Source organism: Cronobacter malonaticus LMG 23826, assembly GCF_001277215.2.
Classification (GTDB): Bacteria; Pseudomonadota; Gammaproteobacteria; order Enterobacterales; family Enterobacteriaceae; genus Cronobacter; species Cronobacter malonaticus.
In genome coordinates, this window is the sequence record NZ_CP013940.1 from 567,520 (window position 1) to 680,939 (window position 113,420).

The following is a 113,420-nucleotide window of genomic DNA, read 5'->3' on the forward strand; positions in this document are numbered from 1 at the left end:
TGAGAAAAACTGGCTTGAGCATCGTCACCCGGAATCGCTGGCGCAGGCGCCGCTCGGCGCGACCGAAATGGGTCTTATCTATGTTAACCCGGAAGGGCCGAACCACAGCGGCGATCCGGCCTCCGCCGCGCCCGCTATTCGCGCGACCTTCGGCAACATGGGCATGAACGATGAAGAGACCGTGGCGCTGATCGCAGGCGGCCATACGCTCGGCAAAACCCACGGCGCAGCAGCAGCGAATCACGTCGGCGTCGATCCGGAAGCCGCGCCTATTGAAGCGCAGGGGCTCGGCTGGCACAGCAGCTTTGGCAGCGGCGTTGGCGCAGATGCCATCACCTCCGGCCTGGAAGTGACCTGGACCCAGACCCCGACCCAGTGGAGCAACTACTTCTTCGAGAACCTGTTCAAATATGAATGGGTACAGACCCGCAGCCCGGCCGGGGCCATCCAGTTTGAAGCCGTTGACGCGCCGGAGATCATTCCTGACCCGTTCGATCCGTCGAAAAAACGTAAGCCGACGATGCTGGTGACTGACCTGACGCTGCGTTTCGACCCGGAATTCGAGAAGATTTCGCGCCGTTTCCTTAACGATCCGCAGGCGTTCAACGAAGCCTTCGCCCGCGCCTGGTACAAACTGACGCACCGCGATATGGGGCCGAAAGCGCGCTACATCGGCCCGGAAGTGCCGAAAGAAGATCTGATCTGGCAGGATCCGTTACCGGCGGCGATTTATCAGCCGACCCAGGCGGATATCGACAGCCTGAAAGCGGAGATTGCCAGCGCCGGTTTATCGGTAAGCGAACTGGTCTCCGTCGCCTGGGCGTCGGCTTCCACCTTCCGCGGCGGTGATAAACGCGGCGGCGCTAACGGCGCGCGTCTGGCGCTCGCGCCGCAGCGCGACTGGGAAGTGAACGCCTCTGCCGCCCGTGCGCTGGCGACGCTTGAAGCTATCCAGCGTACCGCCAACAAAGCGTCGCTCGCAGATATCATTGTGCTGGCAGGCGTGGTGGGCGTTGAGCAGGCCGCCAAAGCCGCGGGTGTTGAGATTACCGTGCCGTTCGCGGCGGGCCGCGTCGATGCGCGCCAGGATCAGACCGACGTGGCGCTGTTTGAGTTCCTGAAACCGAAAGCCGATGGTTTCCGTAACTATCGCGGCGTGCGCAGCAGCACCCCGACCGAGTCGCTGCTTATCGATAAAGCGCAGCAGCTGACGCTGACCGCGCCGGAACTGACCGTACTGGTGGGCGGCATGCGTGCGCTTGGCGCAAACTACGACGCCAGTGCGCACGGCGTGTTCACGAACCGCGTGGGCGTACTCAGCACCGATTTCTTTGTGAATCTGCTGGATATGCGTTACGAGTGGAAAGCAACCGACGCCACGGCTGAAGTGTTTGAAGGGCGTGACCGTGAGAGCGGCGAAGTGAAATACACGGCGACCCGTGCGGATCTGGTGTTTGGCTCGAACTCCGTTCTGCGTTCTGTCGCGGAAGTCTATGCGAGTCACGATGCCCGCGAGAAGTTCGTGAAGGATTTCGTGGCGGCCTGGACCAAAGTGATGAACCTGGACCGCTTCGATCTTCAGTAAGCGTGACGCGATAAACAAAAAAGGCGATGAATATTCATCGCCTTTTTTATTCGCATTGGCGCGTCAGACGCCGCTTTCCAGAATGCGGATGGTGGTGTCCAGCACATCGCCTTTCACCGCCTCACGAAAGCCCAGCATATGCGGCGTTTCCAGGTGCGCTTTTAAGTGTTCTGCGCTCGCCCACTGTTCCACCATCACGATGGAATCCGGCGCGCTGGTCTGAAAATCAAGGCCGGTGGCGCTGTCCACCATCGGCGCATAGCCGTGGCAGCCTGCTTCCGCGAGCACAACGGGAATGATCTTCTTAAACTCTTCCAGCACCGCCTGACGGTGGTGCGCGCCAGGACGGGTACGAATTTCTGCTATCACTGTCAGCATGGTTAACTCCTTTTGTAAAACCGTCAGACAGTTAAGCAAAAATTTTCGCCAGATGCTCGCGATATTCTGCAATGTAGCGCGGCACGTCCGGCATTTTAATCACGTCGTTGGCGATAAACGTCGGCAGCGCGGTCAGGCCAATAAACTCATTCGCCTTGTGGAACGGCAGGTACACGCCATCCACACCCACGCCGTGGAAGAACTGATCTTTCTCGGTGAACGCTTCCAGCGGCGCGTTCCAGGTGAGTGACAGCATATATTTTTTGCCCTGCAGAAGGCCGCCTGAGCCATACTTTTTTGAGGCGTCAGAGCGGGTGCGGCCATCGCTGGCGTACAGCGAGCCGTGGCCTTCGGTAAAGACATCGTCAATATACTTTTTCACGGTCCAGGGCGCGCCCATCCACCAGCCCGGCATCTGGTAAATAATGACGTCAGCCCAGAGATATTTCTGCACCTCTTCTTTGACGTCATACTCGCTGTCTGCGCGGGTGACCTTAACATCATGCCCAACGTCGCGCAGGTAACTCTCCGCGACCTCAGTCAGGGTGTCGTTAAGCTGGCCACTGGAATGCGCAAACTGTTTCGCGCCGTTAATGATAAGTATGTTGCTCATTATTTATCCTATAATTATCGCGTTTGTTATTAATTTTACCCCATCGGGCGAGGCGGTAATATTGGCAAAACGCGCAAAGACTTTTGCAAAATGAGCAATAATGAACCCTGCTGTGACTCAGCGTCGCAGATAAGGTACTATCGCGGCAATATTGCCGTTTCCCCCGTGTACGGCTGGCTTGTCTGAGGAATAACGAGTAATGAGTGATTTGACTCATGATGGTGCAGAGCGCCTGGCGCTGCATGAATTCACTGAAAACGCCTATCTCAACTATTCCATGTACGTCATCATGGATCGCGCGCTGCCGTTTATCGGCGACGGGCTTAAGCCTGTTCAGCGCCGCATCGTCTATGCCATGTCGGAACTGGGGTTGAATGCCAGCGCCAAATTCAAAAAATCCGCCCGTACCGTGGGCGACGTGCTGGGTAAATACCACCCGCACGGCGACAGCGCCTGCTATGAAGCGATGGTGCTGATGGCGCAGCCGTTCTCGTACCGTTACCCGCTGGTGGACGGGCAGGGGAACTGGGGCGCGCTGGACGATCCGAAATCCTTCGCCGCGATGCGTTACACCGAATCACGCCTGTCTAAATACGCCGAAGTGCTGCTGGGCGAGCTGGGCCAGGGTACCGTGGATTATGTGCCGAACTTCGACGGGACGCTGAACGAGCCGAAAATGCTGCCGGCGCGCCTGCCGAACATTCTGCTGAACGGCACCACGGGCATCGCGGTGGGCATGGCGACGGATATTCCGCCGCACAACCTGCGCGAAGTCGCCAAAGCTGCCGTGAGCCTGATCGACAGCCCGAAAACCACGCTTGATGAGCTGCTGGATATCGTCCAGGGGCCGGACTACCCGACCGAAGCGGAAATCATCACTTCCCGCGCTGAAATCCGCAAAATCTATCAGAGCGGTCGCGGCTCGGTGCGTATGCGCGCCGTGTGGAAGAAAGAAGATGGCGCGGTGGTGATCTCCGCGCTGCCGCATCAGGTTTCCGGTGCCCGCGTACTGGAGCAGATCGCAAGCCAGATGCGCGCCAAAAAGCTGCCGATGGTCGACGATTTGCGTGATGAATCGGATCACGAAAACCCGACGCGTCTGGTTATCGTGCCGCGCTCCAACCGCGTGGATATGGATCAGGTGATGAACCACCTGTTCGCCACCACCGATCTGGAAAAAAGCTACCGCATTAATCTCAACATGATTGGGCTTGATGGCCGCCCGGCGGTGAAAAACCTGCTGGAGATCCTCACCGAATGGCTGGCGTTCCGCCGCGATACGGTGCGCCGTCGTCTGAACTATCGTCTGGAGAAAGTGCTCAAACGTCTGCATATCCTTGAAGGTTTGCTGGTGGCGTTTCTCAATATCGATGAAGTGATCGAGATTATCCGCAGCGAAGATGAGCCGAAGCCGGTGCTGATGAGCCGTTTCGGCATCAGCGAGACGCAGGCGGAAGCGATCCTCGAGCTGAAACTGCGCCATCTCGCCAAACTGGAAGAGATGAAGATCCGCGGCGAGCAGAGCGATCTGGAGAAAGAACGCGATCAGATCCAGGGCATTCTCGCCTCCGAGCGCAAGATGAATACCCTGCTGAAGAAAGAGATCCAGGCGGATGCCGACGCGTACGGCGACGATCGCCGTTCGCCGCTGCATGAGCGCGAAGAAGCGAAAGCGATGAGCGAGCACGACATGCTGCCGTCTGAGCCGGTGACTATCGTGCTTTCTCAGATGGGCTGGGTGCGCAGCGCTAAAGGTCATGATATCGACGCCAAAGCCCTGAGCTACAAAGCGGGCGACGGCTGGCTCTCGTCAGTCAAAGGCAAGAGCAACCAGCCGGTGGTGTTTATCGACTCCACGGGCCGCAGTTACGCGCTGGATCCGGTATCGCTGCCGTCGGCGCGCGGCCAGGGTGAGCCGATTACCGGCAAACTGACGCTGCCGCCGGGCGCGGTGGTGGAACATATGCTGATGACCGGCGAGGAGCAAAAACTCCTGATGGCGTCCGACGCCGGTTACGGTTTTGTCTGCACCTTCAACGATCTGGTAGCGCGCAACCGCGCCGGTAAAGCGCTGATTACGCTGCCGGAAAACGCGCATGTGCTGAAGCCGCTGGAAATTGAGCATGACGACGACATGCTACTCGCCATCACGGCGGCGGGGCGTATGCTGATGTTCCCAGTGGCGGATCTGCCGCAGCTTTCCAAAGGCAAGGGCAACAAAATTATCTCCATTCCTTCCGCCGACGCGGCGAAGGGCGACGATAAGCTGGCGTATCTCACCATCCTGCCGCCGCAGAGCACCGTGACGCTGCATGTCGGCAAGCGCAAAATCAAGCTGCGCCCGGAAGAGCTGCAAAAAGTGCATGGCGAACGCGGTCGTCGCGGCACGCTGATGCGCGGCCTGCAACGCATCGACAGCGTCGAAGTGGATTCCCCGTCGCGCCCGAAAGCCGACGACAGCGAGGCGTAACCCCCCGAAATAGTGGCAAACGCATCGCCGCCGCGCTTTCTGTGATTCTCTGCAGGAAGCGCGGCGGCCTCGCTTGCGTAATTTTCCCGCCCACGCCATTGTTTGTTAGCGCGTGACGCATAAAAATAAGTGTTTGAGTCTGCTCAACATCATGAGCCGCCAGGGATGCCTGACCGTGAGCGGTGTGTTTTCCGTTAAAGCCGTTATACTGGTCCGCGGCTGCGGCTTCAGAGGTAGTTATGTTATCGATCGTTCGAATGATTATTGTGGTTCTCTACAGCATTGTGGTCTGTATTCTGGGTAGCATCTGGTGTCTGTTCAGCCCGCGCAATCCGCGCCATGTGGCGACTTTCGGCCATATGTTCGGGCGCCTTTCCAGCGTGTTCGGTCTGAAGGTGGAACTGCGCAAACCGCAGGGCGCTGAAAACTACGGCAACGCGATTTATATCGCCAACCACCAGAACAACTACGACATGGTCACGGCGTCTAATATTGTTCAGCCGCCGACCGTGACCGTCGGTAAAAAAAGCCTGGTCTGGATCCCTTTCTTCGGCCAGCTCTACTGGCTGACCGGTAACCTGTTAATTGACCGCAACAACCGCAGCAAGGCGCACGGCACCATCGCCGAAGTGGTGAACCAGTTCCGCAAGCGCGACATTTCCATCTGGATGTTTCCGGAAGGCACCCGCAGCCGCGGGCGTGGCCTGATGCCGTTTAAAACCGGCGCGTTTCATGCCGCCATTGCCGCAGGCGTGCCGATTATTCCGGTCTGCGTTTCCAATACCCATGGTAAAATCAAGCTCAACCGTTGGAACAACGGTCTGGTCATCGTCGAAATGTTACCGCCTGTCGACACCCAGGGTTGGGGAAAAGAACAGGTACGGGAACTTGCCGCCCACTGTCGCCAGCTGATGGAAGAGAAAATCGCCCAGCTGGATAACGAAGTGGCCGAGCGCGAAGCCGCTGGCAAGATCTGAAACTGACGGGCAGACCGTCATTCATTACCCGTTTTCATGGAGCACTTATGTCACTCAGTCGGCGTCAGTTTATTCAGGCATCGGGCGCGGCGCTCTGCGCGGGCGCGGTGCCGCTGAGGGCACATGCCGCAGGTCAGCAGCAGGCGCTGCCGGTGCCGCCGCTGCTGGAATCACGCCGCGGGCAGCCGCTGTTTCTGACGCTCTCCCGCGCGCACTGGTCTTTCGTGCCGGGCACCCGCGCGCAGGTCTGGGGCTTCAACGGCCGCTATATGGGGCCGACTATTCGCGTCTGGAGCGGCGAAGACGTTAAGCTTATCTACAGCAACCGCCTGCAGGAAAATGTCGCCATGACGGTGAGCGGGCTACAGGTGCCAGGCCCGCTGATGGGCGGCGCGCCGCGCATGATGTCACCCGGTGCCGACTGGGCGCCCGTGCTGCCGGTACGCCAGGCCGCCGCAACGCTCTGGTATCACGCCAATACGCCCAACCGCACCGGTCAGCAGGTCTATAACGGCCTCGCCGGCATGTGGCTGGTGGAAGACGCCGTGAGCAAAGCGCTGCCGGTGCCGAACCACTACGGCGTGGACGATTTTCCGGTCATTATTCAGGACAAGCGCCTCGACAATTTCGGCACGCCGGAGTACAGCGAGCCAGGCAGCGGCGGCTTTGTCGGCGATACGCTGCTGGTGAACGGCGCGCAAAGCCCGTATGTAGAAGTGTCGCGCGGTTGGGTGCGTCTGCGCTTGCTGAACGCTTCCAACGCGCGTCGCTATCAGTTACAGATGAGCGATGGCCGGCCACTGCACGTGATCGCAGGCGATCAGGGTTTTCTGCCCGCGCCGGTGGCGGTGAAACAGCTGGCGCTGGCGCCCGGCGAGCGCCGTGAAGTACTCATCGATATGACTAACGGCGATGAAGTGTCTATCACCTGCGGCGAGGCGGCGTCGATTATGGACCGCATTCGCGGCATTTTTGAGCCGTCCAGCATTCTTATCTCCACGCTGGTGCTGACGCTGCGGCCCACCGGTCTGCTGCCGCTGGTGACGGATACGCTGCCGATGCGCCTGCTGCCGGATGAAATTATCAACGGCGCGCCGGTGCGTAGCCGCGATATCACGCTGAGTGACGATCCGGGTATTAACGGCCAGCTGTGGGATATGAAGCGTACAGACGTGCAGACCCAGCAGGGCGCCTGGGAGCGCTGGACGGTGCGTTCCGATATGCCGCAGGCGTTCCATATGGAAGGCGTGAGTTTTCTGATCCGCAGCGTGAATGGCGCAGCGCCGTTCCCGGAAGATCGCGGCTGGAAGGATACGGTGTGGGTGGATGGCCAGGTGGAGCTGTTAGTGTATTTCAGCCAGCCGTCGTGGGAGCATTTCCCGTTCCTCTACTCTAGCCAGACGCTGGAGATGGCCGACCGCGGCTCGGTGGGGCAGATGGTCGTGAACCCGGCCCCGTAAGCCGTTCGATGAATATGAAAAAGCCGCTGAGAGGCGTCTTTTTTTGTGGCCGGGAATATGACGCCAGTGGGTGGTAAACGGTGGATGCGCTGCGCTTATCCACCCTACAACACCCTCTTCCAGCTCCTAGGTCCGGCACACCCGCCATTAGCGGTGTGAAATATGAAATGTAGGGCGGGTAAGCTCCGCGCACCCGCCGCTAGCAGGGTGAATATGAGGGGTAGGGCGGGTAAGCGTAGCGCACCCGCCATTAGCGGCGTGAAATGTGGGAAACGTAGGGCGGGTAAGCGTAGCGCACCCGCCATATGCCGCAGCGCCAGACTCGCTACTCCGCCAGAAACAGCTCCAGCAGCGAGTTAAGAAACAGCTTACCGTGCTCGGTTATCTGCCAGCTCTCCGGCGTTTCCACCAGATAATTCAGCGCAATCGCCTCGTCAATCTGCGGGCGAATCGCCGCTTCGCTAAGCCCCGTATAACGTGCAAATTCGGCACGCGGCGCGGGCTCCAGCAGGCGAAAACGGTTCATGAAAAACTCGAACGGCTTATCCTTCGCCTCGACCTCATGCTGCTTATCCAGGTAATTACCGGTCATATAGCCGCGCGGATGGCGGGTTTTCGCGGTACGCAAAATACGCCCGTCGGCGAGCGTTACTTTACCGTGTGCGCCGCAGCCGATACCCAGATAATCCCCGAAGCGCCAGTAATTCAGGTTGTGCTGGCACTGATAACCTGGTTTCGCGTAGGCCGAGGTTTCGTACTGCTCATACCCGGCGGCGGTCAGCAGCTGATGCCCCTGCTCGAAAATATCCCACAGCGCGTCGTCGTCAGGCAGCACCGGCGGGCGCGAGCCAAACAGCGTATTCGGCTCAATGGTCAACTGATACCACGAGAGATGCGGCGGGTTCAGCGCAATCGCCTGGCGTAAATCATCGAGCGCCTCTTCCAGCGACTGATCCGGCAGGCCGTGCATCAAATCGAGGTTAAAGCTGCGAAGCCCAAGGCCGCTCGCAAGACGCGCGGCGCGCTTCGCCTCTTCCGGCCCGTGAATACGGCCAAGACGCGTGAGTTTCGGCTCGCTGAAGCTCTGCACGCCGATGGAAATGCGGTTCACGCCCGCGCGCTGGTACTCCACAAAGCGGTCAGCTTCCACGGTGCCAGGGTTGGCTTCCATCGTGATCTCGGCATCTGGCGCGAGCGTAAGACGTGACCGCACGCCGTCCAGCAACGTCTGCATTGCAGGTCCCGAGAGCAGGCTCGGCGTGCCGCCGCCGATGAAAATGGTTTTCACCTCACGGCCCTGCGCCCACGGCGCGTCGTTATCCAGATCGCTTAACAGATGCTGGACATAATCGTCATGCGGCACTTCGCCCTTCAGCGCGTGCGAGTTGAAGTCACAGTAAGGGCACTTCTGCACGCACCAGGGGATATGGATATACAGACTTAAGGGTGGCAAATCAGCCATTACGCATTGCTTCCAGTAATAATTTCAGCGCCTGCCCGCGGTGGGAAACCGCGCTTTTCTCTTCACGCGTCAGTTCGGCGGCGGTTTTGCCAAGAGAAGGGACAAAGAATATCGGGTCGTAGCCAAAGCCGCCCTGGCCCGCAGGCGCGCGGGTGATCACGCCAGGCCAGGCGCCGTGAAAGACCAGCGGCGTCGGATCGTCGGCATGACGCATATAGACCAGCACGCAGTGGAACTGCGCCTGACGCTGCTCGTCCGGTACGTCTTTTAACGCCTCCAGCAGCTTTTCCAGGTTCTCCTGATCGGTAGCGTCGCTGCCTGCGTAGCGCGCGGAGTAAATTCCCGGCGCGCCGCCCAGCGCGTCGACCGCGAGACCGGAATCGTCAGCGATAGCCGCAAAGCCGGTGACCTGAGCCGCGTGACGCGCTTTCAGAATCGCGTTTTCGATAAACGTCAGGCCGGTCTCTTCGGCGGAGTCGACGCCAAGCTCGGTCTGCGCCACGATATCCAGCCCAAACTCCTGCAGCAATGAGGCGAGTTCGCGCACTTTACCGGCGTTGCCGGTCGCGAGGACAACTTTCTGCATAGCGTAATCCTGTATTAATCGGTGACAGCCGCAACTTCCGTTGGGATCTGTTGGGGTTCGATAATTTTGACTTGTTTATGACGGCCCAGTTCGCCTTTTTCAATCACCACCTGACTTTTAGCCACGCGGAACTGTTTCGCGAGATATTTCACCAGATGGGCGTTGGCCTGGCCGTCAACCGGCGGGGCGGTAATGGCGACTTTTAGCTCGTCGCCATGTAAACCGATAATGCTGTCGCGGCTGGCTTTCGGCTGGATATAGAGCCGTAACACCAGCCCGTCGACGGTTTTACTGACGGCACTCACAGCAAATACCACAGCCCCGGGAAGAGATCCATGGCGAGATAATTCAGCAGATAGAGCACGATAATCACGCCCATGGCGGAAAAATCGATGCCGCCCATGGCCGGAAGAATGCGGCGGATCGGGGCCATCAGCGGTTCAGTCAGCTGAATCAGCACAAACTCAATCGGGCTGCGGCCCTGGCTTACCCAGCTCATCAGAGAGCGGATAATAATTACCCAGAAGACTAACTGGCCTGCGGATTTCAGCAGCGACAGCAGGCCCACCACGAGGTTAAACGGATCCAGCGACAGCGCGCCCGACTGAATCAGCAGCAGCAGCGGGAATTTTAGCGTTGAGAGAATAAACGCCACCAGCAGCGATGAAGTGTCGATAGGCCCTATCGACGGAATAATGCGGCGCAGCGGGCCTATCACCGGCTGGGTAAATTTCACCACCGTCTGGGCGAGCGGGTTGTAAAAATCGCAGCGCGACCACTGCATCCAGATGCGCAGCAGCAGCACCATCACATACAGGTCGATCAGCGTTTTGACCAGGAAAGTCAACGTCAGCATGGCGTTCCTCAGAAGTTATTGTTGAGTGGCGCGGGCGTAATCGCGCGCGCCGAAAATCGCGGTACCAATGCGCACCATCGTGCTGCCAGCGGCGATGGCGGCTTCCATATCATCGCTCATGCCGAGCGAAAGCGTGTCTACTGTCGGGTAGCGCGCTTTAAGGGCCGTGAAGGCCGCAGCCATTTCGCAGGCGACGGCATACTGGCGCGCATACTCTTTTTCCGGCGCCGGAATGGCCATCAGCCCGCGCAGTCGCAGACGCGGCAGCGCCGCAATCTGCTCTGCCAGCGCCTCCAGCTCGCTTAAGGCGATGCCGGATTTGCTCTGTTCGTCGCTGATATTAACCTGAATCAGCACGTTAAGCGGCGTCATTTCATCCGGGCGCTGTTCATTCAGGCGAGTGGCGATGCGCAGTCGGTCGACCGTATGGCACCAGTCGAAATGCTCTGCCACCAGACGGCTTTTGTTGGACTGCAACGGACCGATAAAGTGCCAGGTTAGCCCGTCGACGCCCGCGTCGCGGAAATGAAGGATCTTTTCCACGCCCTCCTGCACATAATTTTCACCAAATTCACGTTGCCCGGCGGCAATCGCTTCTGCTATCGCGCTCGCAGGTTTTGTTTTACTCACTGCAAGCAGCGTAACTTCTTCTGGAGCCCGGCCGCAGCGTTGTGCAGCCGCTGAGATCTTTTGCCGGACCTGCGTTAAGTTGCGTTCTGTCTCACTCATGATCAGGGAAGCTGTATGGAAATGGATGAATTAGTGGCGCTTAGTGTAAAGCATAACGTTTCTGATCTACACCTGTGTAGCGAGCTGCCGGCGCGCTGGCGCAGGCAGGGGCGGCTGGAGCCGGTGCCAGAGCCTGTTCCGAAGCCGGAAAACCTGCTGGCGCGCTGGCTTGACGACGCCCATCAGCGCGAGCTTGCCGAGCGCGGGCAGACCGATTTCGCCGTCAGTCTTGCAGGCGGCGTGCGGCTGCGCGGCAACGCGTTTCGCCAGATGCAGGGCGTGTCGCTGGTGCTGCGCCTGCTGCCGCGCGGCTGTCCAAAGCTTGAGGCGCTCGGCGTGCCCGCCGCCGTGCCGGGATTATTGACGATGCCGGATGGCCTGCTGCTGGTCACGGGCGCTACCGGGAGCGGTAAATCGACGACGCTTGCGGCGATGGTCGGCCACCTGAACGAGACGCTCGACGGCCATATTCTGACGCTCGAAGATCCGGTCGAATTCTGTCATCAGCCGGCGCGCTGTCTTATCCAGCAGCGTGAAATCGGCACGCACTGCCAGAGCTTCAGCGACGGCCTGCGCGGCGCGCTGCGTGAGGATCCCGATGTCATTCTGCTGGGGGAGCTGCGCGACAGCGAAACGATCCGGCTTGCGCTCACGGCGGCGGAGACGGGGCATCTGGTGCTGGCGACGCTGCACACCCGCGGCGCGGCGCAGGCCGTCGAGCGGCTGGTGGATGTGTTTCCCGCTGATGAGCAAAACAAAGTGCGCAGCCAGCTTGCGGGCAGCCTGAAGGCGGTGCTGGCGCAAAAGCTGGTGGCGGATGCACAGGGCGGCAGAACGGCGCTGCATGAGCTGCTTATCAACACGCCCGCCGTGGCGAATCTCATCCGTGAAGGGAAAACTCACCAGTTGCCTGGCCTGATGGAAACCGGCCAGCAACAGGGGATGCAAACCTTCGCGCAAAGCGTGGCGATGCGCCTGAACGAAGGCAGGCTGGCGCTGCAAAAAGACGCCAGCGCCGGGCACTGGGGCTAACGCACGTGGAACGCGTAAAGGACGGGCAGAGCGCCTGCGGTGCTGAGGATTTCAAGACGTATGACGCTCGCGGGGCGTGGCGCATTAACGCGGTGTTCGCAGACGGCGTGATGGTTATCCGTCACTTCCGCCAGCAGCGTCTCATCGGCCCACAGGCGGTAATGCGTGACGCAGTGGGGCGTCACGGCGCAGTCGTGGCCCATCTGAACGGTTTCCATCGCGTTATCGAAATCGTTATCGAAAATCAGCGTCAGGGTGTCGAACGTTTGTGGCTGCGCCCAGTACCATTCGACGACAGGCTGTGGATCGTCCACGGCGGGCGCCCAGGCGTTTGTTTGCTGTTCGGGCCGCAGGCGGCCATTCAACAGGTTTTCCGGCGGATAACAGCGCAGCGGCGCGTCGAGGCGCAGCGCGGGCATAATCTGGTGCGGGCGGCGGCGCGGCAGCCAGAAGTCAAACTCGTCCACGCCGTAATCGCCATCGGCCACCTGGCGCGAGCGTTTGGCGACGCGCGCGTTAAGGCTGTTAAACACCATCATGATGCCAGGCAGGTGCTGCGCGCTGAGCGCCATTTCAATGGCGTCGCATCGATCGAAAACAATAAAGACGTAACAGTCCTGGTCTGCGGTATGGCGCAGCGCTACCCGGTAGGGTGCTGCATCGTGAACCTCAAGTTCGCACTCATCCAGCCAGCGCTCCGGCGTATAGTTGCCGGGCTTGTGGCTGGTCAGCAACTGAACCCGCAGGCGCTGTGGTGCCTCCGCGCGCAACGTAAAGTGCAGGGTCGGCAGCGACTGTCCGGCCCGCAGCGGCAGCAGCAGTGCGGTGCGCGCCGAAAGCGTTGCCCATTCACCGTTCGGCGTGAGTTCGGTAAGCTGATATTCACTGCTGACGCGAAGCTGCGCGCCCCGCGCCGGGTCGTCCAGCCGCTGGCGGGGGATATAACAGCCCGTCGCCTGCAAATGCTGTTGCAGCGCAGTGATGCGCTCGCGCGCCGCCAGCTGGCGCGGCGTAATGTCCTGCTGATGACAGAGCGCGGCCGCCCGACCGACCACTTCGCCCAGCAGCCCGCAGGTGCACATCACGCGGGCGCTGCCGAAAGCCACATGCGAGGCGGAGATAAGCCGCCCGGTCAGGAACAGGTTATCCAGCGAGCGGCTGTAGAGGCTGCGCCAGGGGATGGTATAGGTGCCTTTGCTATGAAACTGACGGCAGCCGTCGTGCGTGCTGTAGACGCCATCCGCCGGGTGCAGGTCAATAGACCAGCCGCCGTAGGCCACCGCGTCGTAATGGTCGCGCTGCTCGATAATATCCTGCTGGCAGAGCAGGTGATCGCCCATAAACCGGCGGCTCTCACGCTTGCCGGGAATGGTGCCGACCCACTCGATCGTGAGGTTTTCCGCATCCGGGAACTGGCCGGAGTTTTTAATGTGATCCCATACACCCCAGACTATTTTCCACAGCTCCCATTTGATCTCTTCACTTTGATGGACGGTATCCAGACGGCCGCCCCATTCGAGCCACCAGAGATCGCAGCCGTTGAGCGTGGAGGTAAGCCGCTGATAGCGCGGAATATCGGTTATCTCTTTCAGCGCAAACGACGGCGGAACAAAGCGCACCGGCCCGCTGGTCTGTTTGGTGTAGAAGTAAATCGAATGCCCGAGCTTGTGACCGAAGCTGTCGCCTGGTGCCATTTTTTCGCCAAGTTCGTCAGCCTCTTCCGCGCCGACGCGAAACTCGGCACCCGCAAGATAGCCCAGCACGCCGTCGCCGGTGGCGTCGCAAAACTGGGTGGCGGTGAGGGTATAAAAGGTTTCGTTAATGGCGTTAAAGCCGCGCACACGTGTAATCCGCTGGCCGTTATTGACGACGTCAAAAAGCGCGGTGTTCAGCAACAGCGTCAACCCTGGCTGCGAGCGGGCGAGATCCAGCAGCACCAGATCGAACATCACCGGGTTGCCCTCTTTATTGCGCCAGAGGTTTTCTTCCAGAATCTCCCCCATAATGCCGCCTTCCCGCGCCCAGCGGTTGTTGTTACCCATGTGCGACGTGGCGCCGTTGGCCCACAGCCGCACTTCGCTGGAGGCGTTGCCGCCCAGCACCGGCCTGTCCTGCACCAGAATCACCTGCAATCCGTCGCGGGCGGCCGCCAGCGCCGCGCACAAGCCGGCGAGCCCGCCGCCTGCCACCAGCAGATCGGCATGGAGATGCTCTTCAGGAAAGGTCCGGTCGGCGCTGCGGGGAAAGACGTTCATAAACTTGTATCCTTCTTAACTGGCATTACACTCATGACATTGTCATGCAACGGGACTTCGCTATGTCTTCACAACCCAACCAGAGCCTGATCGATGGGATCCGCTGCCTGCAGTACCTGGTCTCCAGCGATCGGGCCATCGGTTGTCGTGAACTGGCCCGACTGATGGGCATTAACACCACACGCGTCAACCGCCTGCTGATGACAATGGCCTCTATCGGCCTCACCATGCAGGATGAGCAGCGCCGTTATCTGCCAGGCCCCGGCATTCACGCCCTGGCGGCACAGGCGATTCGTGGTTCTTCGCTTTTCTCCCATGCCCTGCCGCTGCTTGAGCGCTACGCCCCGAAAGATGTGGTGGTGGCGCTGGGCGTGCTCTGGGAAGATCAAATCATCTACATCTATCACTCCACGCCCGGCACTCAGATGAGCCAGGCGCTGGCCGGTTTTCGCATGCTGCCTGCCTGGCAGTCGGTCATCGGCATGTCGCTGCTGGCGGCGGAGAGCGACGAGGCGCTGGAAGCGCGCTTCACGCCTGAGCAGTGGGAACAGCTCGCGCCTCACGTGGCGCAGCAGCGCGAGCAGGGCCTGGTGGTCTGGCGCCACGACGACGGTGAAGTCTCGATGGCGAAACCGCTCGGTATTCATAACGCCGCGGTAGCGCTGGCTGGCATGTGGAACATCAGCAATCCTGAAATCCACTCGCGGCTGGAGCAGCTCAACGAGCTGGCCGCGCGGCTGATGAAACCTGCCTGACGTTAACTGGTTATGTTTCTTTTATAGAAACGATCGGCGAGTCGGGCAAAGACATCACCAGAGAAGTGTGATCCGGGGCGGATTCATGAGTGGAAATAAAGAATTCGGGCGGATAAGAAAAGGGCAAACGCAGCGCCTGGCAGCGCTGCGCGTCATGCGTTAGCCGTGTTGCTCGAAGTAGCTTTCCAGGATGACGACCGCCGAGGCGGAGTCTACGCTGCCTTTGTTCAGCGCGCGGAAACCGCCGCGCTCGAAAAGCCCGGCGCGGGCTTCTACAGTGCTGAGGCGTTCGTCGTGCAGCGTCACTTTTATGCCGAAGCGGCCATGCAGCCGGTTGGCGAACGTGCGCGCGCGCGCCGTCAGCGGCTGTTCAGTGCCGTCCATATTCAGCGGCAGGCCAACAATCACGTCGTCCGGCTGCCACTCTTTCAGGAGCCGTTCGATGAGCGTCCAGTCCGGGTTGCCGTTTTGCGCTTTGATGGCGGTAAGCGGGCGGGCTGTGGCCGTCACGCGCTGCCCAATCGCCACGCCGATACTTTTCGTGCCAAAATCGAAGGCCAGCAGGGTACCGCTCATTACGCGTGCCCCGCTTCGCCAGGCATGGTATGGATGTCGATACCGATAAGCTTCGCGGCCTCGCGCCAGCGGTCGGCGATAGGCGTGCGGAAGAGAATGTTCAGATCCGCCGGTGCCGTAAGCCAGGCATTCTCCAGGATCTCTTCTTCAAGCTGGCCTTTCTCCCAGGAGGAGTAGCCGAGCGCTACCAGTACGTCATCGGGCTGTTCGGCGGTGCCGAGCGTTTCCAGCACGTCACGCGATGTCGTGATCACGGTGTTATCGGAAATACGAATGCTGGAGGAGAACGCATCCGGCGGCGTGTGCAGGATAAAACCGCGATCTTCGGCAAGCGGGCCGCCGAGAAACACGGGCTTATCGAGACGAATTGCCGGGTCGCGCGGCTCCGGCGTGATTTTCAGCTTCTGAAGAACACCTTCAACCTGCAGATTTTCCAGAGGTTTGTTAATGATAAGGCCCATCGCGCCTTCATTGTTGTATTCGCAGATATACACCACGGAACGGCGGAACAGCGGGTCCTGAAGGGCCGGCATGGCAATGAGGAAATGATGCTGTAAATTCATCGTCAAAAGTTCTGTAGTCCTGGTTGGAAAATCGGCAGATTCAGTATGCGGGGAAAGTCGCGAACTGTCACCCCCGGTGGGGTAACGGGCGGGAGAGTTCCCGCCCGAAAGGCTTACTTAGCGAGGCGTTTTTCGATAGCGTCCATCAGCATGCCGGTAATGGAAACCGGGTACTGCGCTTCGATTTCACGCACGCAGGTAGGGCTGGTGACGTTAATTTCCGTCAGCTTGTCGCCGATGATATCGAGGCCGACAAAAATCAGACCTTTCGCTTTCAGCGTCGGCCCGACGCGACGGGCGATTTCCCAGTCGCTGTCCGTCAGCGGACGCGGTTCGCCACGGCCGCCTGCCGCCAGGTTGCCACGGGTTTCGCCGCCCTGCGGAATGCGTGCAAGGCAGTACGGCACCGGCTCGCCATCGACAACCAGCACGCGCTTGTCGCCGTCTTTGATAGCTGGCAGGTAGTTCTGCGCCATGCAGTAGCGGCTACCGAGTACCGTCAGGGTTTCTGCGATAACAGAAAGGTTCGGATCGCCTTCTTTCACGCGGAAAATCGACGCGCCGCCCATGCCGTCCAGCGGTTTTAAGATGATATCGCCATGCTTTTCCCAGAAGGCTTTCAGCTGCGCTTTATTACGCGTTACCAGCGTATGCGGAGTCAGATCGGCAAACCACGCGGTGAAGAGTTTTTCGTTGCAGTCGCGCAGGCTCTGGGGCTTGTTGACGATAAGCGTGCCTTTCTCTTCGGCGCGCTCAAGGATGTAAGTGGCGTAGATGAATTCGGTGTCGAACGGCGGATCTTTTCGCATCAGCACCACGTCAAGATCGGCCAGCGCAATATCCTGCTCGGTGCCGAATTCGTACCATTTGTCGTAATTCTGCTCGACGCTCACCAGACGCGTGCGGGCGCGGCCTTCGCCGTTATCGAGGTACAGATCCGCCATTTCCATATAGTGGAGTTCGTAGCCGCGGCGCTGGGCTTCCAGCAGCATAGCGAAGCTGGAATCTTTCTTGATGTTGATGTTTGCGATGGGGTCCATCACGATGCCGAGCTTGATCATTATTTTTCTCCTTTAGCCCAGATCGCCAAAGCGCACCTGCAGTGCGGTGATGGCGGTGAGCGCAGTGGTCTCTGTGCGCAAAACGCGTGGTCCTAACAGGATATCAGTAAACTGGTAACGTGCGGTCATGGCAATTTCGTCAGCGGAAAGGCCGCCTTCCGGGCCAATCAGCAGACGCACGCGCTCAACGGGCTGTGGCAGCGTGTTGATGCTGTGCGCGGCGCGCGGGTGAAGATTGAGCTTAAGGCCGCTGTCCGGCTCGGCGCACCAGGCTTCGAGATCCATTGCCGGGCGGATTTCCGGCACCACGTTGCGACCGCACTGCTCGCAGGCGGCAATCGCGATTTTCTGCCACTGTTGCAGCTTTTTATTGAGGCGCTCTTCATCAAGCTTAACGCCGCAGCGCTCTGAAAATAGCGGGGTAATGACGCTGACTCCAAGCTCAATCGACTTCTGGATGGTGAATTCCATCTTCTCGCCGCGCGACATCACCTGGCCGAGATGTAAAAAGAGCGGCGATTCGCGGTTCGCCTCTTCACGGCTCACCACATTCACCAGCACGCTTTTTTTGCTCGCCTGCGTGATTTCAGCGGCAAAGACATGGTTGCTGCCGTCGAACAGTTGCAGCGCCTGGCCTGCGCTCATGCGCAGCACGCGGCCAACGTGGTTCGCGGCGTCTTCATCAAGAGCGATTTCACGCCCGACGACCAGCGGCTCGGGGTGATAGATGCGGGGAATTCGCATGGGCATTTTCCGGTAAACGGGCTTGCGGCATCGCGCGGCAAGCCCTGCATTAACAATTGCCCGGTAGTGTAGGTTAGCGGTTTTGCCCCTGGCAAGCCTGCTGTACGTAGGGGTTATGGTTGCCCTGCACCTTCGCGATGCGTTCGTCGCGGGTACACTCCCACGGCGTCACCGGGTAGAGCTTGTTCCAGGCCTCGAAAAGCTGCGTCTGGGCGCGCGACAGGTTGAGCTGATATTTATCGCGCATATAGAAATAGGTACGCGCGATAGCGCCGCGTGCGCGGGCAGGCGGCTCGGCCTGTTTATTTTTAAAGTCGACTTTCATTTCGCACTGGCCGTACTGGCCTTCCCCGCCGCGCCACTGGCTGTAAAGGAAATTGCCGCGATCGCCGTTCACTTCGCCGACGGCGGGTTGCAGGTTATGAAGATCGGTTTCCATTTCGCGATAAACCGGGTCTTTATCGCAGTTTTTCCGTCCGCCATCCTGCCAGCACTGACGCTGGTGGCCGAACTGCCACGCGGGCACCACGTGTTCCCATTCAATGCGCGACGCGCGGTTTTCGTTTTTCCGCACCTGATAGCCGCAGGCTTTGAGATCGGGGATCCCCTTTTTGCCCTGCCAGGTAATCGGGCAGCCGCAGTAGAAATCGCCAGGCGCGTCGGCGTTGATTTTCACGCCAGCCGCTTTGGCCTGGCTGAAACTATGAATACCGGACGCCAGCGCAGCGGGCGCGGCAAAGGCGACGCACAGCGCCGCCGCCAGTGTAATTTTGCGAGACATCTTCCAGCTCCTTGTCCGAAGGTGTTCGCAACGTAACGAAGGCGGGCGCCGGAAGCAATCGGTTATTGCCAGAAATTTCCTGAAGGCGTCAGTTTTCTGCGACGAGCGTATCGCCGCAGCGCACGCAGCGGTACTGGGTTTCGCCGCGTACGACGCGGTTATGACGGCGCACAGTCAGTTGATGCTGCTGACAGCGGCAGCGGTAGGGGAAGGTGTTAGCACGCACCGAATCGAGCTCAAACTGATGCGTACGGCGCGCCGGAACGCCGAGCACGCTTTCCATCATCCATTTCCACTCTTTGCCGTGCGGCGGCACGCGGCCGAAATGTTTCCAGACCAGCAGGTGCGCCAGCTCGTGCGGCACCACTTCATCAATAAACGCCTGCTGGTTTTCCATCAGCAGTACCGGATTTAAGCGGATTTCATAGCTTTCGAGCCAGGCGGTACCCGCCGCTGTGCCGCGCTGTTGATAGACCAGTTTTGGCTCCGGGTAGTTGCGGCCAAGTTTGAGATTAGCGCGTGCGAGCGCGTCGCGCAGGCTGCGCATTACGGCCTGTTGAATGGCGATGGGAAGACGTGGGGTTTTCATAGCGAGAGGATAGAACTGAGGAGGGGATGGGCGCAAGAGGCGGCAGCCCCTTGCGCATGCCGCCCGCATGAACGGGCGGCAAGGTCAGGCTTAGTCGTTTGAACCGATGTCGCGCAGTTTACGGCCCTGCATCAGATTACGCTCGATATGCTCCAGCGACACGTGCTTGGTTTCCGGTATCAGCAGTACGGTCAGCACGATGAAGAACAGGTTGAGACCGGCGTAGACCCAGAAGGTCGGCGCGTTGCCCAGCGTGTTGAGCATGGTGAGGAAGGTCGCACCGACGATCATGTTCGCAATCCAGTTGGTCGTGGTGGAGAGCGTGATGCCGAAATCGCGGCCTTTCAGCGGCTGAATTTCAGAGCACAGCACCCAAATCAGCGGGCCGGCGCTCATGGCGAAACCGATGATGAACATCAGCAGCATCGCGACGGCGAAGTACTGGCCTGCCGGGCTGTCGATGCCCATGTGCAGCATGGTGCCGAGAATGCCCATACCGGCGGCCATGACGATAAAGCCCAGAATCAGCGTCGGCTTACGGCCCCAGCGGTCAACCAGGCCGATGGCGATAAAGGTCGCCAGGACGTTGGTCAGGCCGACAATCACGGTGCCCCACATCTGCTCTGTGGTGTTGGAGTAACCCGCCAGTTCAAAGATTTTCGGCGCGTAATACATGATGACGTTCATCCCGGTGAACTGCTGCATCACCTGCAACAGAATGCCGAGGAACACTGCGCGGCGGAAGTTGCTGTTGTCTTTAAACAGCGCCCAGCCGCCCTGTTTCACCTTCAGGCTTTCGCGAATCTCTTCCAGCTCGCGTTTGGCTTCGGCGCTGGAATCACGCAGGCGCAGCAGAACGCGCTCGGCGTCGTGGAAGCGACGTTTCGCGGCGAACCAGCGTGGGCTGTCCGGCAGGAAGAAAACGCCAATCAGCAGCAGGATGGCCGGGATAGTGATAACCCCGAGCATCCAGCGCCAGGCGCCGCTGTAGCTGAACGCGGTGTCAGAAAGATACGCACCCAGAATACCGATGGTGATCATCAGCTGATACATAGAAATCATACTGCCGCGGATTTTCTCCGGCGCGATTTCAGAGAGGTACAGCGGCGCGGTGTAAGAGGCGATACCGACCGCAAGGCCCAGTAACACGCGGGAGATAATCAGCACTTCCACATTTGGCGCGAACGCCGAGCAGAGGGAGCCGATAACGAACAGCACGGAACCAATCATCAGGCTGTATTTACGCCCGAGACGCGAAGAGAGCCAGCCGCTGCCAACCGCGCCGACCGCAGCACCGAACATCATGGAGCTGACCACCCACTCCTGTTGATGTGGCGTGATATTAAAATCTTTGGCGATGAAGGGCAGCGCGCCCGCAATGACGCCGATGTCGAGGCCGAAAAGAAGTCCTGCCAGAGCCGCCAGAAAGCAGACGAAGAACGTCATGGCCTTGTGTGAACGCCCCTGTTTTTTATTGTCAGGCATACTGCCCTCCAGTTGGGTTATTGGTTTTATCGTGGTAAAGGGTAAGTTAGCGTAACGTAAAAATATGTGATATCAGTCACGTGCGTGTAATCGGTTACACTAGTGTCAGCTTCTGTAAAGCGCTTATCCCTTTTTTAATCAGTTAATTAGTGTAGCCAGAAACGAAGCGGCGGAGAGGAATTCAGACTAAACCGAAGCGGGATGTAACAGACCGCAGAAGGAGCGTTTGCGTATAGACAATTCCGAAAAAACGCCGCTTTTCCTGCTCATGTAATCGGTTTCAGTAAGATCGTGTCCGTCGCGATGGCAGAAAGTATAGCTGCTGACGGTAAAGAAGAAGGGGCAGGGCGCTATACCGCCCAAAAAGCAAAAGGCCAGCACAAGGCTGGCCTTTGAGCACCACGCAGGAATTATTTCAGACCGGCAGCGTCGCGCAGCAGCTGCGCTTTGTCGGTTTTTTCCCACGGGAAGTGTTCGCGACCAAAGTGACCGTAAGCGGCGGTCTCTTTGTAGATCGGGTGCAGCAGATCCAGCATCTGGATCAGGCCGTACGGACGCAGGTCGAAGAACTCACGCACCAGCAGGGTGAGCTGCTCGGTGGCAATTTTCTCGGTGCCGAACGTTTCAACCATGATGGAGGTCGGCTCTGCGACGCCGATGGCGTAGGAAACCTGGATTTCACAACGGTCAGCCAGGCCTGCAGCCACGATGTTTTTCGCGACATAACGCGCCGCATAGGCTGCGGAACGGTCAACTTTAGACGGATCCTTACCGGAGAACGCGCCGCCACCGTGACGCGCCATGCCGCCGTAGGTATCAACGATGATCTTACGACCAGTCAGGCCGCAGTCACCCATAGGCCCGCCGATAACGAAACGGCCCGTCGGGTTGATGAAATATTTGGTGGATTCATTCAGCCATTCCGCAGGCAGAACCGGCTTGATGATCTCTTCCATAACGGCGTCGTGCAGAACGTTCTGCTCGATGTCTTCCGCATGCTGTGTGGAAAGGACAACCGCATCGATACCCACGATTTTGCCGCCATCGTACTGGAACGTCACCTGGCTTTTCGCATCCGGGCGCAGCCACGGCAGCGTGCCGTTTTTACGCACTTCGGCCTGACGCTGTACCAGACGGTGCGCGTAGGTCACCGGCGCAGGCATCAGCACGTCGGTTTCGTTGGTGGCATAGCCGAACATCAGGCCCTGGTCGCCCGCGCCCTGCTCGAGCGGATCGGTGCGGTCAACGCCCTGGTTGATGTCCGGAGACTGTTTGCCGATGGCGCTCAGTACGGCGCAGGAGTTGGCGTCAAAGCCCATGTCGGAATGAACGTAGCCGATTTCGCGTACGGTATTGCGGGTAATCTCTTCGATATCGACCCACGCGCTGGTGGTAATTTCACCGCCGACCAGCACCATACCGGTTTTCACGTACGTTTCGCAGGCTACGCGTGCTTTCGGATCCTGCTCAAGAATGGCGTCCAGCACTGCATCGGAGATCTGGTCCGCAATTTTATCGGGATGTCCTTCTGAGACAGATTCAGAAGTAAAAAGGTGTTTTGCCATGTTTTGTATCACCCTGGATAAATCAATTAGCTCAGCATACCGTGTGTCGGTGCCATCTAAGAAGAAAATTCTGCGGCCATGCAGGTAAACACACAGGAAGGCTAAGTGTTAATCAGTATAGATGGATTAACATCTGGACGGCTATTCTAGGTTAAATCTTAAGCCGATTTCCAGCAGTTTTTGCGACGATGACCAACGCGTTTACCGCCGCGCTGGCAAGAATTCCTGACAAGGACGGCAAACGGCGCTTTTTTGTTTTGCTTTTTATTTGTGTTCCCGGTATAAAACGGCGCGCGCGGCTCCTGCAAAAAAGCGCACGGAAACAGTCTCCGTGTCGCCACTTCCAGCCGGGCTGAGAGTGATTTTTAGCTTTGGCTTATCGCCGGTCTACAAGGGCTGCCGTGGAGGTGATACCAGATAATGAACCGCCGTTATTCGCTTAATCTGCCATGCCGTTCTGGCGTGCGCTTTTCCCCCGCAACCTGCATCTCTTTTTTGCAAACCTGCCGATGTTCTACCCATCTCGGCGCTTCTCAGGATTCCCGGGCCGGTCACGGCTTGCGATAACTGAACAAGGGCTCTCCTGACGTCAGGAGTTTTCTCGTGGTTTCGCCGACCCGTCACACGGAGTTCGGTTACGTGTTTTACAATGATATGAATAAGAAACCGGTCGCGCGGCAGGGTGGTCAGCACTATGTGCTGGATTACTCTGCTGTTTATGGGTTGTTATCACAGTGTAACGCTGCGATAGTAGTTAACTGTTTTACACTTTCGACAAAATTTGAGGTTCGCTATGTCTGACGACATCTTTTCATCTTCGCCTTCGTCAGCGGGCGAACAGGGTGTACTACGTTCCATGCAGGAGGTTGCAATGAGCTCCCAGGAAGCCAGCAAGATGCTGCGTACTTACAATATTGCCTGGTGGGGCAATAACTACTACGACGTTAACGAACTGGGCCATATCAGCGTTTGCCCGGATCCTGACGTCCCCGAAGCGCGCGTCGATCTCGCGAAGCTGGTAAAAGAGCGTGAAGCTCAGGGCCAGCGCCTGCCTGCGCTGTTCTGCTTCCCGCAGATCCTGCAACATCGCCTGCGTTCTATTAACGCGGCGTTTAAGCGCGCCCGTGAATCCTACGGCTATAACGGCGACTACTTCCTGGTCTACCCAATCAAGGTCAACCAGCATCGTCGCGTCATTGAATCGCTGATCCATTCTGGCGAGCCGCTGGGCCTGGAAGCGGGCTCCAAAGCGGAGCTGATGGCGGTACTGGCGCACGCGGGCATGACCCGTAGCGTTATCGTCTGTAACGGCTATAAAGACCGCGAATACATTCGCCTGGCGCTGATCGGCGAGAAGATGGGCCACAAGGTCTATCTGGTCATCGAGAAGATGTCGGAAATCAAAATCGTGCTGGAAGAAGCTGAACGCCTGAATGTGATCCCGCGTCTTGGCGTGCGTGCGCGTCTCGCCTCGCAGGGATCCGGCAAATGGCAATCTTCCGGCGGCGAAAAATCGAAGTTCGGCCTGGCGGCGACGCAGGTGCTGCAACTGGTTGAGATGCTGCGCGAGGCCAATCGTCTCGACAGCCTGCAACTGCTGCACTTCCACCTGGGTTCCCAGATGGCGAATATCCGCGATATCGCCACCGGCGTGCGTGAATCCGCCCGTTTCTATGTGGAACTGCACAAGCTTGGCGTGAATATTCAGTGCTTCGACGTGGGCGGTGGTCTGGGCGTGGACTATGAAGGTACGCGCTCGCAGTCTGACTGCTCGGTCAACTATGGCCTGAACGAATACGCGAACAACATTATCTGGGCCATCGGCGACGCGTGTGAAGAAAACGGCCTGCCGCACCCGACGGTTATCACCGAATCGGGCCGCGCGGTAACGGCGCACCACACTGTGCTGGTCTCCAATATCATCGGCGTTGAGCGTAACGAATATACCGAGCCGACTGCGCCGTCTGAAGACGCGCCGCGCCCGCTGCAAAGCATGTGGGAAACCTGGCAGGAGATGCACGAGCCGGGCACGCGCCGTTCGCTGCGCGAGTGGCTGCACGATAGCCAGATGGATCTGCACGATATTCATATCGGTTATTCTTCGGGCTCATATTCGCTCCAGGATCGCGCCTGGGCGGAACAGCTCTATCTGAGCCTGTGCCAGGAAGTGCAGAAACAGCTCGATCCGCAAAACCGCGCGCATCGCCCGATTATCGACGAACTGCAGGAGCGCATGGCGGATAAGATTTACGTCAACTTCTCGCTGTTCCAGTCGATGCCGGATGCCTGGGGTATCGATCAGCTTTTCCCGGTATTGCCACTGGAAGGTCTGAACCACGCGCCGACGCGCCGTGGCGTGCTGCTCGATATTACCTGCGATTCCGATGGCACCATCGATCACTACGTCGATGGCGACGGCATCGCGACCACCATGCCGCTGCCGGAATACGATCCGGAAAACCCGCCGCCGCTGGGCTTCTTTATGGTGGGCGCGTACCAGGAGATTCTGGGCAACATGCATAACCTCTTCGGCGATACCGAAGCGGTGGACGTGTTTGTGTTCCCGGATGGCAGCGTGGAAGTGGAGCTTTCCGATGAAGGCGACACCGTGGCGGATATGCTGCGTTACGTTCAGCTCGACCCGGATACGCTGCTGACGCACTTCCGCGATCAGGTCAAACAGACCGATCTGGATGCCGCGCTGCAACAGCAGTTCCTGGAAGAGTTCGAGAGCGGCCTGTACGGCTACACCTATCTCGAAGACGAGTAATCAGGTCTTAGCCTCCCGCTGGTCGGGAGGCTAAAAAACACGCAGCGGAATTTCCTGTTCTATACTGACGAGCATGATCCGCGCGCTATTGAACCTGAACGAAAATCTGGCGATAATCCGCGCCAATACGCTCTACACGAATCCATCCCTTCCTCGTCGGGTTTAACGACGCGGAGGGGATTTTTTTTATCCCACGTCTCAACCTTAAAAAGAGGTCAGATTCATGAATACCTTAGGCCATCAGTACGACAACTCCCTGGTTTCCAACGCCTTTGGTTTTTTACGCCTGCCGTTGAATTTCATGCCGTATGACAGCGACGCCGAGTGGGTGATCACCGGTATTCCGTTCGATATGGCCACCTCCGGCCGTTCGGGCAGCCGCTTCGGACCTGCCGCTATCCGCCAGGTATCCACCAACCTCGCGTGGGAAGGCAACCGCTTCCCGTGGAACTTCGATATGCGTAAGCGCCTGAACGTCGTGGACTGCGGCGATCTGGTTTACGCGTTCGGCGACGCGCGCGAGATGAGCGAGAAACTCCAGGCGCACGCGGAAAAACTGCTGGCGGCCGGTAAGCGTATGCTCTCTTTCGGCGGTGACCACTTCGTGACGCTGCCGCTGCTGCGCGCCCACGCGAAGCATTTCGGTAAAATGGCGCTGGTGCATTTCGACGCGCATACCGACACCTACGCGAACGGCTGTGAATTTGACCACGGCACCATGTTCTACACCGCGCCGAACGAGGGTCTGATCGATCCGACCCGCTCCGTGCAGATTGGCATCCGTACTGAATTCGACAAAGACAACGGCTTTACCGTGCTGGATGCGCCGCAGGTGAACGACCGCACCGTTGATGACGTAGTCGCTCAGGTGAAACAGATCGTCGGCGACATGCCGGTATACCTGACGTTCGACATCGACTGCCTGGATCCGGCGTTCGCACCGGGCACCGGCACGCCGGTGATCGGCGGCCTGACCTCCGATCGCGCGCTGAAACTGCTGCGTGGCATTCAGGGTCTGAACATCGTCGGGATGGATATCGTGGAAGTGGCACCAGCATACGACCAGTCTGATATCACCGCGCTGGCCGCGGCAACGCTGGCGCTGGAAATGCTCTACATCCAGGCGGCGAAAAAAGGCGAGTAATTTGCGCCAGGCCCGGTAGCGTAATGCTTGCCGGGCTGACAGTATTCGCAAAAACGCCGGACAAGGGGACACCCTGTCCGGCGTTTTCTTTTATATAACGAAAGCCGCTTATTTCAGCCCGTCCGCCTTCATGCGATCGCGAATGTGCTGCGCGCGCGCTTCCGAGGCCGGGTGATCGTCAAACATGGAGCTCTGACGGCCTTTTTCCAGCTTCGCGAGTTTCTCAAAGCTGGTGGCAAGCCCTGACGGGTTAATACCGCGTTTACGCAGCAGGTCGTAAGAGTAGTCATCCGCTTCCGATTCCTGACGCTGCGAGAACTGCGCGTTCACCAGCTGTTCGCCAAGCTCGCCCAGTTGCGACTGCGACAGGCTGCCCACAATACCTCCCGCAGAAGCCGCCGCACCGCGCAGCGCGTTGGTGCCCAGCGCCACCTGCATGCCGCGCTTCACGTGGCCCAGCGCGACGTGGCCCATTTCATGGCCGATCACCGCTTCCACTTCGTTATCGTTCATCATGTCCATCAGACCGCTGTAAACGCGGATGCAGCCGTTCGCCATCGCGAAGGCGTTAACGTCTTTTTCTTCGTAAACCTTGTAGTTCACCGGCTGGCCGTTGATGTTATCGCCAAGCGCCGCGGCGATTTTGTTCAGGCGCTGCGTATACTGGCTGTTCGCTGGCGCGATTTTCGCTTTGCTGTCCTGCGATTTACAGGCTTCGTCACTCAGCGCTTTTACCTGCGCGTCGCTTAAGGTGTAGGCCTGGAACGCCTCGGCGCCTGAGCTTAGCAGGCCGTTGGAATTCATGTTTTGGCAGCCGCTCAGCAGGGCTGCTGCGGTCATGCTCAGTACTATCGCGCGCATTTTCATCGTTATGCTTCCACGCTCCATTGAGGTTTTCGTTATTGTCGCCGCGAAACGGCTTCGCTGGCTTGCGGCTTAGTATAAAGAGGTTTGCGCACCTGCGGCGAGTAGGTTGCGCAAACTGCGAGCGGCTTCCAGAGATTTCTTAGCGAACAAAAGGATGCTCCATGTACATGCCCATCCGCTTGGGTTACATTGTGGGACACTTTTTCGGGCGTAGCCCATAACGCGTAGTAGTCAAGCCGTTAACAAGGCGTGGCCTTCAACTATCCGATCTGGAGTCAAAATGTCCTCTCGTAAAGAGCTTGCCAATGCTATTCGTGCGCTCAGCATGGACGCAGTACAAAAAGCCAAATCCGGCCATCCGGGTGCCCCGATGGGCATGGCTGACATTGCCGAAGTCCTGTGGCGTGATTTCCTGAACCATAACCCGCAGAACCCGTCCTGGGCTGACCGCGACCGCTTCGTGCTGTCCAACGGTCACGGCTCCATGCTGATTTACAGCCTGCTGCACCTCACCGGTTACGATCTGCCGATCGAAGAGCTGAAGAACTTCCGTCAGCTGCATTCCAAAACGCCGGGCCACCCGGAAGTCGGCTACACGCCGGGCGTGGAAACCACCACCGGTCCGCTGGGGCAGGGGATCGCGAACGCGGTCGGTATGGCTATCGCCGAGCGTACGCTGGCGGCGCAGTTTAACCGCCCAGGGCATGACATTGTTGACCACTACACCTACGCCTTCCTGGGCGACGGCTGCATGATGGAAGGCATCTCCCACGAAGTCTGCTCGCTGGCCGGTACGCTGGGCCTCGGCAAGCTGGTGGCGTTCTACGATGACAACGGCATCTCCATCGACGGCCACATTGAAGGCTGGTTCACCGACGATACCGCGAAACGCTTTGAAGCCTACGGCTGGCACGTGGTGCGCGGCGTGGACGGCCACGACGCCGATTCCATCAAGCGCGCCATTGAAGAAGCGCGTTCTGTTACCGACAAACCGTCTCTGCTGATGTGCAAAACCGTTATCGGTTTCGGCTCGCCGAACAAAGCAGGCACCCATGATTCTCACGGCGCGCCGCTGGGCGACGCCGAAGTGGCCGCGACCCGCGAACAACTGGGCTGGAAATATGAGCCGTTTGTGATCCCGCAGGAAATCTACGCGCAGTGGGATGCCAAAGAGATGGGTCAGGCCAAAGAGAGCGCCTGGAACGAAAAATTCGCGGCCTACGCGAAAGCATTCCCGCAGGAAGCCGCTGAATTCACCCGCCGCATGAAAGGCGAAATGCCGGCAGATTTCGCGGCGAAAGCGCAGGAGTTCATCGCGAACCTGCAGGCGAACCCGGCGAAAATCGCCAGCCGTAAAGCCTCTCAGAACGCTATCGAAGCCTTCGGCAAACTGCTGCCGGAATTCCTGGGCGGCTCTGCGGATCTCGCGCCGAGCAACCTGACCATCTGGTCTGGCTCTAAAGCGATTAATGAAGATGCCGCAGGCAACTACATTCACTACGGGGTGCGCGAGTTCGGCATGACCGCTATCGCGAACGGCATCGCGCTGCACGGCGGTTTCCTGCCGTACACCTCCACCTTCCTGATGTTTGTGGAATATGCCCGTAACGCGGTGCGTATGGCTGCGCTGATGAAACAGCGTCAGGTGATGGTCTACACCCACGACTCCATCGGTCTTGGCGAAGATGGCCCGACCCACCAGCCGGTTGAACAGCTGGCGGCGCTGCGCGTGACCCCGAACATGAGCACATGGCGTCCGTGCGACCAGGTGGAATCTGCGGTAGCGTGGAAATACGCGGTTGAGCGCCACGATGGCCCGACGGCGCTTATCTTCTCCCGTCAGAACCTGGCGCAGCAGGAACGTAGCGAGCAGCAGCTGGCGGATATCGCCCGCGGAGCCTACATCCTGAAAGATTGCGACGGTCAGCCGCAAATCATCTTCATCGCTACCGGCTCTGAAGTTGAACTGGCTGTTGCCGCTGCCGATAAACTGGCTGCAGAAGGCGTGAAAGCGCGCGTGGTTTCCATGCCGTCCACCGATGTCTTCGACAAGCAGGATGCCGCTTACCGCGAAGCTGTGCTGCCGAAAGCGGTCAGCGCGCGCGTGGCTATCGAAGCGGGCATCGCCGACTACTGGTTCAAATACGTTGGCCTGAACGGCGCTATCGTCGGTATGACCACCTTCGGTGAATCCGCACCGGCTGAGCAGCTGTTCGAAGAGTTCGGCTTTACCGTAGAAAACGTGGTAAGCAAGGCGAAAGCGCTGCTGTAATCGCGCATAGCGTTATAAAACGAACGGGAGGCCAGCGCCTCCCGTTTTTTTTGACTCAGTCGCCCGGATATTTTTCCCGCAACGCGATGGCAAACGATGAGTTATCGTAGTCAGAGACCGGCCAGTCGCGGTAGTCCAGCAAATCATCCGCCATTTCCTGAATCACCGCGTTAAGCTCAAGCCGCGCCAGCCATGTTTCCGGTATGGCCGTAATACCGTTCATCGCACCGAGCAGGTTCCCGGCTATCGCGCCGGTGGAGTCGGAATCGCCGTCGTGGTTTACCGCCATCAGTACGCCCTCTTCAAACGAGCGGGCGCGCAGCGCGCAAAACAGCGCGATAGCGAGCGCCTCTTCCGCCACCCAGCCTTCACCCAGTGTTTTAATAGCCTCCTGCGGGGCGATCGGCCCTGCGGCGAGCGAGCGCGCCTGCTCCAGCGCTCGCCATGTTTCTTCATGCTGCGGCGCGTTTTTCAGTAAATCCAGCGAGCGCGTCAGCGCAGCGTCAAGGGATTCGCCCTGAACGAGCTGCAAAACCAGCGCTGCCAGCACACCACCGGTGAGATAGCCGGTCGGATGACCGTGCGTGAGCGCGGCGAGCTGGCAACCGGTGTCAAACGCCGCTTTCAGTAAATCGCCGCCCGGGTAACGCACGTAAAAAAGCCCCACCGGTGCCACGCGCATAACGCCGCCGCAGCCCTTGCTGTCGTTACGGGCCGGTTCGCCAAAGGCGCGCATCTCGCGCAGCGCATTAAGGCATGTGTTGCCCGGCGCGCGGGCATGGAAGAGGGCGTTATGCCCGATAAGCCAGCCGGATATCTGCGTCTTATCCAGTAGTTTGTGGCGGTTGCGCTCGTCCTGCGTCAGCAGCCAGCGCAAATACGCGTGAGCGGTCACACCGGTGAACGACGGACCGATGCCGCGCATCGCCGCGCGCATCCAGGCCCGCAGCAATCCTTCGGCGGTAAAGAGCGTCATCTGCGTATCGTCCGTGATTTTCCCGATGCCGCCCCATACGTATTCATAATCCGTGACGCCCTGTGCCCCGAAGCGCGCGGTGATTTCCGCAAGCCGTAAAAATTCCACCGGTCCGCCGAGCGCATCGCCCACGGCACCGCCGAGCAAACAGCCGCGAAACCGCGCGCGCAGAGAGGCGAGACTTCCTGCGTTTTCGTACTCTTCTGGATACGCCATAACTATCCCTTTGCTAGTGTGGAGCCGTGACCATTGTAGGATGCGGCGACGGGCGCGTAACGACGTTATTGACTCCCGTTATGGTTTATTTCTGCCCGTCATTCTCACAGACAGGTGTGATGGTGGAATTTATTCCAGAAAAAATGTGATGCAGGTCAGAAGTTAGTGTCATTTCGCCGCGGTATCATTCCTTTTATTCCACGTTTCGCTTATTCTTGCTGAAGCGTTTCAGTCGGCTGATTGTTCGACAATCCATCAAACGGTTGTAGTTTGTGACGGGCGAGGATTCCCCTTCAAAGGTGGCTGCATTACTCTGTCAGCTCCTTCACATCCGGGATTCTGGCAGGAGATATATGACCTTACGCGTAGCGATTAATGGCTTCGGTCGCATCGGGCGCAACGTAGTTCGTGCGTTGTATGAGTCCGGCCGTCGCGCAGAAATCAGTGTGGTCGCCATTAATGAGCTGGCCGACGCTGCGGGCATGGCGCATTTGCTGAAATATGACACCAGCCACGGCCGCTTCGCGTGGGATGTTCGTCAGGAAGGCGAGCAACTCTGGATAGGCAACGATGTTATTCGTCTGCTGCATGAACGCGACATTAACGCGCTGCCCTGGAAAGCGCTGGATGTGGACGTGGTGCTCGATTGCACCGGCGTTTACGGCAGCCGCGCCGATGGCGTCGCTCATCTTGAAGCTGGCGCGCGCAAAGTGCTGTTCTCACACCCGGGCGGCAACGATCTCGACGCCACCGTCGTTTACGGCGTTAATGAAGCGGCGCTGCGCGCTGAGCATTGCATTGTTTCTAACGCCTCCTGCACCACCAACTGCATTATTCCGATTATCAAGCTGATGGACGACGCGTTCGGTATAGAATCCGGCACCGTGACGACCATCCATTCCGCCATGCACGATCAACAGGTTATCGACGCTTATCATCCGGACCTGCGCCGCACTCGCGCGGCCAGTCAGTCCATCATTCCGGTCGATACTAAGCTTGCCGCCGGTATAACGCGTATTTTTCCTAAATTTCATGACCGCTTTGAGGCAATTGCGGTGCGCGTGCCTACCATTAATGTGACGGCCATTGATTTAAGCGTGACTGTGCAAAAACCGGTAAAAGCCCATGAAGTCAACCTGTTGCTGCAAAAAGCGGCACAGGGTGCATTTCATGGTATAGTTGACTATACGGAATTACCGTTGGTCTCAACAGATTTTAACCACGATCCGCACAGCGCCATTGTGGATGGCACCCAGACACGGGTGAGTGGAGCGCACCTGATTAAAACACTGGTCTGGTGCGATAACGAATGGGGCTTCGCTAACCGGATGCTCGACACGACGTTAGCGATGGCAGCTATTGGTTTCAGGTAAGATTTCATGCGTTACGGCCCTGTGGCCTGTGCGTATGGTGTCTGCAAAACTTTAAGAATCAACGAGAGGATTCACCATGTCTGTAATTAAGATGACCGATCTGGATCTGGCAGGTAAACGCGTTCTGATCCGTGCCGATCTCAACGTTCCGGTAAAAGAGGGCAAAGTTACCTCTGACGCGCGTATCCGCGCCTCCCTGCCGACCATCGAACTGGCTCTGAAACAGGGCGCTAAAGTGATGGTGACGTCCCACCTGGGCCGCCCGACTGAAGGCGAATACAACGAAGAATTCTCTCTGCTGCCGGTAGTTAACTACCTGAAAGACAAACTGAACTCCCCGGTTCGCCTGGCGAAAGACTACCTCGACGGCGTTGAAGTGGCTGAAGGCGAGCTGGTCGTTTTAGAAAACGTTCGCTTTAACAAAGGCGAGAAGAAAGACGACGAAACTCTGGCGAAAAAATACGCGTCCCTGTGCGACGTGTTCGTAATGGACGCCTTTGGTACCGCGCACCGCGCGCAGGCTTCCACTCACGGTGTCGCGAAATTCGCTGACGTGGCGTGCGCAGGCCCGCTGCTGGCAGAAGAACTGGACGCGCTGGGTAAAGCGCTGAAAGAGCCGGCTCGCCCGATGGTTGCTATCGTGGGTGGTTCTAAAGTTTCTACCAAACTGACCGTACTGGACTCCCTGTCTAAAATCGCTGACCAGCTGATCGTAGGCGGCGGCATCGCCAACACCTTCGTGGCAGCCCAGGGCCACAACGTCGGCAAATCCCTGTACGAAGCGGATCTGGTTGATGAAGCGAAACGCCTGCTGGGCACCTGCGACATCCCGGTTCCGACCGACGTTCGCGTAGCGACCGAGTTCTCTGAAACCGCGCCGGCTACCCTGAAATCTGTTACTGAAATCAAAGATGAAGAGCAGATCCTGGATATGGGCGACGTTTCCGCTGAGAAACTGGCTGAAATCCTGAAAAACGCCAAAACGATTCTGTGGAACGGCCCGGTGGGCGTGTTCGAGTTCCCGAACTTCCGTAAAGGCACCGAAATCGTGGCTCGCGCTATCGCTGAAAGCGACGCGTTCTCCATCGCAGGCGGAGGCGATACCCTGGCGGCTATCGATATGTTCGGCATCGCCGACAAGATCTCCTACATCTCCACTGGCGGCGGCGCATTCCTCGAATTCGTGGAAGGCAAAGTTCTGCCGGCAGTTGCGATGCTCGAAGAGCGCGCAAAGAAATAATCTAAGCAGGCGGGGCATCCCGCCTGTTTTTCAGCGCGCCTGACAGCTCGCTTACCCTTTTCAACGGTCGAAGATACACATACAGGACAACGCAATATGTCTAAAATTTTTGATTTCGTAAAACCGGGCGTCATCACTGGCGACGACGTACAGAAAGTATTCCAGGTAGCTAAAGAGAACAACTTTGCGCTGCCGGCAGTTAACTGCGTGGGTACCGATTCCATCAACGCCGTTCTGGAAACCGCTGCGAAAGTTAAAGCGCCGGTTATCGTTCAGTTCTCTAACGGCGGTGCCGCGTTTATCGCAGGCAAAGGCTTCAAAGGCGAAGGCCAGCAGGCAGCCATTCTGGGCGCTATCTCTGGCGCGCATCACGTTCACCAGATGGCTGAACACTACGGCGTGCCGGTTATCCTGCACACCGACCACTGCGCGAAGAAACTGCTGCCGTGGATCGACGGCCTGCTGGACGCGGGTGAAAAACACTTTGCCGCTACCGGCAAACCGCTGTTCTCTTCTCACATGATCGACCTGTCTGAAGAGTCTCTGGAAGAGAACATCGAAATCTGCTCCAAATACCTGGAGCGCATGTCCAAAATGGGCATGACCCTGGAAATCGAACTGGGCTGCACCGGCGGTGAAGAAGATGGCGTGGACAACAGCCATATGGACGCTTCCGCGCTCTACACCCAGCCGGAAGACGTTGACTACGCGTACACCAAACTGAACGCGATCAGCCACCGTTTCACCATCGCGGCCTCCTTCGGTAACGTACACGGCGTTTACAAGCCGGGTAACGTAAAACTGACCCCGACCATCCTGCGCGACTCTCAGGAATATGTTTCCAAAAAACACAACCTGCCGCACAACAGCCTGAACTTCGTCTTCCACGGCGGTTCCGGTTCTTCCGCTCAGGAAATCAAAGATTCCGTCAGCTACGGCGTAATCAAAATGAACATCGATACCGACACCCAGTGGGCCACCTGGGAAGGTATTCTGAAGTACTACAAAGAAAACGAAGCTTACCTGCAGGGTCAGCTGGGCAACCCGAAAGGCGAAGACCAGCCGAACAAGAAATACTACGATCCGCGCGTATGGCTGCGCGCTGCGCAGACCAGCATGGTGACTCGTCTGGAGCAGGCGTTCAAAGAACTGAACGCGGTAGACGTACTGTAATCTCGCTTACAGCGTCATCTGAAAAAGCCCACCTCTGGTGGGCTTTTCTTTTGGCAATAGCAACATACCGGAATCTGATTGACGGGTGGCCGACTGGCAGAGCGGCGGGGTTTTGTTTACCCTTTAACGACTGGCGCTGCCGTAAACCGGCAGTTTATTAATCACCCGACCAGGGGAAAGGATGTCGAATGGATGATTTACACGTAATAGACAGTATTAATAACGCCGGCGGCTGGCTGGTGCGCAACCAGGCGCTGCTTATCAGCTACGCGGTCAACATTGTGGCGGCCATCGCCATTATTATCGTCGGGATGATTGTGGCGCGCGCCATCTCCAATACGCTTAACCGCGTCATGATCGCCCGTCATATCGACGCTACCGTGGCGGATTTCCTCTCGGCTCTGGTGCGCTATGGGATCATCGCATTTACGCTGATTGCCGCGCTGGGCCGCGTCGGCGTGCAGACGGCGTCTGTCATCGCCGTTCTCGGTGCCGCCGGTCTGGCCGTTGGTCTTGCGCTGCAGGGGTCGCTTTCAAACCTCGCGGCAGGCGTGCTGCTGGTCACGTTCCGTCCGTTCCGCGCGGGAGAATATGTCGATCTCGGCGGTGTCGCCGGTTCCGTGTTGCATGTGCAGATCTTCTCCACCACGCTGCGTACGCCAGATGGCCGTATCGTCGTGGTGCCGAACGGGAAAATCATCGCGGGCAACATCATTAACTTTTCCCGCGAGCCGGTACGTCGTAACGAATTTATCATTGGTGTGTCTTACGACGCGGATATCGATAAAGTGCGCGCGCTGCTGACCGAGATTATCCAGTCCGATGAGCGCATCCTGAAAGATCGTGAAATGACGGTGCGCATGAACGAGCTGGGCGCGTCGTCCGTGAACTTTGTCATTCGCGTGTGGAGTAAGAGCAGCGATCTGCAGGAGGTTTACTGGGACGTGCTGGAGCGCATCAAGAAAACGCTGGATGCCAACGGTATCGGTATTCCTTACCCGCAGATGGATGTGCATTACAAGCCGGTGAAAAACGAGACTGAAGAGAACGCGCAGCCGCAAGCGTCGCAGTCTGCAATTATTACGCAGCCTGACGCGCCGAAAGAAAAACCGGCCGACGGCCAGTAAACTCAGGACGGTCTGCCATGCGCAGGCCGTTTTTTTATTCCTTCTTATTAGCGTTACTTATTGGTGATTAAAATTATTCGTTTTTTCTAATGAAAAGCAGCCCTTACACTGAGCGCCTGTCATAGCCATTCTTCAGGAACGCAACGTGTTAAGTTTTTATTTTCAGGGGCTTGCCCTTGGCGCCGCGATGATTTTACCGCTCGGCCCGCAAAACGCTTTTGTATTAAACCAGGGCATCCGCCGCCAGTATCATCTGATGATCGCCTCGCTCTGCGCGCTGAGCGATGTCGTCCTGATTTGCGCCGGGATTTTTGGCGGAAGCGCGATCCTGATGCAGTCGCCCTGGCTGCTGGCGCTGGTGACGTGGGGCGGCGTGGCGTTTTTGCTGTGGTACGGTTTCGGGGCGCTGAAAACCGCGCTGGCAGGCAACCCGGAGCTGGCATCGGCAGACGTTCTCAAACAGGGCAGGCTGCGTATCATCACCACGATGCTCGCGGTGACCTGGCTTAATCCGCACGTTTATCTCGACACCTTTGTGGTGCTCGGCAGCCTGGGCGGGCAGCTTGACGCCATACCGAAGCGCGCCTTTGCGCTTGGCACCATCAGCGCGTCTGTTGTCTGGTTCTTCAGCCTTGCGCTGCTTGCCGCCTGGCTTGCGCCGCGGCTTCGCACCGCAGGGGCGCAACGGACGATTAATCTGCTGGTGGGGCTGGTGATGTGGATTATCGCCTTCCAGCTGATGCGCGAAGGGATAGAATATCTGTCCGCGCTCGGCCTCTAAGCCTTCTCTGATGGACATTCGGCACTGAACCGCTAAGCTTGCAGGCAGATGCCCGACACTCTCTGGCGGGCGGTTTTACTTGCACGCAGCATGGAGGAAGAACAGTGAAGTTTAAAGTGATGGCCCTTGCGGCAATGATTGGTTTAGGCGCGGCGTCCGTTCAGGCGAATGAACTGCCCAACGGCCCGCATATCGTCACCTCCGGCACGGCGAGCGTGGATGCGGTACCGGATATCGCGACGCTGGCTATTGAAGTTAATGTTTCCGCGAAAGACGCGGCGGCGGCGAAAAAGCAGGCGGACGAGCGGGTAGGGCAGTACCTGACTTTTCTGCAGAACAACGGCGTGGAGAAAAAAGACGTTAACGCCGCTAACCTGCGCACCCAGCCGGAATATGAGTATCTCAAGGATGGCAAAACCCAGCTGAAAGGTTATCGCGCGGTACGCACCGTCGACGTGACGTTGCGCAAGCTCGATAAACTGAACGAGCTGCTGGATGGCGCGCTCAAAGCGGGCCTGAATGAGATCCGCTCCGTCTCCTTAGGCGTGGCGCACCCGGATGAGTATAAAGATAAAGCCCGTAAAGCGGCCATCGACGACGCGGTACGCCAGGCGCAGCAGTTGGCGAGCGGCTTTAACAGCAAGCTTGGCCCGGTTTACAGCGTGCGCTACCACGTCTCTAACTACCAGCCGACGCCGATGATGCGGATGATGAAAGCCGAAGCGGCAGCGCCGGCTTCCGCGCAGGACACCTACGATCAGCAGACGATCCAGTTCGACGATCAGGTGGATGTGGTGTTTGAACTCCAGCCTTCCCAGGCACAGAGCGGTACGCCGAACCAGAATGGTACGGCAAACCAGGGCACTGCGCCTGCGGCGACTAACGCGCCATCCCAGCAGTAAGTGAAAAACCCGCCATCTGGCGGGTTTTTTAATCCTGACGCAGCACTTTGCGCCCGTAATCCAGCAGCGCGTCGGTGACTTTGCGCATCATCCGGCTTTCCGGCGCGAAGCGGTGCCAGAAAAGCATCCGGCGCTGGTACAGCCCAGGCGTAAGATCGATAAGCTCACCGCTTTGCAGCTCTTTTTCTATCTGCAGATGCGGGATCATACAGCAGGTCGTGCCCTGGCGAGCCAGCTGTACGAAGGCTTCTGACGAGTTAACGATGTGGCAGGGCACACTGCCCGGCGGCAGATCGAAATTCTGCTGTAAAAACGCCTGATGCATATCATCCAGATGGTCGAACGCGACGGCGGGCGCTTTCAGGAGCGACGCGCGCGTCACGCCGTTCGGAAAGTAGCGATCGGCAAAAGGTTTCGAGGCGACGAAGAGATAGTCCAGCGCGCCCAGCTGATCGACAAGGCAGCTTGGCAGCGCCTGCGGCTGAATACTCACCGCGCCGACCACTTCACCGCGGCGCAGCCGCTCCTGGGTGCGGGTTTCATCTTCCACCTGCAAATTGAGACGCACCGGCGAATCCGCCAGCACGGGGGCAAGAGCAGGCAAAAGCCAGGTCGCGAGACTGTCGGCGTTGACCGCGAGCGACAGCAGCAGCGGCGTCGAACCTGTCTGTTCATCGCCCAGCCACTCTTCTTCCAGCAGTTCAACCTGGCGCAGCAGAGCCAGCAGCTTTTGCCCTTGCTCGGTCGGGCGCGGCGGTACGGTGCGCACCAGCAGCGGCTGGCCGAAGGTGTTTTCCAGCTGTTTAATACGTTGTGACACGGCGGACTGCGTAATACACAGCTTTTGTGCGGCACGCTCAAACCCGCGCTCTCTTATTACCGCATCCAGCGCCTGTAGTGTTCGGTAGTCCGGGCGTTTCATCTCTCTGGTGTGCTCCCTGTCTCGTTATGTTCCGCACTATGACATAAATTTGCACCGGATACAGACCCAAACGCAAACATCGGAGCTGTGCCGCAGAATGACTCCCCCATTGCGTGGCGGGTTGTTTTATAATGCGGCACAGTTTTTACACCACAGGCAAAACTCTCATGACGCAGGATGAACTTAAAAAAGCCGTCGGCTGGGCCGCACTGAAGTATGTCGAGCCGGGCACGATTGTCGGCGTAGGCACAGGCTCCACCGCCGCGCATTTTATCGACGCGCTGGGCACCATGAAAAACGAGATTGAAGGCGCGGTTTCCAGCTCTGACGCCTCCACCGCGAAGCTTAAAAGCTTAGGCATTACCGTTTTCGATCTTAATGAAGTGGATTCTCTGGGCATCTATGTCGATGGCGCAGATGAAATCAACGGCCAGATGCAGATGATCAAAGGCGGCGGCGCGGCGCTGACGCGCGAGAAAATCATCGCGTCGGTGGCGCAAAAGTTCATCTGTATCGCGGATGCGTCCAAACAGGTGGATGTGCTTGGCACTTTCCCGCTACCGGTGGAAGTGATCCCGATGGCCCGCAGCGCGGTCGCGCGTCAGCTGGTGAAGCTCGGCGGACGCCCGGAGTATCGCCAGGGTGTGGTGACGGATAACGGCAACGTTATTCTGGACGTTTACGGTTTAACCATTCTCGACCCGATCGCGCTGGAGAACGCCATTAACGGCATTCCGGGCGTCGTCACCGTCGGCTTGTTTGCCAACCGCGGCGCGGATGTGGCGCTCATCGGCACCGCCGATGGCGTGAAAACCATTGTAAAATGATCTGACTGGGGCGCTCCGGCGCCCCTACGGTTAAAAAAATTCCCCTGCGTTAAATTTGGTGACATCTCTCACATTTTTGTTTCCATCCTGTTAATCCTTCCGTCATATTTCTGCCCTGCAACATTTTCTTCTGCCTTTTATCTCTGCGTGATGTTTCTTCAACGTCGTGACGCAAACGTTCATATTGCCGGGAACGCAAATTTTGATATGTTGGCAGAAGGCTGGCTTATTTCAGCTTCATAACAGTTCAGACAAGACAGGGTCGGGAAATGGCAAAAGTATCGCTGGAGAAAGACAAAATTAAATTCTTGCTGGTGGAAGGGGTTCACCAGAAAGCCATCGATAGCCTGCGTGCCGCAGGTTATACCAATATCGAATACCACAAGGGCGCGCTTGACAGCGAACAGCTGAAAGCGTCCATCCGCGATGCGCACTTTATCGGCCTGCGATCCCGTACTCATCTGACTGAAGAGATTTTTGCCGCGGCGGAAAAACTGGTGGCGGTCGGCTGCTTCTGCATCGGCACCAACCAGGTGGATCTGGACGCGGCGGCGAAGCGCGGCATTCCGGTCTTTAACGCGCCGTTCTCCAACACCCGCTCGGTGGCCGAGCTGGTGATTGGCGAGCTGTTGCTGCTGCTGCGCGGCATTCCTGAAGCGAACGCTAAAGCGCATCGCGGCATCTGGAACAAACTGGCGACCGGCTCGTTTGAAGCGCGTGGTAAAAAACTCGGCATTATCGGCTACGGCCATATCGGCACCCAGCTCGGTATCCTCGCGGAATCGCTGGGGATGAATGTCTTTTTCTACGATATCGAAAGCAAGCTGCCGCTCGGTAACGCCACGCAGGTGCAGCATCTCTCCGATCTGCTCAATATGAGCGACGTAGTGAGCCTGCACGTGCCGGAAAACGCGTCCACCAAAAATATGATTGGTGCCGAAGAGCTGGCGCTGATGAAGCCCGGCGCGCTGCTGATCAACGCCGCGCGCGGTACGGTGGTCGATATCCCGGCGCTGTGCGAGGCGCTCTCCAGCAAACATCTGGCCGGTGCCGCGATTGACGTTTTCCCGGTCGAGCCTGCGACCAACAGCGATCCGTTTAACTCGCCGCTGTGCGAGTTCGACAACGTGATCCTGACGCCGCACATCGGCGGTTCCACCCAGGAAGCGCAGGAAAATATCGGTCTGGAAGTGGCGGGCAAACTGGCGAAATACTCCGACAACGGCTCTACGCTCTCGGCGGTGAATTTCCCGGAAGTTTCTCTGCCGCTGCACGGTGGCAGCGTCAGCCGTCTGCTGCATATTCATGAAAACCGCCCGGGCGTGCTGACCGCCATCAACCAGATCTTCGCCGAGCAGGGCGTCAACATCGCGGCGCAGTATCTGCAAACCACGCCGCAGATGGGTTATGTGGTGATTGATGTGGATGCGCCGGAAGATGTCGCGTACAACGCGCTGCAAAGCATGAAAGCGATTCAGGGCACGATCCGCGCGCGTCTGCTGTACTGATGCGATAAGGCCGGGCATTTTACCCGGCCTGCTGAAACCGATGTTGAGCCGGGTTAGCGTAAGCGACCCGGCTTTTTATTTCACCAGCGCCATATTTTCGTTGGCGTCACCACCACTGGCAGTGGAATGTCCCACTCCTGCACCGGCAGGCTTTCCACCTGCTGGCAGTCGTGCGCGTAGCCGACCGGCAAGAATCCATGCGCGCGCCAGTTTTGCAGCGTGCGGTCGTAAAAACCGCCGCCCATGCCGAGGCGCTGCCCAGTGCGGTCAAACGCCACCAGCGGCGTGATAAGCACGTCGAGACGGTCTAACGGCAGCACATGGCGCACATCCAGCGCAGGCTCAAGAATTTTCAGACGATTCGTGGCGAGCAGGCTGTCTGGCAGGTAACGCAAAAACAGCAAATTGCCGGGACTGAAAGGATGAAGTACAGGCAGATACACCTGTTTTCCGGCGCGCCACAGCCCTTCGATCAGCGGACGGGTATCGAGTTCGCCATCAAAAGAGAGAAACACCGCCACGCTTTTCGCTTCCACCACCGGAGCGAAGCCCAGCATACGGGCGGCGGCCTGTTCGGCGAAATGCGCCTGCTGGTCAGCCGTCAACGCGCGACGCTTTTGGCGGATCTCTTTACGGATGTGTTGACGAAGGTCTGATGTAACGGGAAGTTCTGTCATGGTAGTAGAAGAAGGGGAATCTCCGAGATGCCGCCGCAGGCTGTAACCCTTGAACCCGCGGTTCAAGGTGAATGCGTCGTCACGGTTTTCAGGCTTCTCGGACGAACCGAGCATGCTCACCAACCGTGGAGCGTCACATTCTGTTTTTTTGAAATATCGGCTCAGGGGACTGGCCCGCTTGCGAACATCTCAGAGAAATTTTTTGCTTCACGGTCACTCTACCATAGTAGACCCTGAAGCGTTATTCAAACTTAGGCTCCGCTCTTTCGCTTATGCGACCTTGCTCAAGTAATGCTTGCTCAATGGTCTGCTGGAGCATCCGGATACGCTGTTCCATGTTGGCCGCGTAGTCACGGGTTTTCACTTTTTCCTGAGCCAGCTCATAACAGATGTTTAATGCTGCGATGAAAACTAACTGCTCAGTATTGGTGACTCTAGTGCGAACTTTCAGATCTTGCAACCGTTGATTCAGCTCGTCCGCAGCCTGATTCAGTGCATCTCGCTGTTCAGGCGGACAATTCACCCGCAGTGAACGCCCAAAAATTTGGATATCGACTGGTTGTGCAGACATTCCACTTTCCTGCTGTTGACTCGCCAACCATTCGCGCCGGGGCTGCGAAGGGGCGACACTATAGCTACCCTGATATGAAGACACAAGCCCTTTTCTGGTATCACCAGGGCACGAAGTGGTAGCATAACACGAACTCATCCTCCCAACGACGACGAATGCGCATGTCTATACAGAACGAAATGCCTGGTTACGACGAGGTCGGCCAGTTGCTTAATCAGCAAGGCGTGGGCCTGACCCCCGCAGAAATGCACGGCCTTATCAGCGGAATCCTGTGCGGCGGCAATCATGACAGCAGCTGGCAACCGCTACTGCACGACCTGACCAACGAGGGACTGGCGTTCGGCCAGCAGCTCGCTCAGGCGTTGCGTCAGCTACACGCCGCCACCAGCGATACGCTGGAGGATGACGGTTTTCTGTTTCAGCTCTGGCTGCCGGACGGCGACGATGTCTCGGTCTTTGATCGCGCCGACGCGCTGGCAGGCTGGGTAAACCATTTCCTGTTGGGCCTCGGCGTCACCCAGCCGAAGCTCGACAAAATCACCGGCGAAACCGGCGAAGCCATCGACGATCTGCGCAACATTGCCCAGCTCGGTTATGACGAAGGCGAAGATCAGGAAGAGCTGGAGATGTCGCTTGAGGAGATCATCGAGTATGTGCGCGTCGCGGCGCTGCTCTGCCACGACACCTTTACGCGCCAGTCACCGACCGCGCCGGAAGTGAAAAAGCCCACGCTTCACTAACATTCGTTTACTCAGGAGGTGCAATGACACAGCAAGAGTTTCTGCGACGCCGTCAGGCGTTGCTGGCGAAAATGGCTCCGGCCAGCGCGGCGCTGATTTTCGCCGCGCCGGAAGCGACGCGCAGCGCCGACAGCGAATATCCGTACCGTCAGAACAGCGATTTCTGGTATTTCACCGGCTTCAATGAACCCGAAGCGGTGCTGGTGCTGATTAAAAGCGATGAAACGCACAGCCACAGCGTGATTTTCAACCGCCTGCGCGATAAAACCGCGGAAATCTGGTTCGGCCGTCGTCTCGGCCAGGAGGCGGCCCCGGCGAAGCTTGGCGTCGACCGTGCGCTGGCGTTTAACGAAATCGACGAGCAGCTGTATCAACTGCTGAACGGGCTGGATGTGGTCTATCACGCGCAGGGCGAATATGCCTACGCCGACACCATCGTGTTCACCGCGCTGGATAAACTGCGCCGCGGCGCTCGCCAGAACCTCTCCGCGCCCGCCACCCTCACCGACTGGCGGCCCTGGGTACACGAAATGCGCCTGTTTAAATCGCCGGAAGAGCTGGCTGTTATGCGCCGCGCTGGTGAAATCAGCGCGCTGGCCCACACCCGCGCGATGCAGAAGTGCCGTCCGGGCATGTATGAATACCAGCTCGAAGGCGAAATTCTGCATGAGTTCACCCGCCACGGCGCGCGCTTTCCGTCCTACAGCACCATTGTGGGCGGCGGCGAAAACGGCTGCATCCTGCACTACACCGAAAACGAAAGCCAGCTACGCGACGGCGATTTAGTGCTTATCGACGCGGGCTGTGAATACAAAGGCTACGCGGGCGATATCACCCGCACCTTCCCGGTGAATGGCAAATTCACACCCGCTCAGCGCGCGGTTTACGACATCGTGCTGGAGTCGCTTGAAACTGCGCTGCGTCTTTTCCGTCCGGGCACGTCGATTCAGGATGTGACCGGCGATGTGGTGCGCGTGATGGTGAAAGGGCTTATCGGGCTTGGCATTCTGAAAGGCGACGTGGAACAGCTGGTCGCCGAGAACGCGCACCGTCCGTACTTTATGCACGGGCTCAGCCACTGGCTGGGGCTGGATGTGCATGATGTCGGCTTCTATGGCCCGGATCGCTCGCGCATCCTGGCGCCAGGCATGGTTATCACCGTTGAGCCGGGGCTTTATATCGCGCCGGACGCCGACGTACCTGAAGAGTACCGCGGCATCGGTATCCGTATCGAAGACGATATCGTCATTACCGAAACCGGTAATGAGAACCTGACCGCCAGCGTGGTGAAATCGGCGGACGATATCGAAGCGCTGATGGCGGCGGCGCGTCGCTCATGAGCGTGATCATCGCCGGCGGCGGCATGGCTGGCGCAACGCTTGCGCTGGCTCTCTCTCGTTTTACCCATGGCGCGTTGCCGGTGCATCTGGTGGAAGCCAGCGCGCCGGAATCCGCCGCGCATCCGGGATTTGACGCCCGCGCCATCGCGCTTGCCGACGGCACCTGCCGCGAGCTGGCGCGCGTTGGCGTCTGGCAGGCGCTCGCGCCCTGTGCGACGCCTATCACCACCGTTCACGTTAGCGACCGCGGCCACGCCGGTTTTGTGACGCTGAACGCGCGCGATTACCAGACGCAGGCGCTGGGAAACGTGGTGGAGCTGCACGACGCCGGGCAGCGGCTTTTCAGCCTGCTGCGTAAAGCGCCGGGCGTTCATCTGCACTGCCCGGCGCGCGTCACGGCCATTACGCGTCGTGACGAGGCGGTCAGCGTACAGCTTGATAACGGCGAGACGCTGGAGGGGCAACTGCTGGTCGCGGCCGACGGTTCACGTTCGTCCATTGGCGCGCAGTGCGGCATCGAATGGCGTCAGCAGCCTTATCATCAGGCGGCAATCATCGCGAATGTCGCGACGGCGCTGCCGCATCAGGGTCGCGCGTTCGAGCGTTTTACCGAACACGGCCCGCTGGCGCTGCTGCCGATGTCGGGCGGTCGTAGTTCACTCGTCTGGTGCCATCCTCTCGATAAACAGGCCGAGGTGCTTGGCTGGAGCGATGAGCGCTTCTGCCGCGAATTGCAGGCGGCCTTTGGCTGGCGTCTGGGACGCATTACGCACGCGGGTGCGCGCAGCGGTTATCCGCTCGCGTTAAGTCTCGCCTCGCGGGTGATTTCTCACCGCACGGCGCTGGTTGGCAACGCCGCCCAGACGCTGCACCCGATCGCCGGACAGGGGTTCAACCTCGGGCTTCGTGATGTCATGACGCTCGCCGAGACGCTGGCGCAGGCTTTCGCGCGCGGCGAAGATATCGGCGCATATCCGGTGCTTGGCGCGTATCAACAGCGCCGCGAGCAGGATAAAGCCGCAACCATCGGCGTGACCGACGGACTGGTGCAGCTTTTCGCCAACCGCTGGTCGCCGCTGGTCGTTGGGCGCAACCTTGGCCTGATGGCAATGGATCTATTTACCCCGGCGCGTGACGCGCTGGCCAGACGCACCCTCGGTTGGGTGCCGCGCTAAGGAGTCGAATGTGCAAAGTGTAGATGTAGCGATTGTCGGCGGCGGCATGGTCGGGCTGGCAGTAGCCTGCGGGCTGGAAGGCAGCGGGCTGCGCGTCGCGGTGCTGGAACAGCGCGCGCCTGAACCGCTGGAGGCGAGCGCGCCGCCAGCGCTGCGGGTGTCGGCGATTAACGCCGCCAGCGAAGCGTTGCTAAAAAAGCTTGATGTCTGGGACGCCATTCTTCGTCAGCGCGCAGCCGCCTACCACGGCATGGAAGTCTGGGAGAAAGACAGTTTCGGGCGCATCGCGTTTGATGACGCATCGTTTGGCTTCAGCCATCTCGGGCACATTATTGAAAACCAGGCGATCCACTACGCGCTGTGGCAAAAAGCGCAGCAGTGTAAGTCGGTGACGCTGATAGCACCCGCGACGCTGCAACAGGTCGCGTGGGGTGAAAACGAAGCCTTTCTTACGCTTGAAGACGGCAACATGCTGACGGCGCGTCTGGTTATTGGCGCAGATGGCGCGAACTCCTGGCTGCGCACAAAAGCGGAAATTCCGCTGACGTCCTGGGATTACCAGCATCATGCGCTGGTCGCCACGATCCGCACCGAAGAGGCGCATGGCGGCGTGGCGCGCCAGGTGTTCCACGGCGACGGTATTCTGGCGTTTCTGCCGCTAAGCGACCCACATCTGTGTTCCATCGTCTGGTCGCTTTCGCCTCAGGAAGCCGACCGGATGCAGCAGGCACCGGTGTCGGTGTTTAATCAGACGCTCTGCGTGGCGTTCGATATTCGTCTCGGCTTATGCGCGCTTGAGAGCGAGCGTCAGGTTTTTCCGCTCACCGGCCGCTATGCGCGCCAGTTCGCCGCGCACCGTCTGGCGCTGGTTGGCGACGCGGCGCACACCATTCATCCGCTGGCCGGGCAGGGCGTTAACCTCGGCTTTATGGATGCCGCCGAACTGATAAGCGAACTGCGCCGTCTGCAACAGCAGGGCAAAGATATCGGCCAGCACCTTTATCTGCGCCGCTACGAGCGCAGCCGTAAACATGCCGCCGCGATGATGCTGGCGGGCATGCAGGGTTTCCGCGAGCTTTTCTCCGGCGCTAACCCGGCGAAAAAGCTGCTGCGCGATCTGGGCTTAACGCTTGCCGATAAACTGCCGGGCGTTAAACCGCAGCTGATTCGCCAGGCGATGGGGCTTAACGATCTGCCGGAGTGGTTGCGTTAACTGCGTCACACTTCTCTTTCCGGCATACGGAAAGAGAAGTCTCTCCCCGTTTGAAATATTCTAATTTAACCCGCTTTTTCGGATTAGTTTTTTTAATCTCTGGATTTTTCCCTTTCCATTATTTTCCCTTCAAAACAGCGTTTTCTGCCCGGTTATTTTGAAAAGGCGGCAAAGCGTTAGCGTTTTGGCCGTACCTGAAACCATTCAGGCAGTGTTTCATGCTGCGGCGTGAAAAAGGATTTTGCGCCATAAGCTAATCTGATGACACAGCCTGGCTTATGGTTTACGCCCTCGTTCGGTGATAAGTTCAGACGCAAGATAACGTTTGCGTCGCCGCCGGGATCGGCGTCGGCGCCGGGTTTCATTCAGCGTGTTGCGCCGTTCGAAACCCACACCAACCCGGCTGACAGGATGAGGAAAAGATGGCTCAACAAACCCCGTTGTATGAACAGCACAACCTCTGCGGCGCGCGCATGGTGGATTTCCACGGCTGGATGATGCCGCTGCATTACGGCTCGCAGATTGATGAGCACCATGCGGTGCGTAACGACGCGGGGATGTTTGATGTCTCCCATATGACCATTGTCGACCTGCGCGGCGCACGTACCCGCGACTTCCTCCGCTACCTGCTGGCTAACGATGTGGCAAAGCTCACCCAGCCGGGCAAAGCGCTCTACACTGCCATGCTCAACGCCTCCGGCGGCGTGATTGACGACCTGATTGTCTACTTCATGACCGAAGACTATTTCCGTCTGGTCGTGAACTCCGCCACCCGTGAAAAAGACCTCGCCTGGATTAACGAGCACGCCGAGCCGTATGGCGTTTCCGTCACGGTGCGCGACGATCTCTCCCTTATCGCCGTCCAGGGGCCGAACGCGAAGGCGAAAGCCGCCACGCTGTTTACCGACGCGCAGCGTAAAGCCACAGAAGGCATGAAGCCGTTTTTCGGCGTGCAGGCGGATGATCTGTTTATCGCCACCACCGGCTATACCGGCGAGGCGGGCTATGAAATCGCGATGCCGAATGAAAAAGCGGCCGGCTTCTGGAGCCAGCTTGTGGAAGCGGGCGTTAAACCGTGCGGCCTTGGCGCGCGCGATACGCTGCGCCTTGAGGCAGGCATGAATCTTTATGGCCAGGAGATGGACGAGGGCATTTCGCCGCTCGCCGCCAATATGGGCTGGACGATCGCCTGGCAGCCGGAAGACCGCGCGTTTATCGGTCGCGATGCACTGGAAGCCCAGCGTGAGAACGGCACTGAACAGCTGGTTGGTCTGGTCATGACGGAAAAAGGGGTGCTGCGCGGCGAGCTGCCGGTGCGTTTCACCGATGATCAGGGCAACGCCCGCGAAGGCATCATCACCAGCGGCACCTTCTCACCAACGCTTGGCTACAGCATCGCGCTGGCTCGCGTTCCTGCGGGTATCGGCGATACTGCCATTGTGCAGATCCGCAACCGCGAAATGCCCGTGAAAGTCACTAAACCCGTTTTCGTGCGCGCCGGTAAGCCGGTCACGCAGTAAGTTTTGTTATCAGGAGAGAAGCAATGAGCAATGTGCCAAACGAACTGAAATACAGCAAAGAACACGAATGGCTGCGTAAAGAAGCTGACGGCACTTACACCGTCGGGATCACCGAGCACGCGCAGGAACTGCTGGGCGACATGGTGTTTGTCGATCTGCCGGACGTCGGCACGACCGTTAACGCGGGCGATGACTGCGCCGTCGCGGAGTCCGTAAAAGCCGCCTCCGACATCTACGCGCCGGTCAGCGGCGAGATCGTGGCCGTCAACGACGCGCTGAGCGATTCACCGGAGCTGGTTAACAGCGAGCCTTACGGCCAGGGCTGGATCTTCAAAATCAAAGCCAGCGATGAGGCCGAAGTGGCTGCGCTGCTGGACGCCAGCGCGTATGAAGCGCTGTTAGAAGACGAGTAATTCACGGGACCTCGCCCCTGCGTAACGTCAGGGGCAGGCGCGGGCGCGCTTCGCCTGCGCCGCTCCCGCCGGGAGCACGACTGACCATCGCATTTATTTGCCTCACTGCACGTTTCAGGAAATATCGCCCATGACCCAGACCCTGAGCCACCTGGAAAATCGCGACGCTTTTATCGAGCGCCATATCGGACCGGGTGTTGACCAGCAGCAGGAGATGCTGCGCACCGTTGGCGCGGACTCGCTGGATGCGCTGATTTCGCAAATCGTTCCTGCGGATATCCAGCTTGCGACGCCGCCCGACGTCGGCGACGCCGCCACCGAATTCGCCGCGCTGGCGGAGCTGAAAGCCATCGCCGGGCGCAACAAACTCTTTAAAAACTATATCGGCATGGGCTACACCGCGGTGCACACGCCGCCGGTTATCCTGCGCAATATGCTGGAGAATCCGGGCTGGTACACGGCCTATACGCCGTATCAGCCGGAGGTGTCGCAGGGGCGTCTGGAAGCGCTTTTGAACTTCCAGCAGGTAACGCTGGATCTGACGGGGCTGGATATCGCCTCCGCCTCGCTGCTCGATGAAGCCACCGCAGCGGCGGAAGCTATGGCGATGGCCAAACGCGTCAGCAAACTGAAAAACGCCAACCGTTTCTTCGTGGCCGCGGATGTGCATCCGCAGACGCTGGATGTGGTTCGCACCCGCGCCGAAACGTTCGGCTTTGAGGTGATCGTCGATGACGCGCCAAAGGCGCTCGATCATCAGGATCTCTTCGGCGTGCTGTTGCAGCAGGTGGGCACCACTGGCGAAGTGCATGACTACCGCGAACTGATTAGCGAGCTGAAATCCCGCAAAGTGATTGTGAGCGTGGCGGCCGATTTTATGGCGCTGGTGCTCCTGACTGCGCCTGGCAAACAGGGCGCGGATATTGTTTTCGGCTCCGCCCAGCGTTTTGGCGTCCCGATGGGCTACGGTGGCCCGCACGCCGCGTTCTTTGCCGCCAGCGATGAGTTTAAACGTTCTATGCCGGGGCGCATTATCGGCGTATCGAAAGACGCCGCCGGGCGCACCGCGCTGCGTATGGCGATGCAGACCCGCGAGCAACACATTCGCCGCGAGAAAGCCAACTCCAACATCTGTACCTCTCAGGTGCTGCTGGCCAATATCGCGAGCCTCTACGCCGTATTCCACGGCCCGGCAGGGCTGAAGCGCATCGCCAGCCGTATTCACCGTTTCGCCGATATTCTGGCGTCGGGCCTGCAACAGAAAGGGCTGAAGCTGCGTCACGCGACCTGGTTCGACACCCTGTGCGTCGAGGTGGCGGATAAAGCCGCCGTACTGGCACGCGCGCAGGCCAGTGAAATCAACCTGCGCAGCGATATTCCGGGCGCAGTGGGCATTACGCTTGATGAAACCACGACGCGTGCCGATGTGCAGGTGCTGCTGCGCGTGGTCACAGGCGAGGACGCGGCCTTTGATATCGACGCGCTGGATAAAGAGGTGGCGCATGACAGCCGCTCCATTCCGGCCGCGATGCTGCGCGATGACGCTATCCTGACGCATCCGGTCTTTAACCGCTATCACAGCGAAACCGAGATGATGCGCTATATGCACAGCCTCGAGCGTAAAGATCTGGCGCTGAATCAGGCGATGATCCCGCTTGGCTCCTGCACCATGAAACTTAACGCGGCGGCGGAAATGATCCCGATCACCTGGCCGGAATTCGCCGGGCTGCATCCGTTCTGTCCGGCGGATCAGGCGGAAGGGTATTTGCAAATGATCGGCCAGCTCTCCGACTGGCTGGTGAAACTCACCGGCTATGACGCGCTCTGCATGCAGCCGAACTCCGGCGCGCAGGGGGAATACGCGGGCCTGCTGGCGATTCGCCATTATCATGAGAGCCGCAACGAGGGCCATCGCGATATCTGCCTTATCCCGAGCTCTGCGCACGGCACCAACCCGGCATCGGCACAGATGGCGGGGATGCAGGTGGTGGTGGTGGCCTGTGATAAACAGGGCAACATCGATCTCGCCGATCTGCGCGCCAAAGCCGAAACGGCGGGCGATAAACTCTCCTGCATTATGGTGACCTACCCGTCCACCCACGGCGTGTATGAAGAAACCATCCGCGAGGTGTGCGACATCGTGCATCAGTACGGCGGCCAGGTTTACCTGGACGGCGCCAACATGAACGCCCAGGTAGGCATCACTTCGCCGGGCTACATCGGCGCGGATGTGTCGCACCTTAACCTGCATAAAACGTTCTGCATTCCGCACGGCGGCGGCGGCCCGGGCATGGGCCCGATTGGCGTGAAAGCGCATCTGGCGCCGTTTGTGCCGGGCCACAGCGTGGTGCAGATTGAAGGCATGCTGACCTCGCAGGGCGCGGTTTCCGCGGCACCTTTCGGCAGCGCGTCGATTCTGCCGATAAGCTGGATGTATATCCGTATGATGGGATCGCAGGGGCTGAAAAAAGCGAGCCAGACGGCCATCCTCAACGCGAACTACATCGCAAGCCGCCTGAAAGACGCCTATCCAGTGCTCTACACCGGGCGCGATGGCCGCGTGGCGCACGAATGTATTCTGGATATTCGTCCGCTGAAAGAGGCTACCGGCATTAGCGAGCTGGATATCGCCAAGCGTCTTATCGACTACGGTTTCCACGCGCCGACCATGTCTTTCCCGGTGGCGGGTACGCTGATGGTTGAACCGACCGAATCGGAAAGCAAAACCGAGCTGGATCGCTTTATCGACGCGATGTTGGCTATTCGTGGCGAAATCGACCGCGTGGCGCAGGGCGAATGGCCACAGGACGACAACCCGCTGGTGAACGCGCCGCACGTGCAGCGCGAACTGGCGCAGGAGTGGGAACACGCCTATAGCCGCGAGCTGGCGGCTTTCCCGGCAGGTTTTGAGAATAAATACTGGCCGACCGTGAAGCGTCTCGATGACGTCTACGGCGACCGTAATCTGTTCTGCTCCTGCGTGCCGATGAGCGAGTATCAGTAACGTCAGGCTTTAAATACAGACCATAGAGGGCGCTTCGGCGCCCTTTTTTTATTCTGTAGCGCCCGTTTTTATAGCCACACTACCTGATTGGTGGAGTGTTCCTCTGGCGCGCGGATGGGTAAGGTACCGCAAGCTTTCTGTATCCCACACGATAAAAAGGAGAGAAGTATGTCCGTTGCACTTATCACCGGCGCGAGCCGCGGCATTGGCAAAGCGACGGCGCTGCTGCTGGGCGCGCAAGGCTACACCGTGGCGATCAATTATCTGCATAACGCCGCGGCGGCGCAGGAAGTTGTTGAGCGCATCGTGGCGAGCGGCGGACGTGCGTTTGCCATTCAGGCCGATATCAGCGACGAGCCGCAGGTGATGTCCATGTTCCGTGAGATTGATGAGCGAGGCGAGCCACTGCGCGCGCTGGTTAATAATGCGGGCGTGCTGTTTACCCAGTGCATGACGGAGAATCTGACGGCGGAGCGTATCAACAAGGTGCTGGCGACCAATGTAACGGGCTACTTTCTGTGCTGCCGTGAGGCCGTGAAGCGTATGGCGCATCATCATGGCGGGCAGGGCGGCGCGATTGTGAATGTGTCGTCTGCCGCCTCGCGTCTTGGCGCGCCTGGCGAATATGTCGACTACGCGGCATCAAAGGGGGCGGTGGATTCGCTCACCATTGGGTTGTCGCAGGAAGTGGCGGCGCAGGGTATCCGCGTCAACGGCGTGCGTCCGGGCCTGATTTATACCGATATTCATGCCAGCGGCGGCGAGCCTGGGCGCGTTGACCGCGTGAAATCCGTCCTGCCGATGCAGCGCGGCGGGCAGCCGGAAGAGGTGGCGGAAGCGATCGCCTGGCTTTTGAGTGATAAAGCCTCGTACGTGACGGGGAGTTTTCTCGATCTGGCGGGCGGGAAATAGGGGCGTTTCAGGCGGGTATTAGGCGGATTTTTAAGGCGGGTGCGCTGCGCTTACCCGCCCTACGTCCAGCCAAACGCTATTTTAGGGTGGGTAAGCGTGGCGCACCCACCGAAATAGTCGCGCCTGCAAACCCGGCGCGACTATCCACGGTAACCTCACATCAAAGCGTCTCGCCGTTGCTCGCAATTACCGCTTTATACCAGGCAAAACTCTTCTTACGCGAACGCGACATATCGCCCGTACCGTCGTCGTGCTTATTCACATAAATAAAGCCGTAGCGTTTGCTGTACTGCCCGGTGGTAAACGACACGCAGTCGATGCAGCCCCACGGCGTATAGCCCAGCAGATCGACGCCGTCATATGTCACCGCTTTCATCATCTGCTCAATATGGGCACGCAGATAATCGATGCGGTAATCGTCATTAATGCTGCCGTCGGCTTCCACATTGTCATACGCGCCGAAGCCGTTTTCCACAATGAACAGCGGCTTCTGATAACGCTCGTAAAGCTCGCACAGCGCGTAGCGCAGGCCCACAGGGTCAATCTGCCAGCCCCAGTCGGAGGCTTTAACATGCGGGTTCGGCACGCTGCCCTGGAAACCGCTCAGCGCATCGCCGCTACCGCCTTCGGCTTTCACCGCATTGGTCATGTAATAGCTAAAACCCAGGTAATCGCAGCAGCCTTCGCGCAGGATTTGCGCGTCGCCTTCTTCCATTTTGATACTGAAACCACGGCGCTCCCACTCGTTCAGTACGTAAGACGGGTAATAACCACGCAACTGAACGTCGGTAAACACATAACGCTCACGCATCGATTCCTGCGCATACATCACGTCTTCCGGCTTGCAGGAGAACGGATAGAGCGGCACCATCGCCAGCATGCAGCCGATTTTCATCTCCGGGTTAATACGATGGCCGATTTTCACCGCCATGGCGCTCGCCACGAACTGATGATGCAGCACCTGATACATCGTCTCTTCCGGGTTGTCGTGCTCGGTGTAAACGACACCGGAGCAGCAGTAGCCAAACAGCGGCGCGCGCCAGTTGCGCTGGTTGTTGATCTCGTTAAAGGTCATCCAGTATTTGACCTTATTCTTGTAGCGCTCAAACACCACTTCGGCGAAGCGAACAAAGAAATCCACCACTTTGCGGTTCGTCCAGCCGCCATACTGTTTCACCAGATGCAGCGGCATTTCAAAGTGAGAAAGCGTAATCACCGGCTCGATGTTGTATTTCAGCAGCTCATCGAACATGTCGTCGTAGAACTGAAGGCCCGCTTCGTTAGGTTGCGTCTCGTCGCCGTTGGGGAAAATGCGAGTCCAGGCGATCGATGTGCGAAAACACTTAAAGCCCATTTCGGCGAAGAGCTTAATGTCTTCTTTATAGCGACCGTAAAAATCGACGGCTTCATGGTTCGGATAATATTTGCCTGGCTCGACTTCCTGCGTAATTTCACGCGGGACGCCATGTGCGCCGCCGGTCAGGACGTCGCAGATACTCGGCCCTTTGCCGCCCTGGTTCCAGCCGCCTTCAACCTGATGCGCCGCGACCGCGCCGCCCCATAAAAAGTCTTTTGGTAATTTAAGCTGTTTCATCGTGTCATCTCATTAACAGAATAAGTAGAAGGGAATAATAACGATAAATTATCGAGGTTAAGGCGAGTCTAACAAAGGGAAGTGAAAAGTCACGCTATAACAAATAGCGTATGGCGTGACTTGTTACAAATGAAAAACAGGGTGTTTTTTTATGCGAGATTTTTCGCCAGCTTGCGGCCGAGCGTTTCGAGAATATAAATAACAGGAATTTGCGTCGTAATATCATACACGCCCGCGATACGCGTTTGGGGGATATGCCAGGAAAGATTAAAGTCGGCAAGCTTCGCCAGAGAAGAATTCTCGTGGCTGGTGACAGAGAGCACTTTGCAGTTATGCAGGCTAAACTGGCTTGCAAAGCGCAGGATCTCTTCTGTCTCGCCAGACACCGACAGCACAATCGCCAGCGCATTTTTCGCCATATCACTGGTCACCGGGAAATAAGGGTCGTCAATATGGTTACTGAATTTCCCGACGTTTGAGAAAAAACGTGCGCCATATTTCGCAAGCGCACCGGAGGTTCCTGCGCCCACAAAAATAATACGCTCAGACTGTAAAATAATTTCCGTTGCCCGGTCCAGTAGAGCATCAAATTCTTCATTATTTACGCTTCGGAAAAAACTAATTATTTCGCTGGCGCCAAAATTGGCCTGCTGCGGTTCATTTTGTTCAAGATATAATTTAAAGCGTACGCGGAATTCAGAATATCCATCGCAATTCATCTTGCGGCAAAAACGCAGCACGGTGGTGGTGGAGACGTCCGCCGCATCCGCCAGTTCGCGAATGGTCATGTACATCACCTTATCGCGGTTTTTGACTACAAAATTGTAAACCATCATCTCAAGATTATTGAGGCTGGCGACAGCGGAATGGGTAAACATCGTCACGGCGCAACATCCTTTGGTCAATGCGTTCAGGTTCCCGCGCGCGTTTGTAGCGGCATCGGTTCGCTCATGCTGCCATAAATTACGCAGGCGCGCGTCACTCTTTATGCCAGCGAATAGCGCCTGCGCGCCGTCAGGATTATGATGTGCCGTTACTTTCGGGAGAGACACAATGAAAAACGACATCACGTTTTATACCCGTTTCCAGCAGGATATCCTGGCGGGCACCAAAACCATCACCATCCGTGACGAGAGCGAAGCGCACTTCACCCCAGGCCAGCGGCTGCGCACTGGCCGCTATGAAGATAATGGCTACTTCTGCACGCTGGAGGTTCTGAGCGTGACGCCGGTCACGCTGGCGCAACTGAATGAAGAACACGCGCGGCAGGAGAACATGACGCTGGCTGAACTCAAACATGTCATCACGGAAATCTATCCGGGACTGAATGAACTGTATGTTATTGCTTTTAAAAAGGTTGAAGAATAACATCCGGCGCTATGGCGAACGGTAAGCAGGACGGTTACGGACTGTCACAGATTTATTTTAGCGAACAGGTGTTCACTGGAATCATTCTCAGTTAGGCTATGTGGGCTGCGTTTTTTTTATTCAGTTTTACCGGAGTCGCCACATGGTTCGTAAACCATTACTTGCGCAGGGATATTCACTGGCTGAGGAGATAGCCAACAGCATCAGTCACGGGATTGGACTGGTGTTCGGGATAGTCGGACTTGTTCTGTTACTTGTTCAGGCGGTGGACAGCAATGCCAGCGCCACCGCCATTACCAGTTACAGCCTCTATGGCGGCAGCATGATTTTGCTGTTTCTCGCCTCGACGCTGTACCACGCCATACCGCATGCGCGCGCCAAAACCTGGCTTAAAAAGTTTGACCACTGCGCGATTTATCTATTGATTGCAGGCACTTATACGCCGTTTCTGCTGGTGGGGCTGAAATCCTCACTTGCACACGGCCTGATGATTGTCATCTGGAGCCTGGCGCTGCTTGGCATCCTGTTTAAGCTCACTATCGCGCATCGCTTCAAAGTGTTGTCGCTGGTTACTTACCTGACGATGGGGTGGCTGTCGCTGGTGGTGATTTATCAGATGGTGATGAAACTCGCACCTGGCAGCGTCACGCTGCTCGCCGCTGGGGGCATCATCTATTCGCTGGGCGTCATTTTTTATGTCTGTAAGCGGATCCCGTACAACCACGCCATCTGGCACGGTTTCGTGCTGGGCGGCAGCGTTTGCCATTTTCTGGCCATTTACCTCTACATCCGCTGAGGATTGCGCTCTGCGCTAACTGCTTTCACTTATTCCCTTCGAGTTTCCTCCGCCAGGCAGCTGATGCCACCTGGCGGCGTGACTGCCTTTATACAGGCATCAGACGGTTACGCCTCTTCAAGCGAATAAGGCAGCGGTTCGATGTGCAGCGTATGGTCGCCGCTCTCTTCGCGAACGCGGAAGATCGTGCCGGTTTCCAGATCGTTATTCATCACTACCTGCGCCAGCAGACGTCCGTCATCCAGCTGTACGGCAGCAAGCACGGTGCCGGTGCGACGCCAGTTTTCACCCATCTGCATTTCAATATCTTCGCCAGGCTGCGGCACACGGCTGCCGTGCCCTGCCAGATACCAGAGCGCGCGCTTGTTGGCACCGCGGAATTTCGCCCGCGCCACCATCTCCTGACCTGCATAACAGCCTTTTTTAAAGCTGATACCGCCCAGCGCCTGAATATTGGTCGCCTGCGGGATGAACTGATTGCTGTTCGGCGCGTCAATCACCGGGAAGCCAGCTTCGATGTCAAGCGACAGCCACTGTGCGCTGGCGTTAAGCTGCGCTTCGCCACGCAGTTTTTCCGTAAGCTGAGTGGCGGTGTCAGCGTCAGCGATGACCATAAAGCGCTCCGCCGGCAGGCCGAACCACAAAAGTGTGGTAGTCCCATCCAGCACACGCGGATTCTGCTCATCCGGGAGCGTAGCAAAGTGATTCGCCAGCGCCGCACGCGCCTGGAAACCGGCTACGCCCAGCAGTACGGCGTCGTCGTTCGGCGCGATAGTCACTTTCGAGAAAACCGCATATTTTTTCATTTCCGCGAGCTGCGTGTCACGCACGCTGCGGCGTTCAATCCAGGCGAAACCGCCGTCATGGCGGAACAGGCGCAGGTTGCTCCACATTTTGCCTTTGGCATCGCAGTGCGCCACCAGCAGATGCTGATTCTCGGCAAGCTCGGTAACGTCTGCCGTCACCTGACCCTGCAAATATTTTTCGCTGTCCGGGCCCGTTATCGTCGCCAGCGCCCAGTCTTCAAGTGAAATGAGCGTCAGCGGCAGGCGCGCGCTGGCGGCTGGCTGACGGGGAGGAAATGGAGTAAATGCCATAAATAAAGTCCCAGTGTGCTATCGCAATAATGGTCCACGCGAGTGGAGAGATAGCCTCATATTGTTAAAGAGCCGACGGAGTTTGCAAGCCTTTTAGCATCCCCTTTTGTGCCGTTAACCTATTCCTCGAGACGGCTCGAAAGAAAAAGTGTCGGTTGCAGAGGAGAAGTCATATTCAGGATAACGCCTCGCAAATACTCACATTCGGCTGAATGATGCGTGAAAAACGGGTTACACTAGCAGCCGTCATTCAATGGTGGTTTAGCAGGTAAGAGACATGGATATTAATAATAAAGCCCGTATTCACTGGGCCTGTCGCAGAGGTATGCGCGAGCTGGATATTTCCATCATGCCTTTCTTTGAATACGACTACGACTCCCTGAGCGATGAAGACAAACGCGTTTTTGTTCGCCTGCTGGAGTGTGACGATCCTGATTTATTTAACTGGCTGATGAATCATGGCAAACCTGCCGATACGGAGCTGGCGCGAATGGTGGAATTAATCCAGCAACGGAATCAGGCACGTGGTCCTGTGGCACTCTGATCTTCGCGTTTCATGGCGCTCGCAGTGGGTATCGCTGCTGCTGCATGGCGCTGTGGCTGTTATTATTTTGCTGCTTCCGTGGCCGCTGCGGTATCTGCCCGTCTGGATGCTGTTGCTGTCTCTGGTGGTGTTTGACTGCGTGCGCAGCCAGCGGCGTATCAATGCGTTTCAGGGTGAAGTCAGCCTGACGGCTGATTATCAGCTACGATGGCAGGGCGTGGACTGGCAGATTTGCTCCACGCCCTGGATGTTGCGTAGCGGAATGATGCTGCGGCTGCGTCATCCGAAAACGACGCGCCGCCATCACGTCTGGCTGGCGGCGGATAGTATGACGGCAGCGGAGTGGCGCGATTTGTGTCGTCTTTTGTTGCAACAGCCCGTGGGCGACAACCGCTAATGAAGCCCTGAAATCAGGAAAAGTGCGCCGCCATTTCGCCAAGAATTTGCTCGCACCAGCTTTCGATACGCGCGTCGCTCAGGTCATACTGGTTGGTTTCATCCAGCGCGAGGCCGACGAACAGCTCACCATCGGCGATAACAGGTTTCGCGCTGGTAAACTCATAACCTTCCGTAGGCCAGTAGCCGACAAACTTCACGCCCTTAGTGCTCAGTTTGTCATGGAGCATGCCGAGCGCGTCGAGGAACCATTCGCCATAGCCTAACTGATCGCCCATGCCGTACAGCGCCACGATTTTTCCGTCAAGGTTGAGTGCGTCCAGCTGTTCCCAGATGGCTTCCCAGTCTTCCTGGAGTTCGCCGAAATCCCAGGTAGGAATGCCGAGGATCAGCACATCATACTGTTCCATGAGCGTCGGCGAGTCGTCTTTAAGGTTATGCAGCGTGACCAGTTCGGGACCAATAATATCGCGGATTTTTTCAGCCGCCATTTCGGTGTAACAGGTGCTGGAACCATAAAAAAGACCAATGTTCATAACGATAACGTCTCATTTCCTATTGTGCAGAAGCGTCAGTGTATCAGATCCCGCTTCCAGTCAGGCATAATGCAGCGACCAGGAGCGTCAGTGAGGTGGCAGTGGAACAGGATTTAGCTCGCATTGAACAATTTCTTGATGCGCTCTGGCTTGAGCGCAACCTGGCCGAGAACAGCCTGAGCGCGTACCGGCGGGATCTCAGCATGGTCGTGGAATGGTTGCACCATCGCGGGTTGTCGCTGGCGACGGCGCAGAGCGGCGATCTCCAGACGCTGCTGGCAGAGCGCGTCGAAGGCGGTTACAAGGCGAGCAGTACTGCGCGCATGCTCAGTGCCGTGCGTCGGTTGTTCCAGCATCTCTACCGGGAAAAAATCCGCGACGACGATCCTAGCGCGCTGCTGGCGTCGCCTAAGCTGCCGCAGCGTCTGCCGAAAGATTTAAACGAAGCGCAGGTAGAACGACTGCTTCAGGCGCCAACGGTCGAAGAGCCGATTGAGCTGCGTGATAAAGCCATGCTGGAGGTGCTTTACGCCACCGGTTTGCGCGTCTCTGAACTGGTCGGGCTGACCATGAGTGACGTAAGCCTGCGCCAGGGCGTGGTACGCGTTATCGGTAAAGGCAACAAAGAGCGGCTGGTGCCGCTTGGCGAAGAGGCCGTTTACTGGCTTGAACAGTACCTTACGCACGGCCGCCCGTGGCTGCTTAACGGGCAGTCGCTGGATATCCTCTTTCCGAGCAACCGCGCCCGGCAGATGACCCGCCAGACCTTCTGGCATCGTATCAAACATTATGCTCAACTGGCGGGCATCGATAGTGAAAAGCTTTCGCCGCACGTTTTACGCCATGCGTTCGCCACGCATCTGTTAAATCATGGCGCCGATTTGCGCGTGGTACAGATGCTTTTAGGCCACAGCGATCTTTCCACCACGCAGATCTACACGCACGTGGCGACGGAACGGTTGCGGCAACTTCATCAACAGCACCACCCCAGAGCGTGAGTGCCGAATTTAAGGACATGTTATGAAAAAAACTATTGCGCTGCTCTCCGTTACGCTGGCGGCTTTCTCAGGATTTGCCCAGGCGGATGACGCGGCCATTAAGCAGTCGCTCACCAAACTGGGTGTGGCAAATGCCGAAATTCAGCCGTCTCCGCTGACAGGCATGAAAACCGTACTGACCGAAAGCGGCGTTATCTATGTCACCGAGGACGGCAAACATATTATTCAGGGCCCGCTGTATGATGTCAGCGGCGGGCAGCCGGTCAACGTGACCAATCAGATGCTGATGACCAAACTCAACGCGCTTGAAAAAGAGATGATTGTTTATAAAGCGCCGCAGGAAAAACATGTCATCACCGTCTTTACCGATATCACCTGTGGCTACTGCCATAAGCTGCATGAAGAGATGAAAGACTACAACGCGTTGGGCATCACCGTTCGCTATCTGGCCTTCCCGCGCCAGGGGCCGCGCAGTGAGACAGCGAAAGATATGCAGGCTATCTGGTGTGCGAAAGATCGCAATAAAGCTTTCGATAACGCGATGGGTGGCAGCAAAGTTGAAGCGGCCAGCTGCGACGTTGACACTGCGAAACATTACGAACTTGGCGTGCAGTTTGGCGTTCAGGGCACGCCGGCGATCGTGCTGAGCAACGGCGCAATGGTGCCGGGCTATCAGGGGCCAAAAGAGATGAAAGCGTTCCTTGATGAGCATCAGAAACAGCTTCAGGCGAGCGGAAAGTAACGGGTGAGCAGACAGACACAACTTCGCAGGCGTTCGCCGGATGAGTCCATTACGCTGCCGGACTCCCTGCCGCCGCTGCTGCGCAGGCTCTATGCCAGCCGCGGCGTGCGAGGCGCGCAGGAGCTTGAGCGCAGCGTAAAAGGTATGCTCCCCTGGCAGCAGCTCTGTGGCATCGATAAAGCCGTTGCGATGTTGCATGACGCGCTGCGCGAAGGGTTGCGCATTATCGTTGTCGGCGATTTCGATGCCGATGGCGCGACCAGCACCGCACTTAGCGTGCTGGCGCTTCGCGCGCTTGGCGGCAGCAATGTGGCGTATCTGGTGCCTAACCGGTTTGATGACGGTTATGGCCTGAGCCCGGAAGTGGTCGATCAGGCTCACGCGCGCGGCGCGCAGATGATCCTGACCGTGGATAACGGGATTTCGTCCCATGCGGGAGTGGCGCGTGCGCATGAACTGGGCATTCCGGTGCTGGTTACCGATCACCACTTACCCGGCGATACGCTTCCGGCGGCGGGCGCTATCATCAACCCGAACCTGGCGGAGTGTACGTTTCCATCGAAATCGCTCGCAGGCGTCGGCGTTGCGTTTTATCTGATGCTGGCGCTGCGCGCGCATTTGCGAAGCGTCGGCTGGTTTACGGAAAAGGGTATCCCGGAGCCAAATCTCGCGGAGTTTCTCGATCTGGTATCGCTCGGCACCGTCGCAGACGTGGTGCCGCTGGATGCCAACAACCGCATTCTTATCTGGCAGGGGCTCAGCCGAATTCGGGCAGGCAAATGCCGTCCTGGCATTCGCGCGCTGCTGGAGATAGCCAACCGCGAGGCGCACCGCCTGACGGCGAGCGATCTCGGCTTCGCGCTGGGGCCGCGGCTTAACGCGGCAGGCAGGCTGGATGATATGTCGGTCGGCGTCGCGCTGCTTCTGTGCGACAACATCGGCGAAGCGCGCATGCTGGCAAACGAGCTGGACGCGCTGAATCAGACCCGCAAAGAGATTGAGCAAGGGATGCAGGCGGAGGCGTTAACGCTCTGCCAGCAGCTTGAGCGCAGCGGCGAAACGTTGCCGAGCGGCATTGCGATTTTCCATCCCGAATGGCACCAGGGCGTGGTCGGCATTCTCGCCTCACGTATTAAAGAGCGTTTTCACCGCCCGGTTATCGCGTTTGCGCCTGCGGGTGAGGGGATACTCAAAGGCTCGGGCCGTTCGGTGCAGGGCCTGCATATGCGTGACGCGCTGGAGCGTCTCGACACGCTCTATCCCGGCATGATGCTCAAATTCGGCGGCCATGCGATGGCGGCGGGGCTTTCGCTTGAAGAGGCGCGTTTCCCGGAGTTTCAGGCGCGTTTCGCCGGACTGGTTAACGACTGGTTAGATCCGGCGATGCTACAGGGCGAAATCTGGTCTGACGGCGCGCTCGCGCCGCAGGAAATGACGCTGGAAGTGGCGGAGATGCTGCGCGACGCCGGTCCGTGGGGGCAGATGTTCCCGGAGCCGCTGTTTGACGGGCGTTTTCGCATTCTGCAACAGCGGCTGGTCGGCGAGCGTCATCTCAAGCTGATGCTGGAGCCGGTCGGCGGCGGGCCGCTGCTTGACGGCATCGCGTTTAACGTCGACACCACCTGCTGGCCAGACCCTGGCGTGCGCGAAGTGGAGCTTGCCTATAAGCTTGATGTGAATGAGTTTCGCGGCAACCGCAGCCTGCAATTAATTATCGACCATCTCTGGCCCGTTTAGCGCCAGGATAAACTATAAAAGGCGGCGTAAATCCGGTAAACTTTCCGTTTTACGACCGCATTTTGCCCATCTTCATCACTAAAAGATTCTACAGCCATGTTTGAAATTAACCCGGTAAAGAACCGCATTCAGGACCTCACGGAGCGCTCAGACGTTCTTAGGGGGTATCTTTGACTACGATGCTAAGAAAGAGCGTCTTGAAGAAGTAAACGCCGAGCTGGAACAGCCGGACGTCTGGAACGAGCCCGAACGCGCCCAGGCGCTGGGGAAAGAGCGTTCATCCCTTGAAGCTATCGTCGAAACGCTGGATCAGATGTCCCAGGGGCTTGATGACGTCGCGGGCCTGCTTGAGCTTGCCGTTGAAGCGGACGATGAAGAAACCTTCAATGAAGCAGTTGTCGAGCTGGATCAGCTTGAAGCCAAACTCGCGCAGCTTGAATTCCGCCGCATGTTCTCCGGCGAATATGACAGCGCCGACTGCTATCTCGATATCCAGGCAGGGTCCGGCGGCACCGAAGCGCAGGACTGGGCCAGCATGCTGCTGCGTATGTATCTGCGCTGGGCCGAAGCGCGCGGCTTTAAAACAGAAATTATTGAAGAGTCCGAAGGCGAAGTGGCAGGCCTTAAATCCGCCACTATTAAAATTTCCGGCGATTACGCGTTCGGCTGGCTGCGCACGGAAACTGGCGTACACCGTCTGGTGCGTAAAAGCCCGTTCGACTCCGGCGGCCGCCGCCACACCTCTTTCAGCTCCGCGTTTGTCTACCCGGAAGTGGAAGACGATATCGATATCGAAATCAACCCGGCGGATCTGCGTATCGACGTGTACCGCGCGTCAGGTGCGGGTGGTCAGCACGTTAACCGTACGGAATCCGCGGTGCGTATTACCCACATTCCGACCGGTACGGTCACGCAGTGTCAGAACGACCGTTCTCAGCACAAGAACAAAGACCAGGCCATGAAGCAGATGAAGGCGAAGCTGTACGAGCTGGAAATGCAGAAGAAAAATGCTGAGAAGCAGGCGCTGGAAGATAACAAGTCCGACATCGGCTGGGGCAGCCAGATCCGCTCCTACGTGCTGGACGATTCCCGTATCAAAGATCTACGCACCGGCGTTGAAACCCGCAACACACAGGCGGTGCTGGACGGCGATCTGGATAAATTCATCGAAGCAAGTCTGAAAGCAGGGTTATGAGGAACCAACATGTCTGAACAACAAGCACAAGGCGCAGAAGCGGCGGTCGATCTTAATAACGAACTGAAAACGCGCCGCGAGAAGCTGGCTGCGCTTCGCGAACACGGCGTCGCGTTTCCGAACGATTTTCGTCGCGACCATACCTCAGACCAACTGCACGCGGACTTCGATGGTAAAGAAAACGAAGAGCTGGAAGCGCTGAACATCGAGGTCTGCGTGGCAGGCCGCATGATGACCCGTCGTATTATGGGTAAAGCGTCTTTCGTTACGCTGCAGGATGTCGGCGGCCGTATTCAGCTGTATGTGGCGCGTGACGATCTGCCGGAAGGCGTCTACAACGAGCAGTTCAAAAAATGGGATCTCGGCGATATCCTGGGCGCCCGCGGTAAACTGTTTAAAACCAAAACCGGCGAGCTTTCCATTCACTGCACCGAGCTGCGTCTGCTGACCAAAGCGCTGCGCCCGCTGCCGGATAAATTCCACGGCCTGCAGGATCAGGAAGCGCGCTACCGCCAGCGTTACCTCGATCTCATCGCTAACGATGAATCCCGCAAGACCTTTAAAGTGCGTTCGCAGATCCTGGCAGGTATCCGTCAGTTCATGGTCGGCCGCGGCTTTATGGAAGTAGAAACCCCGATGATGCAGGTGATCCCGGGCGGCGCGTCCGCGCGTCCGTTTGTGACGCACCACAACGCGCTGGATCTCGACATGTACCTGCGTATCGCGCCGGAGCTGTATCTCAAGCGTCTGGTGGTTGGCGGTTTCGAGCGTGTGTTCGAGATCAACCGTAACTTCCGTAACGAAGGCATCTCTGTGCGCCATAACCCTGAGTTCACCATGATGGAACTCTATATGGCGTACGCGGATTACAAAGATCTGATCGAGCTGACCGAATCCCTGTTCCGTACTCTGGCGCAGGATGTGCTCGGCACCACGCAGGTGCCTTACGGCGAAGAGACGTTTGATTTCGGCAAGCCGTTTGAAAAACTGACCATGCGCGAAGCCATCAAGAAATATCGCCCGGAAACCGATATGGCGGATCTGGATGATTTCGAGAAGGCGAAAGGCATTGCTCAGGCTGTCGGCATCAAAGTTGAGAAAAGCTGGGGGCTCGGCCGCGTTGTGACCGAGATCTTCGAAGAAGTGGCCGAAGCGCACCTGATTCAGCCGACCTTTATCACCGAATACCCGGCAGAAGTCTCTCCGCTGGCGCGCCGCAACGATGAAAACCCGGCAATCACCGACCGCTTTGAATTTTTCATCGGTGGCCGCGAAATCGGCAACGGCTTTAGCGAGCTGAACGACGCGGAAGACCAGGCGCAACGTTTCCAGGATCAGGTTGCCGCGAAAGATGCAGGCGATGACGAAGCGATGTTCTACGACGAAGACTACGTCACCGCGCTGGAGCACGGCCTGCCGCCGACGGCGGGTCTCGGCATCGGGATCGACCGTATGGTGATGCTGTTTACCAACAGCCACACCATCCGCGACGTGATCCTGTTCCCGGCGATGCGTCCGGTGAAATAAGCCATCTGGCTTCATTGTGAAAGCCGCGCGCTCCTTCGGGACGTGCGGCTTTTCTTTTATGGATACGGGTTTGGGTCATTCGGGCGTAGCTGCTAAGATAAGCGCCGTTATTTCAAGGTGTCACTGAATTAAGGAGCCGTTTTGAACACGGACTGGCCGCCCGCCCGCACATTACTGAAAACGCTATGTTTACTGTTTTGCCTGTTTCTGACTGCCTGTTCCAGCAACAAAGCGGGCGTCTCAGACGCGACAAAAGGCGGCTATAGCGGCTCTGTCTATACGGTCAAACGAGGCGACACCCTCTATCGCATTTCCCGCATCACCGGGTCCAGCGTCAGCGAACTGGCGCGCCTGAATGGCCTCTCTGCGCCCTACACCATTGAAGTCGGGCAGCGGCTGCGTGTGAGCAGCGCGTCTGGTTCAGCCTCTTCACGTAAAACCGCCTCCCGCCAGACAACGGCCGCACGCAAAACCGCCTCGTTACCGAAAGTGGACGCGCCGCCGCCGGGTCAACGCTGCTGGCGCTGGCCGACCAGCGGCAAAGTGGTGATGGGATATTCAACCGCCGATGGCGGCAATAAAGGCATTGATATCGCCGGGCGCCGCGGCCAGCCGATTTACGCATCCGCAGCGGGCAGAGTGGTTTACGTCGGCAATCAGCTGCGCGGTTACGGGAATCTCATCATGATTAAACATAATGAAGATTACATCAGCGCCTACGCGCACAACGACACGATGCTGGTGAACAACGGCCAGCAGGTGAAAGCGGGGCAGAAAATCGCGACGATGGGCAGCACCGGTTCAGATTCCGTCGGACTGCACTTCCAACTGCGCTACCGCGCGACGGCGATTGACCCGCTGCGCTATCTGCCGCCGCAGGGCAAGTCACCTTCCTGTTAAAGTCATACCGCCCGCCTGTGCGCGGGCGGTTGCTTATAAATCCGTCAGTTAACGTGCCGGGGGGTTGCCAGCCATGGGTGAAGGCCTATAATGCTTAACGCACCTCATCGCGGGCGTAGTTCAATGGTAGAACGAGAGCTTCCCAAGCTCTATACGAGGGTTCGATTCCCTTCGCCCGCTCCAGTCTCCTGATAAATCAAGAAGTTACGATTTATCAGTTAGTTACGTTGCCCCGCTAAAGCAGGTACAACTTAAACTACCCATTGTTCTACGCCCGCACCTGTCGCGTGATTGGTCTGTGGTACAAGGGAGCATATCATCACGCTGGCGGTGGTTCCACGTTCTTACCGCGACAGCACAACAACGAACAAAAAGCCGCATACCTGGCACAACTCCCAAACAGATTGATCACACGCATTTAAGCCCGATGTGTGGCCCTATAAGCCACGTAAACAGGTGAATAGTGGTAATGCCCCGGTAGCTACAGATCCGGCTCTGCCAGCGCTTCGCTCACGCTCCTAACGGTACACGAGCACCCTGATAAGGTGTGATCCCTCTGACAATCTGATGCAGTCGCCTAACGGCTTCACTTGTCTCCTTACCACTAACGGGGCTTTATGGATGCTATTGTCTGTGACCTAGTTAGTTGTAAAATCATAAAAAATTTCATGTGATGTTAAGCACCTGTATGGATCAAAGGACGGCACTATGGTTAAAAATTACGAGGAAGAATCATTTAAAGTTATCAGTCGATTCATTGCATTACACTTAACCCCAGAAAGATTAATGAAGATCGGGGCTTTTGTTGTTTGTTATGGTCAGTTTGAAACAACTTTGGAGCGTGCCTTATGGACTCTGAGAGAGATTGATGTAAAAGGAGTTAGGCCCTTTACCGAAAAATTGCCATCTGATAAATGGTTCGAGTATTTGGGAAATGGTAATGATAAACTTAGCAATGAATGTAATACAGTCTTAAATCTTGCTTCTCTCGCTGCTATTGATTTGGCTGATTATAGGAATAGTTTGGTTCATGGATATTTATTACCGCTGGGTGATAAGCCTTCATTCATGAGAAATCCAAGATGGCATGGTGAACTTAGGAATAAAAGAACAGGCGATGCCTATATCGAAGAGCCACTCCTAGATCTTGCTATTATTTCTGGATGGACATTATTTAGGGTTGTTAGTCTAACAGAAAAAATTTTTGAGGATGAATCGGCAGAACCCTCAATAGTTATGTTAGAAAACGAAGTAAGAGAGGCACGAAGCTGTACAAATGAGTTACGCCATCTCAGAAGTTTAATGAATGAAGAGAAATATTAGTCAAAATCTTGAATTTCAATTATGAGATATAGGAGGTTTTATGGATGGTGTTTGTAAGTTATGTCTTGAAGCAAAAGAACTTCAGGAATCACACAGTATCCCTAGAAGTTTCTTTAACAAAGCAAAAGGAAACGGCGGTCAAGTTATCTCTATGCAAAAAGGAAGGGAACCAAGAAGAGAAAATTTAGATCCTAAAGAACCAATGCTATGTTTTGAATGCGAACAATTTCTTAGTGGTCAATACGAGTCTTATGGGATCAGATTGCTAAGAAACCCTCACAACATTAGAAAGAACTCTGATCACATTATTATTAGCAACTTCGATTACAAGCGCTTTTATCTATTTCTATTATCCATACTATGGAGAGCCTCTAATGCTATGGACCTGCATTATTCTTCGGTGGTAGGGAATCCTGATTTTGGAGAGATGATGAGGCACTGCATTAAAAATAACATTGTTAGGTTTAATAATAAGAGTCAGGTTAAAATTGATAATTTTATCAAGATTAGAGTGCTACGGATTGTTGATAGCACTGGCAATATTCCTGATCATGTCATCAAATCGGTCCTCACGAACTTTGCTTTTGGTGAGATTGAAAGTATCAATGGGATTGGATGGTATTTTATAGCTGAAGGTTTTATCTTTCACTATGTATTTTATCCTGGTGAAAATTACTATGATGCCCGCACTACAAGATTGAACTCACAGCTTACATCTGGAAGTCATCAGAAAATACAAAAAGTAGAGGTATCTAAAGATAGAATGTTGTCAGAAATGTTTAATTATATGATCGAATGTTCGAAAGGCTATCATCAACAAAGACAATAATGATTTTTGTTCTTTTGCCTCTCCATGAAAGGAATTGTTTTCCCCTTTATATAACCTTTACGCCACAGGCCCCAACCAATAAAAAAGGCTAGCCCATAAAGGCTAGCCCGTTGAATTTTTATTACTTCCCAATAATCTGCCGGAGTTTCTTTTTCTCCAACATAATTTTTAACGCTCGCTCAAAGCCGTACTGTTTTTCATAGCGGCATAGAGACACCTGATCGATCCCCAACTTACGCGCCAGGGCTGAACGGTTGATCACGTCGGCATTGGTTGAGGTGTACACCTCTCCCAAGGCTGGAATGTTAAGGCTAATCTTCACTACTCACCTCAAATGGTAAAAAGCCCCAGCAATGCCAGGGCTTAAAGTCTGTTACTTGCTGCCTTACTTCAACTTAACGTTGAGCAGGTAGGACGGACGCAGTACCAGAGGAATATGACTTGATTCCTGATGGATGGTTACCATGTTGTAACGGTCAACCATCACTTTCTGGTAGTACGGGCTGATCACGCCTTTAGCGGCAATATCCTGATTACGGGAAGCCGGGCCGCGCACCAGTTTGAACGGGTTACGATCAGCACTGGAGAACTTAGGAACGAACAGGCCGGAACCCTCTTCAATCTCGTAGCGGTCATCGTCCGCCAGAATGAAAGTAATGTTGCCAATGCTGAAGCTGTCATAGCCCGCAGTGTTAACCGGGATCAGCGCACCACGTGCCGCCTCTGCCACCTTGTTAGTGATCAGGCTGGTTACTTCAGGGTGACCCGCTAAAGCGTCATACAGATCCGGGGATGCGAAACAGAAGAATCGCTCCAGATAGGCACGGGATGCGCCGTACTCTTTCACCAGTTGGCGGCGAATCTTCGAAAGCTGGGCATACACATTAGCCCCGGCTGAGGCGTCAAGCTCAAAATCTAGCGGGGCGGTATCAAACACCACGTTGAAATCGACGTCGCCGTCATTGGTCTTTGCCGCTTTCGCTTTCTGTTGGAACAGGGCGCGGGCTAAAGTCGCTTCCACAGTCTCCAGGTGGTGATCACGCATACGCACGGATTTAGCGGCAATGACGGACGCAACCGCCTGAGCCTGATCCGGGTTAGCCGGGCTTACCAAGGATTGCCAATCTTCGGTTTTCACATCGGATTCTGTTGCGTAGTGTGGGATCTCCTGATCACGGAGGATGGTTTTATCCATCTTGATGCTGTTTACTTCGGTGCCGTAGCGGGAGACCTGCTCAAGCTCTGCAACAGCGCTTTCCACAATATCCACAACCTGAGCGCGTGGGGTAGTGGAGTTAACACCAGTGAAGATACCCAGATCAGAGATCAGGTGATTACCAGCGGGAACGGACTTGATAGCCGCTACCGTGTCGAGACGTTCAAAACTTTTGAAATCCACAGCCATGTGATTACTCTCCTTGAGATTTACGGAAATCAGAATTAACAGCCAGGCGAATCTCACCCGATGCGGCCAGCGCTTCTAATGCGGCTTTCTTGGATGCCTCATCTTTGGCTTTCAGATTGAAATCCGTGATCACTACGTGGCGATCCACAATGACCAGCGTTTTGGGCTTGCCGTCGGCGTCCATGTTGGACAGGTTAATGATCGGCTTGCCAGCGTCAGCGGCGGATGAGTCATACAGGGCAAAAGTTTTGCTGTCCAGGATGTCGCCACAATCGACGTGATCGGGGAGACCATCCGGGGCGGTTACTTCGGTGCGGTCAAAAAGTGAGCTAGCATAGCTCACGATGATGTCGCCCTGGGTCACAGGGTAACGAGGAGTAGCATTCATTGAATTTTCCTTGAGGAGTGGAGAAGCGCACAGGGGCGCAGTGATACCCGGCGTTGCACCGGAGAATCCGGGAGTTGGGGAGACTCCAGATCGGATATTAGAGATACAGGAGAGAGGCAGCGAATAGGATCAGAGGTCCATCATGGACCCCATCACCAGCCCCGATCCCACACCTCTGTGGAGGGAAAGGGTAAACCCTTTTTGTGTGGATACTTGCCGCCCCTGGCGGCGTCACGCCAATAGCGCCAACCTTTTGGCAAATACCCACAAAAAAAAGAACCCGGGAAGGTTACCGGGTGGACTTAATAAGAGGAGATTTATCGCTTGAGTTTTCCTGTGGCGACTCATCGACAAGACACCAGAGGAAAACGGCGTGAACTGAAACACGCCGGAAACCGTAAACGGTTAATCATCCACACGGTTACCACGCCGTTGGATTGTGCCCTTTCGGGGAGGCTTTTGAGATAAGGAGATCTCGCGTGATATCTTGAGAGGAACATCACACTGTGAACCCTGGCAAGTGGAGTTGTTCAAGGCTCACAGGGTGAGGAACCAGAGCGGAGGAGAAGCCGCCCGGCTCACTCGTACAGATCTTGATTGCTCGGCTAAGCACACGTTGCGACTCTGTACACAGCGTGACGCGATGAGTTGCAAAACGGCGGGTTTCCAGATCCCGAGTAGACATGCTCACTACATCACGCTATGTCTATATTTTACAATAATTTATGCAAAATTGCAACAAAATGATCAGGTATGTGTTGACTTCTACGTCGTGATGTGTATCAGATGAATTTGTGGGGGGTGATTACGGTGGGTTTGTGGGTGGTCTGACTCAGGGGGGGCTATGTGTCTTTTGGGACACACTAGACAATAATAGATATATAAGACCTCGCTCCGCTCGCCCGTCCGGGCTACGGTCTTATTAATCTTATAATTTAATCGTTCAATAATTAATCGCTCAGGCTCTTAATTATTTCTCTCTTAAATTCTAGCCTCTTAAAACCTTTCGCTACGCTCACCCGTCCGGGTCCAGGTTTTAGGCCGGGGCCTGTTTCCCACATGTGGAGTCGAGCCTGTTGGCTCATCTCCCGGTGTAAAGAAATCAGACGCCACGACAAACCGGGGAATCTTCAGAGGTGTAAAGAAATCAGACAGCAGGTGACATCTGGTGTAAAGAATCCCGACACCGTGGTGTAAAGAAATCAGACACAATAAGACTATAGATAAACCTACCCACACCAGATAAAACTAGAACCCCCAGGACCAGGGCAAGACCTTAAAGAGATTGTGAGTATTAATTGATTGTTAATTAAGCAAGACTCTTTAGGTAAGGAACATCCGTTCCTGATCTTGGGACAGGCTACGCCCAACGGGTTAGCCTCCTTTGGGCAATGCAGAACCAGAACCGCAACACGGTTTCTGTTTCTGCCTTTGGGAAACCGTGACACCTGGCAGCGGGGTGGGGTGCCCGGCGCGGAGTGATACCCACGGACGCCACAGGGCAATACCTAACGCGCTGTATGGCGTTATCTCCTCTCAGGTGACCCTACCACCACAGGGTGGCCCTCAGAACCGCTTACAGCTCGTTATACGCATGATTTGATAAATCAACCCAGCCGCAAATAATCCATTGTCAATCTATTGAAATCATGATAAAATAATCAACGTGATGCGGAGTTGTAATTGAGTACAATTTCCCAATTTAATGATAAATGTTCTGCCCGGAGATTGCAAGCCCTATGAGTAAAATCGATTACAGCGACGTTGACACCCTTATCTGGCGTGTCGATCAGCGTCTGACTTCCCGTAAATCCCTGATTGAGTTACGGAGCCGTTTTAAGAAGCTGAACAAGACCGCAGAGGTCGAGGCTATCACCGAAGCCCTGAACCGTACCGAACAGCCAGCCTATGGAATCATGCGACAGAATGAACGCCTGATCGATAAGCTGGAGGTCATGGACGCCTCGCAGGCTTTAGAGTTGAAAGCCGCCGTGAACATGTACACCGAAAAGAACCGCACCACTCATGCAAACCTTCAGGTCTCCGTTGTTCTGGCCTACCAGGGGATGTTCGAGGCTCGCGGTGTGCCGATGGACTATGACGAAACAATGTCTTTCATCCTCCTGAATGCCGCCGAACAGTTCGAGCGCCTAACGGGTGGCCTCCCGATCCTGGTCGATTAATCCAATTCCAACTTGAGGGGATCAGCATGATGCACAGCTTCACAGACTTGTCAGAGAGTCGCCTGGTTAACGCTTACGCTTCCCAGGTGGTTAACGCGATCCGGGATGACGCCAGCGCCCCCGGGCTGTATGACGACATTTACACGACGTTACAGCAGCTTCCGCCGTCCAGAATGGTGACGTTGGGTAATCCGGGCCTGAAGGCCTCAGCCTCTTGGTGGGGCGCATTTTTCGGGCTGAGTCTTTCAGCCGATGACATCGACGAACTCAAGGAGATCGCACTGTGAAAATTGACTTCCCGAAAGAACAGGCCGATCAGCTTTATGCCCTGGTAAGGGCGGGCGGTGGTGCGCCTCATACAATCGTTAAGGAGGCGTTAGCCGCCTACCTGAAAAACCATCCTCTTTTAGTCGCTTCCGCAGAAGGAAAACAGAATGCCAGCAACAGCAAGTAAGCCATTTACCGCCGTTTGTCACGAACTGGCAGACATTGAGAGAATCAACGGCAAAGTATTCACCATGAACATGGTTTACACCTATGCACTGATCGAGGGTTACCAGACCAATGGGCAAACCGCCTATTTCTCACAAGACATGCTGAAGCGTCGCCTGGGGGTTACCCGTCAAACAGTTGTAAAACTCCTGGCGGATATGGTGGCTATTGGGCTGATCAACAAGACGGCGCAGATCGGCGGCAAGACTTGCCATTACACTGTAAACCCGATCACCCCGGCTATGTTGGGCACAGGGGAAGCAGGAGCGCCACAGGAACAGCCACAACAGTCCGCTAAGGCCCCGGAAGAGGTGCAGGAACCCAACCACGCGGCGGAAGCTGTAGAAGCGCCTGAAGTGGCGGACATTGTGCCTATAACGGCAGCGGCAGGAGAACAGCCAACGGACTTAATCAGGCTGTATACATCCAAGGTGGAAACGGCGGACCAGACAGACCCGCAACCCGGGGAGACGGCTCCTATGGTGGTGCCATTCCCAAGGGGAGAGATCAAGGAGCCATCCAGGGATTGGGATTTAGACCCAGCCTTTTGATTCTGTAAAATTTAATTGCAACTCCCTACTTTCCGCATTGTGTCAAGTGCCTGCCTAACCCCGCCCGGTAACCCCATAACTCCCTGAAATTTTTATTTCACTTTCTTTTTGTGATTTAAGTCAAATCTGTCTACAGCCCGCGCCGTTGTTGGTTTTCCCCTCTGCATAAAATTATGAATGCTTACTTTCTAATCAGTTGGAGAGTGGCCGTCTGGTCGCTTTTCGTACTGGCTCACCTCTTTCACTATCTCCCCGGCATGGGGTAAGGATGCCCTATGGCACAGAACAACATTGATTTGCTTCTCCAGCAGGTGGCAATTGAGAAGGTCAAACAGGCGCAGCAAAAAGCCGCCAAGGCAGCGGCCCAGATCCGCGCCAACGGGGAGGTCAAGAATGGAAAATAAGATCATCACAAGGACAACCAACGTTGTCGATTTTGAAGTTTCGAAAGAGTCTTACAACCGGGCCAAGAAAAAGATCGAGGATGTGGGCAAGTCATGGGAGAAGGTTGATCAGAAAGTCAAATCAGCCTCCCGCCAACAGCTTGAGAATAATAAAGCTATCGTCCAGGCAAATAACCTGGAGGCAAAACGTTTAGCGTCGCAGAACCGACTGAACGCCGCCAAGGAAAAGGAGCGGGCGATCTCCGCTAAGACAGCCACGCAGCGCAAAATGGAAACGGCGGACCAGCTACGGGCTGAAAGCAAGCTACAACGGGAGTTAGGGAGACGCTTCACCGGGCAGCGTGGGCCACGTGTCCGCCAGCCGTTACCAACAGCCGCCGAGATGGTGCCCGCCGTACAGGGTCTGATCAACGCTCACAGCCCCGAATCAAAAGCCAACGCAGCGAAAGCCGCAGCGCAGGCTATGCGACAGGCCAAACGTGAAGAGGCGCGTTTAGCGAGGGAGGCGGGCAAGGCAGAAAAGCGCCGCTTAGACTACGCCCGTAGACGTTATCTGACTATCCGATCAGAGGCGTACAAAATCCAGAACATTGAGGGCCTGACTAATGCGGAGCGTACAGAAGCAATTCTGAAGATGCGCCGGGTAGCGGATCAGCAGCAGCGTGAAGCCCTGAACGCTCAAGAGACACGATTCGAGCTTCGCAAGATCACCCAAGAGCTACAGAAGCAAGCGCGGTTGCGTCGCCGTATGGCTACCCAGCGGACCCACGGCGGCAACTTTGGGGGCAGTGGTCGCCACCCCGGGCGCGGTTCCAATGGTGTGACGGCGGGTGTGGGTGTTGGCCTCGCAGGTGCAGCGGGGGCAGCGGCGGCGGGACTCCTAGCGGTAGCGGGCGCGTCAATGGCGGTAGCCTCCACACTCCGGGAATCATTTGAACGCCAGAAGCAATACAGCGGCCTCAAAGAGCAGGGAGTAAGCGCCACAGACGCAGACGCGATCCTGTTAGCAGCAAACCAGAAAGGGGCGGGAATCTCTCTTGATAAGCTACAAGATCAGTTTGTTGACTACAAAGACAAGGTAGGTGATTTGTCACTGGGGCAATGGAAAACTGACAAGAAGGGTAACCGCACATACTCCGGCGGTGGTGAGCTGGCAGATGTCGCTAACCTGGCAGAATCCAAGCAAGCTGGAGCGGGAACAGGCGTTATCAAGCGTCTACAATCTACAGACTTCAAAGGGTATCTGTCCTACCTCCGCGAACTCCAGAAGCAGTACAAGCTGACTGATTCAGAGATGACCCTATTTGGGGAATTTATTGATGATGGTTCCAAGACTCTCCGGGCCTTTGATCAAAACGGACAGATCGCCAGTGATGCCCTGAAAACTGTTAAGAACTCTTCTCTGTATCTCACAGACGCGCAGCGTGAGCAGGTGGGCAACCTCCAGAGCAGTATGATGTTATTGGGCCAGGCGTCCAGCGGGCTGGCTGATAACTTCACGTTGGGATTTGCTGAGGCGTTTAATTCTTCGGATGAATTGACCAAAGCAATGGAAAGCCTAGCCCCAGTTATGGAGGGCCTGGGCCGCGCGTCCGCAGACGTCCTAAATTCTTTTGTGCGCCTCTTTGGTTGGCTCTCCCATATCCTCCCGAGTGTAGGCGGTGACGGTACAGCGGCAGGCATTAAGGAGAATTACACGGGGTCACGTGATATGACTCCCAAGTCAGAACAGCCGGAGAAAGGATTCTGGGGAAATCTGTTAGATTTTGACTCCAAGGCTTTCCTTCCGCAGGAGTACGGCGGTAAGGCCCCAAATCTGCCAAAACCTCTACAGGTCCCGGATAACCTCCCGGCGCTAGCCCCATTCAAGGATCTGAAAGTAACCCCGGCCCCCGTGCCAACCTTCAGCCCTTCCAGCCTGACACAATCAGCCGTGAACGCTAAGGCATCACAACAGACCGTTGTTGTGAAGCAGGAGCCTCTACAGGTGAATGTGAACGTGAATGACGGCAAGGTTAAGGATCTTGTGAATGCAACTGTGGATGACCGGGAGCGCGATCACCTCAATATGATGACAGCCGGGCAGATGTAACAGCCCGGCATATACAAAGGCCCACGGCTAACCCCGGCGGGCCTTTTTTGTTGTCTGTTACAAAACAAAAAATAAAAAAGTTGACAACTGATACATATTATGAATTGCAATTTGCAAAGAAGCATGAGAAACTAGATATTCATGAGTAGTAAATAAGATTATGAAGTTCCCAACCGCTTAGAGTTGGGACCGGGGAAAGAATCCTCGCCCGTGACTACTCCTAATTCGATTAGGAGAGCCACACAATGTTTTCAGCACGTTCCCGCTTTACTAGTAACGCCACAAAGCCCAATAAGCGCCCAGTCAATGCCCGTACAGGTTACAAGCCTGTGTTGTCCTCCAAGTTTTTCCAGGAGGCAAAATAATGATCTTGTCTCGGGCAAAACTCATCGCTGAAGGTTTCACCCTGACCAAGTCTGCCCGGTTCGGCATCCGCCGGAAGGGTAACGCCGTTGGATCTATCCAATGCAAACGCCCAATTTGTAGCACCTATGCCGGGCAGTGTACGCCGATCGCTGACGTCATCTATACGTTAGCCGTGGGAGACATCCCGGAAGGTCATAAGGTCGTACTCCTTAACCCTGAAGGGCCTTTTACAGTCGATAACGTCGCTCTGTTGACCCCTGAAGAGGCCAAAGCGCGAATTAGCAGGATTCGATCCGAGGGTGCCAAAGGGAAGAGGTCCCCAAAGCCCGCCGGGTTGCCAAAAGGCATCATGGAACGTAAGCCGGGGTATTACGTGGCGTCATTCATGTGTGATGGGAAGCGACACAACAAGGCTGGAAAAGACATCTCAGAATTGACTGTGTGGCTGTTACGCGAGCGTGACGGATTATCTATCGGGGAGATCGTGTAATGATCAGTTTAGTCTCCGCTTATATTCAGGAACAGAAGCGACAAGCGCGAAAGGGCAGACGAAAGCGAAAGTAAAAGAGGAGGGGAGACCGGGACGGTCTCCCTTTTCTTTGTGTTGCAAACACCCCCATTTAAATGGCGTTAAATAGGGATTAAATACCCGGTAAATGAAGCACAGGCCCTAATAAAGGCCCGTAAAGATGGGGAGAAACGGTTGTAAAGTGTACAGGTGTCACTCCCTTAGTGGATGTATTTCATTGATTTTGTGGGAACAATTTTCTATTCATTATGCCTGTGTGTAACAAAATTCACTCTAACCCCAAAATAATTTTTTTCTCAGAAAGTCAAAACCCCGAAAATCTGCAATTGATAGCTATTCTCATCTATGGGTGATAATGATAATTACTCTCAAAAAGACCGGGCGGTAGCCACCGCCCTAAACCCAAAATGTGTTTTTGCTCAAAGGTAAAGCCTGAAGAGGCGGACGCCTCGAAAGGGTAGAAAATAGGGTTAGTGCGTGGAAGTTATCCACAGGTGAACGGCGTTACTCACAGGAGGAATGGAAATACAGGAATGTAAGCCTGAAGAGGCGGATCAGATGGGAAAAGAGTTCCCCCGGAGGGCGTTACAGGAGGTTAAGAGGTTGAAACGTTCAAAAGCGTGCAGGTCTACCTGTTGCGGGATTGTTAAAAAGGTACGTGTAACAGTCATTATGTTAAATGCACCTGTAAATCCACCCAGCATTCGCTCATTATCTGACCGCGCGATTTACAATAATCTTCTGTAAGCTCATATGCGGCCCTCTGAGACGTCGAGAGGGTTAAGCTGTGTGATTGTATAGAAGAAGGGGAGATAACGCTACAGAGAGGCGCACAGGAGTCCACCCGGGAGGGGTGCCCTGATATTTCCCGAAAATCACATAGGCCCCAGGGGGCGGGGTGTTTGGCTGCCTGGCGGATCTGCCCAAACTCCGAGATATTTGCCACCTCAACAAGGTAGGGCACACCTGGCTTTAGCTATCGTAAAAATATTGCGGTGATACTTAATAACCTGCATACAAGCGATCAGCACCATTTGATGCGCAGGTATAGGATTGGCTGGGGGAGGCTTAATTGAGGGAATAAAAAGCCGGGCGATCCCCGGCCTTTCTCTCAACTAACGTTTTTTATTCGATTGCGAAACTACTGAACCCGCTAAGGTCTTAGTAACATCGCTTGAGCGTGGGTTTTTCAATGCTGCTGATGCTTTGGCTTCCATACCTGCACCAGTCTGGTTTTTTGTCCCGGCCTGGGACAGTACCGAACCCGCTAAACTTTTCTGAATCGCCGAGGCGTTCGGATTGTTAAGGGTCTCTGCTGCCAAATGAGACACGCTTTGTGAAGATTGCTTACTATTCGCTGCCATTCAAACACCTATTCACAATATGGATGATTGGATATATTGTATTTTCAATATCAATAAACACAATATGTAGTGTTTATGATAGTAACGAAGCGGCAAAGTTAGCAAGCTCGGAAAAAAGTTTTCACTGGTTTTATGACCAGTGTCAATTGTTTGATAACTGACCGTTTACGAAGCGGCAGAGGAGTCATATAAGTAGTGTGCAGGCATAAGCCTGTATCACGAGGAATCAGTAAAATGGCTGATGACAAGACCAAAATCGGTACACCTGACAACGATTTAATAAGTATCAAACAGGATTACGAAAGACGTGATTGGGCTAAAAAGTTTGGCGTTAGTGAGGCTAAACTTATTCAAGCTGTTCAAGCCGTAGGTCATTCGGCTAAGAAAGTACAGGCATGGCTTAAAGACCATTGATATATGGGCGCCTTACGGGGCGCTTTATTTTTTTATTGTTCTTTGGGAGAAAGTTAATGGCTAATAATTTATTTATTACTTATGACCTTATAAAAACTAAAGATTACGCGGCTGTTCATGCAGCCATTAAAACGCTGGGTAACTGGGCAAAGGCGACAGAATCTAATTGGTATGTCAATAGTGTCTATTCTGTTGAAAATGCAGCGAAGATTGTCAAAGCCGCAATGGATAATGATGATAGATTAATTGTTGTGGATGCAACAAATAATAATGCTTATTGGTATAACCTTCCTGATGAAGTTGCTGCTCGTATTCGAGCTGAATGGCCACGATAATATAGGGGAGGGCACCCCCCCCTTCAATTTATAGAGCATGGTAATAGACACACTCCACATATTCGGCTAACTCTCTCATCCCAGCACCTTTGCTATACGTCCTGAATGCTTCGGTTTTGGCTTTCTGCTCTGTGTGTCCGGTGATGGCCCCGATCCGCTGTTCTGGTACTCCTGCACGGTCTAAACAGGTTATGAACATTCCCCGCAAGCTGTGGAAACACTGCCGATCTGTAGCTGTGGACAATGTGCTGTCACGTAGCCGGGTAAACTTCTGACTGTACCACGGCCCCCGTTTACCATCCTTCCGAATGATATTGTTTGACTGTGCCAGCAGATATTCTCCGCTGTTATTTGCCAGATGTTTATCAATAATGCCGATCAGAAGAGAGTGGATCGGAACGTACCGCACCCCTGCTACAGTCTTGGACTTGCTGACAAAGAAACATCTGACACCCTCCAACATTACAATTTCATCCCGTTTGATGCTGGCGATCTCATCAAGTCGCATTCCTGAATACAGCCCAATCAATATGACATCGCGTAGGACGTCATCCGCTTCTTTGATAAGGGTTACCAGTTGATCGGCTTCAAACGGTTGATAACTTTCAATTGTGCGCCGTGCTTCGAGGTTGTGACCGTGAAACGGGTTACTGTCTGGGATTGCGTCATATCGACGTTTGGCGAACTCGTACAGGCTTCCTAAAGAGGTTAGCCAGTTCTGGATAGTCTGAGGCGCTACCTTCGATTGTTGGCCCTCTATGAAGTCTGTAACCGTTCTGCGTCCTATCTTGTTCAAACCAATATCAACCTGCCCAATACTCTGGAGAAACACTTCTACGGCCCTCGCTGATTTGCTGAGTGTGGAGAATGCCCGGCGCTCACTGTAGACCGTCATATATTCATCGCGTATGACTGCCAATGTTGGGATCGGGGAGATTGCTGAAGGCGCACTCTTGGCCTGTTTTATTGTGGTATGGAGCGTGGTGATCGCGTTCTGGATGCGTATATCTTCGCGGTCAGGGTTAAGCAGGGCCTTCAGATTATTGAACTCAATCAACATGTGGTTTCTGAAGTGGCGAGCCTTTTCGATATCCTTCGTCCCGGTGGATTTTCTCCAGGCTCGTTTGTTGTCGAATATGTGGCGCATGTACTTTGGTACGAAGATTTGGAAAACCCAGATCCCGCAATGACTTTGAAAAAGATACTGATTGTTCTTGATAGCCATGATTACGATCCTATAGGATCACGCTATCAGGTACGAAAATATGTACAATGTTGAGATGGACTAACGAGAGCTTCCCAAGCTCTATACGAGGGTTCGATTCCCTTCGCCCGCTCCAGCGTCTCTTCTCAGCTTCCCTGATTCCGGCGTACGGAAATAATAAACTCCAGCAAAAAACGCGATAGTCGTCAGCAAATAGCCCGATCAATCCTTTAATTTTCTGATCTCATACCTGAATAGCGCAGGCTGCCCTGCGCCATTCACATTCTTTATTTCACGGCATAACAGTGTCCGACAACTCGTCTATGAGTTCCCACTGGGTTTAGTTTTAGTCCAGATTAATTTGATAGATTTATCATCCCCCTGCGTAACTAACTCCCAATTGCCGGGCCAGTTTTTCTTCTATAAGATTTTTCTTTTCGGAGGATAGACATGTCGGTTACTGATGCACTGCTTGCGTATACCCTCGCGGCTACGCTGTTAACTCTGACGCCGGGGCTGGATACGGCGCTTATATTGCGTACCGCGGCGGCGGACGGGGGTAAAAAAGCTTTTCAGGCGGCGCTTGGCATCGATGCCGGCTGTTTTATCTGGGGCGCGCTGGTGGCGTTTGGTCTGGGAGCGCTGTTCGCCGTGTCTGAAATGGCGTATTCGATTCTGAAGTGTTGCGGTGCGGGTTACCTCTGCTGGCTTGGTATTCAGCTGCTGCTGCGCCCGCGCACCAAGTTTGATACCCGCCAGGGGAATGAAGCGCGCGCCAGCAACAGTTTTCTGCGCGGCATGCTGGGCAATGTGCTGAACCCGAAAATGGGCGTGTTCTATGTCTCCTTTCTGCCGCAGTTTATCCCGGCCGGGCATTCGCCAATGGTCTGGACATTCCTGCTGGTGGCCATCCATGCGCTGATCGGCACACTCTGGTCGCTGACGCTGATTGTCGCCACCCGCTACGCGTCAGGCGTGCTGAAAAAACCGGGTGTAGTGAAATGGATGGATCGCGTCACGGGCGGCGTGTTCCTGCTGTTTGCTGTAAAACTGGCATTAAGTAAACGCTGATACGACGTTAACTTCAGCGTATTTCAGTGTCGGCGTGGAGAGAATAAGTTCTTTCTGTAGTTGTTTTATTAACACGCCGTCTCATTATGAAAAAATGGGGCGGCGCGTTGCACACTTTTTACTATGCTGATCGGTAACGATATCTCTGGTGCGTGCTATCAGCATGGAAACTTATCCGCTTCCTGAACGGCCCGAAGAGGCCATCCATCTTCTTATTAGTGCCCTGAAAAAGAGTGGTGAGCTGCGCCATTTTGCCAGTGGCGCGCATATTCCCGTACAGCCCGATCATATTATTGTAATAGAGCAGGGTAGCCTGTCGATGCACCGCGTCATGGACAGCCTGATGATGATTGAATCGACGCGGCCTCAGCTACTTGGCATTACCTACAATAATCAGTTCAGCCGCCATTTCATGGTTAAAGCTGAATCGGCATGCGAGGCGCGGATCGTGCCGCGCGGTGAGTTTGAGGCTATCATCGAGGCACGCCAGCTCTGGCGCGAACTGCTGTTGGTTGTCTCGTGGTATTACGACGTGCTCTACTGGAAGAGTTACCACTACCTCGGGCGGCAGTCCTATACGCTTATTCGCAACTGTTTAATTGAACTGGCCGCGAAAGATGAGCAGGAGCGTGATGAAATTAACGCCTGCGATTTTATTCGCGGCAAAACCAATCTTTCCCAGAGTTATATTCTTAAAGTCTTTAGCGATTTAAGAAAAGGCGACTATATCGATATTTCACGCGGACGCCTTAAATCAATCAATAAACTGCCAGAACGCTATTAGCTCTGCGTCACTCCCTTAAACCTGTGCCGACGCCCTATGGCGCGCGGCGCAGATTCCTTGTGATACCCCTCACCAATTTTTAAACATTTACGAAATGATTTTATAACAAGCAGCTACTATGTCCCGGTTCACTTCCCGGAGATAACAATGAAAGATGTGGTAATTGTAGGGGCCGCACGCACGCCCATTGGCTGCTTTCAGGGCCAGCTTGCGCGTCGCTCGGCGGTGGAACTCGGTGCGGTGGTCATTGAGGCGCTGCTGGCGCGCACCGGTCTCGATCCGCTGGATGTCGATGAAGTGATCCTGGGCCAGGTGCTGACCGCGGGTGCGGGCCAGAACCCGGCGAGGCAGACCGCGTTGAATAGTGGCCTGCCGTGGTCCGTTTCGGCGATTACCATCAACGACGTATGCGGCTCTGGACTGAAGGCGCTGCATCTGGCGACGCAGGCGATTCAGTGCGGAGAGGCGGATGTAGTGATTGCCGGCGGGCAGGAGAACATGAGCCGCGCCCCGCATGTGCTGACCGAAGGGCGCAGCGGTGCGCAAAGCGACAGTCATATCATCGACAGCCTGGTGCATGACGGGCTGTGGGACGCGTTTAACGATTACCACATGGGCGTCACGGCGGAAAATCTGGCGCGTGAATATAACATCAGCCGCGAACATCAGGATGCGTACGCGCTTGCGTCGCAGCATAAGGCGCGGGCAGCCATCGACAGCGGCCGGTTTCGTGACGAGATCGTGCCGGTCGTGATTGAACAGATGCAGGGCGCGCCGCTGGTGGTGGATACCGACGAGCAGCCGCGCGCTAATACCAGTGCCGAAGCGCTGGCGCGTCTGTCGCCCGCTTTCGATCGCCTCGGGAGCGTCACGGCGGGAAACGCTTCGTCAATGAATGACGGCGCGGCGGCGGTGCTGATGATGAGCGCCAGCAAAGCACAGGAGATGGGGCTGCCGGTGCTGGCGCGCATTCGCGCCTTCGCAAGCGTGGGGGTCGATCCGGCGCTGATGGGCATTGCGCCGGTCTACGCCACGCGCCGCTGTCTGGAGCGCGCGGGCTGGCAGCTCAATGATGTTGATCTTATCGAGGCTAATGAGGCGTTCGCGGCACAGACGCTGTCAGTCGGTAAGCTACTGGAGTGGGACGAGCGCAAGGTGAATGTTAACGGCGGCGCGATTGCGCTGGGGCATCCGATTGGCGCGTCTGGCTGCCGTATTCTCGTCTCTCTGGTGCATGAAATGGTAAAACGTGAAGCTCGCAAAGGGCTTGCCACGCTATGCATCGGTGGCGGACAGGGCGTGGCGCTGGCGATTGAGCGCGATTAATTCTTTTTCTTTCTTGTTAAGCGCTTTGCCGGTTAAGCAAAGCGCGCTTACTTTGGCTGCTAATAATGCCTGAGGCGTAATTATACCTTTTATATCGGTTACCAGGTTTACTATTCCCTTCCTTTGAGTTAATCCCCAGACTTTAAAAAAACATCAGCAACCTTTCTCGTGCGCATTAAAAATAAACTGTGATTAAAAACATGCTTTTTAGCTTTTTGGCTGTTGTTTTATTGAGCTGAATCACGCGCTTTCTTTTCGTTATTTTTGAAACAAAGTATTGCGATCCGGATCGCTAAAATAACCTATATTTAAAAATAAAATTCAGTTTCATAAAAATGAAACGATATTTTATTGGGGTATTTTATGTTTAAGAAAGCTCTGGCTCTGGCTGTCCTCTGTGGGTTCTCATTCGCGGCGCAAGCGGTAACTGTCGATTTACGTCACGAGTACATTGATAGCGGTATCAACGCCGATCGCGTCGCGGTTTCACACCGTTTTGATAATGGGTTCGGTTTTTCCGTTGAGGCGAAATGGAAAACCGGCGGCGACGATCAGTCGCGTCCATTTAATGAAGTTGTCGGTAATGGCCATGAAGACCAGATTAGCTGGCGCTGGAAAGCGACCGACGCTATTGCTGTCACGCCGGCGTTCACTATTGAAAGCGTTGACAGCAAAACGATTTATAAGCCCAACATCCATGTGCAGTATAGCTTTGAGAATGGATTCTATGTTGCGGCACGCTACCGTTACGAATATACCCGCGTGCCGGACGGTAAAGATGATGACGATAAAGTTAACCGTGGCGACGCCTGGGTGGGTTTTGCGCTGGGTGACTGGCGCACCGAGCTTAACTATGTCTATGCCCAGAGCGAAGAAGGCTTTACCCGTAATAACGGGAAAAAATATTCCAACGAATATAACGCCAAACTGGCTTATAAAATTGATAAGAACTGGGCGCCCTATTTTGAGGTCGGGAATATCGGCGTAAAAGAATCTGACGAGCGCCAGACGCGTTTACGTGTCGGCGTGGCATACAGCTTCTGATAAATTTTCGCCCTCGTTATGGCGGGGCGTTAATTCTGTTTTGCTGTTTCCTGATAGTGTGCTACTGAGAATAAGCACACCGCCCATGCAGGGGCGGTTTTTTTATGGCCGCTGTAAATTAATTTATTTTTCGCATGCGCTCATTCTAATTAAGCTGCCGGGTTTACCTTAAACATGAAAAAATAAAAAAGCCCTCCAGGAGAGGAGGGCAAAGGTCAGTCACGGAAACAGGACGCTTATTATTATGACACGCTCAGCATTTCACGCTGTTCGGGTAATTTTGCAAGATAGACCGCCGGTTTGCCGTCTTTATCGGTACTGAAAAGGATGGCGCTACCGTCCGGCGTAAAAGAAGGATGCGGATGCGTCACCTGACGGCTGCCGGCAAACGTCTCCCAGGACGTATCGTGACGCGCCACGCGGTAATAGGATTTATCATTCACATCAAAGACATAAAGATAAGGGTCGTTGTCAATGGTATAGCCGCCGGTGTCTTTCACATCGACCGGCGTGCCGGAGCCATCGCCCACCAGCAGCGTGCCGTCGAAGTTGCTCATCAGGTGCGAGCAGGCCGGGATCGGCATGATCTCTTCGTTAACGCCGCGCTCCGGCAGGTAGCGGTAAACCGTACGGCCCTGTTTGCCCTTGAGATAAGAGACATAGACCAGCGCGGAACCGTCCGGCACCCAGAATTCATGGGTGCAGCTTTCACCCTCGGCGTGTTCTTTTACCTTACACACGTTGCTGCCGTCTTCATTCACCATCCACATACGGGCATCGATCAGATCGTGCGGGCCTTCATGACAGAACGCGACGGTATGGTCGTCGAACGGGCGGTAAATCGGGTGCCCCAGCCAGATTTTCTCTTCATGGATCGTCTGGCTGGTGCCGGTTTGCAGGTCAATACGCAGCAGGCGGCAGTGCGGCCCTTTATGGAAGAAATCATGGAAGATTTTCCAGTCGCTTAACGGCACATAATCGCTTTTCGCGATTTCTATCCCGACCAGTTTGGTGCAGTCGCTGTTCGCCACCCAGGTGCCATAGCCGACCCACGCTTCCGGCACGCGATAGACGTCGCGCTCGGCAAGCGTGGTGAGGTTAACTTCGCGCAGTACGCGATCGTTTTTCACATAGTAAAGGTATTTGTCGTCCGGCGAGAGAAAACCGCCAAAGGTGTTATCGCCCGCGCCTTCGGTAAGCTGTACCGCTTCGGCGTTTTCAAGATCCAGCAGATAGTAGTTCCAGTGACCATCGAATTCGCCGGCAAACAGCAGGTGGCTGCCATCGTTAAAAAAGCATTTCTGGTAGAAATAATTACGGTGACACGTCACTTCCGGTGGGGTTAAACGGGTGACTTCCGCCCCGGTATCCGGGTCAATACTCACCTGATACTGAAGTTTCACCCGCATGCCTTTAGCCATTGTCTGCTCCTTACGTTGCCGGCTGGCGTTCGCTGATTAGATTTCGAAAACAGTAATATAAATTATCAAAACACTGTTTCAATATGTGTGACTGTGGGCGCATTTCTGCTCAACTGTTTTAATGGAAAGAGTATTTTTGGACAAAATCAGCGCGAAAGCGGTATCGACGGATGCCGGGCAACGGGCGGTAGCCTTTTCATTAAAATCGCGCCATAAAATTATAGTCATATGATTTTAAAAGCTAAATTTGCAGAGCGAGGAGAGTTTGACCGTCGGGCTAACGTGATAAACGTGACCGCATCATCAAATCCGGCAAGATGTAATCATTAAAATGAAACATTGTTTTATTTATAATTGAAAAGGCGTTTCGCTACGTTTAAGATGGATGTCATCTCGAAAAACGAAACGCTGTTTTGCTGTTTTATTAACTTCCCGCTTTCTCTTTTAACGCGCAGTCATCGTGAGATGGCATAAAGCGACAGGTGTCGGGCCGCCTGTTACCTGGCGTTTTATGGCATCGATATCCTGTGGCGAGGAGAAGGCGTAAACAGCGGGCAGCCTTATTACGGTCACGCCTGTCACAGACAGGCCCGATAACAAGGAAACACACATGATTCTGGATGCATTCTCTCTTCAGGGTAAAGTCGCGATCGTCACCGGTTGCGATACCGGTCTTGGTCAGGGTATGGCGCTGGGTCTTGCAGAAGCGGGCTGCGATATCGTGGGCATTAATATTGTCGAACCGGCGGAAACCATTGAGCGTGTGACTGCGCTGGGCCGCCGTTTTCTGAGCCTGACGGCTGACCTGCGTAAAATCGACGCGATCCCGGCGCTTATCCAGCGCGCGGTGGCCGAGTTCGGGCACATTGACGTTCTGGTGAATAACGCAGGGCTTATCCGCCGCGAAGACGCGATTAACTTCAGCGAGCAGGACTGGGACGACGTAATGAACCTGAATATTAAGAGCGTGTTTTTTATGTCGCAGACCGTGGCGAAGCAGTTCATCGCCCAGGGCAACGGCGGGAAAATTATTAATATTGCGTCGATGCTCTCCTTCCAGGGCGGTATTCGCGTGCCGTCTTATACCGCGTCGAAAAGCGGCGTGATGGGGATTACGCGCCTGATGGCGAACGAGTGGGCGAAAAACAATATCAACGTGAACGCCATTGCGCCGGGGTATATGGCAACCAATAACACCCAGCAGCTGCGCGCCGATGAGCAGCGCAGCGCCGAAATCCTCGACCGCATTCCGGCGGGCCGTTGGGGTTTGCCGAGCGACCTGATGGGGCCGGTGGTGTTCCTGGCGTCCAGCGCGTCAGATTACATTAACGGTTATACCGTGGCGGTCGACGGCGGCTGGCTGGCACGTTAAGCGTAATGCGCAGATAAAAAACCTCCCGCGTGGAGGTTTTTTTATGGGGAGCGTTTAGCTGTGCGGGATGTAGTGCGAATGTGGTGGGTGCGCTACGCTTACCCACTCTACAAGGGGATGATGCCGGATGTGGTGGGTGCGCTACGCTTACCCACCCTACAGGGGGATGATGCCGGATGTGGTGGGTGCGCTGCGCTTACCCACCCTACAAAGTAGGTAATCCTGCTGTTAGCGTAGGGCGGGTAAGCGCAGCGCACCCGCCGGACAATATCTTCACCACGTTTACCTAACCCCGCACATACAGGCGGAGTTGCAACAGAAACTACCCTTAGCGCATCGCGCGTTTCAGGATACGCTCCGCCTGGCGCTGGAATTCTGCCGCGGCGTCTTCAACGGATTTCTGGCCGTAATCGATATACTGCAACGCGGTGCCGAACTGCGACACGATCTGCGGATCGTCAAAATAGGGCGAAACGGCAAGCGTGGTCGGCAGCGACTGCGCCAGCTTCAGGCCCGACACCGACGGATCTTCATCTTTAATCACGCCCGCTTCGGTAAGCTGCGCCACCGCGGCTTTGCTGAGCGGCACGCCGCGCTCAAGGCCCAGCGCTGCGACACCCTCTTTGCTGTTCAGCAGGAAGTTAATCAGCTGCGCGGCCTCTTTCGGGTGTTTGGTCGATTTACCGATAGAGAGCATCTGCGCCGGTTTAAAGAACAGCCCTGCATCTTTCGCGCCCGGCAGCATCGGGTAGGCGCCAAGCTCCAGCTTCGCAGGCGGCTTTAAGTTGTCGGAGTATTTGGTAATGGTGGAGTTCCACATATAGGTGCCCGCCCACTCGCCCTGGATCCACGGCTTCATCTCATACATGTTGCTCTTGCCGAACGAGGCATAATATTTGGTGTCCGGCATGACGTGGCTGTCGATAAGCTTCTTATACATGCCGAAGAACTCGACCCACTGCTCTTTGCTGTACGCGAATTTTTTGGTTTTCTCATCCACCGCCGAAATATTGTATTTCTGCACCATGTACGAGTTGAGCAGGGCCAGCACATCCTGATGCTCCAGCACAACCGGGTAATACTGTTTACCGAGTTTCGACTCGAACGTTTTGCCCGCTGCCATCAGCGCGTCCCAGGTTTTCGGGTAGTCGACGCCTGCTTTTTTCCAGGTTTCGTTGTTGTAGTAGAACACGCGCGCGGTAACGGAGATCGGAATGCCGTTCAGCTTGCCGTTAACGGTGGTGGACTTCAGCTCTTTCGGATCGAACTGGCTCAGGTCGATAATCTCTTTCACCTGATTTAAGTCGTAAAACCCGTCGCCGTTTTTCGAGAAAATCGGCAGCCAGTTCCAGTTGGTCTGCATCACGTCCGGCTCGGTGCCGCCCGCGATTTGGGTAGTGAGTCGCGAAAGATGGCCGTCCCAGCCGGTGTATTCCGGCTTAACGCTAATTTCCGGGTGCTGTTTGTGAAACTCCTCCAGCGCTTTCAGCGTGACCTGGTGACGGCCATTGCCGCCCCACCAGGACATCCGCAGTTCGACGTTTTCCGCCGAGTGCGACGGCAGCGCGCAGAGGGTGAGGGTAGACGCTAATGCTGTGCTAACGAGGGTTTTTTTCATTATAAGACTCCTGTCAGAGAGTGAGGTTCTGTTCTGTTTTGGCGTCAAAAAGATGACACTTATTCATGTCGAACTTAAAAAACACCTTGCGGTGAAGGCCCTTTTCAATCATCGGCTTAGCTTCATCGGAAGGGATGCGGCAGGTCATTTCGAAATCCGCCACCCTGAGATAGACGAAAAATTCGTGACCCATATTCTCCACGCGCACCAGCTCACCGGCACCGCAAGGTTCGGCACAGGGCGTATCGGAGATTGAGACATATTCCGGGCGAATGCCGAAGAAAACCTGCTGCCCGGCGTACGCGGTCACTTTCTCCTGCTGACGCGGCGTCAGCGCCAGGCGATTATCACCGATGCAGATCAGCAGTTGACCTGCTTCTTCCACCAGTTTGCCGGGCTTGATGTTCATCTCCGGCGCGCCGATAAAGCCCGCCACGAACATGTTTTTCGGGTAGTGATAGAGGTTGTCCGGCGTATCCACCTGCATAATATGGCCAAGCTTCATCACGCAGATGCGGTCGCCCATGGTCATCGCCTCAGTCTGATCGTGCGTCACGTAGACCGTGGTGGCCGGTTTGCCGCTCTTTTTCAATTGCTTATGCAAATCGGAAATACGGATACGCATCGAGGCGCGCAGTTTGGCGTCGAGGTTAGAAAGCGGCTCATCGAAGAGAAAGACATCCGGCTTTTTCACAATCGCGCGGCCCACCGCCACACGCTGCGCCTGGCCGCCGGAGAGCTGGCGCGGCAGACGGTCGAGCAGCTCTTCCAGCTCAAGGATTTTCGCGGCCTCATCTACCTGGCGGTTAATCTGCTCTTTCGGCAGTTTGCTGAGCTTCAGGCCGAACGCCAGATTTTCGCGCACCGTCATATGCGGGTAGAGCGCGTAATTCTGAAACACCATCGCGATGCCGCGCTCTTTCGGCGCCAGGTTATTCACCAGCTTCTCGCCGATGCGTACTTCGCCGCCGCTGATCGTTTCAAGGCCCGCGAGCATACGCAGCGTGGTGGATTTGGCGCAGCCCGACGGCCCGACAATCACCATAAACTCACCATCGGCGATTTTCAGGTCGATACCATGAACCGCTTTAAAGCCGTTGGAATAGACTTTTTCTAACTTATTGAAAATAACTTCAGCCATGATAATCCCCTGTTAACCTTTGATTCCGCTGCTGGCCACGCCCTGCACGAAGTAACGCTGGGCCAGGAAAAAGACGATGATGGACGGCAGGATTGAGATGCTCGCCATTGCCAGAATTTCGTTCCACGGCGCGCCTTCGGTCACGTCGATGGACATTTTGAGCGCCAGCGCTATCGGATACTTATCGACGCTGTAGACGTAAATCAGCGGCCCGATAAAGTCGTTCATCGACCACATAAACTGGAACAGCGCGACTGAGATCATGGCCGGCTTGAGGATCGGCACCACCACATACCACAGCACCTGGAAGGAGTTGCAGCCGTCGATTTGCGCCGCTTCTTCCATGTCGCGCGGCACGCCGCGCAGGAACTGGATCAGCATAAAGACGAAGAACCCCTGGGTGGCGAAGGCCATCGGCAGCCAGAGCGGCAAGTAGCTGTTGAGCATCCCCATTTCACGGAACATCAGGTATTGCGGGATAAGCAACACGGTGCTCGGCAGCAGCATGGTGGCGATAAGCGTGGCGAACCAGAATTTCTTCCACGGGATCTCAAAGCGCGCGAAACCGTACGCCACAATGGTGGAGGAGATAACCGTCAGCACGACTTTTGGGATCACATACTTAAACGTGTTCATCATGTAATGCCCGAAGTTATATTCGGTGCCGGTTTTCCAGCCGTTGATAAAACCGTCCCAGGTCGCGTGCGTCGGCCACAGGCTGAGCGTGGTGAAAATCTCGTGGTTGGGTTTAAACGACGCCGAGAACATCCACGCCAGCGGGTAGAGCATTAACAGGCCGACGAGCAGCAGAATCACGTAACGGACGGCGCGGCTTGCTTTTTCACGCCGCAGCGTGCGCGCCACTTCGCGGTCGCCCGCGCTGATGGCCGGGCGGGGGGCCAGTTGCCCTTGTTGGATATCAGCCATTTTTGCCTCCCTTATCGGCGGAGTAGAAGACCCAGTATTTCGAGGATTTGAAAGCGATGGAGGCGAAGAGCGCCACCACCAGGAACAGCACCCAGGCGAGCGCCGCGCCGTAGCCCATATCGAAATATTTAAAGGCGGTGTCGTAGATATAGAGTGAGAAGAGATAGGTGTAATAGGTCGGGCCGCCGCCGGTAATCACATACGGGCCGGTAAATTCCTGGAACGCCTGGGTGGTCTGCATAATAAAGTTAAAGAAGATAACCGGCGTAATCAGCGGCACCGTCACTTTTATAAACATCTGCCACTTCGAAGCGCCGTCGATCATCGCTGCCTCATACTGCGACTGCGGCACGTTTTGTAGCGCGGCCAGGAAAATCACCATCGCGGAGCCAAACTGCCAGACGCGCAGCAGCGTGACGGACATCAGCGCCAGCGACGGCTCGCCAAGCCAGTTCACCGGATCTAACCCAAACACGCCGATAAAGCTGTTCAGCAGCCCATCAATGGCGAACAGCGCGCGCCACAGCACGGCGATGGCCACAGAGCTGCCGAGAATCGACGGAATGTAATACGCGGTGCGGAAAAAGCCGATGCCGCGCAGTTTGAAATTGAGCACAAACGCGATGCCGAGCGCGAAGGCGAGCTTTAAGGGGATAGTCAGGAACACGTAGGCGAACGTCACGCCCATCGATTTCCAGAAGAGATCGTCATCCATCAGCATGTAACGGTAGTTTTCGATACCGTTAAACACCGGCGGATTCATCAGGTCGTACTCGGTGAAGCTGAGCGCGAAAGAGGAAACAAAAGGAAAGGCCGTAAAGACTATCAGCCCGATGATATAGGGCGATATCCAGGCCAGACCCAGAAGCTTGTTTTCATTCATACATACCTACCTGGCATTCAAGGGTGTATTAATCGGATCGGATGTGCGTGCTGTAATGCGCGACAGCGAACGGGCCAGACCCGGAAAGGCGTGGCCGGGCGGCCCTGCTATCGCGATGCCAATAACGTTTTGCCATGAAAATATGGCGAGATTAACGTGATGAAGATCGCGTCTTTTATTATTTATTGAACCTCTGTTTCTTGTTTCTGAAACGGTGTTTTAATTTATTTTATTGCTATTTATTTCGCCGTCATTCGATAAATGGCGGAAATGTGATCATGGTCGAAACGCTGTTCTGGTTTTTTGAAGCAGCGCTGTTTTTACCGACGGGAGGGGCATACAACTTTTGGTAGGCACGTAAATAAGTGTTTGCGCTAAATTAGGATTATTCGTAATAATGATGATTACGGATGCAGTACCTCTACTCCTAACAAGGATATGTTTCTCTGTTTTGCATACTTTTTTGAATTTTGTCAAAGAGATAACTGTATGCGCCCGTCGCTTTTCTAAAAGCAATTCATTTGCCCGCTGAAACAATTCGCACGCATATTGTTTCAGTGAGATTAATTTCGACTTCAACAGCAGCTTCATTTAACGTAACGCACTCACTATGTCATCGATAGATATCAAGAATAATCCGCTCGCCTCTGCGCCGGATTACCCGCTTCTCGACCAGCAGCGCGCTGAAATAGATCTGTTTGCGCTTGTCGACGTGCTTTTTAAATCCCGCAAGGTGATTATTTCGATTACTGCCCTGTTCATTGTGATGGGGCTGGCGCTGGCCTTTTTGCTGCCGCAAAAATGGACCAGCGAGGCGGTGGTTTCCATTCCTGAAACGCCCCAGCTCATTGAGCTACAGCGCGTACTGGTCGATCTTCAAGTACTGGATGTCGACGCCGCTATCGATGCCGCTACGCTCGAAAATATGTTTCTTAAAAAATTCGATTCGCGGGCGCTTCAGGAGAAATTCCTGCGGACTTCGCCGTGGGTGCAGGCGCAGGTAAAGGAAGCGCAGGGCGATACGGAAAGCCTGCAACGCGCTATTACGCTGGTGGCGCAGCGCATCAAAATGACCTCTAACGACAACCCGAAAGCGGCGACAGCCTCGCCTTACAGCTCCTGGACGCTGAGCTTTACCGCGCCGAAAGCCCATGATGCGCAGCGCGTGTTAAAGGAATACATCAACTATGCGGCGCTGGCCGTACAGCGAGAGGTGCTGGAGAATCTGCGCGCGATTGTTGAGCTGAAAGCGAAATCGGAAGAGAGTAGCCTGGTGATTGAGCGTAATAAGCTGGATAACGAGCATAAAATCGCGATTCAGCGTCTGAACTATTCGTTGCAGGTCGCGAACGCCGCAGGCATTAAAAAACCGGTTTACAGTAACGGGCAAGCGGTGAAAGACGACCCGGATTACTCGATTGCGCTTGGGGCTGACGGCCTGGCGCAGAAGCTCGCTATTGAACGCTCAATCACCGATGTCACGGCGCTGAACGCCGCCATCCAGAACCGTGAATATCGCCTCGCGGAGCTGAAAAAGCTGAACCTGGCCGATGTGGATTTTCAGCCGTTCCACTATCAGATGGCGCCTTCGCTGCCGGTGAAAAGCGACGGGCCGGGCAAGGCGCTGGTGCTTATCCTGGCAGCGATGCTGGGCTTTATCAGCGCCTGCGCACTGGTACTGGTGCGTGATGTCATCGCGAAGCGGCAGGTTATGGTGCAACGCCCTGCTGACGTCGACGCGCTGCTCTCCTGATACCGCTGAGCTGACAAAAAAGCCGCCTTTTCGGGCGGCTTTTTTATAGGCGCGATTTACTTCAGGAAATCTTCACGCACTGGCGTAAAGGTGTCGAGCAGCGTGCCGGGCGTAATACAGACGCAGCCATGCATGATATTCGGTTGTTTATAGAGGGTATCGCCCGCACTTACGCGGCGGGTTTCTTCACCGATGGTAAATTCAAATTCGCCAGAGAGCACATAGGTCAGTTGCTCATGCGGATGGCAGTGCATCGGGCCGACCGCACCGGCGTCAAAATTCACTTCCACCGCCATCATTTTGCCGCCGTGGGCCAGAATGCGGCGCGTGACGCCATTGCCCAAATCCTCAAGCGTCGTCTCTTTGTGATAGATAAACATGCCGAGCCTCTGATTTGTGAAACGTTGTTTCAATTAATCTATCCTGGCATCTGACAGAAAAGAACATACCGCGCCGGGAAATGGCGGGCGGATCACATTTGTTCCGCTCTGTGAGCATGTTATAACCGGGGAAGCGCAAACAGGAGGCAACGATGAAGACAGTAGGCTTGCTCGGCGGCATGAGCTGGGAATCGACCATCCCTTATTACCGGTTAATTAATGAAGGCGTGCGCGACCGACTCGGCGGGCTGCACTCCGCGCAACTGCTACTGCACAGCGTCGATTTTCACGATATCGAAGCCTGCCAGGCGAGCGGCGAATGGGAGAAGGCGGGCGAAATACTGGCGCAGGCGGCGCTCGGTTTAGAACGCGCCGGCGCGCAGGCCATCGTGCTCTGTACCAATACGATGCATAAAGTGGCGCACCAGATTGAAGCGCGTTGCGCGCTGCCGTTTTTGCATATCGCCGACGCGACGGGCCGCGCCATCGAACAGGCGGGGCTGCGCAAGGTGGCGCTGCTCGGCACCCGTTACACCATGGAGCAGGATTTTTACCGCGCGCGGCTGGAAGACGGGTTTGGCATCACATCGCTTATCCCGGATGCGCCTGCGCGTTTGCGCATTAATCAGATTATTTTCGATGAACTGTGTCTTGGGAAAATCATCGCAGAATCAAAACGCTACTATCAGCAGCAGATTGAGATCCTGGCAGAGCAAGGCGCGCAGGGCGTAATTTTCGGCTGTACCGAAATCGGCCTGTTGCTCGGCGCGCAGGATTGCCCGCTGCCGGTGTTCGACACCGCCGCGCTGCACGCCGCCGATGCGGTGAACTTTATGCTGGGCGACCAGGACTGACCAGCATCGCCTCCAGCGTGTCGCTAAGCCCTTTCATCTGCTGCTGCAGATGCTGGCTGAACGCCTCCACCAGCGCGGAAGCGGGGCGGTGCAGGGGGCGGATGAGACTCACAGTGAAAGGCACCGCCACGCTGAAGCGGCGCACCACAATGCCCGTTGCCGCGTAATCGAGCGCTGTCAGTGGGTTTACTATCGATACGCCCACGCCTGCACGTACCATCGCGCAGACTGACGCGGCGCTGTGGGTTTCCAGCACCATGCGCCGCTGCACGTTATGCTCCTGAAAGAGGGAATCAAGCAGTTGCCGGTAGCTGTCGGTACGCGACAGGCTGATGTAGTTTTCGCCCGCAAAATCCTGCGGCGTAAGCTGCGGTTTATCGGCCAGCACATGGCCTGCGGGCAACACGCATACCTCATTTAACGTCAGTAGCGTCAGGCGCTCGGTGCCGGCGGGCGTGGCGGTATTTTCCGTAATGCCTAAATCGTGACGCTGGGCGGAGAGCCACTCCTCAAGCAGCGGCGACTCCTGCGGCACGATGTTCAGGCTCACGTCCGGGTAGTTATCCAGAAACGGCTTTAACACCAGCGGCAGCAGCGACTGCGAAAAAACCGGCAGGCAGGCGATGGAAAGCTCGCCCTGGCGGAACTGGCGCAGGCTTTCGGCGGCGCTGATTATTCGGTCAAGCCCATACCAGGAGCGCTGCACTTCTTCAAACAGGCGCAAGCCCTGGACGGTGGGATGCAGCCGTCCGCGGCTACGGGTAAAGAGCGACAGGCCAATGAGTTTCTCAAAGCGCGCCAGTTCGCGGCTGACGGTGGGCTGCGAGGTGCGCAGGAGCGCCGCCGCCTCCGTGAGATTGCCCGCGGTCATGACCGCGTGAAAGATTTCGATATGGCGGAGCGTGACGCCAGGCATTGCGGGTTCCTCGTTGGTGGAAGTGGTGTGTTGCCAGAGAGCCGCTGGCGGGTGCGCTGCGCTTACCCGCCCTACAACAACAGATACGTCGCCGCTGGCGGGTGCGCTCTGCTTACTCGCTCTACCAGTGCCGGGCAATGAAAAACCATATCATTTTTGCATAGACTCACGAGAAAACGATATTTTTTCTTCGCTAACGGCTGTGGCGTAATAAAGGCATTAGCTTAAAGGAGTCTCGCCATGCCACGTTCGCTTTATCACACCGACAGCGCCCTTAACGCCGACACGCTGCTGCCGCTGCCCGCGCAGTACGGCGGCCCGGTCTGGGTTTATGACGCGCAGATAATTCGCGCGCAAATTGACCGCCTGCGCCAGTTCGACGTTATTCGTTTCGCCCAGAAAGCCTGCTCGAATATTCATATTCTGCGCCTGATGCGCGAGGCGGGCGTAAAAGTGGATTCCGTGTCGCTCGGCGAGATCGAACGCGCTATCGCCGCGGGCTACAATCCGCGCCAGAACCCGGACGATATCGTATTTACGGCGGATGTGCTGGACGACGCCACCATCGCCCGCGTGCATGAACTGAGCGTGCCGGTCAACGCAGGCTCGGTGGATATGCTGGAGCAGCTCGGCGCGGTATCGCCAGGGCATCGCGTCTGGCTGCGCATCAATCCGGGCTTTGGCCACGGCCACAGCCAGAAAACCAATACCGGCGGCGAGAACAGCAAACACGGCATCTGGTACAGCGATCTCCCGGCGGCGCTGGCGGTGATGCAGCGCTATCAGCTGAAGCTGGTTGGCATGCACATGCATATCGGATCCGGCGTCGATTACGGGCATCTGGAGCGCGTGTGCGGCGCGATGATAAGCCAGGTGATCGAGTTCGGCCAGGATCTGGAGGCGATCTCCGCTGGCGGCGGGCTGTCCATTCCTTACCGCGAGGGCGACGAAACCATCGATACCGGCCACTATTTCGGCCTGTGGAACCGCGCCCGTGAGCAGATCGCCGCGCACTTTGGTCATCCGATCAAACTTGAGATCGAGCCGGGGCGTTTTCTGGTGGCGGAAGCGGGCGTGCTGGTGGCGCAGGTGCGCAGCGTTAAAGAGATGGGATCGCGCCATTTCGTGCTGATCGACGCGGGCTTTAACGATCTGATGCGCCCGTCGATGTACGGCAGCTATCACCATATTTCCGCGCTGGCGGCGGATGGCCGCGACCTGCGCGACGCGCCGCTGCTGGAAACGGTGGTTGCCGGGCCGCTGTGTGAGTCGGGGGATGTGTTTACGCAGCAGGAAGGCGGCAAAGTGGAAACCCGCGCGCTGCCGGCGGTGCGTCCGGGCGATTATCTGGTGCTGCATGATACCGGCGCGTATGGCGCGTCGATGTCGTCTAACTACAACAGCCGCCCGCTCCTGCCGGAAGTGCTGCTGGAAAACGGCGAGGCGCGCACCATTCGCCGTCGTCAGACGATCGACGAATTACTGGCGCTTGAGCGTTTTTAACGGCGCGACGGCGTAAGGGCCGGGGGCTACGGAATCCCGCAACACCAGCGTCCCGGTGAACGGCGGGATCGCGGCGAGCGGCTCGTCGCGCGCCAGCCGCACCGCGCTTTCAATGGCGGTGGTTATCATATCTTCGATCGGCAGACAGACCGTCGAGAGCCCCGGCTCCAGCCAGGCGGCGCTCGGCGCGTCGTCGAAGCCGAACAGCGACACATCTTCAGGAATACGCAGGCCCGCCTGGTAGAGCGCCTTTGACGCGCCGAGCGCCATATCGTCGTTGCAGGCGAACAGCGCAGTAAAGCGCACACCGCGCTCCAGCAGCTCTTTACAGCGCGCGTGGCCGCCGCTCATGCTCGAATCGCCGTTTTTAATCAGCGCCTCGTTCCCGGCGATGCCGTGCTTTTCCAGCGCGCGACGATAGCCGAGCAGACGCGCCTGGCCGGTAGGCGTGGCGAGAGATACCGTGATGCAGGCGATTTCCCTATGCCCCTGTTCAATCAGATATTCCACGGCCTGAAAAGCCGCGTCCTGCTGTTCGAAAAAGACGCAGCGTTCGCGCGCCTGGCTGACGTCGCGGTTGATGATCACCAGCGGCACGGCGGTGTTATCGATAAGCTCCATAATCGCGGTTTCGCTCATATGGCGGGTGTAGAGAACGATGGCGTCGCACTGTCTGTCCGCCAGCATTTGCACGGCTTCCAGCTCGCGCGCGGGCGTGTCGTGGCCATCGGTGACGATAAGCTGTTTGCCGTGCGCCTCGGTCTGGCGCGACGCCTGCTGCAACAAACGCCCGAAGTAAAACCCGTTAAAACTCGATACCACCAGACCAATGCTGTTACTGGTGCGGTGCGCCAGCGAACGAGCCAGCAGGTTAGGGCGGTATCCCAGTTCTTCCATCGCCCGGAACACCTGCGCGCGGGTGCTCTCTTTTACCTGGCCTGTGTTGTTCAGCACGCGTGAAACGGTCGCTTTGGAAACGCCGGCCCGAACTGAAACATCCCGCATTGTCACCATTCCCTTCGCTCCCGTTGTCGTCGTGATTCGATGGAGTTTAACACACAAGCCCGGCGGCTACGGGAACGCCCGCGCACGCTGTCGACTCGTTCACACCCGCTCTGTTTCTGGTATACCAACTTATAGAGAATTCATTATTTGGAATACCAATGGCCGTTTGTGGGAGAAGCGTCACAGATAAATCTGCTGCACGATCCTATTTTTGGCATACCAAAAAAGGTGTTCAGCGGTAACCTTTCCATTAAAAAAGCCACATTCAAAGAGGGCACACCCTATGGCGTTCCAGGAAAAGTTGATCGATTCTCTGGGCAGTTTCGCGACTAAATTCAACAGTTACCGCTATATCATGGCCATTAAAGCGTCGTTTATTACGCTGATGCCCGTGATTATCGTCGGCGCTTTTTCGGTGCTGATCTCCAATATGGTGCTCGACCCGAAAAACGGGCTGGCGAGCTTTCAGGCGCTGTCGTTTCTGGCGGCGCTCAAGCCCATCACCAGCGCCATTAACTACGCGACGCTGAACTTCTTAAACATCGGCGCGGTGTTTTTGATTGGCATTGAGCTTGGGCGTATCAACGGCATCAAGACGCTCTTTCCCGGCCTGCTGGCGGTGATCTGCTTTATCTGCGTGACGCCGACCACGGTCGAAATGCTGGTGGATGGCGAAATGCACGTGGTGAAAGATGTGCTGCTGCGCCAGTTCTCCGACACCCGCAGCCTGTTCCTCGGGATGTTTATCGCCATTCTCTCCGTTGAGATCTACACCTGGCTTGAGCACCGCGACGGGCTAAAAATCAAAATGCCCGATACCGTGCCGCCAAACGTCTCGGCGTCATTTTCGGCGCTGATCCCGGCGATCATTACCACTACCGCTATCGCCACGTTTGGTTTTGTGTTCCATCAGGTGACCGGCATGTATCTCTACGACGCGGTCTATCAGGTGGTGCAGCAGCCGCTGGAGCGCGTAGTGCAAAGCCTGCCAGGTATTCTGCTGCTGATGTTCGTCGCCCAGCTTTTCTGGGTGATCGGCATTCACGGCAACCAGATGATTAAGCCGATTCGCGAACCGCTGCTGCTCGGCGCGATTACCGTCAACATGAGCGCTTTCGAGCAGGGCAAAGAGGTACCGAACATCATCACGATGCCGTTCTGGGATGTCTATATGAGCATCGGCGGTTCCGGGCTGACCATCGGCCTGCTGATCGCGGTGATGATCGCCACCAAACGCAAAGAGATGAAAGAGATAGCCAAGCTCTCTTTTGGCCCTGGCATTTTCAATATCAACGAACCGGTTATCTTCGGGATGCCGATTATGCTCAACCCGATCCTGGCGGTGCCGTTTATCATCACGCCGCTGGTGACCGGCACGATAGGCTATTTCGCAACCGTCATGGGCTTTGCTGGGAAAGCCGTGGTGATGGTGCCCTGGACCACGCCGCCGCTGATTAACGCCTGGCTCTCCACCGCAGGCTCCATGGGCGCGGTCGTCACGCAGCTGGTCTGCATTCTGGTGTCCATTCTTATCTATCTGCCGTTTGTGAAGATTGCGTCGCGCCGCGCGGAGCAGGCGCAGGCAGAAGCCACCCGCGTTGAAACCGCGAAAAACGTATGAGGACCGCATGAGCGAAAAAACTCTCGCTATCCCGCAGGATTTCATTCTCGGCGCGGCGTCGTCCGCCTGGCAGACCGAAGGATGGAGCGGCAAAAAACCGGGCCAGGACTCCTGGCTCGATCTCTGGTATCAAAACGACCGCCACGTCTGGCACGACGGCTACGGCCCGGCGGGCGCGACGGATCTTATCAACCGCTACGAAGAAGATGTGGCGCTGATGAAACAGGCGGGGCTGACGCACTATCGCACGTCGATCAACTGGTCGCGCTTTTTCACCGATTATGAAAACGGCGTCGTTGATGAAGAGTACGCGGCGTATTACGACCGCTTTCTGGATGCTATCAGGGCGGCGGGCGTCGAACCGATGATCTGCCTTGAGCACTATGAATTGCCGGGCTATCTCTTTGAGACCTACGGCGGCTGGTCGTCCAAAAAGGTGGTCGAGCTTTTCGTTCTCTACGCCGAAAAAGTGTTCGAGCGCTACCACTACAAAGTGTCGCGCTGGTTTACGTTCAACGAACCGATTGTGGTACAGACGCGCGTCTATCTCGACGCGCTGCGCTGGCCGTATGAGCAGAACACCGCCACCTGGATGCAGTGGAACCACCATAAAACGCTCGCCACTGCGAAAGTGGTGCAATTGTTTCGCGAGAAGGGCTACGCGGGGAGCGTGGGGGTGATCCTGAACCCGGAAGTGACCTATCCGCGTTCGCGTGCGCCGCACGATGTGAGCGCCGCCGAACGCTACGATCTCTTCTATAACCGTGTGTTTCTCGACCCGTTAGTCAAGGGCGTCTATCCGCCTGAACTTATGGAACTGCTGGAGAAGCATGGCGTGGCGTGGGAGTACAGCGAAGAGGAGCTTGCGATTATTCGCGATAACGCCGTGGATGAACTTGGCATCAATCTTTATTACCCGCATCGCGTCAAAGCGCCGTCGCGCGCCTGGCACCCGGAGACGCCGTTCCATCCGGCGTATTACTACGAGCCGTTCGAGCTGCCGGGGCGGCGAATGAACAAATCACGCGGCTGGGAGATCTACCCGCGCATCATTTACGACATGGCGATGCGGCTTAAAAACGATTACGGCAACATTCCGTGGTTTGTCGCGGAGAGCGGGATGGGTGTCGAAAACGAAGCGCAGTTTCGCAACGCCGACGGCGTGATTGAAGATGACTACCGCATCGGGTTTATCGGCGAGCATCTGTACCAGACGCTGCTGGCGCGCGAGGCGGGGGCCAATTGCCAGGGTTATATGCTGTGGGCGTTTACCGATAACGTCTCGCCGATGAACGCGTTTAAAAACCGTTATGGCCTGGTCGAAATTGACTTAGCAAACCAGCGCGCGCGGCGGCCAAAAAAATCCCTGCACTGGTACAGGCGTCTGCGCGAGTCGCGCACGCTCACGCTCACGATTGATGATGAATGGAAATAAGGACCGCAGATGAAACGTATCGTACTGTGCTGTTCCGCCGGCATGTCCACGTCGCTGGTGGTCACGAAAATGGAAAAAACCGCCGCTGAACGCGGGCTTGATCTGAAAATTTACGCCATTCCCGAGCAGAATCTGCGCGATGAACTGGAACTTCACGGCGGCGATATTCAGGCGGTGCTGCTGGGGCCTCAGGTGCGCTTTAAGCTTGCCGAAAATAAAAAGCTGACTGACGAACACCAGATCCCGATCGCGGTCATTGATTCTGTCGCTTATGGCACGCTTAACGGCGCGAAAGTTCTCGAACAGGCGTTATCTCTGGTAATCTAACGCGCCGCGAAGCCCGCTTGCGGCACGCGAAATTGGGTCCATTCAGAGCACAGGTGATCACGTGGAGAAGGCAGTCGTTCCGCCGGAGAAAAAGCAGTATCAGGAGATTGGTGAGGATCTGCGCGCGCAAATTATCCAGGGCCACTATCCGGTCGGCTCCCGTCTTCCGCCGGAGCGCAATATCGCCGAGAAATATGGCGTCAGCCGCACCATCGTGCGCGAGGCGCTGCTGATGCTGGAGCTACAGGGCACCGTGGATATTCGCCAGGGTTCCGGCGTCTATGTGATGCGCATTCCGGCGGAGCACGAAGCCGAAGAGGAGCGTTTTTTCTCAAGCGATATCGGCCCGTTTGAAATGCTGCAGGCGCGGCAACTGCTGGAGAGCAATATTGCGGCGTTCGCGGCGAAAATGGCCACCAAAGCGGATATCGACAACCTGCGGCGTATTCTGGAGCAGGAACAGCGCGCCATCGCCATGAATGACACCACGCAGGACAACAACAAGCTGTTTCATCTGGTGCTGGCGGGCGCGTCGCAAAACCAGATGCTGCTGGCGACGGTCGAAAGCATCTGGCACCACATGGACAGCAGCCCGCTCTGGCAGCAGCTGCGCGCCCATATCGAAACCCGCGCGCATCGCCTGAAATGGCTTGGCGATTACCAGACCATTCTCGCGGCGCTGCGTCGTCGCGACGTCATGGGGGCCTGGCAGGCGATGTGGCAGCATCTGGAAAATGTGAAAAACAGCCTGATGGAGCTTTCCGACGCCGACGCGCCCGATTTCGACGGCTACCTGTTTGAATCTGTGCCGATTTTCCAGGGAAAACTGCAATGAACATTGTGCCGCTCTATGAGGCTCCGCAGCATGCGGAGCAGGTAACCGACTGGCTGTGGCAGGCGTTCGGCACATCGCTGCCGCGGGCGTTTTTTGCAAGTATCGTCACGCACAGTCAGCAGCCGGGCCAGCTGCCGCTCACTTTTGTGGCGATTGATGGCGAACGGCTGCTCGGCACCGTGGGGCTGTGGCGCTGCGATTTAATCAGCCGGCAGGATCTGTTTCCGTGGCTGGCGGCGCTTTATATCGATGAGGCGCAGCGCGGCAAGGGGCTTGGCGGGGCGTTGCAGCGCGCGGTGATGGACTACGCGCGCCAGCACGGTTTTCAGGAGCTGTTTCTCTACTCCGCCTGCCGGGATTACTACGAACGTTTCGGCTGGGCGTATATCGGCGACGGTCTGGACTACCCCGACCAGACCGTGCATCTCTATCGCTACGACTTATCCGTTTCGGCGGGCGCCACCACCGAGTGACGGCGTACCAGCGTCGGGGTAAAGATATTGGTGATTTCCGGTGCCGGGCGATTATCCGCGAGCGCTAACGCCAGCTCCGCCGCCTGGGTCGCCATCGTGACGATCGGGTAGCGGATCGTGGTCAGGCGCGGGCGCACGTAGCGCGATACCAACACGTCATCAAACCCTATCAGCGAAATCTCCTGCGGCACCGCGATGCCGTTATCGTTCAGCACGCCCATCGCGCCCGCCGCCATCGAATCGTTATAACAGGCCACGGCGGTAAATTGTTTACCCTGCCCGAGCAGCTCGGTCATCGCCTGCTCGCCGCCGCTCTCATCCGGTTCCGCCCAGGCGACCAGACGGTCGTTACACGGCAGATCGTGCTCGCGCAGCGCGTCGTAATAACCCTGCAAACGGTCCTCGGCGTCTGAAATCGCATGGTTTGAACAGAGATATCCGATGCGCGTATGGCCCTGCTGAATCAAATGGCGAGTGGCAAGCCAGGCGCCGTAACGGTCGTCGAGCGCCACGCAGCGAGATTCAAACCCCGGCAGAATGCGGTTAATCAGCACCATGCCTGGGATCTGTTTCATCAGAGGGATCAGGTCTTCATCGGGAATCGTTTTGGCATGGACCACCAGCGCCGCGCAGCGGTGGCGAATCAGTTGTTCAATCGCCTGACGCTCTTTTTGCTCGCTATGGTAGCCGTTACCGATAAGCAGAAAATTCCCGGTGTGGTAGGCCACCTGTTCCACCGCTTTGACCATCGCCCCGAAGAACGGGTCCGAGACATCACCCACCACCAGACCAATGGTTTCTGTGGTCTGCTGGGCCAGCGCACGGGCGTTGGCGTTAGGGTGGTAATTGAGCTGTTCCATGGCGCTCAGCACCGCCTGGCGGGAGGCATCACTGGCTTTGGGAGAGTCGTTAATAACGCGGGAGACCGTCGCAACAGAGACTCCCGCAAGCCGCGCAACATCCTTAATAGTCGGCATTCAATACCTTCAGGGGTAAGCGTTTACACTGCGGTAAGTGTTACGGAAAAGCGCAGTCACTTCAAGCCGAATGCCCGGTGTGCGGGCGCTCGCTCACAAAAGACCGAGAGAGAATTAAGAAAAAGACGCTGCGGATGTAACGAGAAAAAGCCAAATAATTTCAGGTAAAACCTTTAGTTACACTTTGCGATGGGCTGTTGCGATTGCTGGCTGGCGGGGAGTGTGGACGGGTTGCTACATTTGAGATCCCAGAGGTATTGATAGGTGAAGTCAGCGACTTAGCTGATCACAACACTTACACCAACCTGCGCGGATGCGCAGGTTTTTTTTGTCTGCTTTCCGCCTCGCTATCACCATCCGCTGCCTGATTCCTCTACCACATCATTCATTGCGCTGGCTCTGCCAATTTCTCCTGTCGCCCCTGTTCGCCGAGTCGTGTAATCTGCGATAACTATACTTAACCCTCGCTAAAGGAAAACAAAGGGCGTTGATATGGTTTTGAAATTTTTTCGTTGGCTGTTCCGTTTGCTCTTTCGCATTCAGGTATACGGAGATACCGGGCCGCTGACTCAGCAGCGCGTGCTCATTACGCCAAACCACGTATCGTTTCTTGATGGCGCGCTGATGGCGCTGTTCCTGCCTGTCCGCCCGGTGTTCGCGGTCTACACCTCTATCAGCCAGCAGTGGTATATGCGCGCGCTGAAGCCGATTATCGACTTCGTTCCGCTCGACCCGACCAAACCGATGTCGGTTAAACAGCTGGTGCGTCTGGTGGGCGAGGGGCGTCCGGTGGTGATTTTCCCGGAAGGGCGCATCTCTATCAGCGGCTCTCTGATGAAAATTTATGAAGGGGCGGGCTTTGTGGCGGCGAAATCGCAGGCCACGGTGATCCCGGTGCGTATTGAAGGCGCGGAGCTGACCTTCTTCAGCCGCCTGAAAGGGCTGGTGAAACGCCGTCTCTTCCCGCGTATTTCCATTCACATCCTGCCGCCGACCAGTATCCCGATGCCTGACGCGCCGAAAGCGCGCGACCGCCGCAAAATGGCGGGCGAAATGCTGCATCAGGTGATGATGGAAGCGCGCATGGCGGCGCGCCCGCGCGAGACGCTGTTTGAGGCGCTCATCAACGCGCAAAAGCGTTACGGCGAGAGTAAAAACTGCCTGGAAGATATCAACTTCAAGCCGGACACCTACCGCAGCCTGATGATGAAAACGCTGTTTGTGGGGCGCATTCTCGATAAATACAGCGCGCCGCGGGAGGCCATCGGTCTGATGCTGCCAAACGCCAGCATCAGCGCCGCGGTGATTTTCGGCGCGGTGATGCGCGGGCGAATCCCGGCGATGATGAACTACACCGCGGGCGTGCAGGGGCTGACCAGCGCCATTACGGCGGCGCAGATCAAAACCATTTTCACCTCGCGCCAGTTCCTGGATAAAGGCAAGCTCTGGCACCTGCCTGAGCAAATCACCTCTGTGCGCTGGGTTTTTCTGGAAGATCTGAAAGGCGAAGTGACGGCGAAAGACAAAGCGTGGATCTTCGCGCATCTGTTAATGCCGCGCCTCGCGCAGGTGGAGCAGCAGCCGGAAGACGCGGCGCTAATCCTCTTTACCTCAGGGTCAGAGGGCAATCCGAAAGGTGTAGTGCATAGCCACAAAAGCCTGCTCGCCAACGTGGAGCAGATCCGCACCATCGCGGATTTCACCGCCGACGATAAATTTATGTCGGCGCTGCCGCTGTTCCACTCTTTTGGTCTGACGGTCGGGCTGTTCACGCCGCTGCTGACCGGCGCGGAAGTCTTCCTCTACCCAAGCCCGCTGCATTACCGCGTGGTGCCGGAACTGGTGTATGACCGCAACTGTACGGTGATTTTCGGCACATCCACTTTCCTTGGCCACTACGCACGCTTCGCGCACCCGTACGATTTCCACCTGGTGCGCTATGTCGTGGCCGGTGCCGAGAAGCTGCAAGAGAGCACGAAACAAATCTGGCAGGATAAATTCGGCCTGCGCATTCTGGAAGGCTACGGCGTGACCGAGTGCGCGCCGGTGGTGTCCATTAACGTGCCGATGGCGGCGAAGCCTGGCACCGTCGGGCGTATTCTGCCGGCGATGGACGCGCGCCTTGTTGAAGTGCCCGGCATCGAGCAGGGCGGGCGTTTGCAGCTGAAAGGCCCGAACATCATGAAAGGCTATCTGCGCGTGGAAAACCCCGGCGTGCTGGAAGCCCCGGCGGCGGAAAACCCGCAGGGCGTCAGCGAGCCGGGCTGGTATGACACAGGCGATATCGTCGCCTTTGACGAACAGGGCTTTGTGCAGATCCAGGGGCGCGCCAAACGCTTTGCCAAAATCGCGGGCGAAATGGTATCGCTTGAGATGGTGGAAGGCCTGGCGCTCGCCGTCTCGCCGGAGAAAATGCACGCCACGGCGATTAAACACGATGCCGCGAAAGGCGAGGCGCTGGTGCTGTTTACCACCGACCCGGAGTTGACCCGCGAAAAACTGGCGCAGCAGGCCCGCAGTAAAGGCGTGCCGGAACTCGCGGTGCCGCGTGATATCCGCTTCCTCAAACAGCTGCCGTTGCTCGGCAGTGGCAAGCCGGATTTCGTGTCGCTGAAAAAACTCGTCGACCAGGAAGAGACGCATCATGCCTGATTCGCACAACCCAAACGGCTCGCTGTTTTCGCGGGGAATGATGGCGGTTATCGTCGCGCAGTTTCTTTCGGCGTTTGGCGATAACGCGCTGCTGTTCGCCACCCTCGCGCTGCTTAAACAGCAGTTCTACCCGGAATGGAGCCAGCCGGTGCTGCAGATGGTGTTCGTCTGCGCCTATATTCTGCTGGCGCCGTTTGTAGGCCAGGTGGCGGACAGCTTCTCAAAAGGGCGGGTGATGATGGTCGCCAACGGCCTGAAGCTGCTCGGCGCGGTAGTTATTGTCTTCGGCGGCAACCCGTTTGTCGGGTATACGCTGGTGGGCGTCGGCGCGGCGGCCTATTCGCCCGCCAAGTACGGCATTCTCGGCGAGATAACCACTGGCGACCGGCTGGTGAAAGCGAACGGGCTGATGGAGTCGTCGACGATCGCGGCGATCCTGATTGGCTCTATGGCAGGCGGCATGCTGGCGGACTGGCACGTGGGCGCGGCGCTGGGCGTCTGTGCGCTGGCCTATGCGGGCGCAGTTGGCGCGAACCTGCTGATCCCGAAACTGGGTGCCGCGCGGCCTGGCCAGTCGTGGCGCTTTGGCCCGATGACGCGCAGTTTCTTCAGCGCCTGCCGCACGCTGTGGCATAACGACGAAACCCGCTTCTCGCTGGTCGGCACCAGTATGTTCTGGGGCGCGGGCGTGACGCTGCGTTTTCTGCTGGTGCTGTGGGTGCCGGTGGCGCTTGGCATTACCGATAACGCCACGCCGACCTATCTGAACGCGATGGTGGCGGTCGGCATTGTGGCGGGCGCGGGGGCTGCGGCGAAGCTGGTGACGCTGGAGCGCGTGTCGCGCTGTATGCCTGCGGGCATTCTGATTGGCGTCGCGGTTATCTTCTTCTCACTCCAGCAGGCGGCGCTGCCGGCTTATCTGTTGCTGCTGCTGATAGGCTTTTTCGGCGGGTTTTTCGTGGTGCCGCTCAACGCGCTGTTGCAGGAGCGCGGCAAGCGTTCCGTCGGCGCGGGCAACGCGATTGCAGTGCAAAACCTCGGCGAGAATACCGCGATGCTGCTGATGCTGGGGCTCTATTCGCTGGCAGTGAAACTTTCGCTGCCGGTGGTGGGGATTGGCGTCGGCTTCGGGGCGATTTTCGCGCTGGCCATCGCTGGCCTGTGGCTGTGGCGACGTAAACAGTAAAAAAAGACCCGCTCCGGCGGGTCTTTTTGTATCACCAGCAAGCACCGCGCTTACGGCGCCGGGTAGGTATAGACCTGATGCACTGCTTCCAGTTCCGCCAGTACATCTTCACTGAGCGTCAGGTGCAGGCTTTCAACGTTGGTTTTTAGCTGTTCCATCGTCGTGGCACCGAGCAACGTGCTCGCTACAAACGGCTGCTGGCGCACGAACGCCAGCGCCATCTGCGCCGGATCCAGGCCGTGGCGCTTCGCCACCTCAACATACGCCGCCACCGCTTTTTGCGACTGCTCGCTGCTGTAGCGCGTGAAGCGGCTGAAAAGCGTATTGCGCGCGCCTGCGGGTTTCGCGCCGTTTAGGTATTTGCCGGTCAGCGTGCCGAACGCCAGCGCGGAATAGGCCAGCAGCTCCACGCCCTCAAACTGGCTCACTTCGGCAAGCCCTACTTCAAAGCTGCGGTTCAGCAGGCTGTACGGGTTCTGAATAGTGACGATGCGCGGCAGATCGTGTTTATCCGCCAGATGCAGGTAGCGCATCACGCCAAATGCAGTTTCGTTTGACACGCCGATATAGCGGATTTTCCCGGCGCGCTGGAATTCCGCGAGCGCTTCGAGGGTTTCCAGCAGCGTGACGACCGGCGCGTTGTCGGTCCAGGTATAGCCCAGCTTGCCAAAGCAGTTGGTCGGGCGCTGCGGCCAGTGTACCTGGTAGAGATCGAGATAATCGGTCTGTAAACGTTTCAGGCTGGCGTCGAGCGCGTCGCGGATGTTTTTGCGATCCAGCGCCTGGTTAGGGCGAATGCCGCTGTCGTTGTTGCGGCTCGGGCCGCTGACTTTGGAAGCGATCACCAGCTTTTCGCGATTGGCGCGTTTTTTCAGCCAGTTGCCTACGTAGGTTTCCGTCAGGCCCTGCGTTTCCGGGCGCGGAGGTACGGGATACATTTCGGCGACATCAATCAGGTTTATGCCCTGGCTTACGGCGTAATCGAGCTGTTCGTGGGCGTCGGCCTCGCTGTTTTGTTCACCAAACGTCATGGTTCCCAGCCCCAGCGTGCTGACTTCAAGTGAGCTATGAGGAATACGGTGATAATGCATAGCCGGCCTACCTTCTGTTGTTCAGTCCGCGTCAGGCCATTCCTGACAAAGGAATATAAACATGGCAGAGGGGAGACAAAAGGAAAAGAGGCAAGGGAGAAAAAACCAAAAGGTCAGCGCGATGCTGACCTTTTATTTAACGCTCAATGATTTGCGAAACCTGATCGCGGTTTATCTGCATCTCGTTACCCTGTTGGTCACGATAGCTCACCAGCCCGGTTTCGTCATCGACCTGCGGTTTGCCTTCAGTCAGGATCATCCGGCCATCTTTGGTCGCCATGACGTAATCACTGCTACAGCCTGAAACCGCGAAGGCCAATCCGACGGCAGAAATTGCTACAGCCCATTTTTTCATTGTTTTTCGCCTCATCAGGAAGGAGTCCACATAGAGTCTAGTAAAAAGCAGCGAGGCGGCGCGAAAAAGCAGCAAATTCTTAAAAGTTCAGGGGAATAAACAAAAACGCTCCCGAAGGAGCGTTCGTCTTACAGCGGTTTTTTCTTGTTGCGAAGCAGATTGAGGCTTTCCACGGCGATGGAGAAAAACATCGCAAAGTAGATGTAGCCTTTCGGCACATGAATATCGAAGCTCTCCAGCATCAGGGTGAAACCCACCAGGATCAGGAACGAGAGCGCCAGCATCTTCACCGACGGATGGCGCTCGACAAACTCGCCGATAGGGCGCGCAGCGAACATCATCACACCGACTGCAATCACCACTGCCGCCATCATAATAAACAGATGATCGGAGAGGCCCACCGCGGTGATAACCGAATCCAGGCTGAAGATGATATCCAGCAGCATGATCTGAATAATGGCACCGAAGAAAGAGTGCACATTGGTTTTCAGACCTTCCTCTTCGCCTTCGATAGTCTCGTGGATCTCTTTACTGGCTTTCCAGATAAGGAACAGGCCGCCCAGCAGCAGGATCAGATCCCGCATTGAAATTGCCTGATCGAACACGGTAAACAGCGGGTTGGTGAGCTTCACCACCCAGGCGATCGAGGCCAGAAGCGCGAGGCGCATAATCATCGCCGCGCCGAGGCCCATTTTACGCGCCAGCGCCTGCTGAGACTTTGGCAGTTTCGCCACGACCAGAGAGAGAAAAATAATATTGTCGATCCCAAGCACAATTTCCAGCAGCGTCAGCGTACCGAGTGCCAGCCAGGCGTTAGGATCTGTTATCCATGCAAACCACATCAAAAAAGTCCTGCTCAAAGTAACAAAACGCTAATTATATGCGTCGGGGAAGGGCTGTTGACAAAAATTTAAGGGGTTTATAACAAAAAATGACGTGCCAGCAGGGCGGCGGTGAAGTTCTTCTTAAGATAAAAGCCGCGCGGCAGCGTCATGATTGGCTCACCGTGCGTACCGAACGCGGGCGTCAGCGCTTTGCTATTGGCGGCTTTTGGGCGCAACTGCAACACTTCGCCGTGACGCGCGGTGATGCGCTCCACCTGGCCCAACACAATCAAGTCCATTAACTCCTCCCAGTCACGACGCAGCCGATCGTCTTCCTGCGGCGACGGGCTCCAGAGCAGCGGCGCGCCGACGCGTCGCTCTGCTAATGGGATTTCGCGCTCGCCTTCTACCGGCACCCACAATACACGCTTGAGCTTATGGCGCACGTGGCTGGTTTCCCACGTGACGCCGGTATTGCCGGTGAGCGGGGCGACGCAGACAAACGTCGTCTCAAGCGGGCGGCCCTGACTGTCGATGGGGATCGTTTTTAGCTCGACGCCAAGTGCAGCGAAATCCTGCTCCGGTTTGCTGCCCGCGCTCGCGCCAAGCCAGCGCTCCAGCAGCACGCCGATCCAGCCTTTATCACGCCGCAAATCGGCAGGGGTTTCCAGCCCTGCCAGCGTCGCCAGTTCGCCAAGCGTCATCCCCGCCAACTGCTGTGCCTGATGCAGCAGTTGCGCTTCATCGACCGGCGGTTGAGTAAGAGGAGCAAGGGAAGCCATAACGATTACCTTCTGTTTAAAAAATGAACAGCAAAATGCCTGCTTGTGGAAAGAGTTTACCCGCTTGTGAGCAAATGATTCAATTATATGATTTAAAATGATTTTTATTCGAAAAAAAGATTTCTCATATGCCGGAAACAGAGGTTGTTCAAATCTGGTCACCGACAATAAACAGGATCTTACACCAGTTTATCCACAGAAAAATGGGATAACTGGGTAAAACCCCCACTACTGTTTCGATTTACAGCCTTGACGGACGCGGAAAACGGGCTTTTTCAGCAAATTGTGACTAAGTTATTGGCATAATCTGTGGATAAAAACGACGCTGTTCGATCTTTCGTCAGAGTAAGGATCGTGAGTGTGATGATCGTCACACTGAGCGGTGAATATCACGTTATTTTCATTTTAATCTTTTGAATAACAATGTAATTTTATCTATAAGAATAATCCCTGATTCCGGGTTGTTTTGGGTTTTCCCTGGGAAATAAGACACTTCTTCACAAAGATATCCACAGAAAAAGTGAATAAAAGCGGGTATAAGCCGCTCTCCCTGTTTATAACCCCGCACATTTTTGTGAGTTATTCAAATGTTATTCCTGTTCACACCCGCTAACAGAGTGGTTTACCGTCAATGAGGAGTATGAAACAATCGTTACTATCTAGGTTTATTTTGAGGTAGTCCGGTGATCGATGATGATGGCTACCGCCCGAATGTTGGTATCGTGATCTGTAATCGTCAGGGGCAGGTAATGTGGGCCAGACGTTTTGGCCAGCACTCCTGGCAATTTCCGCAAGGCGGCATTAATCCTGGCGAGTCGGCGGAGCAGGCGATGTACCGCGAGCTTTTCGAAGAAGTCGGTTTACAACGAAAAGATGTGCGCATCCTTGCGACCACCCGAAACTGGTTACGTTACAAATTACCAAAACGTTTGGTGCGTTGGGACACAAAGCCGGTATGTATCGGCCAGAAACAAAAGTGGTTTCTTCTGCAGTTAATGAGCAACGACGCCGATATCAACATGCAAACCAGCAGTACGCCAGAATTTGACGGCTGGCGGTGGGTAAGCTTCTGGTATCCGGTGCGCCAGGTGGTTTCTTTCAAGCGCGATGTCTATCGTCGGGTGATGAAAGAGTTCGCAAGCGTTGTGATGCCGTTGCAGGAGAGCGCGCCACCGCAGCGTAATCCTTCGCCTGCCTGGCGACGTAAAAGAGGTTAAGCCACGCAAATTATGCTCACCCGGTTGCGAGAAATAGTCGAGAAAGTGGCCAGCGCCCCGCGTCTTAACGAGGCGCTGGACATTCTCGTTACGGATATCTGTCTTGCGATGGATACCGACGTTTGTTCGGTCTATCTCGCCGACCACGACCGGCGTTGCTATTACCTGATGGCAACCCGTGGGCTGAAAAAACCGCGCGGGCGCACCGTGACGTTGGCGTTTGATGAAGGCATTGTCGGTCTTGTCGGGCGTCTCGCCGAGCCGATTAACCTTGCTGATGCGCAAAAACACCCCAGCTTTAAATACATACCTTCAGTACGCGAAGAACGCTTTCGCGCTTTTCTCGGCGTGCCGATTATTCAGCGCCGCCAGCTGCTTGGCGTTTTAGTCGTCCAGCAGCGCGAGCTGCGCCAGTATGACGAGAGCGAAGAATCCTTCCTGGTGACGCTCGCCACCCAGATGGCGGCGATTTTGTCGCAGTCTCAGCTCACCGCGCTGTTTGGCCAGTATCGCCAGACGCGTATCCGCGCGCTGCCGGCCTCGTCGGGCGTGGCAATTGCGCCAGGCTGGATGGACGCCACGCTGCCGCTGATGGAGCAGGTCTACGAAGCGTCGACGCTCGATACCGGGCTTGAGCGCGAACGCCTGACCACTGCGCTTGAGGAAGCCGCTGGCGAATTCCGCCGCTACAGCAAACGCTTTGCTGCAGGCGCGCAAAAAGAGACGGCGGCGATTTTCGATCTCTATTCCCACCTGTTGTCCGACGCGCGGCTGCGTCGTGAGCTTTACGACGAGGTGGATAAAGGCTCGGTCGCCGAATGGGCGGTTAAAAAAGTTATTGAGAAATTCGCCGAGCAGTTTGCCGCGCTGACCGATGGCTATCTGAAAGAGCGCGCAGGCGATCTGCGCACGCTCGGGCAGCGGTTGCTGTTCCACCTAGACGATAACATTCAGAGCCCGAACACCTGGCCCGAGCGTTTTGTGCTGGTGGCGGATGAGCTTTCCGCCACGACGCTCGCCGAGCTGCCGCAGGACAGGCTGATGGGCGTCGTCGTACGCGACGGTGCCGCCAACTCCCATGCCGCTATTATGGTGCGTGCGATGGGCATTCCCACCGTGATGGGCGCGGATATCCAGCCTTCTGTACTGCATCACCGTATGCTGGTGGTGGATGGCTATCGCGGCGAACTGTTGGTTGACCCGAGCCCGGTGCTGCTTCATGAATATCAGCGGCTGATCAGTGAAGAAAACGAACTTAGCCGGCTTGCCGAAGATTATGTTGAACAGCCCGCCTGCCTGAAGAGCGGCGAGCGGGTACAGGTCATGCTTAATGCGGGCCTCAGCCCAGAGCATGAAGAGAAGCTCGGCAGTCGTATCGACGGCATTGGGCTTTATCGCACCGAAATTCCGTTTATGCTGCAAAGCGGTTTTCCGTCTGAAGAGGAGCAGGTAGCGCAATACCAGGGCATGTTGCAGATGTTTAACGACAAGCCAGTGACGCTGCGTACGCTTGATGTCGGCGCGGATAAACAGCTGCCCTACATGCCCATCAGCGAAGAGAACCCATGCCTCGGCTGGCGCGGGATCCGCATTACGCTCGATCAGCCGGAGATCTTTTTGATCCAGGTGCGCGCCATGCTGCGCGCCAACGCCGCGACCGGCAATCTCAGCATCCTCCTGCCGATGATCACGAGTATCGACGAAGTAGACGAAGCGCGTCGGCTTATCGATAGAGCCGGTCGAGAAATGGAAGAGATGCTCGGCTACGAGATCCCTAAACCGCGGCTCGGCGTCATGGTGGAAGTCCCGTCGATGCTGTTTATGCTGCCTCACCTGGCAAGCCGCGTTGATTTTATTTCTGTCGGCACCAACGACCTCACCCAATATCTGCTGGCGGTAGACCGCAATAACACGCGCGTCGCCAGTCTCTATGACAGCCTGCATCCGGCGATGCTGCGCGCGCTGAAAATGATTGCTCTTGAGGCGCAACGCCTCGGCATCGATCTCTGCCTGTGTGGTGAAATGGCGGGCGACCCGATGTGCGTCGCGCTGCTGGTCGGCATGGGCTATCACCATCTCTCTATGAACGGCCGCTCGGTCGCGCGCGTGAAGTATCTGCTGCGGCATATCACGCTGGAAGAAGCCGAAACGCT

At 56.3% G+C, this 113,420-nt stretch carries 108 protein-coding genes, 1 tRNA gene, 1 other RNA gene and 1 pseudogene (2 of these 111 only partly in view); 66 read left to right on the plus strand and 45 right to left on the minus strand.

Annotation, left to right across the window (positions count from 1 at the left end; genetic code table 11):
• On the plus strand, window positions 1–1,585 hold the 3' portion of the coding sequence (gene katG / locus AFK66_RS02695) for a catalase/peroxidase HPI (protein ID WP_007778083.1). 596 nt of this gene lie to the left of the window's left edge; only the last 1,585 of its 2,181 coding nucleotides appear in the window; its start codon lies beyond the left edge, outside the window; its stop codon occupies window positions 1,583–1,585.
• Between the two features lie 63 nt (window positions 1,586–1,648).
• Here katG and AFK66_RS02700 read toward each other — a convergent pair whose 3' ends face one another.
• Window positions 1,649–1,963: a putative quinol monooxygenase gene (locus tag AFK66_RS02700; RefSeq protein ID WP_007778074.1), complete on the minus strand. Its 315-nt coding sequence runs from the start codon at window positions 1,961–1,963 to the stop codon at window positions 1,649–1,651.
• Window positions 1,964–1,994: 31 nt separating this feature from the next.
• Window positions 1,995–2,576, minus strand: coding sequence for an NAD(P)H-dependent oxidoreductase (locus tag AFK66_RS02705; protein ID WP_007778071.1), 582 nt, complete (start codon window positions 2,574–2,576; stop codon window positions 1,995–1,997).
• A gap of 199 nt (window positions 2,577–2,775) precedes the next feature.
• Between AFK66_RS02705 and parC the strand changes: the two genes are divergently transcribed.
• The 3 genes from parC to ftsP all read left to right on the plus strand — a co-directional run bounded on the left by parC (window position 2,776) and on the right by ftsP (window position 7,483).
• The gene (parC, locus tag AFK66_RS02710; RefSeq protein WP_023898026.1) at window positions 2,776–5,046 is read left to right on the plus strand and encodes a DNA topoisomerase IV subunit A; all 2,271 of its coding nucleotides are present in this window, start codon (window positions 2,776–2,778) and stop codon (window positions 5,044–5,046) included.
• 239 nt (window positions 5,047–5,285) lie between these two features.
• Window positions 5,286–6,023 carry a 1-acylglycerol-3-phosphate O-acyltransferase gene (locus AFK66_RS02715; RefSeq protein ID WP_032968415.1) on the plus strand — a complete coding sequence of 246 codons (738 nt, stop codon included), beginning with the start codon at window positions 5,286–5,288 and terminating at the stop codon, window positions 6,021–6,023.
• Window positions 6,024–6,070: 47 nt separating this feature from the next.
• Window positions 6,071–7,483, plus strand: coding sequence for a cell division protein FtsP (gene ftsP / locus AFK66_RS02720; RefSeq protein ID WP_038882199.1), 1,413 nt, complete (start codon window positions 6,071–6,073; stop codon window positions 7,481–7,483).
• A gap of 325 nt (window positions 7,484–7,808) precedes the next feature.
• Here the strand turns inward: ftsP and hemW are convergent, their stop codons facing one another.
• From hemW to AFK66_RS02745, 5 genes are read right to left on the minus strand one after another with little or no spacing between them, the layout of a single operon-like run.
• Window positions 7,809–8,945 (minus strand): radical SAM family heme chaperone HemW, encoded by a 1,137-nt coding sequence (hemW, locus tag AFK66_RS02725; protein ID WP_007778056.1) that lies wholly within the window; start codon window positions 8,943–8,945, stop codon window positions 7,809–7,811.
• Window positions 8,938–9,531, minus strand: coding sequence for an XTP/dITP diphosphatase (locus AFK66_RS02730; protein ID WP_004385623.1), 594 nt, complete (start codon window positions 9,529–9,531; stop codon window positions 8,938–8,940). Before AFK66_RS02730 ends, hemW begins: the two co-directional genes overlap by 8 nt.
• 14 nt (window positions 9,532–9,545) lie before the next feature.
• Window positions 9,546–9,836, minus strand: a complete 291-nt coding sequence (yggU, locus tag AFK66_RS02735; protein WP_004385624.1) for a DUF167 family protein YggU — start codon at window positions 9,834–9,836, stop codon at window positions 9,546–9,548.
• Window positions 9,833–10,387, minus strand: coding sequence for a YggT family protein (locus AFK66_RS02740; protein WP_004385625.1), 555 nt, complete (start codon window positions 10,385–10,387; stop codon window positions 9,833–9,835). Before AFK66_RS02740 ends, yggU begins: the two co-directional genes overlap by 4 nt.
• Window positions 10,388–10,402: 15 nt before the next feature.
• Window positions 10,403–11,116 carry a YggS family pyridoxal phosphate-dependent enzyme gene (locus AFK66_RS02745; RefSeq protein ID WP_032968413.1) on the minus strand — a complete coding sequence of 238 codons (714 nt, stop codon included), beginning with the start codon at window positions 11,114–11,116 and terminating at the stop codon, window positions 10,403–10,405.
• Between the two features lie 15 nt (window positions 11,117–11,131).
• On the opposite strand from AFK66_RS02745, the gene AFK66_RS02750 reads away from it, so the two are divergent.
• Entirely contained in the window at window positions 11,132–12,148 is a 1,017-nt protein-coding gene (locus tag AFK66_RS02750) for a type IV pilus twitching motility protein PilT (protein ID WP_007778046.1), read from the plus strand.
• Here AFK66_RS02750 and AFK66_RS02755 read toward each other — a convergent pair.
• Window positions 12,145–14,403, minus strand: coding sequence for an FAD-dependent oxidoreductase (locus tag AFK66_RS02755; RefSeq protein ID WP_023898028.1), 2,259 nt, complete (start codon window positions 14,401–14,403; stop codon window positions 12,145–12,147). The genes AFK66_RS02750 and AFK66_RS02755 overlap by 4 nt on opposite strands.
• A gap of 62 nt (window positions 14,404–14,465) precedes the next feature.
• On the opposite strand from AFK66_RS02755, the gene AFK66_RS02760 reads away from it, so the two are divergent.
• On the plus strand, window positions 14,466–15,158 hold the full coding sequence (locus AFK66_RS02760; protein WP_007778041.1) for an IclR family transcriptional regulator: 693 nt from the start codon (window positions 14,466–14,468) through the stop codon (window positions 15,156–15,158).
• A gap of 159 nt (window positions 15,159–15,317) precedes the next feature.
• Here the strand turns inward: AFK66_RS02760 and ruvX are convergent, their stop codons facing one another.
• The 8 genes from ruvX to metK all read right to left on the minus strand — a co-directional run bounded on the left by ruvX (window position 15,318) and on the right by metK (window position 22,522).
• Window positions 15,318–15,734: a Holliday junction resolvase RuvX gene (gene ruvX / locus AFK66_RS02765; RefSeq protein ID WP_007892655.1), complete on the minus strand. Its 417-nt coding sequence runs from the start codon at window positions 15,732–15,734 to the stop codon at window positions 15,318–15,320.
• Window positions 15,734–16,297 carry a YqgE/AlgH family protein gene (locus AFK66_RS02770; RefSeq protein ID WP_004385631.1) on the minus strand — a complete coding sequence of 188 codons (564 nt, stop codon included), beginning with the start codon at window positions 16,295–16,297 and terminating at the stop codon, window positions 15,734–15,736. The genes ruvX and AFK66_RS02770 overlap by 1 nt, the downstream gene beginning before the upstream one ends.
• Window positions 16,298–16,410: 113 nt before the next feature.
• Window positions 16,411–17,358 (minus strand): glutathione synthase, encoded by a 948-nt coding sequence (gene gshB, locus AFK66_RS02775; RefSeq protein ID WP_004385632.1) that lies wholly within the window; start codon window positions 17,356–17,358, stop codon window positions 16,411–16,413.
• 12 nt (window positions 17,359–17,370) lie between these two features.
• Window positions 17,371–18,102: a 16S rRNA (uracil(1498)-N(3))-methyltransferase gene (gene rsmE, locus AFK66_RS02780; protein WP_004385633.1), complete on the minus strand. Its 732-nt coding sequence runs from the start codon at window positions 18,100–18,102 to the stop codon at window positions 17,371–17,373.
• Window positions 18,103–18,175: 73 nt separating this feature from the next.
• Window positions 18,176–18,883 (minus strand): deoxyribonuclease I, encoded by a 708-nt coding sequence (endA, locus tag AFK66_RS02785; protein WP_007849015.1) that lies wholly within the window; start codon window positions 18,881–18,883, stop codon window positions 18,176–18,178.
• A gap of 88 nt (window positions 18,884–18,971) precedes the next feature.
• On the minus strand, window positions 18,972–19,472 hold the full coding sequence (locus AFK66_RS02790) for a SprT family zinc-dependent metalloprotease (protein WP_004385635.1): 501 nt from the start codon (window positions 19,470–19,472) through the stop codon (window positions 18,972–18,974).
• Window positions 19,473–19,562: 90 nt separating this feature from the next.
• On the minus strand, window positions 19,563–20,957 hold the full coding sequence (locus AFK66_RS02795; RefSeq protein WP_007778030.1) for a sugar porter family MFS transporter: 1,395 nt from the start codon (window positions 20,955–20,957) through the stop codon (window positions 19,563–19,565).
• Between the two features lie 410 nt (window positions 20,958–21,367).
• Entirely contained in the window at window positions 21,368–22,522 is a 1,155-nt protein-coding gene (metK, locus tag AFK66_RS02800) for a methionine adenosyltransferase (protein WP_004385637.1), read from the minus strand.
• A 420-nt stretch (window positions 22,523–22,942) separates the two neighbouring features.
• On the opposite strand from metK, the gene AFK66_RS23205 reads away from it, so the two are divergent.
• The 4 genes from AFK66_RS23205 (at window position 22,943) to speB (ending at window position 26,436) form a co-directional block, all read left to right on the plus strand.
• The gene (locus tag AFK66_RS23205; protein WP_419715444.1) at window positions 22,943–23,089 is read left to right on the plus strand and encodes a hypothetical protein; all 147 of its coding nucleotides are present in this window, start codon (window positions 22,943–22,945) and stop codon (window positions 23,087–23,089) included.
• 87 nt (window positions 23,090–23,176) lie between these two features.
• A complete protein-coding gene (gene yqgB, locus AFK66_RS20980; RefSeq protein ID WP_139155640.1) occupies window positions 23,177–23,323 on the plus strand; it encodes an acid stress response protein YqgB in 147 nt (48 codons plus the stop codon).
• Window positions 23,316–25,292: a biosynthetic arginine decarboxylase gene (gene speA / locus AFK66_RS02805; RefSeq protein ID WP_032968410.1), complete on the plus strand. Its 1,977-nt coding sequence runs from the start codon at window positions 23,316–23,318 to the stop codon at window positions 25,290–25,292. The genes yqgB and speA overlap by 8 nt, the downstream gene beginning before the upstream one ends.
• 223 nt (window positions 25,293–25,515) lie before the next feature.
• Window positions 25,516–26,436, plus strand: a complete 921-nt coding sequence (gene speB / locus AFK66_RS02810; RefSeq protein ID WP_007778017.1) for an agmatinase — start codon at window positions 25,516–25,518, stop codon at window positions 26,434–26,436.
• 108 nt (window positions 26,437–26,544) lie between these two features.
• Here the strand turns inward: speB and loiP are convergent, their stop codons facing one another.
• Window positions 26,545–27,303 carry a metalloprotease LoiP gene (gene loiP / locus AFK66_RS02815; RefSeq protein WP_004385643.1) on the minus strand — a complete coding sequence of 253 codons (759 nt, stop codon included), beginning with the start codon at window positions 27,301–27,303 and terminating at the stop codon, window positions 26,545–26,547.
• Window positions 27,304–27,583: 280 nt separating this feature from the next.
• Between loiP and tkt the strand changes: the two genes are divergently transcribed.
• Entirely contained in the window at window positions 27,584–29,575 is a 1,992-nt protein-coding gene (gene tkt, locus AFK66_RS02820) for a transketolase (protein WP_007778008.1), read from the plus strand.
• A gap of 55 nt (window positions 29,576–29,630) precedes the next feature.
• On the opposite strand, the gene AFK66_RS02825 is transcribed toward tkt, so the two are convergent.
• A complete protein-coding gene (locus tag AFK66_RS02825; protein WP_007778007.1) occupies window positions 29,631–30,767 on the minus strand; it encodes an ADP-ribosylglycohydrolase family protein in 1,137 nt (378 codons plus the stop codon).
• A 353-nt stretch (window positions 30,768–31,120) separates the two neighbouring features.
• Between AFK66_RS02825 and epd the strand changes: the two genes are divergently transcribed.
• The 6 genes from epd (at window position 31,121) to AFK66_RS02855 (ending at window position 37,363) form a co-directional block, all read left to right on the plus strand.
• Entirely contained in the window at window positions 31,121–32,140 is a 1,020-nt protein-coding gene (epd, locus tag AFK66_RS02830; protein WP_007778006.1) for an erythrose-4-phosphate dehydrogenase, read from the plus strand.
• Window positions 32,141–32,216: 76 nt separating this feature from the next.
• Window positions 32,217–33,380, plus strand: coding sequence for a phosphoglycerate kinase (gene pgk, locus AFK66_RS02835; protein WP_004385648.1), 1,164 nt, complete (start codon window positions 32,217–32,219; stop codon window positions 33,378–33,380).
• A 96-nt stretch (window positions 33,381–33,476) separates the two neighbouring features.
• Window positions 33,477–34,553: a class II fructose-bisphosphate aldolase gene (fbaA, locus tag AFK66_RS02840; RefSeq protein WP_004385649.1), complete on the plus strand. Its 1,077-nt coding sequence runs from the start codon at window positions 33,477–33,479 to the stop codon at window positions 34,551–34,553.
• Window positions 34,554–34,741: 188 nt separating this feature from the next.
• On the plus strand, window positions 34,742–35,680 hold the full coding sequence (locus AFK66_RS02845) for a small-conductance mechanosensitive channel MscS (protein ID WP_023898033.1): 939 nt from the start codon (window positions 34,742–34,744) through the stop codon (window positions 35,678–35,680).
• A gap of 145 nt (window positions 35,681–35,825) precedes the next feature.
• Window positions 35,826–36,461, plus strand: a complete 636-nt coding sequence (argO, locus tag AFK66_RS02850; RefSeq protein WP_007778001.1) for an arginine exporter ArgO — start codon at window positions 35,826–35,828, stop codon at window positions 36,459–36,461.
• Window positions 36,462–36,565: 104 nt separating this feature from the next.
• On the plus strand, window positions 36,566–37,363 hold the full coding sequence (locus AFK66_RS02855; protein WP_007777998.1) for an oxidative stress defense protein: 798 nt from the start codon (window positions 36,566–36,568) through the stop codon (window positions 37,361–37,363).
• A 28-nt stretch (window positions 37,364–37,391) separates the two neighbouring features.
• Here AFK66_RS02855 and argP read toward each other — a convergent pair whose 3' ends face one another.
• Complete coding sequence (argP, locus tag AFK66_RS02860; RefSeq protein WP_007701437.1) at window positions 37,392–38,285, minus strand: DNA-binding transcriptional regulator ArgP; 894 nt, start codon at window positions 38,283–38,285, stop codon at window positions 37,392–37,394.
• 167 nt (window positions 38,286–38,452) lie between these two features.
• Here argP and rpiA point away from each other — a divergent pair, with 167 nt between their 5' ends.
• Both rpiA and serA read left to right on the plus strand, forming a co-directional pair.
• Complete coding sequence (gene rpiA, locus AFK66_RS02865) at window positions 38,453–39,112, plus strand: ribose-5-phosphate isomerase RpiA (protein ID WP_007796106.1); 660 nt, start codon at window positions 38,453–38,455, stop codon at window positions 39,110–39,112.
• 269 nt (window positions 39,113–39,381) lie between these two features.
• Window positions 39,382–40,620 carry a phosphoglycerate dehydrogenase gene (gene serA / locus AFK66_RS02870; RefSeq protein ID WP_007777992.1) on the plus strand — a complete coding sequence of 413 codons (1,239 nt, stop codon included), beginning with the start codon at window positions 39,382–39,384 and terminating at the stop codon, window positions 40,618–40,620.
• 80 nt (window positions 40,621–40,700) lie between these two features.
• Here serA and AFK66_RS02875 read toward each other — a convergent pair whose 3' ends face one another.
• The 3 genes from AFK66_RS02875 to zapA all read right to left on the minus strand — a co-directional run bounded on the left by AFK66_RS02875 (window position 40,701) and on the right by zapA (window position 41,868).
• The gene (locus AFK66_RS02875; protein ID WP_007777990.1) at window positions 40,701–41,297 is read right to left on the minus strand and encodes a 5-formyltetrahydrofolate cyclo-ligase; all 597 of its coding nucleotides are present in this window, start codon (window positions 41,295–41,297) and stop codon (window positions 40,701–40,703) included.
• A 15-nt stretch (window positions 41,298–41,312) separates the two neighbouring features.
• Window positions 41,313–41,496, minus strand: a non-coding RNA gene (gene ssrS / locus AFK66_RS02880) — 6S RNA.
• A gap of 42 nt (window positions 41,497–41,538) precedes the next feature.
• The gene (gene zapA / locus AFK66_RS02885) at window positions 41,539–41,868 is read right to left on the minus strand and encodes a cell division protein ZapA (RefSeq protein WP_004385658.1); all 330 of its coding nucleotides are present in this window, start codon (window positions 41,866–41,868) and stop codon (window positions 41,539–41,541) included.
• Between the two features lie 161 nt (window positions 41,869–42,029).
• Here zapA and AFK66_RS02890 point away from each other — a divergent pair, with 161 nt between their 5' ends.
• The 8 genes from AFK66_RS02890 to AFK66_RS02930 all read left to right on the plus strand — a co-directional run bounded on the left by AFK66_RS02890 (window position 42,030) and on the right by AFK66_RS02930 (window position 52,185).
• Window positions 42,030–42,608: a YecA/YgfB family protein gene (locus AFK66_RS02890; protein ID WP_004385660.1), complete on the plus strand. Its 579-nt coding sequence runs from the start codon at window positions 42,030–42,032 to the stop codon at window positions 42,606–42,608.
• A gap of 23 nt (window positions 42,609–42,631) precedes the next feature.
• Complete coding sequence (pepP, locus tag AFK66_RS02895; RefSeq protein WP_023898036.1) at window positions 42,632–43,948, plus strand: Xaa-Pro aminopeptidase; 1,317 nt, start codon at window positions 42,632–42,634, stop codon at window positions 43,946–43,948.
• Complete coding sequence (ubiH, locus tag AFK66_RS02900) at window positions 43,945–45,123, plus strand: 2-octaprenyl-6-methoxyphenyl hydroxylase (protein ID WP_023898037.1); 1,179 nt, start codon at window positions 43,945–43,947, stop codon at window positions 45,121–45,123. Before pepP ends, ubiH begins: the two co-directional genes overlap by 4 nt.
• A gap of 10 nt (window positions 45,124–45,133) precedes the next feature.
• Entirely contained in the window at window positions 45,134–46,336 is a 1,203-nt protein-coding gene (gene ubiI / locus AFK66_RS02905) for an FAD-dependent 2-octaprenylphenol hydroxylase (protein WP_023898038.1), read from the plus strand.
• Window positions 46,337–46,758: 422 nt separating this feature from the next.
• Complete coding sequence (gcvT, locus tag AFK66_RS02915) at window positions 46,759–47,856, plus strand: glycine cleavage system aminomethyltransferase GcvT (RefSeq protein WP_007777978.1); 1,098 nt, start codon at window positions 46,759–46,761, stop codon at window positions 47,854–47,856.
• A 23-nt stretch (window positions 47,857–47,879) separates the two neighbouring features.
• Window positions 47,880–48,269 carry a glycine cleavage system protein GcvH gene (gene gcvH / locus AFK66_RS02920; RefSeq protein WP_004385667.1) on the plus strand — a complete coding sequence of 130 codons (390 nt, stop codon included), beginning with the start codon at window positions 47,880–47,882 and terminating at the stop codon, window positions 48,267–48,269.
• 130 nt (window positions 48,270–48,399) lie between these two features.
• Window positions 48,400–51,273 carry an aminomethyl-transferring glycine dehydrogenase gene (gene gcvP, locus AFK66_RS02925; protein ID WP_023898042.1) on the plus strand — a complete coding sequence of 958 codons (2,874 nt, stop codon included), beginning with the start codon at window positions 48,400–48,402 and terminating at the stop codon, window positions 51,271–51,273.
• A 168-nt stretch (window positions 51,274–51,441) separates the two neighbouring features.
• Window positions 51,442–52,185, plus strand: a complete 744-nt coding sequence (locus AFK66_RS02930; protein ID WP_007777951.1) for an SDR family oxidoreductase — start codon at window positions 51,442–51,444, stop codon at window positions 52,183–52,185.
• Between the two features lie 160 nt (window positions 52,186–52,345).
• Here the strand turns inward: AFK66_RS02930 and AFK66_RS02935 are convergent, their stop codons facing one another.
• Together AFK66_RS02935 and AFK66_RS02940 are read right to left on the minus strand one after the other, a co-directional pair.
• Window positions 52,346–53,779, minus strand: coding sequence for a 6-phospho-beta-glucosidase (locus tag AFK66_RS02935; protein ID WP_007777946.1), 1,434 nt, complete (start codon window positions 53,777–53,779; stop codon window positions 52,346–52,348).
• Between the two features lie 149 nt (window positions 53,780–53,928).
• Complete coding sequence (locus AFK66_RS02940) at window positions 53,929–54,657, minus strand: MurR/RpiR family transcriptional regulator (protein WP_032969013.1); 729 nt, start codon at window positions 54,655–54,657, stop codon at window positions 53,929–53,931.
• A gap of 175 nt (window positions 54,658–54,832) precedes the next feature.
• Here AFK66_RS02940 and yqfB point away from each other — a divergent pair, with 175 nt between their 5' ends.
• Window positions 54,833–55,147, plus strand: a complete 315-nt coding sequence (gene yqfB, locus AFK66_RS02945; protein WP_007777940.1) for a N(4)-acetylcytidine aminohydrolase — start codon at window positions 54,833–54,835, stop codon at window positions 55,145–55,147.
• A 142-nt stretch (window positions 55,148–55,289) separates the two neighbouring features.
• The gene (gene trhA, locus AFK66_RS02950) at window positions 55,290–55,943 is read left to right on the plus strand and encodes a PAQR family membrane homeostasis protein TrhA (protein ID WP_007777939.1); all 654 of its coding nucleotides are present in this window, start codon (window positions 55,290–55,292) and stop codon (window positions 55,941–55,943) included.
• Between the two features lie 107 nt (window positions 55,944–56,050).
• Here trhA and ygfZ read toward each other — a convergent pair whose 3' ends face one another.
• Window positions 56,051–57,040 (minus strand): tRNA-modifying protein YgfZ, encoded by a 990-nt coding sequence (ygfZ, locus tag AFK66_RS02955; protein WP_007777936.1) that lies wholly within the window; start codon window positions 57,038–57,040, stop codon window positions 56,051–56,053.
• A gap of 277 nt (window positions 57,041–57,317) precedes the next feature.
• On the opposite strand from ygfZ, the gene sdhE reads away from it, so the two are divergent.
• Both sdhE and AFK66_RS02965 read left to right on the plus strand, forming a co-directional pair.
• Window positions 57,318–57,584 (plus strand): FAD assembly factor SdhE, encoded by a 267-nt coding sequence (sdhE, locus tag AFK66_RS02960; RefSeq protein WP_007777934.1) that lies wholly within the window; start codon window positions 57,318–57,320, stop codon window positions 57,582–57,584.
• Window positions 57,565–57,981 carry a protein YgfX gene (locus AFK66_RS02965; protein ID WP_007777930.1) on the plus strand — a complete coding sequence of 139 codons (417 nt, stop codon included), beginning with the start codon at window positions 57,565–57,567 and terminating at the stop codon, window positions 57,979–57,981. Before sdhE ends, AFK66_RS02965 begins: the two co-directional genes overlap by 20 nt.
• A gap of 13 nt (window positions 57,982–57,994) precedes the next feature.
• Here the strand turns inward: AFK66_RS02965 and fldB are convergent, their stop codons facing one another.
• A complete protein-coding gene (gene fldB / locus AFK66_RS02970; RefSeq protein WP_007777929.1) occupies window positions 57,995–58,516 on the minus strand; it encodes a flavodoxin FldB in 522 nt (173 codons plus the stop codon).
• Window positions 58,517–58,617: 101 nt separating this feature from the next.
• Here fldB and xerD point away from each other — a divergent pair, with 101 nt between their 5' ends.
• From xerD to AFK66_RS03010, 9 genes are all read left to right on the plus strand, one after another.
• Window positions 58,618–59,514, plus strand: coding sequence for a site-specific tyrosine recombinase XerD (xerD, locus tag AFK66_RS02975; protein WP_023898044.1), 897 nt, complete (start codon window positions 58,618–58,620; stop codon window positions 59,512–59,514).
• 22 nt (window positions 59,515–59,536) lie between these two features.
• Window positions 59,537–60,256: a bifunctional protein-disulfide isomerase/oxidoreductase DsbC gene (gene dsbC, locus AFK66_RS02980; RefSeq protein ID WP_007777924.1), complete on the plus strand. Its 720-nt coding sequence runs from the start codon at window positions 59,537–59,539 to the stop codon at window positions 60,254–60,256.
• A gap of 3 nt (window positions 60,257–60,259) precedes the next feature.
• Window positions 60,260–61,993, plus strand: a complete 1,734-nt coding sequence (gene recJ / locus AFK66_RS02985; protein ID WP_007777920.1) for a single-stranded-DNA-specific exonuclease RecJ — start codon at window positions 60,260–60,262, stop codon at window positions 61,991–61,993.
• Window positions 61,994–62,089: 96 nt separating this feature from the next.
• Window positions 62,090–63,188 (plus strand): peptide chain release factor 2 gene (gene prfB / locus AFK66_RS02990; protein WP_105539046.1). Its coding sequence is split into 2 segments (ribosomal slippage): window positions 62,090–62,164 and window positions 62,166–63,188, totalling 1,098 coding nucleotides; the frame shifts between segments, so codons are not numbered across the junction.
• A 9-nt stretch (window positions 63,189–63,197) separates the two neighbouring features.
• Window positions 63,198–64,715, plus strand: a complete 1,518-nt coding sequence (gene lysS, locus AFK66_RS02995) for a lysine--tRNA ligase (protein WP_007777918.1) — start codon at window positions 63,198–63,200, stop codon at window positions 64,713–64,715.
• A 141-nt stretch (window positions 64,716–64,856) separates the two neighbouring features.
• The gene (gene actS / locus AFK66_RS03000; RefSeq protein WP_007777915.1) at window positions 64,857–65,615 is read left to right on the plus strand and encodes an amidase activator ActS; all 759 of its coding nucleotides are present in this window, start codon (window positions 64,857–64,859) and stop codon (window positions 65,613–65,615) included.
• A gap of 109 nt (window positions 65,616–65,724) precedes the next feature.
• Window positions 65,725–65,798 (plus strand) — tRNA-Gly (locus AFK66_RS03005).
• A gap of 525 nt (window positions 65,799–66,323) precedes the next feature.
• Window positions 66,324–66,938: a hypothetical protein gene (locus AFK66_RS20995; protein ID WP_000240517.1), complete on the plus strand. Its 615-nt coding sequence runs from the start codon at window positions 66,324–66,326 to the stop codon at window positions 66,936–66,938.
• A gap of 40 nt (window positions 66,939–66,978) precedes the next feature.
• On the plus strand, window positions 66,979–67,767 hold the full coding sequence (locus AFK66_RS03010) for a hypothetical protein (RefSeq protein ID WP_000349207.1): 789 nt from the start codon (window positions 66,979–66,981) through the stop codon (window positions 67,765–67,767).
• 121 nt (window positions 67,768–67,888) lie between these two features.
• On the opposite strand, the gene AFK66_RS03015 is transcribed toward AFK66_RS03010, so the two are convergent.
• From AFK66_RS03015 to AFK66_RS03025, 3 genes are all read right to left on the minus strand, one after another.
• Window positions 67,889–68,089: a hypothetical protein gene (locus AFK66_RS03015; RefSeq protein WP_000703563.1), complete on the minus strand. Its 201-nt coding sequence runs from the start codon at window positions 68,087–68,089 to the stop codon at window positions 67,889–67,891.
• Window positions 68,090–68,152: 63 nt separating this feature from the next.
• Window positions 68,153–69,172, minus strand: coding sequence for a major capsid protein (locus AFK66_RS03020; RefSeq protein WP_000257473.1), 1,020 nt, complete (start codon window positions 69,170–69,172; stop codon window positions 68,153–68,155).
• 4 nt (window positions 69,173–69,176) lie between these two features.
• Complete coding sequence (locus tag AFK66_RS03025; protein ID WP_032968405.1) at window positions 69,177–69,560, minus strand: hypothetical protein; 384 nt, start codon at window positions 69,558–69,560, stop codon at window positions 69,177–69,179.
• A gap of 1,739 nt (window positions 69,561–71,299) precedes the next feature.
• On the opposite strand from AFK66_RS03025, the gene AFK66_RS03030 reads away from it, so the two are divergent.
• From AFK66_RS03030 to AFK66_RS03050, 7 genes are all read left to right on the plus strand, one after another.
• Window positions 71,300–71,743 (plus strand): hypothetical protein, encoded by a 444-nt coding sequence (locus tag AFK66_RS03030; RefSeq protein WP_032983047.1) that lies wholly within the window; start codon window positions 71,300–71,302, stop codon window positions 71,741–71,743.
• Window positions 71,744–71,769: 26 nt separating this feature from the next.
• Window positions 71,770–72,030: a hypothetical protein gene (locus AFK66_RS03035; protein WP_007777904.1), complete on the plus strand. Its 261-nt coding sequence runs from the start codon at window positions 71,770–71,772 to the stop codon at window positions 72,028–72,030.
• Window positions 72,027–72,197, plus strand: a complete 171-nt coding sequence (locus AFK66_RS22690) for a hypothetical protein (protein ID WP_007777902.1) — start codon at window positions 72,027–72,029, stop codon at window positions 72,195–72,197. The genes AFK66_RS03035 and AFK66_RS22690 overlap by 4 nt, the downstream gene beginning before the upstream one ends.
• The gene (locus AFK66_RS03040) at window positions 72,178–72,786 is read left to right on the plus strand and encodes a helix-turn-helix domain-containing protein (protein ID WP_050500419.1); all 609 of its coding nucleotides are present in this window, start codon (window positions 72,178–72,180) and stop codon (window positions 72,784–72,786) included. Before AFK66_RS22690 ends, AFK66_RS03040 begins: the two co-directional genes overlap by 20 nt.
• Before the next feature lie 275 nt (window positions 72,787–73,061).
• Window positions 73,062–73,190: a hypothetical protein gene (locus tag AFK66_RS23150; protein ID WP_255238438.1), complete on the plus strand. Its 129-nt coding sequence runs from the start codon at window positions 73,062–73,064 to the stop codon at window positions 73,188–73,190.
• Window positions 73,180–75,282, plus strand: coding sequence for a hypothetical protein (locus AFK66_RS03045; RefSeq protein ID WP_032983048.1), 2,103 nt, complete (start codon window positions 73,180–73,182; stop codon window positions 75,280–75,282). Before AFK66_RS23150 ends, AFK66_RS03045 begins: the two co-directional genes overlap by 11 nt.
• Before the next feature lie 364 nt (window positions 75,283–75,646).
• Window positions 75,647–76,138, plus strand: a complete 492-nt coding sequence (locus AFK66_RS03050) for a hypothetical protein (protein WP_032968402.1) — start codon at window positions 75,647–75,649, stop codon at window positions 76,136–76,138.
• A gap of 1,154 nt (window positions 76,139–77,292) precedes the next feature.
• Here AFK66_RS03050 and AFK66_RS21000 read toward each other — a convergent pair.
• On the minus strand, window positions 77,293–77,541 hold the full coding sequence (locus AFK66_RS21000) for a hypothetical protein (protein ID WP_071602994.1): 249 nt from the start codon (window positions 77,539–77,541) through the stop codon (window positions 77,293–77,295).
• A gap of 234 nt (window positions 77,542–77,775) precedes the next feature.
• On the opposite strand from AFK66_RS21000, the gene AFK66_RS03055 reads away from it, so the two are divergent.
• Complete coding sequence (locus tag AFK66_RS03055) at window positions 77,776–77,955, plus strand: DUF3606 domain-containing protein (protein ID WP_032968401.1); 180 nt, start codon at window positions 77,776–77,778, stop codon at window positions 77,953–77,955.
• A gap of 56 nt (window positions 77,956–78,011) precedes the next feature.
• Entirely contained in the window at window positions 78,012–78,290 is a 279-nt protein-coding gene (locus AFK66_RS21005; RefSeq protein WP_048957349.1) for a hypothetical protein, read from the plus strand.
• 28 nt (window positions 78,291–78,318) lie between these two features.
• On the opposite strand, the gene AFK66_RS03060 is transcribed toward AFK66_RS21005, so the two are convergent.
• Window positions 78,319–79,515, minus strand: coding sequence for a tyrosine-type recombinase/integrase (locus AFK66_RS03060; protein ID WP_007777892.1), 1,197 nt, complete (start codon window positions 79,513–79,515; stop codon window positions 78,319–78,321).
• Window positions 79,516–79,944: 429 nt separating this feature from the next.
• Here AFK66_RS03060 and AFK66_RS03065 point away from each other — a divergent pair, with 429 nt between their 5' ends.
• The 4 genes from AFK66_RS03065 to AFK66_RS03080 all read left to right on the plus strand — a co-directional run bounded on the left by AFK66_RS03065 (window position 79,945) and on the right by AFK66_RS03080 (window position 83,719).
• The gene (locus AFK66_RS03065) at window positions 79,945–80,565 is read left to right on the plus strand and encodes a LysE family translocator (protein ID WP_007777891.1); all 621 of its coding nucleotides are present in this window, start codon (window positions 79,945–79,947) and stop codon (window positions 80,563–80,565) included.
• A gap of 163 nt (window positions 80,566–80,728) precedes the next feature.
• Window positions 80,729–81,349: a helix-turn-helix domain-containing protein gene (locus tag AFK66_RS03070; protein ID WP_007777889.1), complete on the plus strand. Its 621-nt coding sequence runs from the start codon at window positions 80,729–80,731 to the stop codon at window positions 81,347–81,349.
• Between the two features lie 147 nt (window positions 81,350–81,496).
• Window positions 81,497–82,675, plus strand: coding sequence for an acetyl-CoA C-acetyltransferase (locus AFK66_RS03075; protein ID WP_007777888.1), 1,179 nt, complete (start codon window positions 81,497–81,499; stop codon window positions 82,673–82,675).
• Between the two features lie 363 nt (window positions 82,676–83,038).
• A complete protein-coding gene (locus AFK66_RS03080) occupies window positions 83,039–83,719 on the plus strand; it encodes an oligogalacturonate-specific porin KdgM family protein (protein ID WP_007777886.1) in 681 nt (226 codons plus the stop codon).
• Between the two features lie 242 nt (window positions 83,720–83,961).
• Here the strand turns inward: AFK66_RS03080 and AFK66_RS03085 are convergent, their stop codons facing one another.
• A complete protein-coding gene (locus AFK66_RS03085) occupies window positions 83,962–85,140 on the minus strand; it encodes an oligogalacturonate lyase family protein (RefSeq protein ID WP_007777883.1) in 1,179 nt (392 codons plus the stop codon).
• A gap of 610 nt (window positions 85,141–85,750) precedes the next feature.
• On the opposite strand from AFK66_RS03085, the gene kduD reads away from it, so the two are divergent.
• Window positions 85,751–86,512 (plus strand): 2-dehydro-3-deoxy-D-gluconate 5-dehydrogenase KduD, encoded by a 762-nt coding sequence (gene kduD, locus AFK66_RS03090; protein ID WP_007777879.1) that lies wholly within the window; start codon window positions 85,751–85,753, stop codon window positions 86,510–86,512.
• Window positions 86,513–86,840: 328 nt separating this feature from the next.
• On the opposite strand, the gene AFK66_RS03095 is transcribed toward kduD, so the two are convergent.
• From AFK66_RS03095 to AFK66_RS03110, 4 genes are read right to left on the minus strand one after another with little or no spacing between them, the layout of a single operon-like run.
• A complete protein-coding gene (locus tag AFK66_RS03095; RefSeq protein ID WP_007777877.1) occupies window positions 86,841–88,130 on the minus strand; it encodes an ABC transporter substrate-binding protein in 1,290 nt (429 codons plus the stop codon).
• 13 nt (window positions 88,131–88,143) lie between these two features.
• Window positions 88,144–89,271, minus strand: coding sequence for an ABC transporter ATP-binding protein (locus tag AFK66_RS03100; RefSeq protein ID WP_007777875.1), 1,128 nt, complete (start codon window positions 89,269–89,271; stop codon window positions 88,144–88,146).
• Between the two features lie 12 nt (window positions 89,272–89,283).
• Window positions 89,284–90,198 carry a carbohydrate ABC transporter permease gene (locus AFK66_RS03105; RefSeq protein ID WP_023898046.1) on the minus strand — a complete coding sequence of 305 codons (915 nt, stop codon included), beginning with the start codon at window positions 90,196–90,198 and terminating at the stop codon, window positions 89,284–89,286.
• On the minus strand, window positions 90,191–91,081 hold the full coding sequence (locus AFK66_RS03110) for a carbohydrate ABC transporter permease (protein WP_007700813.1): 891 nt from the start codon (window positions 91,079–91,081) through the stop codon (window positions 90,191–90,193). Before AFK66_RS03110 ends, AFK66_RS03105 begins: the two co-directional genes overlap by 8 nt.
• Window positions 91,082–91,691: 610 nt before the next feature.
• On the opposite strand from AFK66_RS03110, the gene wzz(fepE) reads away from it, so the two are divergent.
• Window positions 91,692–92,834 carry an LPS O-antigen length regulator Wzz(fepE) gene (wzz(fepE), locus tag AFK66_RS03115; protein WP_023898047.1) on the plus strand — a complete coding sequence of 381 codons (1,143 nt, stop codon included), beginning with the start codon at window positions 91,692–91,694 and terminating at the stop codon, window positions 92,832–92,834.
• Between the two features lie 56 nt (window positions 92,835–92,890).
• Here the strand turns inward: wzz(fepE) and AFK66_RS03120 are convergent, their stop codons facing one another.
• Window positions 92,891–93,214, minus strand: a complete 324-nt coding sequence (locus AFK66_RS03120; protein WP_004385694.1) for a cupin domain-containing protein — start codon at window positions 93,212–93,214, stop codon at window positions 92,891–92,893.
• A 152-nt stretch (window positions 93,215–93,366) separates the two neighbouring features.
• Here AFK66_RS03120 and AFK66_RS03125 point away from each other — a divergent pair, with 152 nt between their 5' ends.
• Window positions 93,367–94,068, plus strand: coding sequence for an aspartate/glutamate racemase (locus tag AFK66_RS03125; protein WP_007777866.1), 702 nt, complete (start codon window positions 93,367–93,369; stop codon window positions 94,066–94,068).
• Here AFK66_RS03125 and AFK66_RS03130 read toward each other — a convergent pair.
• Window positions 94,046–94,984, minus strand: a complete 939-nt coding sequence (locus AFK66_RS03130) for a LysR family transcriptional regulator (protein ID WP_023898049.1) — start codon at window positions 94,982–94,984, stop codon at window positions 94,046–94,048. The two genes, AFK66_RS03125 and AFK66_RS03130, sit on opposite strands and share 23 nt — an antisense overlap.
• Before the next feature lie 240 nt (window positions 94,985–95,224).
• On the opposite strand from AFK66_RS03130, the gene lysA reads away from it, so the two are divergent.
• Window positions 95,225–96,487, plus strand: a complete 1,263-nt coding sequence (gene lysA / locus AFK66_RS03135; RefSeq protein ID WP_007777857.1) for a diaminopimelate decarboxylase — start codon at window positions 95,225–95,227, stop codon at window positions 96,485–96,487.
• On the opposite strand, the gene AFK66_RS03140 is transcribed toward lysA, so the two are convergent.
• Window positions 96,464–97,501: a LacI family DNA-binding transcriptional regulator gene (locus AFK66_RS03140; protein WP_007795990.1), complete on the minus strand. Its 1,038-nt coding sequence runs from the start codon at window positions 97,499–97,501 to the stop codon at window positions 96,464–96,466. The two genes, lysA and AFK66_RS03140, sit on opposite strands and share 24 nt — an antisense overlap.
• Window positions 97,502–97,775: 274 nt before the next feature.
• On the opposite strand from AFK66_RS03140, the gene AFK66_RS03145 reads away from it, so the two are divergent.
• The 5 genes from AFK66_RS03145 to AFK66_RS03165 all read left to right on the plus strand — a co-directional run bounded on the left by AFK66_RS03145 (window position 97,776) and on the right by AFK66_RS03165 (window position 102,183).
• Window positions 97,776–99,113 (plus strand): PTS sugar transporter subunit IIC, encoded by a 1,338-nt coding sequence (locus AFK66_RS03145; protein WP_007700846.1) that lies wholly within the window; start codon window positions 97,776–97,778, stop codon window positions 99,111–99,113.
• A 7-nt stretch (window positions 99,114–99,120) separates the two neighbouring features.
• The gene (locus AFK66_RS03150) at window positions 99,121–100,548 is read left to right on the plus strand and encodes a glycoside hydrolase family 1 protein (protein ID WP_023898052.1); all 1,428 of its coding nucleotides are present in this window, start codon (window positions 99,121–99,123) and stop codon (window positions 100,546–100,548) included.
• A 9-nt stretch (window positions 100,549–100,557) separates the two neighbouring features.
• Entirely contained in the window at window positions 100,558–100,875 is a 318-nt protein-coding gene (locus tag AFK66_RS03155; RefSeq protein ID WP_007777831.1) for a PTS sugar transporter subunit IIB, read from the plus strand.
• A 61-nt stretch (window positions 100,876–100,936) separates the two neighbouring features.
• Window positions 100,937–101,710, plus strand: coding sequence for an FCD domain-containing protein (locus AFK66_RS03160; protein WP_004385941.1), 774 nt, complete (start codon window positions 100,937–100,939; stop codon window positions 101,708–101,710).
• On the plus strand, window positions 101,707–102,183 hold the full coding sequence (locus AFK66_RS03165) for a GNAT family N-acetyltransferase (RefSeq protein ID WP_007777828.1): 477 nt from the start codon (window positions 101,707–101,709) through the stop codon (window positions 102,181–102,183). The genes AFK66_RS03160 and AFK66_RS03165 overlap by 4 nt, the downstream gene beginning before the upstream one ends.
• Here AFK66_RS03165 and galR read toward each other — a convergent pair.
• The gene (gene galR, locus AFK66_RS03170; RefSeq protein ID WP_007777824.1) at window positions 102,144–103,160 is read right to left on the minus strand and encodes an HTH-type transcriptional regulator GalR; all 1,017 of its coding nucleotides are present in this window, start codon (window positions 103,158–103,160) and stop codon (window positions 102,144–102,146) included. The genes AFK66_RS03165 and galR overlap by 40 nt on opposite strands.
• A gap of 492 nt (window positions 103,161–103,652) precedes the next feature.
• On the opposite strand from galR, the gene aas reads away from it, so the two are divergent.
• On the plus strand, window positions 103,653–105,812 hold the full coding sequence (gene aas, locus AFK66_RS03175) for a bifunctional acyl-ACP--phospholipid O-acyltransferase/long-chain-fatty-acid--ACP ligase (RefSeq protein WP_032980617.1): 2,160 nt from the start codon (window positions 103,653–103,655) through the stop codon (window positions 105,810–105,812).
• On the plus strand, window positions 105,805–106,998 hold the full coding sequence (lplT, locus tag AFK66_RS03180) for a lysophospholipid transporter LplT (protein ID WP_007777820.1): 1,194 nt from the start codon (window positions 105,805–105,807) through the stop codon (window positions 106,996–106,998). Before aas ends, lplT begins: the two co-directional genes overlap by 8 nt.
• 50 nt (window positions 106,999–107,048) lie before the next feature.
• Here lplT and AFK66_RS03185 read toward each other — a convergent pair whose 3' ends face one another.
• From AFK66_RS03185 to AFK66_RS22880, 5 genes and pseudogenes are all read right to left on the minus strand, one after another.
• On the minus strand, window positions 107,049–108,089 hold the full coding sequence (locus tag AFK66_RS03185; RefSeq protein WP_007777818.1) for an NADP(H)-dependent aldo-keto reductase: 1,041 nt from the start codon (window positions 108,087–108,089) through the stop codon (window positions 107,049–107,051).
• A 136-nt stretch (window positions 108,090–108,225) separates the two neighbouring features.
• Window positions 108,226–108,444, minus strand: coding sequence for a YgdI/YgdR family lipoprotein (locus AFK66_RS03190; protein ID WP_007777817.1), 219 nt, complete (start codon window positions 108,442–108,444; stop codon window positions 108,226–108,228).
• A 128-nt stretch (window positions 108,445–108,572) separates the two neighbouring features.
• Window positions 108,573–109,286 (minus strand): TerC family protein, encoded by a 714-nt coding sequence (locus AFK66_RS03195; RefSeq protein WP_007777816.1) that lies wholly within the window; start codon window positions 109,284–109,286, stop codon window positions 108,573–108,575.
• Between the two features lie 77 nt (window positions 109,287–109,363).
• Window positions 109,364–110,050 carry a DNA mismatch repair endonuclease MutH gene (mutH, locus tag AFK66_RS03200; RefSeq protein ID WP_023898057.1) on the minus strand — a complete coding sequence of 229 codons (687 nt, stop codon included), beginning with the start codon at window positions 110,048–110,050 and terminating at the stop codon, window positions 109,364–109,366.
• Between the two features lie 154 nt (window positions 110,051–110,204).
• A pseudogene (locus tag AFK66_RS22880) lies at window positions 110,205–110,279 on the minus strand (hypothetical protein); the annotation flags it as partial.
• A gap of 454 nt (window positions 110,280–110,733) precedes the next feature.
• Between AFK66_RS22880 and rppH the strand changes: the two are divergent.
• Together rppH and ptsP are read left to right on the plus strand one after the other, a co-directional pair.
• Window positions 110,734–111,267: an RNA pyrophosphohydrolase gene (gene rppH, locus AFK66_RS03205; RefSeq protein WP_004385951.1), complete on the plus strand. Its 534-nt coding sequence runs from the start codon at window positions 110,734–110,736 to the stop codon at window positions 111,265–111,267.
• 12 nt (window positions 111,268–111,279) lie between these two features.
• Window positions 111,280–113,420, plus strand: the 5' portion of a protein-coding gene (ptsP, locus tag AFK66_RS03210; protein WP_032982931.1) for a phosphoenolpyruvate--protein phosphotransferase. The gene runs 106 nt beyond the window's last position; only the first 2,141 of its 2,247 coding nucleotides appear in the window; the start codon lies at window positions 111,280–111,282; the stop codon falls past the right edge of the window.

What these genes read in the sequence shown, in the direction of transcription:
- AFK66_RS03080 (WP_007777886.1), top strand. Translation starts at nt 83,039, where the DNA reads ATGTTTAAGAAAGCTCTGGCTCTGGCTGTCCTCTGTGGGTTCTCATTC.
- AFK66_RS03145 (WP_007700846.1), top strand. Translation starts at nt 97,776, where the DNA reads ATGGCGTTCCAGGAAAAGTTGATCGATTCTCTGGGCAGTTTCGCGACT.
- AFK66_RS03065 (WP_007777891.1), top strand. Translation starts at nt 79,945, where the DNA reads ATGTCGGTTACTGATGCACTGCTTGCGTATACCCTCGCGGCTACGCTG.
- AFK66_RS03055 (WP_032968401.1), top strand. Translation starts at nt 77,776, where the DNA reads ATGGCTGATGACAAGACCAAAATCGGTACACCTGACAACGATTTAATA.
- tkt (WP_007778008.1), top strand. Translation starts at nt 27,584, where the DNA reads ATGTCCTCTCGTAAAGAGCTTGCCAATGCTATTCGTGCGCTCAGCATG.
- AFK66_RS02940 (WP_032969013.1), bottom strand. Translation starts at nt 54,657, where the DNA reads ATGTTTACCCATTCCGCTGTCGCCAGCCTCAATAATCTTGAGATGATG.
- AFK66_RS02705 (WP_007778071.1), bottom strand. Translation starts at nt 2,576, where the DNA reads ATGAGCAACATACTTATCATTAACGGCGCGAAACAGTTTGCGCATTCC.
- epd (WP_007778006.1), top strand. Translation starts at nt 31,121, where the DNA reads ATGACCTTACGCGTAGCGATTAATGGCTTCGGTCGCATCGGGCGCAAC.
- AFK66_RS03110 (WP_007700813.1), bottom strand. Translation starts at nt 91,081, where the DNA reads ATGAATGAAAACAAGCTTCTGGGTCTGGCCTGGATATCGCCCTATATC.
- yqgB (WP_139155640.1), top strand. Translation starts at nt 23,177, where the DNA reads ATGAATAAGAAACCGGTCGCGCGGCAGGGTGGTCAGCACTATGTGCTG.
- AFK66_RS23150 (WP_255238438.1), top strand. Translation starts at nt 73,062, where the DNA reads ATGGCACAGAACAACATTGATTTGCTTCTCCAGCAGGTGGCAATTGAG.
- AFK66_RS02935 (WP_007777946.1), bottom strand. Translation starts at nt 53,779, where the DNA reads ATGAAACAGCTTAAATTACCAAAAGACTTTTTATGGGGCGGCGCGGTC.
- AFK66_RS02760 (WP_007778041.1), top strand. Translation starts at nt 14,466, where the DNA reads ATGTCTTCACAACCCAACCAGAGCCTGATCGATGGGATCCGCTGCCTG.
- AFK66_RS03070 (WP_007777889.1), top strand. Translation starts at nt 80,729, where the DNA reads ATGGAAACTTATCCGCTTCCTGAACGGCCCGAAGAGGCCATCCATCTT.
- ftsP (WP_038882199.1), top strand. Translation starts at nt 6,071, where the DNA reads ATGTCACTCAGTCGGCGTCAGTTTATTCAGGCATCGGGCGCGGCGCTC.
- rpiA (WP_007796106.1), top strand. Translation starts at nt 38,453, where the DNA reads ATGACGCAGGATGAACTTAAAAAAGCCGTCGGCTGGGCCGCACTGAAG.
- gcvT (WP_007777978.1), top strand. Translation starts at nt 46,759, where the DNA reads ATGGCTCAACAAACCCCGTTGTATGAACAGCACAACCTCTGCGGCGCG.
- parC (WP_023898026.1), top strand. Translation starts at nt 2,776, where the DNA reads ATGAGTGATTTGACTCATGATGGTGCAGAGCGCCTGGCGCTGCATGAA.
- AFK66_RS02845 (WP_023898033.1), top strand. Translation starts at nt 34,742, where the DNA reads ATGGATGATTTACACGTAATAGACAGTATTAATAACGCCGGCGGCTGG.
- loiP (WP_004385643.1), bottom strand. Translation starts at nt 27,303, where the DNA reads ATGAAAATGCGCGCGATAGTACTGAGCATGACCGCAGCAGCCCTGCTG.
- sdhE (WP_007777934.1), top strand. Translation starts at nt 57,318, where the DNA reads ATGGATATTAATAATAAAGCCCGTATTCACTGGGCCTGTCGCAGAGGT.
- pgk (WP_004385648.1), top strand. Translation starts at nt 32,217, where the DNA reads ATGTCTGTAATTAAGATGACCGATCTGGATCTGGCAGGTAAACGCGTT.
- ygfZ (WP_007777936.1), bottom strand. Translation starts at nt 57,040, where the DNA reads ATGGCATTTACTCCATTTCCTCCCCGTCAGCCAGCCGCCAGCGCGCGC.
- AFK66_RS03060 (WP_007777892.1), bottom strand. Translation starts at nt 79,515, where the DNA reads ATGGCTATCAAGAACAATCAGTATCTTTTTCAAAGTCATTGCGGGATC.
- AFK66_RS21000 (WP_071602994.1), bottom strand. Translation starts at nt 77,541, where the DNA reads ATGGCAGCGAATAGTAAGCAATCTTCACAAAGCGTGTCTCATTTGGCA.
- AFK66_RS03105 (WP_023898046.1), bottom strand. Translation starts at nt 90,198, where the DNA reads ATGGCTGATATCCAACAAGGGCAACTGGCCCCCCGCCCGGCCATCAGC.
- AFK66_RS03195 (WP_007777816.1), bottom strand. Translation starts at nt 109,286, where the DNA reads ATGTGGTTTGCATGGATAACAGATCCTAACGCCTGGCTGGCACTCGGT.
- serA (WP_007777992.1), top strand. Translation starts at nt 39,382, where the DNA reads ATGGCAAAAGTATCGCTGGAGAAAGACAAAATTAAATTCTTGCTGGTG.
- AFK66_RS02700 (WP_007778074.1), bottom strand. Translation starts at nt 1,963, where the DNA reads ATGCTGACAGTGATAGCAGAAATTCGTACCCGTCCTGGCGCGCACCAC.
- lysA (WP_007777857.1), top strand. Translation starts at nt 95,225, where the DNA reads ATGCCACGTTCGCTTTATCACACCGACAGCGCCCTTAACGCCGACACG.
- AFK66_RS03040 (WP_050500419.1), top strand. Translation starts at nt 72,178, where the DNA reads ATGCCAGCAACAGCAAGTAAGCCATTTACCGCCGTTTGTCACGAACTG.
- AFK66_RS03150 (WP_023898052.1), top strand. Translation starts at nt 99,121, where the DNA reads ATGAGCGAAAAAACTCTCGCTATCCCGCAGGATTTCATTCTCGGCGCG.
- AFK66_RS02755 (WP_023898028.1), bottom strand. Translation starts at nt 14,403, where the DNA reads ATGAACGTCTTTCCCCGCAGCGCCGACCGGACCTTTCCTGAAGAGCAT.
- AFK66_RS03165 (WP_007777828.1), top strand. Translation starts at nt 101,707, where the DNA reads ATGAACATTGTGCCGCTCTATGAGGCTCCGCAGCATGCGGAGCAGGTA.
- gcvH (WP_004385667.1), top strand. Translation starts at nt 47,880, where the DNA reads ATGAGCAATGTGCCAAACGAACTGAAATACAGCAAAGAACACGAATGG.
- AFK66_RS23205 (WP_419715444.1), top strand. Translation starts at nt 22,943, where the DNA reads ATGAACCGCCGTTATTCGCTTAATCTGCCATGCCGTTCTGGCGTGCGC.
- AFK66_RS03140 (WP_007795990.1), bottom strand. Translation starts at nt 97,501, where the DNA reads ATGGTGACAATGCGGGATGTTTCAGTTCGGGCCGGCGTTTCCAAAGCG.
- AFK66_RS03030 (WP_032983047.1), top strand. Translation starts at nt 71,300, where the DNA reads ATGAGTAAAATCGATTACAGCGACGTTGACACCCTTATCTGGCGTGTC.
- AFK66_RS02745 (WP_032968413.1), bottom strand. Translation starts at nt 11,116, where the DNA reads ATGAGTGAGACAGAACGCAACTTAACGCAGGTCCGGCAAAAGATCTCA.
- kduD (WP_007777879.1), top strand. Translation starts at nt 85,751, where the DNA reads ATGATTCTGGATGCATTCTCTCTTCAGGGTAAAGTCGCGATCGTCACC.
- AFK66_RS03185 (WP_007777818.1), bottom strand. Translation starts at nt 108,089, where the DNA reads ATGCATTATCACCGTATTCCTCATAGCTCACTTGAAGTCAGCACGCTG.
- ruvX (WP_007892655.1), bottom strand. Translation starts at nt 15,734, where the DNA reads ATGAGCGGTACCCTGCTGGCCTTCGATTTTGGCACGAAAAGTATCGGC.
- AFK66_RS02750 (WP_007778046.1), top strand. Translation starts at nt 11,132, where the DNA reads ATGGAAATGGATGAATTAGTGGCGCTTAGTGTAAAGCATAACGTTTCT.
- AFK66_RS03010 (WP_000349207.1), top strand. Translation starts at nt 66,979, where the DNA reads ATGGATGGTGTTTGTAAGTTATGTCTTGAAGCAAAAGAACTTCAGGAA.
- AFK66_RS02825 (WP_007778007.1), bottom strand. Translation starts at nt 30,767, where the DNA reads ATGGCGTATCCAGAAGAGTACGAAAACGCAGGAAGTCTCGCCTCTCTG.
- yqfB (WP_007777940.1), top strand. Translation starts at nt 54,833, where the DNA reads ATGAAAAACGACATCACGTTTTATACCCGTTTCCAGCAGGATATCCTG.
- AFK66_RS20995 (WP_000240517.1), top strand. Translation starts at nt 66,324, where the DNA reads ATGGTTAAAAATTACGAGGAAGAATCATTTAAAGTTATCAGTCGATTC.
- AFK66_RS02890 (WP_004385660.1), top strand. Translation starts at nt 42,030, where the DNA reads ATGTCTATACAGAACGAAATGCCTGGTTACGACGAGGTCGGCCAGTTG.
- AFK66_RS03045 (WP_032983048.1), top strand. Translation starts at nt 73,180, where the DNA reads ATGGAAAATAAGATCATCACAAGGACAACCAACGTTGTCGATTTTGAA.
- fldB (WP_007777929.1), bottom strand. Translation starts at nt 58,516, where the DNA reads ATGAACATTGGTCTTTTTTATGGTTCCAGCACCTGTTACACCGAAATG.
- AFK66_RS03120 (WP_004385694.1), bottom strand. Translation starts at nt 93,214, where the DNA reads ATGTTTATCTATCACAAAGAGACGACGCTTGAGGATTTGGGCAATGGC.
- AFK66_RS02795 (WP_007778030.1), bottom strand. Translation starts at nt 20,957, where the DNA reads ATGCCTGACAATAAAAAACAGGGGCGTTCACACAAGGCCATGACGTTC.
- gshB (WP_004385632.1), bottom strand. Translation starts at nt 17,358, where the DNA reads ATGATCAAGCTCGGCATCGTGATGGACCCCATCGCAAACATCAACATC.
- AFK66_RS02875 (WP_007777990.1), bottom strand. Translation starts at nt 41,297, where the DNA reads ATGACAGAACTTCCCGTTACATCAGACCTTCGTCAACACATCCGTAAA.
- zapA (WP_004385658.1), bottom strand. Translation starts at nt 41,868, where the DNA reads ATGTCTGCACAACCAGTCGATATCCAAATTTTTGGGCGTTCACTGCGG.
- gcvP (WP_023898042.1), top strand. Translation starts at nt 48,400, where the DNA reads ATGACCCAGACCCTGAGCCACCTGGAAAATCGCGACGCTTTTATCGAG.
- ubiH (WP_023898037.1), top strand. Translation starts at nt 43,945, where the DNA reads ATGAGCGTGATCATCGCCGGCGGCGGCATGGCTGGCGCAACGCTTGCG.
- lplT (WP_007777820.1), top strand. Translation starts at nt 105,805, where the DNA reads ATGCCTGATTCGCACAACCCAAACGGCTCGCTGTTTTCGCGGGGAATG.
- endA (WP_007849015.1), bottom strand. Translation starts at nt 18,883, where the DNA reads ATGTCTCGCAAAATTACACTGGCGGCGGCGCTGTGCGTCGCCTTTGCC.
- hemW (WP_007778056.1), bottom strand. Translation starts at nt 8,945, where the DNA reads ATGGCTGATTTGCCACCCTTAAGTCTGTATATCCATATCCCCTGGTGC.
- dsbC (WP_007777924.1), top strand. Translation starts at nt 59,537, where the DNA reads ATGAAAAAAACTATTGCGCTGCTCTCCGTTACGCTGGCGGCTTTCTCA.
- fbaA (WP_004385649.1), top strand. Translation starts at nt 33,477, where the DNA reads ATGTCTAAAATTTTTGATTTCGTAAAACCGGGCGTCATCACTGGCGAC.
- AFK66_RS03190 (WP_007777817.1), bottom strand. Translation starts at nt 108,444, where the DNA reads ATGAAAAAATGGGCTGTAGCAATTTCTGCCGTCGGATTGGCCTTCGCG.
- AFK66_RS03155 (WP_007777831.1), top strand. Translation starts at nt 100,558, where the DNA reads ATGAAACGTATCGTACTGTGCTGTTCCGCCGGCATGTCCACGTCGCTG.
- AFK66_RS03095 (WP_007777877.1), bottom strand. Translation starts at nt 88,130, where the DNA reads ATGAAAAAAACCCTCGTTAGCACAGCATTAGCGTCTACCCTCACCCTC.
- AFK66_RS03050 (WP_032968402.1), top strand. Translation starts at nt 75,647, where the DNA reads ATGATCTTGTCTCGGGCAAAACTCATCGCTGAAGGTTTCACCCTGACC.
- AFK66_RS02715 (WP_032968415.1), top strand. Translation starts at nt 5,286, where the DNA reads ATGTTATCGATCGTTCGAATGATTATTGTGGTTCTCTACAGCATTGTG.
- rsmE (WP_004385633.1), bottom strand. Translation starts at nt 18,102, where the DNA reads ATGCGAATTCCCCGCATCTATCACCCCGAGCCGCTGGTCGTCGGGCGT.
- AFK66_RS02930 (WP_007777951.1), top strand. Translation starts at nt 51,442, where the DNA reads ATGTCCGTTGCACTTATCACCGGCGCGAGCCGCGGCATTGGCAAAGCG.
- AFK66_RS03075 (WP_007777888.1), top strand. Translation starts at nt 81,497, where the DNA reads ATGAAAGATGTGGTAATTGTAGGGGCCGCACGCACGCCCATTGGCTGC.
- AFK66_RS02790 (WP_004385635.1), bottom strand. Translation starts at nt 19,472, where the DNA reads ATGAAAACCCCACGTCTTCCCATCGCCATTCAACAGGCCGTAATGCGC.
- aas (WP_032980617.1), top strand. Translation starts at nt 103,653, where the DNA reads ATGGTTTTGAAATTTTTTCGTTGGCTGTTCCGTTTGCTCTTTCGCATT.
- galR (WP_007777824.1), bottom strand. Translation starts at nt 103,160, where the DNA reads ATGCCGACTATTAAGGATGTTGCGCGGCTTGCGGGAGTCTCTGTTGCG.
- AFK66_RS02730 (WP_004385623.1), bottom strand. Translation starts at nt 9,531, where the DNA reads ATGCAGAAAGTTGTCCTCGCGACCGGCAACGCCGGTAAAGTGCGCGAA.
- metK (WP_004385637.1), bottom strand. Translation starts at nt 22,522, where the DNA reads ATGGCAAAACACCTTTTTACTTCTGAATCTGTCTCAGAAGGACATCCC.
- AFK66_RS03025 (WP_032968405.1), bottom strand. Translation starts at nt 69,560, where the DNA reads ATGAATGCTACTCCTCGTTACCCTGTGACCCAGGGCGACATCATCGTG.
- lysS (WP_007777918.1), top strand. Translation starts at nt 63,198, where the DNA reads ATGTCTGAACAACAAGCACAAGGCGCAGAAGCGGCGGTCGATCTTAAT.
- AFK66_RS03020 (WP_000257473.1), bottom strand. Translation starts at nt 69,172, where the DNA reads ATGGCTGTGGATTTCAAAAGTTTTGAACGTCTCGACACGGTAGCGGCT.
- speA (WP_032968410.1), top strand. Translation starts at nt 23,316, where the DNA reads ATGTCTGACGACATCTTTTCATCTTCGCCTTCGTCAGCGGGCGAACAG.
- AFK66_RS03130 (WP_023898049.1), bottom strand. Translation starts at nt 94,984, where the DNA reads ATGCCTGGCGTCACGCTCCGCCATATCGAAATCTTTCACGCGGTCATG.
- AFK66_RS02770 (WP_004385631.1), bottom strand. Translation starts at nt 16,297, where the DNA reads ATGAATTTACAGCATCATTTCCTCATTGCCATGCCGGCCCTTCAGGAC.
- mutH (WP_023898057.1), bottom strand. Translation starts at nt 110,050, where the DNA reads ATGGCTTCCCTTGCTCCTCTTACTCAACCGCCGGTCGATGAAGCGCAA.
- pepP (WP_023898036.1), top strand. Translation starts at nt 42,632, where the DNA reads ATGACACAGCAAGAGTTTCTGCGACGCCGTCAGGCGTTGCTGGCGAAA.
- trhA (WP_007777939.1), top strand. Translation starts at nt 55,290, where the DNA reads ATGGTTCGTAAACCATTACTTGCGCAGGGATATTCACTGGCTGAGGAG.
- AFK66_RS03035 (WP_007777904.1), top strand. Translation starts at nt 71,770, where the DNA reads ATGATGCACAGCTTCACAGACTTGTCAGAGAGTCGCCTGGTTAACGCT.
- argP (WP_007701437.1), bottom strand. Translation starts at nt 38,285, where the DNA reads ATGAAACGCCCGGACTACCGAACACTACAGGCGCTGGATGCGGTAATA.
- AFK66_RS03100 (WP_007777875.1), bottom strand. Translation starts at nt 89,271, where the DNA reads ATGGCTGAAGTTATTTTCAATAAGTTAGAAAAAGTCTATTCCAACGGC.
- AFK66_RS03085 (WP_007777883.1), bottom strand. Translation starts at nt 85,140, where the DNA reads ATGGCTAAAGGCATGCGGGTGAAACTTCAGTATCAGGTGAGTATTGAC.
- AFK66_RS03125 (WP_007777866.1), top strand. Translation starts at nt 93,367, where the DNA reads ATGAAGACAGTAGGCTTGCTCGGCGGCATGAGCTGGGAATCGACCATC.
- AFK66_RS02740 (WP_004385625.1), bottom strand. Translation starts at nt 10,387, where the DNA reads ATGCTGACGTTGACTTTCCTGGTCAAAACGCTGATCGACCTGTATGTG.
- speB (WP_007778017.1), top strand. Translation starts at nt 25,516, where the DNA reads ATGAATACCTTAGGCCATCAGTACGACAACTCCCTGGTTTCCAACGCC.
- AFK66_RS21005 (WP_048957349.1), top strand. Translation starts at nt 78,012, where the DNA reads ATGGCTAATAATTTATTTATTACTTATGACCTTATAAAAACTAAAGAT.